This window comes from Pseudoalteromonas sp. MMG033 (assembly GCF_057197785.1).
The window spans coordinates 3,935,831-4,051,173 of the sequence record NZ_CM170070.1 but is presented as its reverse complement, the minus strand read 5'-3'; the positions used below and the strand labels follow the sequence as shown (position 1 = coordinate 4,051,173).

Annotated in this window: 109 protein-coding genes and 2 pseudogenes (2 of these 111 running past the window's edge); 56 read left to right on the top strand and 55 right to left on the bottom strand. The window is 40.3% G+C overall.

Features of this window, described 5'->3' with window-relative positions:
* Positions 1-641 (bottom strand): annotated as a pseudogene (locus tag AC2CZC_RS17615) (alpha-amylase); its annotated part reaches 769 nt to the left of the window's first position; the annotation flags it as partial.
* A gap of 128 nt (positions 642-769) precedes the next feature.
* Positions 770-2,779, bottom strand: a complete 2,010-nt coding sequence (locus AC2CZC_RS17610; protein ID WP_484582807.1) for an alpha-amylase — start codon at positions 2,777-2,779, stop codon at positions 770-772.
* Between the two features lie 256 nt (positions 2,780-3,035).
* Between AC2CZC_RS17610 and AC2CZC_RS17605 the strand changes: the two genes are divergently transcribed.
* Entirely contained in the window at positions 3,036-3,551 is a 516-nt protein-coding gene (locus AC2CZC_RS17605; RefSeq protein WP_484582806.1) for a 2-thiouracil desulfurase family protein, read from the top strand.
* Here the strand turns inward: AC2CZC_RS17605 and AC2CZC_RS17600 are convergent.
* Positions 3,544-6,036: a cation:proton antiporter domain-containing protein gene (locus AC2CZC_RS17600; protein ID WP_484582805.1), complete on the bottom strand. Its 2,493-nt coding sequence runs from the start codon at positions 6,034-6,036 to the stop codon at positions 3,544-3,546. The genes AC2CZC_RS17605 and AC2CZC_RS17600 overlap by 8 nt on opposite strands.
* A 136-nt stretch (positions 6,037-6,172) precedes the next feature.
* On the opposite strand from AC2CZC_RS17600, the gene AC2CZC_RS17595 reads away from it, so the two are divergent.
* Positions 6,173-6,580, top strand: coding sequence for a GFA family protein (locus AC2CZC_RS17595; protein WP_484582804.1), 408 nt, complete (start codon positions 6,173-6,175; stop codon positions 6,578-6,580).
* A gap of 69 nt (positions 6,581-6,649) precedes the next feature.
* Here AC2CZC_RS17595 and AC2CZC_RS17590 read toward each other — a convergent pair whose 3' ends face one another.
* On the bottom strand, positions 6,650-7,537 hold the full coding sequence (locus AC2CZC_RS17590) for an alpha/beta hydrolase (protein ID WP_484582803.1): 888 nt from the start codon (positions 7,535-7,537) through the stop codon (positions 6,650-6,652).
* A 703-nt stretch (positions 7,538-8,240) separates the two neighbouring features.
* On the opposite strand from AC2CZC_RS17590, the gene AC2CZC_RS17585 reads away from it, so the two are divergent.
* From AC2CZC_RS17585 to AC2CZC_RS17565, 5 genes are all read left to right on the top strand, one after another.
* Complete coding sequence (locus AC2CZC_RS17585; RefSeq protein ID WP_484582802.1) at positions 8,241-9,050, top strand: hypothetical protein; 810 nt, start codon at positions 8,241-8,243, stop codon at positions 9,048-9,050.
* Between the two features lie 8 nt (positions 9,051-9,058).
* A complete protein-coding gene (locus AC2CZC_RS17580; RefSeq protein ID WP_211037359.1) occupies positions 9,059-9,856 on the top strand; it encodes a hypothetical protein in 798 nt (265 codons plus the stop codon).
* Between the two features lie 190 nt (positions 9,857-10,046).
* Entirely contained in the window at positions 10,047-10,754 is a 708-nt protein-coding gene (locus tag AC2CZC_RS17575) for a hypothetical protein (RefSeq protein WP_063363842.1), read from the top strand.
* A 190-nt stretch (positions 10,755-10,944) separates the two neighbouring features.
* A complete protein-coding gene (locus AC2CZC_RS17570) occupies positions 10,945-11,301 on the top strand; it encodes a hypothetical protein (RefSeq protein WP_063363841.1) in 357 nt (118 codons plus the stop codon).
* Positions 11,302-11,308: 7 nt separating this feature from the next.
* Positions 11,309-14,302, top strand: a complete 2,994-nt coding sequence (locus tag AC2CZC_RS17565; protein ID WP_484582801.1) for a hypothetical protein — start codon at positions 11,309-11,311, stop codon at positions 14,300-14,302.
* Between the two features lie 109 nt (positions 14,303-14,411).
* On the opposite strand, the gene AC2CZC_RS17560 is transcribed toward AC2CZC_RS17565, so the two are convergent.
* Entirely contained in the window at positions 14,412-15,128 is a 717-nt protein-coding gene (locus AC2CZC_RS17560) for a hypothetical protein (protein WP_063363839.1), read from the bottom strand.
* A 274-nt stretch (positions 15,129-15,402) separates the two neighbouring features.
* On the opposite strand from AC2CZC_RS17560, the gene AC2CZC_RS17555 reads away from it, so the two are divergent.
* The 7 genes from AC2CZC_RS17555 to AC2CZC_RS17525 all read left to right on the top strand — a co-directional run bounded on the left by AC2CZC_RS17555 (position 15,403) and on the right by AC2CZC_RS17525 (position 21,745).
* Positions 15,403-16,419 (top strand): D-cysteine desulfhydrase family protein, encoded by a 1,017-nt coding sequence (locus AC2CZC_RS17555; RefSeq protein WP_484582800.1) that lies wholly within the window; start codon positions 15,403-15,405, stop codon positions 16,417-16,419.
* Between the two features lie 212 nt (positions 16,420-16,631).
* Complete coding sequence (def, locus tag AC2CZC_RS17550) at positions 16,632-17,135, top strand: peptide deformylase (RefSeq protein WP_063363838.1); 504 nt, start codon at positions 16,632-16,634, stop codon at positions 17,133-17,135.
* A 138-nt stretch (positions 17,136-17,273) separates the two neighbouring features.
* Positions 17,274-17,702, top strand: coding sequence for a DUF3574 domain-containing protein (locus AC2CZC_RS17545; RefSeq protein ID WP_063363837.1), 429 nt, complete (start codon positions 17,274-17,276; stop codon positions 17,700-17,702).
* A gap of 3 nt (positions 17,703-17,705) precedes the next feature.
* Positions 17,706-18,089, top strand: coding sequence for an MmcQ/YjbR family DNA-binding protein (locus AC2CZC_RS17540; protein ID WP_063363836.1), 384 nt, complete (start codon positions 17,706-17,708; stop codon positions 18,087-18,089).
* Positions 18,090-18,150: 61 nt separating this feature from the next.
* The gene (locus tag AC2CZC_RS17535; RefSeq protein ID WP_063363835.1) at positions 18,151-18,777 is read left to right on the top strand and encodes a LysE family translocator; all 627 of its coding nucleotides are present in this window, start codon (positions 18,151-18,153) and stop codon (positions 18,775-18,777) included.
* A gap of 178 nt (positions 18,778-18,955) precedes the next feature.
* Complete coding sequence (locus AC2CZC_RS17530) at positions 18,956-20,827, top strand: DUF885 domain-containing protein (protein WP_484582799.1); 1,872 nt, start codon at positions 18,956-18,958, stop codon at positions 20,825-20,827.
* 687 nt (positions 20,828-21,514) lie between these two features.
* Positions 21,515-21,745, top strand: a complete 231-nt coding sequence (locus AC2CZC_RS17525) for a hypothetical protein (protein ID WP_484582798.1) — start codon at positions 21,515-21,517, stop codon at positions 21,743-21,745.
* 386 nt (positions 21,746-22,131) lie between these two features.
* Here AC2CZC_RS17525 and AC2CZC_RS17520 read toward each other — a convergent pair whose 3' ends face one another.
* A complete protein-coding gene (locus tag AC2CZC_RS17520) occupies positions 22,132-22,839 on the bottom strand; it encodes a hypothetical protein (RefSeq protein WP_484582797.1) in 708 nt (235 codons plus the stop codon).
* A gap of 573 nt (positions 22,840-23,412) precedes the next feature.
* Between AC2CZC_RS17520 and AC2CZC_RS17515 the strand changes: the two genes are divergently transcribed.
* Positions 23,413-23,964: a hypothetical protein gene (locus AC2CZC_RS17515; protein WP_484582796.1), complete on the top strand. Its 552-nt coding sequence runs from the start codon at positions 23,413-23,415 to the stop codon at positions 23,962-23,964.
* 182 nt (positions 23,965-24,146) lie between these two features.
* Here AC2CZC_RS17515 and AC2CZC_RS17510 read toward each other — a convergent pair whose 3' ends face one another.
* Positions 24,147-26,450, bottom strand: coding sequence for a CocE/NonD family hydrolase (locus AC2CZC_RS17510; RefSeq protein ID WP_484582795.1), 2,304 nt, complete (start codon positions 26,448-26,450; stop codon positions 24,147-24,149).
* Between the two features lie 146 nt (positions 26,451-26,596).
* Between AC2CZC_RS17510 and AC2CZC_RS17505 the strand changes: the two genes are divergently transcribed.
* From AC2CZC_RS17505 to AC2CZC_RS17490, 4 genes are all read left to right on the top strand, one after another.
* The gene (locus AC2CZC_RS17505; RefSeq protein ID WP_484582794.1) at positions 26,597-28,645 is read left to right on the top strand and encodes a winged helix-turn-helix domain-containing protein; all 2,049 of its coding nucleotides are present in this window, start codon (positions 26,597-26,599) and stop codon (positions 28,643-28,645) included.
* A gap of 375 nt (positions 28,646-29,020) precedes the next feature.
* Positions 29,021-31,030, top strand: coding sequence for a methyl-accepting chemotaxis protein (locus tag AC2CZC_RS17500; RefSeq protein ID WP_484582793.1), 2,010 nt, complete (start codon positions 29,021-29,023; stop codon positions 31,028-31,030).
* Between the two features lie 116 nt (positions 31,031-31,146).
* Entirely contained in the window at positions 31,147-31,497 is a 351-nt protein-coding gene (locus AC2CZC_RS17495; RefSeq protein ID WP_484582792.1) for a hypothetical protein, read from the top strand.
* 514 nt (positions 31,498-32,011) lie between these two features.
* A complete protein-coding gene (locus tag AC2CZC_RS17490) occupies positions 32,012-35,584 on the top strand; it encodes an FG-GAP repeat domain-containing protein (RefSeq protein ID WP_484582791.1) in 3,573 nt (1,190 codons plus the stop codon).
* 678 nt (positions 35,585-36,262) lie between these two features.
* Here AC2CZC_RS17490 and AC2CZC_RS17485 read toward each other — a convergent pair.
* Positions 36,263-36,984, bottom strand: a pseudogene (locus AC2CZC_RS17485) (IS30 family transposase).
* A gap of 266 nt (positions 36,985-37,250) precedes the next feature.
* Here AC2CZC_RS17485 and amt point away from each other — a divergent pair.
* From amt to AC2CZC_RS17470, 3 genes are all read left to right on the top strand, one after another.
* On the top strand, positions 37,251-39,164 hold the full coding sequence (amt, locus tag AC2CZC_RS17480; RefSeq protein WP_484582790.1) for an ammonium transporter: 1,914 nt from the start codon (positions 37,251-37,253) through the stop codon (positions 39,162-39,164).
* Between the two features lie 312 nt (positions 39,165-39,476).
* Entirely contained in the window at positions 39,477-40,694 is a 1,218-nt protein-coding gene (locus AC2CZC_RS17475) for a YncE family protein (protein WP_484582789.1), read from the top strand.
* 280 nt (positions 40,695-40,974) lie between these two features.
* Entirely contained in the window at positions 40,975-41,928 is a 954-nt protein-coding gene (locus AC2CZC_RS17470) for an ABC transporter substrate-binding protein (RefSeq protein ID WP_484582788.1), read from the top strand.
* A 67-nt stretch (positions 41,929-41,995) separates the two neighbouring features.
* On the opposite strand, the gene AC2CZC_RS17465 is transcribed toward AC2CZC_RS17470, so the two are convergent.
* The gene (locus tag AC2CZC_RS17465; RefSeq protein WP_484582787.1) at positions 41,996-42,202 is read right to left on the bottom strand and encodes a hypothetical protein; all 207 of its coding nucleotides are present in this window, start codon (positions 42,200-42,202) and stop codon (positions 41,996-41,998) included.
* Positions 42,203-42,432: 230 nt separating this feature from the next.
* On the bottom strand, positions 42,433-43,245 hold the full coding sequence (locus tag AC2CZC_RS17460) for a sulfite exporter TauE/SafE family protein (RefSeq protein ID WP_484582786.1): 813 nt from the start codon (positions 43,243-43,245) through the stop codon (positions 42,433-42,435).
* Between the two features lie 406 nt (positions 43,246-43,651).
* Here AC2CZC_RS17460 and AC2CZC_RS17455 point away from each other — a divergent pair, with 406 nt between their 5' ends.
* Positions 43,652-44,626 carry a DUF1852 domain-containing protein gene (locus tag AC2CZC_RS17455; protein WP_484582785.1) on the top strand — a complete coding sequence of 325 codons (975 nt, stop codon included), beginning with the start codon at positions 43,652-43,654 and terminating at the stop codon, positions 44,624-44,626.
* A 100-nt stretch (positions 44,627-44,726) separates the two neighbouring features.
* Here AC2CZC_RS17455 and AC2CZC_RS17450 read toward each other — a convergent pair whose 3' ends face one another.
* The 8 genes from AC2CZC_RS17450 to AC2CZC_RS17415 all read right to left on the bottom strand — a co-directional run bounded on the left by AC2CZC_RS17450 (position 44,727) and on the right by AC2CZC_RS17415 (position 52,893).
* Positions 44,727-45,200 (bottom strand): peroxiredoxin, encoded by a 474-nt coding sequence (locus AC2CZC_RS17450; RefSeq protein WP_211036952.1) that lies wholly within the window; start codon positions 45,198-45,200, stop codon positions 44,727-44,729.
* A gap of 141 nt (positions 45,201-45,341) precedes the next feature.
* A complete protein-coding gene (gene asnB / locus AC2CZC_RS17445) occupies positions 45,342-47,015 on the bottom strand; it encodes an asparagine synthase B (protein WP_484582784.1) in 1,674 nt (557 codons plus the stop codon).
* A gap of 202 nt (positions 47,016-47,217) precedes the next feature.
* On the bottom strand, positions 47,218-47,880 hold the full coding sequence (pcp, locus tag AC2CZC_RS17440) for a pyroglutamyl-peptidase I (RefSeq protein WP_063363791.1): 663 nt from the start codon (positions 47,878-47,880) through the stop codon (positions 47,218-47,220).
* On the bottom strand, positions 47,873-48,895 hold the full coding sequence (locus AC2CZC_RS17435; RefSeq protein WP_063363792.1) for a DUF979 domain-containing protein: 1,023 nt from the start codon (positions 48,893-48,895) through the stop codon (positions 47,873-47,875). The genes pcp and AC2CZC_RS17435 overlap by 8 nt, the downstream gene beginning before the upstream one ends.
* Positions 48,892-49,629 carry a DUF969 domain-containing protein gene (locus tag AC2CZC_RS17430; protein ID WP_484582783.1) on the bottom strand — a complete coding sequence of 246 codons (738 nt, stop codon included), beginning with the start codon at positions 49,627-49,629 and terminating at the stop codon, positions 48,892-48,894. The genes AC2CZC_RS17435 and AC2CZC_RS17430 overlap by 4 nt, the downstream gene beginning before the upstream one ends.
* Positions 49,626-50,564: a 5-oxoprolinase subunit C family protein gene (locus tag AC2CZC_RS17425; protein ID WP_484582782.1), complete on the bottom strand. Its 939-nt coding sequence runs from the start codon at positions 50,562-50,564 to the stop codon at positions 49,626-49,628. Before AC2CZC_RS17425 ends, AC2CZC_RS17430 begins: the two co-directional genes overlap by 4 nt.
* Positions 50,558-51,214: a 5-oxoprolinase subunit PxpB gene (gene pxpB / locus AC2CZC_RS17420; RefSeq protein ID WP_484582781.1), complete on the bottom strand. Its 657-nt coding sequence runs from the start codon at positions 51,212-51,214 to the stop codon at positions 50,558-50,560. Before pxpB ends, AC2CZC_RS17425 begins: the two co-directional genes overlap by 7 nt.
* A gap of 164 nt (positions 51,215-51,378) precedes the next feature.
* Complete coding sequence (locus AC2CZC_RS17415; RefSeq protein ID WP_063363795.1) at positions 51,379-52,893, bottom strand: leucyl aminopeptidase; 1,515 nt, start codon at positions 52,891-52,893, stop codon at positions 51,379-51,381.
* 398 nt (positions 52,894-53,291) lie between these two features.
* Here AC2CZC_RS17415 and msrA point away from each other — a divergent pair, with 398 nt between their 5' ends.
* Positions 53,292-54,503, top strand: a complete 1,212-nt coding sequence (msrA, locus tag AC2CZC_RS17410) for a peptide-methionine (S)-S-oxide reductase MsrA (RefSeq protein WP_484584899.1) — start codon at positions 53,292-53,294, stop codon at positions 54,501-54,503.
* A 104-nt stretch (positions 54,504-54,607) separates the two neighbouring features.
* Here msrA and AC2CZC_RS17405 read toward each other — a convergent pair whose 3' ends face one another.
* From AC2CZC_RS17405 to AC2CZC_RS17370, 8 genes are all read right to left on the bottom strand, one after another.
* Entirely contained in the window at positions 54,608-54,964 is a 357-nt protein-coding gene (locus tag AC2CZC_RS17405) for a DUF6559 family protein (RefSeq protein ID WP_484582780.1), read from the bottom strand.
* A 212-nt stretch (positions 54,965-55,176) separates the two neighbouring features.
* Positions 55,177-55,617 (bottom strand): NUDIX domain-containing protein, encoded by a 441-nt coding sequence (locus AC2CZC_RS17400; RefSeq protein ID WP_484582779.1) that lies wholly within the window; start codon positions 55,615-55,617, stop codon positions 55,177-55,179.
* Between the two features lie 171 nt (positions 55,618-55,788).
* Positions 55,789-56,181 carry a hypothetical protein gene (locus AC2CZC_RS17395; protein ID WP_484582778.1) on the bottom strand — a complete coding sequence of 131 codons (393 nt, stop codon included), beginning with the start codon at positions 56,179-56,181 and terminating at the stop codon, positions 55,789-55,791.
* Positions 56,182-56,259: 78 nt separating this feature from the next.
* On the bottom strand, positions 56,260-57,093 hold the full coding sequence (locus AC2CZC_RS17390) for an acyl-CoA thioester hydrolase/BAAT C-terminal domain-containing protein (protein ID WP_484582777.1): 834 nt from the start codon (positions 57,091-57,093) through the stop codon (positions 56,260-56,262).
* Between the two features lie 36 nt (positions 57,094-57,129).
* Positions 57,130-57,900, bottom strand: coding sequence for an alpha/beta fold hydrolase (locus AC2CZC_RS17385; protein ID WP_484582776.1), 771 nt, complete (start codon positions 57,898-57,900; stop codon positions 57,130-57,132).
* 130 nt (positions 57,901-58,030) lie between these two features.
* Complete coding sequence (locus AC2CZC_RS17380) at positions 58,031-58,237, bottom strand: hypothetical protein (RefSeq protein ID WP_484582775.1); 207 nt, start codon at positions 58,235-58,237, stop codon at positions 58,031-58,033.
* A gap of 11 nt (positions 58,238-58,248) precedes the next feature.
* The gene (locus AC2CZC_RS17375) at positions 58,249-59,703 is read right to left on the bottom strand and encodes a M1 family aminopeptidase (protein ID WP_484582774.1); all 1,455 of its coding nucleotides are present in this window, start codon (positions 59,701-59,703) and stop codon (positions 58,249-58,251) included.
* A 330-nt stretch (positions 59,704-60,033) separates the two neighbouring features.
* Entirely contained in the window at positions 60,034-60,207 is a 174-nt protein-coding gene (locus tag AC2CZC_RS17370) for a hypothetical protein (protein ID WP_484582773.1), read from the bottom strand.
* A gap of 602 nt (positions 60,208-60,809) precedes the next feature.
* Between AC2CZC_RS17370 and AC2CZC_RS17365 the strand changes: the two genes are divergently transcribed.
* Together AC2CZC_RS17365 and AC2CZC_RS17360 are read left to right on the top strand one after the other, a co-directional pair.
* Positions 60,810-61,121, top strand: coding sequence for a hypothetical protein (locus AC2CZC_RS17365; protein WP_237139179.1), 312 nt, complete (start codon positions 60,810-60,812; stop codon positions 61,119-61,121).
* Positions 61,118-62,737, top strand: coding sequence for a PepSY-associated TM helix domain-containing protein (locus AC2CZC_RS17360; RefSeq protein ID WP_484582772.1), 1,620 nt, complete (start codon positions 61,118-61,120; stop codon positions 62,735-62,737). Before AC2CZC_RS17365 ends, AC2CZC_RS17360 begins: the two co-directional genes overlap by 4 nt.
* Positions 62,738-62,768: 31 nt before the next feature.
* On the opposite strand, the gene AC2CZC_RS17355 is transcribed toward AC2CZC_RS17360, so the two are convergent.
* The gene (locus AC2CZC_RS17355; RefSeq protein WP_484582771.1) at positions 62,769-64,556 is read right to left on the bottom strand and encodes a sensor domain-containing diguanylate cyclase; all 1,788 of its coding nucleotides are present in this window, start codon (positions 64,554-64,556) and stop codon (positions 62,769-62,771) included.
* An 89-nt stretch (positions 64,557-64,645) separates the two neighbouring features.
* Entirely contained in the window at positions 64,646-65,170 is a 525-nt protein-coding gene (locus AC2CZC_RS17350) for a TetR/AcrR family transcriptional regulator (RefSeq protein WP_063363807.1), read from the bottom strand.
* Positions 65,171-65,305: 135 nt separating this feature from the next.
* On the opposite strand from AC2CZC_RS17350, the gene AC2CZC_RS17345 reads away from it, so the two are divergent.
* The 5 genes from AC2CZC_RS17345 to AC2CZC_RS17325 all read left to right on the top strand — a co-directional run bounded on the left by AC2CZC_RS17345 (position 65,306) and on the right by AC2CZC_RS17325 (position 71,094).
* Positions 65,306-65,521, top strand: coding sequence for a hypothetical protein (locus AC2CZC_RS17345; RefSeq protein ID WP_484582770.1), 216 nt, complete (start codon positions 65,306-65,308; stop codon positions 65,519-65,521).
* Between the two features lie 180 nt (positions 65,522-65,701).
* Positions 65,702-66,184 (top strand): 5-(carboxyamino)imidazole ribonucleotide mutase, encoded by a 483-nt coding sequence (purE, locus tag AC2CZC_RS17340; protein ID WP_484582769.1) that lies wholly within the window; start codon positions 65,702-65,704, stop codon positions 66,182-66,184.
* A gap of 1 nt (position 66,185) precedes the next feature.
* Complete coding sequence (locus AC2CZC_RS17335) at positions 66,186-67,334, top strand: 5-(carboxyamino)imidazole ribonucleotide synthase (protein ID WP_484582768.1); 1,149 nt, start codon at positions 66,186-66,188, stop codon at positions 67,332-67,334.
* A gap of 58 nt (positions 67,335-67,392) precedes the next feature.
* Positions 67,393-68,331, top strand: coding sequence for a YeiH family protein (locus AC2CZC_RS17330; protein ID WP_484582767.1), 939 nt, complete (start codon positions 67,393-67,395; stop codon positions 68,329-68,331).
* A 279-nt stretch (positions 68,332-68,610) separates the two neighbouring features.
* Positions 68,611-71,094 (top strand): S9 family peptidase, encoded by a 2,484-nt coding sequence (locus tag AC2CZC_RS17325; RefSeq protein WP_484582766.1) that lies wholly within the window; start codon positions 68,611-68,613, stop codon positions 71,092-71,094.
* Positions 71,095-71,149: 55 nt separating this feature from the next.
* Here the strand turns inward: AC2CZC_RS17325 and rrtA are convergent, their stop codons facing one another.
* On the bottom strand, positions 71,150-71,662 hold the full coding sequence (gene rrtA, locus AC2CZC_RS17320; protein ID WP_484582765.1) for a rhombosortase: 513 nt from the start codon (positions 71,660-71,662) through the stop codon (positions 71,150-71,152).
* A 171-nt stretch (positions 71,663-71,833) separates the two neighbouring features.
* On the opposite strand from rrtA, the gene ggt reads away from it, so the two are divergent.
* From ggt to AC2CZC_RS17300, 4 genes are all read left to right on the top strand, one after another.
* Complete coding sequence (gene ggt, locus AC2CZC_RS17315) at positions 71,834-73,606, top strand: gamma-glutamyltransferase (RefSeq protein ID WP_484582764.1); 1,773 nt, start codon at positions 71,834-71,836, stop codon at positions 73,604-73,606.
* A 171-nt stretch (positions 73,607-73,777) separates the two neighbouring features.
* A complete protein-coding gene (locus AC2CZC_RS17310) occupies positions 73,778-75,472 on the top strand; it encodes an NAD-dependent malic enzyme (RefSeq protein ID WP_484582763.1) in 1,695 nt (564 codons plus the stop codon).
* Positions 75,473-75,597: 125 nt separating this feature from the next.
* Positions 75,598-76,416 carry an ABC transporter substrate-binding protein gene (locus AC2CZC_RS17305; protein WP_484582762.1) on the top strand — a complete coding sequence of 273 codons (819 nt, stop codon included), beginning with the start codon at positions 75,598-75,600 and terminating at the stop codon, positions 76,414-76,416.
* A gap of 524 nt (positions 76,417-76,940) precedes the next feature.
* Positions 76,941-77,747: a hypothetical protein gene (locus tag AC2CZC_RS17300; RefSeq protein WP_484582761.1), complete on the top strand. Its 807-nt coding sequence runs from the start codon at positions 76,941-76,943 to the stop codon at positions 77,745-77,747.
* 47 nt (positions 77,748-77,794) lie between these two features.
* On the opposite strand, the gene AC2CZC_RS17295 is transcribed toward AC2CZC_RS17300, so the two are convergent.
* Positions 77,795-81,889 (bottom strand): response regulator, encoded by a 4,095-nt coding sequence (locus tag AC2CZC_RS17295; protein WP_484582760.1) that lies wholly within the window; start codon positions 81,887-81,889, stop codon positions 77,795-77,797.
* A 312-nt stretch (positions 81,890-82,201) separates the two neighbouring features.
* Between AC2CZC_RS17295 and AC2CZC_RS17290 the strand changes: the two genes are divergently transcribed.
* The 4 genes from AC2CZC_RS17290 to AC2CZC_RS17275 all read left to right on the top strand — a co-directional run bounded on the left by AC2CZC_RS17290 (position 82,202) and on the right by AC2CZC_RS17275 (position 84,614).
* Positions 82,202-82,900, top strand: coding sequence for an SIMPL domain-containing protein (locus AC2CZC_RS17290; protein WP_484582759.1), 699 nt, complete (start codon positions 82,202-82,204; stop codon positions 82,898-82,900).
* Between the two features lie 70 nt (positions 82,901-82,970).
* The gene (locus AC2CZC_RS17285; protein ID WP_484582758.1) at positions 82,971-83,345 is read left to right on the top strand and encodes an MAPEG family protein; all 375 of its coding nucleotides are present in this window, start codon (positions 82,971-82,973) and stop codon (positions 83,343-83,345) included.
* Complete coding sequence (locus AC2CZC_RS17280; protein WP_484582757.1) at positions 83,342-83,971, top strand: sulfotransferase; 630 nt, start codon at positions 83,342-83,344, stop codon at positions 83,969-83,971. Before AC2CZC_RS17285 ends, AC2CZC_RS17280 begins: the two co-directional genes overlap by 4 nt.
* A gap of 70 nt (positions 83,972-84,041) precedes the next feature.
* Positions 84,042-84,614 carry a MiaE family protein gene (locus AC2CZC_RS17275; RefSeq protein WP_484582756.1) on the top strand — a complete coding sequence of 191 codons (573 nt, stop codon included), beginning with the start codon at positions 84,042-84,044 and terminating at the stop codon, positions 84,612-84,614.
* A gap of 698 nt (positions 84,615-85,312) precedes the next feature.
* Here AC2CZC_RS17275 and AC2CZC_RS17270 read toward each other — a convergent pair.
* From AC2CZC_RS17270 to AC2CZC_RS17160, 23 genes are all read right to left on the bottom strand, one after another.
* The gene (locus AC2CZC_RS17270) at positions 85,313-86,011 is read right to left on the bottom strand and encodes a hypothetical protein (protein ID WP_484582755.1); all 699 of its coding nucleotides are present in this window, start codon (positions 86,009-86,011) and stop codon (positions 85,313-85,315) included.
* 237 nt (positions 86,012-86,248) lie between these two features.
* Positions 86,249-87,391 carry a phage head morphogenesis protein gene (locus AC2CZC_RS17265; RefSeq protein WP_484582754.1) on the bottom strand — a complete coding sequence of 381 codons (1,143 nt, stop codon included), beginning with the start codon at positions 87,389-87,391 and terminating at the stop codon, positions 86,249-86,251.
* An 8-nt stretch (positions 87,392-87,399) separates the two neighbouring features.
* Positions 87,400-87,663 carry a hypothetical protein gene (locus AC2CZC_RS17260; protein WP_484582753.1) on the bottom strand — a complete coding sequence of 88 codons (264 nt, stop codon included), beginning with the start codon at positions 87,661-87,663 and terminating at the stop codon, positions 87,400-87,402.
* A 9-nt stretch (positions 87,664-87,672) separates the two neighbouring features.
* Complete coding sequence (locus tag AC2CZC_RS17255) at positions 87,673-88,287, bottom strand: DUF3164 family protein (protein ID WP_484582752.1); 615 nt, start codon at positions 88,285-88,287, stop codon at positions 87,673-87,675.
* Positions 88,288-88,291: 4 nt separating this feature from the next.
* On the bottom strand, positions 88,292-88,588 hold the full coding sequence (locus tag AC2CZC_RS17250) for a hypothetical protein (protein ID WP_484582751.1): 297 nt from the start codon (positions 88,586-88,588) through the stop codon (positions 88,292-88,294).
* A 29-nt stretch (positions 88,589-88,617) separates the two neighbouring features.
* Positions 88,618-89,763: a phage portal protein family protein gene (locus AC2CZC_RS17245; RefSeq protein WP_484582750.1), complete on the bottom strand. Its 1,146-nt coding sequence runs from the start codon at positions 89,761-89,763 to the stop codon at positions 88,618-88,620.
* Positions 89,756-91,498 carry a hypothetical protein gene (locus AC2CZC_RS17240; RefSeq protein ID WP_484582749.1) on the bottom strand — a complete coding sequence of 581 codons (1,743 nt, stop codon included), beginning with the start codon at positions 91,496-91,498 and terminating at the stop codon, positions 89,756-89,758. The genes AC2CZC_RS17245 and AC2CZC_RS17240 overlap by 8 nt, the downstream gene beginning before the upstream one ends.
* Positions 91,498-91,998: a DUF1804 family protein gene (locus tag AC2CZC_RS17235; RefSeq protein WP_484582748.1), complete on the bottom strand. Its 501-nt coding sequence runs from the start codon at positions 91,996-91,998 to the stop codon at positions 91,498-91,500. The genes AC2CZC_RS17240 and AC2CZC_RS17235 overlap by 1 nt, the downstream gene beginning before the upstream one ends.
* On the bottom strand, positions 91,998-92,249 hold the full coding sequence (locus AC2CZC_RS17230) for a hypothetical protein (protein ID WP_484582747.1): 252 nt from the start codon (positions 92,247-92,249) through the stop codon (positions 91,998-92,000). Before AC2CZC_RS17230 ends, AC2CZC_RS17235 begins: the two co-directional genes overlap by 1 nt.
* Positions 92,239-92,655, bottom strand: coding sequence for a glycoside hydrolase family protein (locus AC2CZC_RS17225; RefSeq protein WP_484582746.1), 417 nt, complete (start codon positions 92,653-92,655; stop codon positions 92,239-92,241). Before AC2CZC_RS17225 ends, AC2CZC_RS17230 begins: the two co-directional genes overlap by 11 nt.
* Positions 92,656-92,817: 162 nt before the next feature.
* Complete coding sequence (locus AC2CZC_RS17220) at positions 92,818-93,105, bottom strand: hypothetical protein (RefSeq protein ID WP_484582745.1); 288 nt, start codon at positions 93,103-93,105, stop codon at positions 92,818-92,820.
* A complete protein-coding gene (locus tag AC2CZC_RS17215; RefSeq protein ID WP_484582744.1) occupies positions 93,092-93,412 on the bottom strand; it encodes a hypothetical protein in 321 nt (106 codons plus the stop codon). The genes AC2CZC_RS17220 and AC2CZC_RS17215 overlap by 14 nt, the downstream gene beginning before the upstream one ends.
* An 8-nt stretch (positions 93,413-93,420) precedes the next feature.
* Positions 93,421-93,786, bottom strand: a complete 366-nt coding sequence (locus AC2CZC_RS17210) for a hypothetical protein (protein ID WP_484582743.1) — start codon at positions 93,784-93,786, stop codon at positions 93,421-93,423.
* A gap of 1 nt (position 93,787) precedes the next feature.
* Entirely contained in the window at positions 93,788-93,976 is a 189-nt protein-coding gene (locus tag AC2CZC_RS17205; protein WP_039609937.1) for a hypothetical protein, read from the bottom strand.
* A gap of 8 nt (positions 93,977-93,984) precedes the next feature.
* Positions 93,985-94,431 (bottom strand): Mor transcription activator family protein, encoded by a 447-nt coding sequence (locus tag AC2CZC_RS17200; protein ID WP_484582742.1) that lies wholly within the window; start codon positions 94,429-94,431, stop codon positions 93,985-93,987.
* Positions 94,424-94,615 carry a hypothetical protein gene (locus AC2CZC_RS17195; protein ID WP_484582741.1) on the bottom strand — a complete coding sequence of 64 codons (192 nt, stop codon included), beginning with the start codon at positions 94,613-94,615 and terminating at the stop codon, positions 94,424-94,426. The genes AC2CZC_RS17200 and AC2CZC_RS17195 overlap by 8 nt, the downstream gene beginning before the upstream one ends.
* Entirely contained in the window at positions 94,608-94,985 is a 378-nt protein-coding gene (locus AC2CZC_RS17190) for a phage protein GemA/Gp16 family protein (protein WP_484582740.1), read from the bottom strand. Before AC2CZC_RS17190 ends, AC2CZC_RS17195 begins: the two co-directional genes overlap by 8 nt.
* Complete coding sequence (locus AC2CZC_RS17185) at positions 94,982-95,338, bottom strand: hypothetical protein (protein ID WP_484582739.1); 357 nt, start codon at positions 95,336-95,338, stop codon at positions 94,982-94,984. The genes AC2CZC_RS17190 and AC2CZC_RS17185 overlap by 4 nt, the downstream gene beginning before the upstream one ends.
* A gap of 50 nt (positions 95,339-95,388) precedes the next feature.
* Positions 95,389-96,627, bottom strand: a complete 1,239-nt coding sequence (locus tag AC2CZC_RS17180) for an AAA family ATPase (protein WP_484582738.1) — start codon at positions 96,625-96,627, stop codon at positions 95,389-95,391.
* Positions 96,620-98,266, bottom strand: coding sequence for a transposase (locus tag AC2CZC_RS17175; RefSeq protein ID WP_484582737.1), 1,647 nt, complete (start codon positions 98,264-98,266; stop codon positions 96,620-96,622). The genes AC2CZC_RS17180 and AC2CZC_RS17175 overlap by 8 nt, the downstream gene beginning before the upstream one ends.
* On the bottom strand, positions 98,266-99,165 hold the full coding sequence (locus AC2CZC_RS17170) for a hypothetical protein (RefSeq protein WP_484582736.1): 900 nt from the start codon (positions 99,163-99,165) through the stop codon (positions 98,266-98,268). Before AC2CZC_RS17170 ends, AC2CZC_RS17175 begins: the two co-directional genes overlap by 1 nt.
* Positions 99,166-99,226: 61 nt before the next feature.
* Positions 99,227-99,649 carry a hypothetical protein gene (locus AC2CZC_RS17165; protein WP_484582735.1) on the bottom strand — a complete coding sequence of 141 codons (423 nt, stop codon included), beginning with the start codon at positions 99,647-99,649 and terminating at the stop codon, positions 99,227-99,229.
* Between the two features lie 23 nt (positions 99,650-99,672).
* The gene (locus tag AC2CZC_RS17160) at positions 99,673-100,002 is read right to left on the bottom strand and encodes a hypothetical protein (RefSeq protein ID WP_484582734.1); all 330 of its coding nucleotides are present in this window, start codon (positions 100,000-100,002) and stop codon (positions 99,673-99,675) included.
* Positions 100,003-100,141: 139 nt separating this feature from the next.
* On the opposite strand from AC2CZC_RS17160, the gene AC2CZC_RS17155 reads away from it, so the two are divergent.
* The 4 genes from AC2CZC_RS17155 to AC2CZC_RS17140 are packed head-to-tail and all read left to right on the top strand — an operon-like array spanning position 100,142 to position 104,880.
* Positions 100,142-100,633 (top strand): helix-turn-helix domain-containing protein, encoded by a 492-nt coding sequence (locus tag AC2CZC_RS17155; RefSeq protein WP_484582733.1) that lies wholly within the window; start codon positions 100,142-100,144, stop codon positions 100,631-100,633.
* Positions 100,634-100,643: 10 nt separating this feature from the next.
* Entirely contained in the window at positions 100,644-101,165 is a 522-nt protein-coding gene (locus AC2CZC_RS17150; RefSeq protein ID WP_484582732.1) for a hypothetical protein, read from the top strand.
* A 50-nt stretch (positions 101,166-101,215) separates the two neighbouring features.
* Positions 101,216-103,903: a sensor histidine kinase gene (locus tag AC2CZC_RS17145; RefSeq protein WP_484582731.1), complete on the top strand. Its 2,688-nt coding sequence runs from the start codon at positions 101,216-101,218 to the stop codon at positions 103,901-103,903.
* Positions 103,904-103,905: 2 nt separating this feature from the next.
* On the top strand, positions 103,906-104,880 hold the full coding sequence (locus AC2CZC_RS17140) for an HNH endonuclease (RefSeq protein ID WP_484582730.1): 975 nt from the start codon (positions 103,906-103,908) through the stop codon (positions 104,878-104,880).
* Between the two features lie 51 nt (positions 104,881-104,931).
* Here the strand turns inward: AC2CZC_RS17140 and AC2CZC_RS17135 are convergent, their stop codons facing one another.
* A complete protein-coding gene (locus tag AC2CZC_RS17135; protein ID WP_484582729.1) occupies positions 104,932-105,795 on the bottom strand; it encodes a hypothetical protein in 864 nt (287 codons plus the stop codon).
* A 237-nt stretch (positions 105,796-106,032) separates the two neighbouring features.
* Between AC2CZC_RS17135 and AC2CZC_RS17130 the strand changes: the two genes are divergently transcribed.
* Entirely contained in the window at positions 106,033-107,091 is a 1,059-nt protein-coding gene (locus tag AC2CZC_RS17130) for a hypothetical protein (protein WP_484582728.1), read from the top strand.
* Between the two features lie 6 nt (positions 107,092-107,097).
* On the top strand, positions 107,098-107,637 hold the full coding sequence (locus AC2CZC_RS17125) for a hypothetical protein (RefSeq protein WP_046355451.1): 540 nt from the start codon (positions 107,098-107,100) through the stop codon (positions 107,635-107,637).
* Positions 107,638-107,906: 269 nt separating this feature from the next.
* On the opposite strand, the gene AC2CZC_RS17120 is transcribed toward AC2CZC_RS17125, so the two are convergent.
* On the bottom strand, positions 107,907-108,359 hold the full coding sequence (locus AC2CZC_RS17120) for a hypothetical protein (protein WP_484582727.1): 453 nt from the start codon (positions 108,357-108,359) through the stop codon (positions 107,907-107,909).
* Between the two features lie 143 nt (positions 108,360-108,502).
* Here AC2CZC_RS17120 and AC2CZC_RS17115 point away from each other — a divergent pair, with 143 nt between their 5' ends.
* The 11 genes in view from AC2CZC_RS17115 to AC2CZC_RS17065 are tightly spaced (at most 58 nt apart) and all read left to right on the top strand, a layout consistent with a single transcriptional unit that may run on beyond the window.
* Complete coding sequence (locus AC2CZC_RS17115; protein ID WP_484582726.1) at positions 108,503-109,669, top strand: hypothetical protein; 1,167 nt, start codon at positions 108,503-108,505, stop codon at positions 109,667-109,669.
* A complete protein-coding gene (locus AC2CZC_RS17110; protein WP_484582725.1) occupies positions 109,669-110,049 on the top strand; it encodes a hypothetical protein in 381 nt (126 codons plus the stop codon). The genes AC2CZC_RS17115 and AC2CZC_RS17110 overlap by 1 nt, the downstream gene beginning before the upstream one ends.
* Positions 110,050-110,060: 11 nt before the next feature.
* Positions 110,061-110,996, top strand: a complete 936-nt coding sequence (locus AC2CZC_RS17105; protein ID WP_484582724.1) for a capsid protein — start codon at positions 110,061-110,063, stop codon at positions 110,994-110,996.
* Between the two features lie 58 nt (positions 110,997-111,054).
* Entirely contained in the window at positions 111,055-111,525 is a 471-nt protein-coding gene (locus AC2CZC_RS17100) for a phage protein Gp36 family protein (protein WP_484582723.1), read from the top strand.
* 3 nt (positions 111,526-111,528) lie between these two features.
* Entirely contained in the window at positions 111,529-111,951 is a 423-nt protein-coding gene (locus AC2CZC_RS17095) for a phage virion morphogenesis protein (RefSeq protein WP_484582722.1), read from the top strand.
* Positions 111,952-111,965: 14 nt separating this feature from the next.
* Positions 111,966-112,403, top strand: coding sequence for a phage tail terminator protein (locus tag AC2CZC_RS17090; RefSeq protein ID WP_484582721.1), 438 nt, complete (start codon positions 111,966-111,968; stop codon positions 112,401-112,403).
* The gene (locus AC2CZC_RS17085; protein ID WP_484582720.1) at positions 112,400-112,552 is read left to right on the top strand and encodes a hypothetical protein; all 153 of its coding nucleotides are present in this window, start codon (positions 112,400-112,402) and stop codon (positions 112,550-112,552) included. Before AC2CZC_RS17090 ends, AC2CZC_RS17085 begins: the two co-directional genes overlap by 4 nt.
* Entirely contained in the window at positions 112,549-113,445 is an 897-nt protein-coding gene (locus tag AC2CZC_RS17080; protein WP_484582719.1) for a hypothetical protein, read from the top strand. The genes AC2CZC_RS17085 and AC2CZC_RS17080 overlap by 4 nt, the downstream gene beginning before the upstream one ends.
* Positions 113,446-113,453: 8 nt before the next feature.
* Complete coding sequence (locus AC2CZC_RS17075) at positions 113,454-113,780, top strand: hypothetical protein (RefSeq protein ID WP_484582718.1); 327 nt, start codon at positions 113,454-113,456, stop codon at positions 113,778-113,780.
* Positions 113,781-113,800: 20 nt separating this feature from the next.
* The gene (locus AC2CZC_RS17070; RefSeq protein ID WP_484582717.1) at positions 113,801-114,142 is read left to right on the top strand and encodes a hypothetical protein; all 342 of its coding nucleotides are present in this window, start codon (positions 113,801-113,803) and stop codon (positions 114,140-114,142) included.
* Positions 114,102-115,343: the 5' portion of a tape measure protein gene (locus tag AC2CZC_RS17065; RefSeq protein ID WP_484582716.1), read on the top strand. 1,701 nt of this gene lie beyond the right edge of the window; 1,242 of the gene's 2,943 nt are visible here — the first part of the coding sequence; its start codon is at positions 114,102-114,104; its stop codon lies off the right edge, out of view. The genes AC2CZC_RS17070 and AC2CZC_RS17065 overlap by 41 nt, the downstream gene beginning before the upstream one ends.

Here is a 115,343-nt window from a genome sequence, read left to right as displayed (position 1 = left end):
TTTAAAATTGCAGCGATATCGTCAGTGGGCATGTGTTTACTAGCATCAAGTCTGAATCCTGCCACGCCTAAGCCTGTGAGTTCATTTAAATAGCCGGCGATTTTTGCCTGAACACTGACAGAGTCAGTATCTAAATCATGCAGGCCAACCAGTTCACAGTTTTGCACGCGCCATGCATTATTTACGTAGTCGGTGTCTTTGATAGCACAGGGTTTGTGGAAATCTTTAGGAGAGTAAATGGGGTAGTGTTTATTGCCATAAGACTTGCCAGTAATACTTTTACCGCTACCGTGGGCCATGTGATTAATAACTGCATCGACATAGATGTCCACGCCTTGTGCTTTGCATCGATTTATCATATCGACAAATTGCGTTTTGTTACCACTTCGACTGTTCAGCTCATAAGTGACGGGCTGATATCTTGTCCACCACTGATCGCCTGCGATATGTTCATTAGGCGGTGATACTTGAACCGCTTTGTAACCTTGTGGTCCTAAAAATGTCTCGCATTCAGTGGCAATATCGGCCCAAGACCACTCAAACAAATGTACAAATGTCGTAGGGATATGCGCTGATGCATTCACATTGGTAGATGCAATGAAGGCAAGTCCAGCTAGGGTAGGGAGTCGGTTATTTTTCATTCTTATATTTCTCATTTTTTTGAGAAAGACAATATATCGGTCTTATGGTAATAATCGTATTGAATACGTATGCAAAATGGCAACCAAAAACGGTTGCCATACACAAATTTTGAGGTGTTATCTTAACACTAGAGAGCCTGTATGAGGTGGGTGTTTTTACCAAACTCAAATACGTTTAGTTTGCCACACTGCGCGAAGTGGTTATTGCTAGCATAAGGTCGGTTTGCTTGGATAATATCACTTTCCCATCCTTGACCATTTTTGACAAATGCTTTTAGCTCGAACCAGCCTTGGTAAGTTTGACTGCAATCCATTTCTACATCCAGTTTCCAGTAGTGCGGGCCCCATTGGTTTAGACCTGACTCACCAAATCCATGAAGATCGTAGGTTTTCTTTTCACCCCAATTTGCAGGCCAAACATTGGTTGTCCAATCTAAAGCAGTCCCTTGGGCTTGATTTGATTGACTAGGTTCAGATGCCTGCCAGTCAAGGTAGGTATCTCCTGATTTCCATGGTGCAGTGGTTTGATTTCTGAGGTTTAGGTGTCTAATTGGAATTTGGCAAAGTACAGGATTTTGGTCACATTGCAATCCACGCTGTGACGCTGCGTTGTGGTCCAAACCGCCGCGTACAAACATATCTTGGCCGCTTTGTGTTTGTGCTTTTATAAATACAACGGTTCTTTGCCAATCTCCGTCGCCGTCATTAGGGGTATCTGTGGTAATACTTTGGTGATGGATCGCGATTGCATCCATAGAGGACAGTGATATTTGAGCAGTCCCATCGCCATCAACCGTAATTGCTCTGCCATTGCAATATCCCGCACTTTTACCGCCAGAAAGCTCGTCACAATATGTGCCCGCAGGAAGACCGGTTGCCAACCTCACATTCATATTGTTTGATTCTCTATTGATGGCCACAAACCCTAAATTACCGCGCGAAAAAGCAATTTGATTATTACCATTATCCCACCAGTTTTGTACTGACCAGTCATCATTGGTGTGATTTCTAAAGCGCATTGCACCTGCAATAAAGGGCTTTCTGTGCTCACATTGCCATTGCTGTGCGTTACAATTTAAATTATTACCTTGATGAACGGGGACAGTCGGGCCGCCGGCATCGGTATCACCATTAAACTCATAGCTAGACATTACTTTTGGATAGCCATAGGGGTAGGCAAGCATGAACACATTGGCCAGTTCATATAGTTTGCCGTCGTGAAAGGTGACTATAGAGCCAGCACCGCCATGCCCACGTTGATTGTCATGGTTATCAGAAAATACAACGGCTTTATAGCTTGGCATAAAGCCCCATTGCTCACCAAAAGATTTAAGCCAAGCAAGCTGACCTGTTTTAAATGTTTCGCTGAGTTTAATGCTGTATTTGAACTCAGTGACTAAGCCATTTTGAAAGTATTCAGACGCTTGAACAGCTTCACCACCTTGGTCAATGACCTCTTGGAACACCACAGATTGCTTATTGAGTTTACCTAGAATATCGCCGATGTCGTTTGCAGGCATATGCTTGCTTGCATCTAAGCGAAAGCCCGCAACGCCAATATCGAGCAAGTCATTTAAGTAATTTGCAAGCTGCGACTGCACATAAGGTGCATCGGTGTCCAAGTCGTGCAATCCTACTAATTCACAATGCTGCACGCGCCATGGGTTATTGCCGTAATCTTCAGGGTTAATGGCACAGGTTTGATGGAAGTCATTTGGGCTGTAGATGGGGTATTGTTTGTTACCAAACTGACTGCCTGCGACCCCTGTACCGCTGCCGTGTGCCATATGATTTATCACTGCATCAACATAAATATCAACCCCTGCAGCGTTACATCGAGATACCATGTCGATGAACGCAGCTCTATCTCCGCCGCGACTGACAAGTTGATAGCTAACAGGTTGATATCTTGTCCACCATTGACTCCCGGTGATATGTTCACTCGGCGGCGAAACCTGAACTGCCGCATAGCCTTGTGGCCCTAAAAAGGTTTCACATTCTTTGGCGACATCAGGCCAAGACCATTCAAACAGGTGAACAAATGTGGTTGGTGCACCTGTGTTACTAGGTGTAGCATAGGCGCAGTTTGATGCAAGTAACGAAACACTTGCGACGATTGGTAGTATTATATTTTTCATTATTGTGCCTCTCATTTACATGAGTTTTACAATATAAGGCGCTTTGAGGAACATTCCATTGAATACGTATGCAAAATGGGATCAAGGTTGCATGTTGTTGTTTTTTAATGCTGTGAATTAGGTGGTTTAAGTTGTTTATTATCTATTTAAAGAATAAATATTTCTTTAGTGTTAAATAACTACTCTACTATAATGAGCTCGGTGTACATTTTATGGGTATATAGAAGTCAGTGCAGTATTTAAATGTGGAGTATGGATGCAAAAGGTCTTTGTGAGCGCCTGTTTAATGGGTAATAAAGTAAGGTATAACGGAAGTAGTTTATCGCTGGATAAGTCAGATAAGCGTTGGTTAGATCTAAACGTTAAGCTTGTTGGCTTTTGTCCAGAAGTCTCGGCTGGTTTACCGATACCTAGAGCGCCAGCGGAAATTATTGGAGGCGAAGGGCGTGATGTCATCCACCAACAAGCGTGTGTTGTCGGAGATGATGGAGTCGATGTGACTGATGCCTTTTTAAATGGTGCCCATCAAGCGCTGCAAATTTGTTTGCAACAAAAAATAAAATTCGCGGTTTTGGCAGAGGGTAGCCCATCTTGCGGAAGCGAAAAAATATATGATGGCACTTTTTCTGGTAAGAAAGTAAACGGTGCTGGCGTCACTGCACAACTGCTCAGATCTAAAGGCATCAAAGTCTATAGCCAACACTCTGTTATGCAGTTAATTGAGCAGCTAGAACGTAATAGCGCAACGGATAAATCTAAAACAATTAGTTAGTATATTCTTGCATTAACTTGCAAACTACTTGAGTTAATTGGCTATCATTTTGCATTAATTGCTTAAGCTTGTCGCAAGGTAGCCACATAATATCACAAGGGGTGTCACTGGTGATGTCGGTAGCGCATGCACCGCTTAGCAATGCGGTTAGAGCAATTGATTCACCCGGCCCTTTATTTGTACAAGTGTGCTTTACGTCATTATCTGATGATACGTTCCATTGCTCTTTAACGCTTCCTCTCACAATGACGCCAATTTTAGACAGCGGCTGATTTTCGTTGCAAATTACTTGCTGCGCTTCATAAACGTGATGCTCTACAAAAGCGGACAATTTCTCACGTGTTGCGAGCGGTAAGTTCTTAGCCCAAGGAATATCATTAGTAAATTGTTGTTGCTTGGTCGTTTTGAAGATTGACTCATTTTGGAGGTTGGCCATTTTGTCTTCAACGCATGCTAATAACCTTTGCGCTTCGGGCTTATCTAACACAGCTTGCTTAAGCTGTGCATTGATGACTGCGCGCTCGCGATTGAGCAACAACCTAGTCGCAGCTTGTGTCTGCAGGGATTGAATAATTTCTGGAAAGCTTTCATGTAGTTCATTCATGCGCTCTAGAGTACGTGTTTTGTTATCTTTGACATCTTTTAACACTAAATCGGCAGCAGACTGGCTGGGCGCTAAGGTTTGCACATGACTTTGCAAAGCCTCTTGTGCGTGCATAAACCCCCGAGCAATATCGTAACCCAAGGCAAGTTTCTTAAAATAAAAGGTTAATAAGAGCTTGTTTAACCATGAATATTGCCTCAGTGGTTGCAACCATTTGGGGGTTTGCCATACCGTATAAATGGAGGTTCTTGGGCTAATTTGGGGTTCACCGTCAAGGGCAGATTCAACCGCTTCGACTAATTTGCTAGTCGCTTGCTTGCTCAACATCCCTTGTTCAAATTGCGTCCAGTAATGTTTGCGCTCAGTCTCGAGCAATCGTCTTTTGTATGCCGTGTTGAGCTCTTCTGTGGTTATTTTACTATTTGATTCAGTCTCGTTGAGTGCTTGTAGTTGCGATTTTTGCTTTACGGTTTCCCAGTCTGCGCCTTGCAAAAATGGGTTGGTCATCATCACAGGCAGCATCTCGTGTAGCTCATTATTGATTGTGCCTTGGGCTTTGTCTACAGTTGCTTGTTTTGCTGGCGGTAATGAGTTTAAGCCGAGTATTTTAAGTAACCAGCCCATCGTGGAGCCGTTGACCAATATGGTTAAGACCACGATGCCTGCACATAAAAACAGCACCCGATCACCAATTTCTTTTGGTATGACATCACTGGCGACTACGGCTAGTGCCAAGGCTAATGACACCGCACCGCGCAGTCCACCCCAGCACAGCACCGCTGCTTTTGGAAAATTAATACCAATACCTAACCTAGTCAGGGCAGGCATACAAACGGTGATAGAGATTGCTCGAATGATTAAAATACCAGCGTAAAGCAATGCCAGCATTTTCCATGCTTGCATATCATTTAGTGGTACACGGATAGCGACCAATATGCCAACCAGTAAAAAGATAAGTGTGTTGGCCATGTGGGCCATCATTTCCCAAAAATGATGTAAAAATCCAGCGACTTCGGGGCTGATCCGAGTTCGGCCGATACTTGCAAACATTATGGCTAACGTGACAACCGCAACAACTCCTGATACGTGGAAGTTTTCTGCAATAAAAAAAACGGAATAGGCCGCCGCAATAGTTAAAGAGATCTCGATCATTGGGTCGTTAAATACATGCTCTATCCACATAATACATAGACCACCCACGGCTAAGCCTATTGCCAGACCTACTAATACGACTTGTAAAAACTCGGCTGTGACATGCAAAGGCGATGAAAGTCCAGCGTTGATATCACCGCTGTAAGTTGCGGTAACCCATGCAAAAAAGAGTGAAAAGAACACAATTGCGGTACCGTCGTTGAGTAGCGACTCGCCTTCAATGAGGGTTTCAAGGCGCTTTCGAGAACTGACTTCTTTTAACAGCGCGACGACAGCCACCGGATCTGTGGCACTGATCAAAGCACCAAACATCAGGCAAATGGCCCAGCTCCAGCCCCAGCCGTCGGGTACAATGGCAAAGATGAGCTCGGCTGTTAACCAAATCGCGAGCATTAAACCTGGGACGGCTAAAATAGCGATTTGTGTAAACATGCGGCGGAATAAATGCACCTCCATGGCAAATGCGCTTTCAAAAATGAGCGTTGGCAAAAACAGATATAAAAATAGGTGAGAGTCTATTTCGGCAACCAAAGATAAACTCTGGCCAAATTCTGGGGCGTATGCATTAAACAAGTCTGCTCTTTGTAGCAACCCGATTGCAATGCCTAGCAATAAGAGCGCAACAGTGTAGGGGACTTGTGTGCCTTTTAAAATATGACGTACAAATGCGCCAATAAACAGTGCGAAAATCACAAATAGTAGGATCAAGAGCCCTGTGCTAAACGCCATAGTACTGTGCCTATCAAATTGGGTGTTCTAAGTTTAGAAAAGGAATGGCATGTTCGCTAAGATCAGGCGTTATCAATCGTGTTTAAAGTGCAAAAATGTTTATACAATAGAAACAGATAGAATGTGATGTAATAAGATGAAGATGGTTAAAGGTAGTTGTAATTGTAATGCGGTGCAGTTTGAAATTAGTTTGCCAATAACAGACATCTATGTTTGTCATTGCTCAATATGTCGAAAAGCAAGTGGCGGAAATGGTGTGTCAGTTGCGGTGGTTAATAACCAACACTTTGCTTGGCTGATAGGTACCGACAAAATCAAAACTTGGCACAAACCCAACCACGATTGGGTATGTAGTTTTTGTACGCTGTGCGGGTCAAACCTCCCGGGTAAAAACGATGATCAGAGAATGTACGTGCCGGTAGGATTAATCGGCAATGACGATTTAGCGGGTGCCAAGGTGGTTCACCACATGTGGGTGAGTTCAAAAGCCTGCTGGGAGGAAATTGGTGATGAAGGCCAGCAGCACAATGGGTTTATTGGTTAATATCTTTGTAAAAGAGGTGCAAGGGGCACCTCAATGTATAGCTGGTTAAACTAGATGTGTAGTGCCCATTTAGTCTTGGTCCGAGTCATCGTCTTCTGCTTTAGGGCAAACGCTTGGGTAGCATTTAAAGACTTCTCTTAATCCTCTAAATACACCGACATGTAATACTGAACGATGGTTTTCGTCATGGGTAATGTCGTATCGAATGGTGGTCGCATCTGTATCAAGAAGGCTGTTTGCGGCGTCATCGATTGCTGTAATGTGCTGCAAGTAAAGCGCTTGGTGCTCGGGAGGAATGTTTTCTTCATGTGCAGCCACGATATAGACAGAGAAGGCTTTTTCATCAAATATGTCTTCTGCAGCTTCAACCCACTTTGCAACGATACCATCGTCCCACCACAGTGAAGGGTCAATGGCGACATAGCCTTTAAATAAAGGCTGCATATGCTCTGATAATAAGCTAGTGATTGTGAATAGCCCGCCAAGTGAATGACCAGACAGCACTCTAAAGTCATCTGTACGGTATGTGTTATCAATAAACGGGATAACCTCATCTTTGATAAAGGCTTTTAGTTGATGGCTTTGTCCGGTTGCGACGGGGATTGGACTATTTTTAGGCTCTGTTGGGGTTAAATCGCGCGCTCTGTGATGACGAGTATTGATAGCGACCAAAATTGCTTCTGGCAACATGTTTGAGCGCTGTAAGAACCACATATTGTGACCCGTTAAATATTGCAAGTTCTCGCCGTCAGTGGTGTATATAACAGGGTATTGCTTGTCGCTATTTTCTGGTGCGTTGTAGCCTTCAGGCAAAATTACCCACACAGTACGGTCTTCACCGAGTGTTGAAGACGAAATAGTATGTTCAGTGGGTAGATGTTCATATTTGTAGTCAAGGTAAGAGGCATTGGCCAAAAAGCTACAGGCACACATCAATAGGAAAGCGAACTGCTTCATAAAATTACTCCTTTTTTTAAGTTATTTTAAGGACGTAAAAATGATGCCGTTCTTTAGCAGTGACTTGAGCTAAAAAGTGAATTTATGACATTTGATAAATTTATTTATAATGCTTTAACAGGTTTGAAAATTTGCTTTTATTATTTGAATACAGTTTCTTACCCTTCAATTTTAAGGTGCAGGAAAATAAAGTTATTGCACCTTACATTCATTTTACGGCCCACAAACAACGTCATGCAGCCGCGATAATAACTGTATGAGTAGTGTATTTTATTGCATGAATTAGTTCATAAGGTAGTAACGATACTTCTTGTTAAGTAAAGATGGCTTCCGTAAAAATCAAGATTGTAACTTTTAAAAGTATCAAGTGGTTATGTTCAATCTTTTGGAGGAGCTGAAAAGTACCTTTATATCCTGAATATGATTTATCCTGAATATGATTTATCCTGAAAAACAATATATAAACAGTGCGGGGTTAGTATTCATGCAATTTAATATATTAATGTAAATCAATGTCTTGTCTTGTTGTTTGTTAAGTCCCAAAAACCCTATTTTTATCTTTTAATTTCATTAATGCGTAGAGTTGTACCTAATACGATACTATAATGCTATTTAACGAAATATAGCTGTTGTTTTCAACGCTAAAATCCTCCAAATCAATAACGTACTTAAGCGTTATTCTCTCTTATGAATAGGAAATAACATGAACAATAATGCTGCCATAGCAACCTGTCTTGGAAGCTCGCTGTTATTGCTTTCAAGCCATGTAAATGCGTTTTCGCAGTTAGATGAATTAATGGTAGAAGGCGACCTGGCCGTATTTAAAACCCATACTGCTAAATCACATGCTGAACCTAATTGCGTAAATGAGGATAAAAAGGGCTATTGGGCGGTCGATTTAAATTCCCATAGTGGTCGAGCTGCGTACTCAAGCTTAGTGACTGCCATGAGTACCAAAGCACATGTAGAGGTGATCCCTCAAAATGCATGCTTGGGCACATCTGGGTATGAAGAGGTCAAATCCGTTAAAATTAAAACCAACAATGCGTCAAGTGGTGGTAAATCAGTTCGTTTTGTGGGGTTTGCCAAACGCTCTACAGGTAAGCATCCATTTGAGTTAGATAAAATTTGTAAAACAACACCTCATACAATGGGTTCAAGATCGTTGCGATGGGAAGATTACCTTGAATTGAAGGATGAAATTGATGCTGCCTTGGAAAACGTCTCCTCTAACTATATCCAACAAACAGCGTGGGTTTCACAAGCAGTGCAAAGTGCCTCCAGCCAATACGACCCGCAAACCAAGTTTTATCGCCATGATGTCATGTTAAAAGATGGCTCATTTGTATATCCCAATGTATTTTCTCAACCTTCACGATATCCATTAAACTACTATCTTGGCTGTAGTGTATCTGATGGTTATGGCACTGTGATTTATGATGCGGGTGAGCGTATTTATATGAAAAGGTGCAGAGACACAAACAATCTTTTCCAAGTCGTTTGTGTAATCTAGGGCCAAAAATGCTTAAAACACCATTAAAAACACTTTCTGTGTTGACACTCATCAAGTCTATTTCATCCTTTGTTGCAAGCGCCTCTCCTTTAGAGGAATTAATGGTACAAGGAGACATTGCCGTGTTTAAAACCGTGGCTGCCAAAACACATAGTTCTCCTGAATGTGTTGCTGCGGATAAAAAAGCGCAGTGGGCTGTCGATTTAAAAACGCACTCTGGGCGTGCCATGTATTCAAGCTTAGTCACAGCATTAAGTACAGGCGCAGATATTGAAGTCAGTTCAAATAATGCCTGTTTAGCGGGTTCTGGCTATGAACAGGTCGCTGCCCTCAATGTTAAAGCCAACAAAATGGGCGGCAGCAACGGTCAATCAGTACGTTTTGTGGGTTTTGCTAAAACAACGGAAGGCGTCCCTCCACGTGCTCTAGATATGTTTTGCGATACAACGCCAGCGACTAAGGGGTCCCGCGCACTGCGCTGGGAAGATTATAAAGTACTGAAAAAAGAGATTGATGCTGCTCTAAGCAAAGGTCAGTGGCGTTCACATCAAAGTACATGGGTAATTGGTGCTATCCAAAGTGCCAGCAGTACCTATAATTCACGAACTCAGCTTTATGACCATAGTGTGTTAATGAAAGATGACACCATGGTTAGGGTTCGATCTTCAGATACAAGTCTGCAAGGTAGAATGGGTTGCCAAAATAGTAATGGATACGGGGCAGTAGTTTATGATAAGGGTCGTGAGCTTCATTTAGCAGAGTGTCGACCTGAGAGAGATCATTTTCTCGTTTCTTGTGTTATTTAAGCATTAGTAAACGCAATCGAACTACACCCATAGTTATTCAACAACTAAGACCAATCGTAATTGTACGACTCTATTTGCTACGGGCTTTATAACACTCCGAGAATTTAAAAATATAGTACACAGAGGCTGTATATTTTAAAACCAGCTTTTGGCTTAAAAATAAATATATAACAAGGTTATACGGAAAATAATGAACAACAAAATACGCTTTTTGGCTTGCCTAAATGCCGCCGTTTTTTGCGGATTCGCCACTGCATCAACAACACTGTCAGAGTTGATGATTGATGGTAATTTAGCCGTGTTTAAAACACACGCTGCAAAGCCAGATAGCAGCTTAAGCTGCGTCAGTGCCGATAAAAAAAGCCACTGGGCAGTGGATTTGACCACCCACTCTGGCAGAGCAACCTACTCAAGTTTAGTAACCGCATTAAATACAGGTGCACAAATTGAGGTGACCTCAACCAAGGGGTGTATCGCTGGCTCAGGCTATGAACAAGCTAAATCTGTCTTAGTGAAAGCCGACGGCATGAGCAAAGGCAGTACTAAAACGGTGAGATTTGCAGGGCTACTCAAATATGGTGGGGAGGATCGATGTGAAACACATTATACGACACGAGGTTCTCGAGACATGACGTGGGAAGATTATGCATATGTTAAGGATGACATAATATCGAAATTAGCACACGGGTCGAAGGCTTACATCCCAAGCGGCATCCAAAGTATCGATAGTTTTTATGACCCAAATACCAAAAAAATAACAAGGTATGTATTGCTCAAAGATGGCAGTACCAGCAGTTATTATGATTATCGAAATCGATACTGCGTATATTTATCTTCTAGTAGGATGCTTCATATGACTTTGTGCACCGAAGTCACCTCTAAGGTGTGTGTGTATTGAGCGCATTGTAACGCAGATTGTAATTCATTTTCGAATATCAAAAACACAAAGTTTAATCTTGGCGAATAGATAAAGAGGGTTTTAGTGATTGGTATTCCGCTTAAATCGAGATGGTCATTACAGAACCTGCGTATTTTGAACCTAAACCCCAACTTACAAATAAAACAAATATAAAAAGGAGCCATTTGCAATGATTGCGACTGGTAAATTGAACTTAATGGCGGTTGCCATATTAATCTGCACCTTGTTTGCACCACTGAGCTGGGCCACGAATGCAACACATTATTTTATTAAAGACATACAAGTAGAGCGTAGTTTTGTGATTGTCAGCTTTTATGGGTATAAATATGGTCGACCAGCATGTGGCGGGAATGAATCTGGAAACAAGTATGCGTTTAATACCAATACATTAGCAGGTCAAAATCTGTATTTGAGCGTACTCAATGCTGCGACCAATAAGTTACCTGTCGAATTTATTGGCACCATGGATTGTCGTGATTATCCCACCGTGGAATCAATGACGGGTATTAAGGTTAAACAAGGATAGGGTAAACATGCGAATGTTAAAATACGCGGCAAGTGTTATAGCACTGTGTTGCAATGTTGCGTTGGCATCGCCAGATATGGCAGCAGCAAACAGCTACTACATAGTTGCCGATCACGAAAACGATTATTCCTTGGCTATTGATGATGGCGGTCCGAGTTTCAATGGCGAGTTTTTTATGAGCTGGCCTGATTTTAAACAATCTCAAGCCCCGTATGAGCTAGAGCTTTGGGATAGTGCAACACGCAGCTGGAAAACTGTATATACAGGTAAAAACCTGCATTACATGAGCGATGAAAAGCGGGTAAGTGGAGTGTATAGTTTTCGTTTGAAGTGCCAAGGTTACGCTGGGTGTCCAAGCTCTGGCTATATTTACAAAAAAACGGATGTGGTGCTCGAACCAAGTTTTGTGAACTTAGCGTACAACGATAAAAAACAAAACGTAAATGTATACTGGGAAGAAAAAGCAACCGAAGGCTACATCATTGAGCAGTCAATAGACAATGGTAATACATGGGAGCATATGATCCCTGAAGGGAAGGAGGTCAGGCTTTATCATGGCAAAAACTTCACCGGCTTCATTAGTACCAGCCCTGATGTTGTGTTGCCAAAGACCACCATTAACTCTTTACGCATGGCCAATGCGCGTAGTATGGGGATGCAAGCCTTTGCCCGTATGGCGGTATCGCAGTCTACATCTGCTAAGTTTGATCCAGGTAACTTCAAGTACCGAATCAAAAACTGCAACATGTATCGCTGTGGTACTTATCAAGAATCAAATCGTTTTTATGAGCAACTGCTGAATCCATTAATTGAAGACCCAACGTTTGAGTCGGGTAAAGTGCAGTTTTATCCAAACAATGCCGATGAGTTGGTGGTCAGTGCATCTCGCCCAATTGATGCAAACAGAAGCTTACGCGCGTCACTGAGCAATTGGGGTTACATAGAGTGGGAGCATAAATACTCTACCTGGGATAAGTATAATCCAAGGTATGGTTTAAACGGGATGACAGCACGCGGCCTTATTCGCGTTGATCATCTTGACCCAGATTCGAGCCTCAGTATTTATCCTGTAGCTTACTATTATGCTGGTCGTAATCCCAATGGGTCAATTAATGCGCATCGATTAGAGGGGCAACAGATGATCATTTCTCGTGCGCCAAACTCCGTCGACGGACGTCGCTTAACCGTTAAAACTGTCAGAGATGAATGGGAAGTGGATGCATCTGAAATCATTGAGTTTGATCAGCAGCTTTATCTGAATACAAGCGAGCATATTATTAAAAACGTAAAGTTTTATGTCAGATTACTGGGGTCAAACGCGCGTTTTCAATTAGATAATGCGCAACTTTATGAAAATGGTGGCCTTGGTCAGTACGATCCTTCTTTTTCAATTTACATTTCTAATTACATTGGTGAGCTCAAAACTGAATGGACGGACTTTGCAAAAACGGGTCTTAAAGATCAGCCTAACTTAATGCACCCTGTGACGGGTCAGTGCCCTGCGCCAAGTGCGGGTGAGTTCCACTACAAAGTAGAATACACACCGTATGGTAAAGAGCAGTGGCGAACATATTACTGTGGTGTAGGTTCTCGCTTTATGAGCCAAGGTGGCGACAGTTATACTGCATTTGCGACCGGGCGTTATGAATTTAGAGTAAATTGTAAGGGCTTTGCAAATTGCCCAGACGATGGCTATGTGCGTGGCTATACCGTTATTTTACGCGGTGTTGAGTCCGTGTTGGCGCAGCCGAATCAGGCGCAAAAGCAGGTCTATCTGAGCTGGCCAAAAACCTTAGGCGCCTATGGGTATATTGTTGAGCAAAGTGAAGACTCTGGCTCCACTTGGAGAAGGATTAATCCAAGAACAGTTGATGAGTCTATGCTGTGGCAAGGCAATCATTTATATACTAAAAACAAAGTGTTGATCCCAAGCTATGAACTCACCAATTCAACACGATTCACATATAGGGTGAAAGCATGTCGTTATACGCGTTGCCAAGATGGCTATGGTTATTCGAATGAAGTGATTCTTGTTGGCAGAGATGTATCTGGACATGATGGGATAGGCGCGATCACTAATTTTAAAGCGGATAAGAGCCGCATTTTACCTGGCGAAGCGATTAAATTGTCCTGGGAGAGACCAAAAGGTCCTCATGGCGCATTTTATAATGAACATTTACTCTATGCTATATTTGTCACAAAACCCGGTGAAGGTGAATTCCTAAAATGGAGTGGGCTGGAAGATCTGAGCGTTAAACGCGAAGGAGAAACGGGGATACAAAAGCTTGGCACACAAACCTTTAGGATCATTGCTTGTGATTCATTTAGTAATTGTAGTCCTTCTTCTACCACTAGTATTGAAGTTGTTGGACGTCCACCTATGCCTCTTGAATTCAGCAGCAATAAAACTGAGGTCTTTACTAACGATGTTGTGACGTTAAATTGGAAAATGAACCCAAGCTATGGACTACCTGTCAGCTACCATTTGGGTTTAAATGAGCCAAGCTGGCAACCTGGTTATTTTGAGCCTTTGCTATCACAAAGTACAGCAACATCCCATCAAATAACGTTTGATAAAACGGGTGTACACCGTTTGTCACTGCAAGCTTGTAACCAAGATGGTTGTAGTGAGACACGCACACTCTCAATCGTTGTATCATCAAGACCGCCAGCGCTTAGCATCGATTCACATGTCCTGAACTGGAATAGTATTTTGGGTGCCACACTCTATAAAGTGCAAAAAGCAACTTGCAGCGAAAACTGCTCAAGCGCAGAACAGTTTGCATGGACAGATGTGGGTAATGTTAAGGTGCCACAGTTCGTTATTCCTGAAGCTGATAAAGGTAAGTTTTACTATCGCGTCAGTGCGTGTTTTACCAGTCAGGTAGACTGCACAAAATGGAGTAATGTGGTTGAGGATAGAGTGAAAATCAAAAACGTGATTTTCATTCATACTGATTTACTAGGCAGCCCAGTAGCCGAATCGACTCTTGAAAAATAATACATCAAGAGCTTCAAACTGTTTTACTTTGACATTAAATAAAACAATTCAAGAAGCCTCAAAATGAGGCTTCTTTTTTATTAGCGCGGTCTAACGGTTTTATATCAAGTTAATAACCAAATTTGGCTTCAGCTTTATTATGCAGCTGATCACCCACATTTTGCGCGTATTTTAAAACATCAAAGTTGCCTTTGAAAAAGCTGATGTCTCCCATTGAACTGTAAGATTCATCAAATACTTCTTTAAAATCTATGATGTCCTTAAAGTTTTCTGCATTGACATCAAATCTACCCCAAGCTTGACCTTTGCCATCAGCGCCTCTGTCGTACGCTAAACCTTGCATGAATAGGGCAGGGACTTGCTTTGCAAGTTCAAGTAGGTCTTCATTTTCATTTAGTTTTTCTTCTAGGTAGCTTTTATTCTCGTGACTGATTGCACCACTGACGACAAATTCCCCTTTTTCATCAATCGAAAATCCCCAGCCTGTTGACTCGGCGAGTTTTGGATCTGTGTTTTTTAACTCGTTCATAAATGATTGGTAGTGTGTTTGCATACCTCTAAATAGGTCTGCTACACCACCAAAATACAACGTCTGGGAGACTTTGTTGAGTCGTTCAGGGTCATAGGTATGGGATTCAAGCGTCATTTCACCAACATTTGGGTCATTGATTATATGTTGGTCGTCATGAGATGTATTTTGAACGTGTGCCGCTGCTAGCGTCTTTACTTCATCAGTAATGGGTTTAGCATCTATGGATGAAGGATTTTTGTTTGATGCGCTATTTGGGGCTGGTGGCGGAAAATTACTTTGGTTCGCTATCTTCATTACATAATCCTTATACAGAAGATTTGTCATGGGTTACATATCGACAGTTACACTAAGGTCTTTAGTTATTAATTTTTAATATGTACAAATAACTACTATTCATCAAAACGAGTTTTCGGCTTTTTGTTGGCGTAATCCATTTTACACTGCTTTTATAAATCAATATTTAGTTTAAGTTGTATCATTAATATAAATGAAATTTACTGTTCTAGTATAAACACGCATTTCGAAATGTTGCATACTAATTATACACCGTGTTAAAAAGAGTGTTTTAATGAACTGTAAAGCTGACTTCATCATGCAAAAATGCTCAATCTTGCAGCACTTACCAAAAGCCAAACTAGGCTATCTGCCAACACCAGTGATTAAACTAGAAAATCTTACTCGAATTTTAGGTGGTCCTGATATATTAATGAAGCGGGACGATCTGACTGGCCTTGCGCTTGGCGGAAATAAGACAAGAAAGCTTGAGTACATACTCGGAGATGCGATTAAAAAAGGCTGTGATACGGTAATAACGGCAGGCGCTCAACAGTCCAATCATTGCAGGCAAACAGCCGCAGCTGCTGCGAAACTGGGGTTAGATTGTCACCTTTTATTGGGAGGAGAAAAACCTGGCAATTTCAATGGTAATTTATTACTTGATGAGTTGTTTGGTGCACATATTCACTTCACCAAAGAAAATCGAAAAGGAGAAGACATTCCTAATCTCGTCGGTACCTTGAAAGCCTCGGGGCACTCACCGTATGTGATCCCATACGGTGGATCGAATGAGTTAGGGGCATGTGGGTTTATAGAAGCAGGTTTTGAGCTCTCGACACAAATAGGTGTTGATAATTTAAGCCATATCTTTTTTGCCTCAAGCTCGGGTGGCACACATGCCGGTCTGATGATAGCCAAGTCTTTATTGAGACATAAATATGAGCTTACAGGCATACAGATTGATAAAGCTGAAAACGAAGCGAATAGTTTTCAACAGCAAGTACTAGCGCTTGCAAATTCAACGTGCTCATTTTTAAATTTAGCGCAAAGTTATCGAGTTGATGATGTAGTGCTTGATAAAGGTTACTTAGAGACAGGCTATGGTGTTTTGACGGAACAAGAAAAAGAAGCGATCCAACTATTGGCTAAATCAGAGGGGATTTTACTCGATCCAGTTTATACAGGAAGGGCGTTTGCAGCTATGGTAGATAAAATTCAAAAACGAGAGCTTCCAAATGATAAACAGGTACTGTTTTGGCACACAGGTGGCGCGCCTTCTTTGTTCGCTTACAGTAGGACAATATTATAGTCGTATAGTAAGCGATACACTGCTTAAAATCGTTCAAACTCGACACTTTACGCTTAGATTGCATTTGTAGAATGATTCCTTTAACTTTGCGAAAGTTGGTTTGATCCACCAACTTGGTTGCGTACGCTTTTTTAGCAACTCTAACCCTTACATATAAAATGACTTAAAATCATTTAAATTTTTCAATATGAATTATGGAAAGCAAGTAAAATATGGCAGTCCTAGAAATTTTAACCGCCCCCGATCCAAGATTAAAAACAAAAGCAAAAAAAGTAACTGATTTTGAGTCTATTCAGACCCTGATAGATGACATGTTGGAAACCATGTACGCAACAAGAGACGGTATAGGTCTGGCTGCAACGCAAGTGGGCAGAGAAGAAGCGGTTGTCATTATTGATATTTCAGATGAGAGAAATGACCCTCTTATTTTGGTCAACCCTGAAATTACTGAAGGTAAAAACAAAGAAAAGGGTCAGGAAGGGTGCTTATCTGTGCCTGATTACTACGCTGAAGTTGAGCGCTTTACTTCTGTAAAGGTTACGGCACAAGATAGGAAGGGTAACCCAGTTGAAGTTGAGAGTGATGAGTTTTTAGCCATTGTTATGCAACATGAAATTGACCATCTTCACGGTAACTTGTTTATTGACTACCTTTCACCGCTAAAACAAAAGATGGCGATGAAAAAGGTTAAAAAATATTTAAAGCATTACGCTTAAGCATTTATTTCGAAGCAGCACTGTCATGCTGCTTCATTAAGCCCCTCCATTCTAAATTATACTTGAGTGCCTTTTCACCATCTTGTATGGTTTATCATTGCTCCACATCTAAAACCATATAACTCTTAAGGAATGAATATGCGAACGCTTAGCTTGAGCTTTTGCCTTACGATCTTATTGCTGTCTGGTTGCGCCAGTACTGGCGAGGTAAAACAACAAAGTCCCGCAGAAATAGTAACTGCTAAAGTGAAAGCGCACAGTGAAGGGCTAAAAATGTATTTTGGATTATCTATTCCAACTGGAGGGAATATCACGGCAAGTCAATGGCAGCATTTTGAGTCAACTCAGTTAGCAACCACATTTGCAGGTTTTAGTGTTGTAGATGCAGTAGGTTATTACAAAGGTAAGAAAGAACACTCAAAAGTAGTGACTGTTTATAACGCCTCTGCTGAAGATATTGCTGCGGCTAACGTACTGGCAAAACACTATAGTCAGCTATTTAATCAAGACTCTGTACTTATTGCTCTGCTTGATATTACACAAGTTAGTTTTGTAGGAAAGGAGTAGGCGATGAGTTGTATTAAAACAATTACTGAATATCTTTTAGCAAAGCCTTTTAGTAGTGTCAGTCAACCATTTGGTGAGGGCGTTGATGTATATAAGGTAAAAGACAAAATGTTTGCAACGCTTGCGCCAGAAAAAATGCGTCAATCGCAAGGTGGGCATTGGTGGTTAAATTTAAAGTGTGATCCAGATGAAGCCCATGCACTACGTGATATATTTGATGCTGTTATTCCCGGCTACCATATGAATAAACAACATTGGAATACGGTAATTCTTGATGGCACTGTGCCTAAAGGAGAGATAGAACGTATGATCGATAACTCATTCTTGTTAGTTGTCAAAAAGATGCGTAAAAGTGAGCGTCAGGCAATATTACTGCATTTGTCATAATTATATTTGAACTTTTAATACAATAAGCCCTCTTACCTAAATTAATAACAAGGATGGGTTTATGTTTCCTTTCGATGTATTCACTGCATATACCGCAGCATGTCTTTTACTCGTTATTTCTCCCGGGCCAGATAACATTTTGGCAATCGCGAGAGGGATAAGCCAAGGGCGATTAGCAGCCTGTATTTCTGCCAGTGCTTCTGGAGTGGGCATTTTATTTCATGTATTTGCAGCGACTGCTGGGTTGACGTTATTAATCCAGACATCAAATATTGCTTTTTACATCGTCAAATTTATCGGCGCCAGCTATTTAGTCTGGTTGGGCGTTAAAGTGCTTCTTAATCGCAATTTGATTACTATCGAATCTGTCGAGGCGAAATCATATAAAACCATTTTTGCTACTGGCTTTTTCTCCGCTGCATTAAACCCAAAGCCGGGGATTTTTGTACTTGCGTTTGTACCGCAATTTATAGATCCAAGCTTAGGCAGTGTTTCTATTCAAATGATGGTTTATGGTGCTTGGTTTGCGTTACTGACTACGCTTGGTTTTGGAACAATGGGCATTTTTTCGACGCAGCTAAAGAAATTTTTGATAAATAGCCCCAACGTGTTACAGGGATTAAATATTTCGGCGGGCCTTACCTTTGTCAGCTCTGGCCTTGCAGTCGCTTTGATGAAGCAGCGATAACTTCTTATATCAGCTCTGTTCGATAAAATGACAAAGTTAATTGACTATTTGATGACAAATGACATGGGTCATTTTTGTAACTTAATTCACTTTTAGTTACATTTAAATTTATCTAATAGATTGGATTTAATGTAGTTTTTATTTACTGTAGCTAAAAAATTCAAAGGAGAGACCTACAGTGTACAAATCCATTATTGCAATTTCTGTTGTGGCAGTATTAGCTGGATGTCAAGCAAATAAGGCTAGCACCGGTACTAACTCAGTCAATGCTACAGTACAACTACAGAGTCAGAGTGCGATTGAGGCAGAGACACAAAAATTAAACGCTTGGTTTGCAGAAAAGTACGAACAAGAAATGCAAATGAGCCCAATCATGATGACGATTTATGGTCGAAAAGATAAATATGACCAAATCGATGATGTGTCAGAGCAAGCTGCAAAGCGCAAACTAGCTTGGTTGGCAGGCACCGTTGCTGAATTAAGATCACAATTTGATTACAGTAAATTAGATGCCGAAGCTAAGATTTCTTATGATCTTTGGCTTTATGAGTATGAGCAAGAAAAACAGCAAGCAAAGTTTTTTGAAAATGAATATGTGTTTAATCATATGTTCGGTATTCAGTCATTTTTCGTCCAGTTTATGATTAATTACCATAAAGTAGACACGATTGAAGACATGCATGCGTACAACACTCGTCTAGTTAAAGGATCTGACGCAATTATTGAGCTGCTTGGTCAGGCTCAATCTAGAGCGAAAAAAGGCATTAGGCCACCTAAATTTACTTATGAGGGGGTAATTGGCCAATCTAAAAGTATCATCAATGGTGCCCCATTTATTGAGAGTGATAAAGATTCGCCCCTTTGGTCAGATGCCAAACGCAAAGTACAAAAGTTGATTGATGATAAAACGATTAATCAAACACAAGGCGATGCGTTGCTTGCGCAAACGAAAGCTGCGTTGCAAGGTGAATTTAAAACATCTTATACAACGCTTATAAATTGGTTTGAGAAAGATATGGCCAACTTGAAACAACAAGATGGCTATGGTGTTGGCGGCCTTCCAAATGGCAAGGCTTTTTATAATTACAGGCTAGCAGATCAAACCTCAACCAATTTAACAGCAGATGAAATTCATAAGATTGGACTTGATGAAGTATCCCGCATTAAAGGCGAAATGATGCAAATTATTGATCAAGTTGGCTTTGAAGGCTCTTTACAGGAGTTTTTTGAATTTTTCCGCAGTGACCCTCAGTTTTTCTATGAGAACAACGATGAAGGCAGGCAAGGGTACATTGATGATTCTATTGCCTATTTAGATGAGCTTAACAAAAAACTACCAGACTATTTTGGGATCTTACCTAAATCAAAGCTCGTGGTTAAGCGAGTTGAAGCATTTCGCGAGCAACCGGGGGCGGCGCAGCACTATATGCCTGGCACCAAAGATGGTTCTCGTCCCGGCGTTTACTATGCCCATTTGATTGATATGACATCGATGCCTAAAAATACAATGGAGTCGATAGCTTATCATGAGGGTAATCCAGGTCACCATATGCAATTGTCTATCGCGCAAGAGCTAGAAGGGATCCCGGAGTTTAGAACTAAAGCACAATTTACAGCATACTCTGAAGGATGGGGACTGTATTCTGAACTGCTAGCGAAAGAAATGGGTGCCTATAAAGACCCTTACAGTGATTTCGGTCGTTTATCGAATGAAATGTGGCGTGCTGTGAGACTAGTTGTTGATACAGGTATTCATGCAGAAGGTTGGTCTGAAGAGCAGTCTATTTCTTACTTTATGAATAATGTGCCAATCAACGAGACCGCTGCGCGTTCAGAAATTCGCCGATATATGATTTTGCCAGGACAGGCTACCTCATACAAAGTGGGTATGATAAAAATTCTTGAACTGAGACAGCATGCAAAAGATGAACTCGGTGCAAAATTTGATATAAGAGGCTTCCATGACACAATTTTAGGTGGCGGTGCTATGCCATTATCGATACTTGAAAGACGAGTGAATACTTGGATTGAAGAACAAAAGCGCTCATAAATAATTATAACCTACTTTGAAAGTAATAAATGCACATGCTTTTCGGCCTGTGCATTTTTTGTTGTGGTCATTATTATCAAAGGTGTTCAGAGTCGCTGATTTAATTATCAATAAGTAGCTGTGTTAAAACCATGCTTGCGAGTTAACTGGAGCTCAACTTTGTTAAAGAATCACCACTAAAACAGAAAGATTTTGGTAACCTGTATAACTTATCTCCTGCATCGACATACGGTAACAAGCCTAGTACACAAACCAATCTGGATGTAGTTAAAAAAGATCGGCGAGTTAATTAGAGAGTCACTTTCCATTATTTTTCTAAGTAAAGTATTTAGTTGGTGAGTCATGCCTTATGATGAAATCTCAAGCGATTAACATCTTGTGTATCATGCATTGATGCTGATTATGGAGGAACAATTTTATTAGCGTTATAAAGTGTAGATAAGTAATAGCTCTGTCTTGGGGTATAGAGATAGGCAGGTGAGGTGGTTTATTTTCATATTTGAATCAATGGATTAAATGTTTATCATGTTGAGGTTCTGATAGTTTCTTCGTTAATTATGATAATTAGTAAAAATGTTGGACTTATTGTTCTTAGTTGCTATGATTGGGTTTCACTATAGATATGAGTGAATATTGTTCATTAAAACCGATTAATTTGAGTTCAATACATTAAATAAAGGAATGACCATGAAAAGAGCCGTTTTATCTAAAGTTACATTAACTAGTCTTGTTGTATTATTTTCAGCCAATGTGTTCGCAGGGACTTCTACTTGGATAGGGTACGCAAGAGGGGTTGATGATGCCGCAGATCGGGCACGAGCAGCTCACCCAAATTCTTGGGTGCATAGTTGTAAAAACGTGAGTGTCTCAGCCCCTTGGCTTTATACTTGCACTGTAGTTAGTCGTAATTATAACTAGAACTGTTTGTGAACTGTGTTGCCTTAAATGAAATTATAATACGGTACATATGATTGCTCGGTTTGCATAAAATAATACAAATATATTTTACGAAGGGGCATTTATATACATAATATTATGTCAAGCTATGAAACGGCATTGTGCCTAAGTTGATAAGATTGAAAAGACCCAAGAGGTTTTTTCATGTATCTTTTTGAGCTGGCCAGATAAATAAATCTTAAATATGGGGTGCCGATATATTTCATATTGATTCGTAACGATATGCTTGTATGTGTACCGTACATTTTGGTGTGGTGAATATGGCTTTATAGATAAAGTTAGTTAGCAGTTTCGAATAAAACACTAAGTGATAAAGTACTTAGTGTTTTTATTCTGATAGCTAAGCTTTAGTCAATGGTAAAAGCATACGCAGCAGCGACGGTTTGGGTGCTACTACCAGGATTATATTGCAAAATATATTTGCCTGGTTGCAACAAGATATTACTTACATCAATATTGACGGGGCCACTACTTGCGCCTGATGGGACTGCTGCATGGGTTAGTGCACCAGAGCTATCCATCACGGGTTGGTCACCTTTAAGTAGGTAAATCCAATCAACTCGCTGCTTAGGGTTAACTGCTTCAGGTACGTTATAAAATGCCTGAATTGTTCTAGAGCTTGCGCTTAATTCAAATACAGTTGTTTGTTGCGGGTTGATTTGCTGGCCAGCAAACAAAGTAACGCTTGCGCTTAAAGACGAAATATCACTGGAACGAAGGAATAAGCCTACAGTTACATTGTCTGAGATAAGGCTAACACCCGGTGTAGTTACTTTAATTGTTTTATTAGCAAACTCGCCTTTACTAGTGCCTGATAGCTCCGTCATTCCAACAAATTCATTTACACTTGACGGCAGACCTGTACCGCGCCAAATTGCCAAAAAAGCACCTAAACCGCCAAGGTCACTATTTTTGACAGTTCTTTCATCAATGGTTAATTCTGTTGCACTTACAACTTTTGCATTGCTTAAACTTGTTGACCATTGGTTGGTTGCATTTGATATGGTGTCTAATAAAATTTCTTGGTTTGAAGCGGCATAAGGTTCAATAGACATTTTGATAACATCCTTTTGGTTGTAGAATTGTACTTAACTACATATGGGCACAATATCTCGGTTAGTAATATTGAAATCTCCAAGTTATGCGTTTTACCTTCATGGACATCAAATAATTTCCATAACTTGTTAGTGGTTGAGCTTAGCTATAAAGCGAATAATTTTTATTACACTTTATTACAGGTTGTTTAAATAATTGATTTGATAAAAAACTCCTTTAAAAAATTCTAGTGCGCCACAAAACTTTGAAATCCAATTGTAGGCTTTAACGTGATTTAAACTGGTCTAAGTTTGATGGTTTTAATTATTGGTAATATATTGCCGTTTCAAATAGATAAATAAAAAAGCCATCAAATGATCTATTTATTAAAATAATAATGATCAAATAATGTACAGTTTAAGGCGCTTTGATTCTCACTCGTTGAGAAAAGTAGCTCAAGGTATACATTCATCAAGTTTGCAAAAGGGAGTTTGCAGCTAACGTGATACGTATATGAGTATGTATCACGTGGCGAATATGCTTCTGTTTTGGCAACTAAACGTTAATAAAGAGCAAAATGAATAGGGAATGATATGAACGATACAACCAATACAGAATCTGTAGAGACAGAATCAGCGGGTTCAGCGGAAGCTCAATCTGGGTTTGAGCAGTATGGACTATCAGATAAGTGGCTAAAAAGATTTAAGTTACTTAAAGATCTTGGCGCAGATGAACATTCGATTTATGCAATCATGAAAAGCAATGAGTTTAAAGCGTTACCGTCTTCAGATCGCTTGAGCGTTTCACTGAACTTATTTGTAATTATCTTAGGCCCAACTTATTACTTATTTAAAAAAATGTGGATGAAGGCAGGCTTTTTGTTTGCGAGCATGTGGGTATTGAATGGAGTTTTATCCCTTGTTGAATGGGCCGCAGGATTTTCCTTTCCATCAGTAATATTTTGGGTAGTGCCTCATGTGATTTGTGCCCAATTAGCAAATTATGATTACTATAGGCATGTGACGGCACAAGAAAAAATTTGGCCTCAAGTCCCTGACTTATTTAAAAAGCCTGTGGGCATAATCGCGTATTTAGTCGCGTCATTTGTCTTTATTGCGGTAGCTATGAACTTAGCACTTGGGTGATTGTCTTCCTTTATTAGCTAAACCTATAAATCCCAAAATGGCCCTCAGGGGTGATAGCCTCAACGAAATAGATTGAGGCTTTTTCTATCACTTCTACCTTGAAATATACGGCGTTTTTGTAACTCACTTTCACTATTTTCTATAACATGCATCAACAATAGGCATGTCTCAGTCTTTCTTAATTACTGTGAGCTACTATTCATAACGGTAATGGGGAGGTGTATTTTTGAATCTGTAAACCAATTTAATATCAAGGGTTCTTTTGCATCATCAATGGTTTCGACGCTGACATCCTTGCCTGTTCCCATATTTACTTGAGCGTGCTCATTTTTATTTACATCCAGTACCAGTGCTAATTTACTGCCTTTTATTAATTTTCTTGCAGTCATTCGAGTATTCACTAACGGGAGTCTGGTTTTTTGGTTTGGTGTGAGCAGTTGGCGCTTTGAGCTGTTATTCGCATAACTGGCCCGGCTGCGATAGTGGGCCAGATGAAATGTTTGACCATCAGGCATAAGTTGATAAAGATTAAAGCCAATATCTACGTCCTTTTTGTTAATTGAGATAAACACGCGGCCTGACGGTGCACCGGCGTATTGCATATCTTGCTCAAATTCATCAGAAACAAACACAACCCCAGTTTCATCAGGCAACTTTGGTAGTATCACGTTCATATAATCAATATTGTGTTGTACTTTTCTATCAGCAAGGTCAACAACTTGTGTGTGGTGAGCTATAGGGTTTGGCTTTTGTTTTACTAAAGACTGGTACTTGCTTTTAGAGGGCTTGCCTAAGTAAAAATCAATACCTTGCTGGTTTAGTTGCTTGTAACTGTCAACGTGGTGCCAAGTATTATTTCCCATAAGTTGGTAGTTAACTTTATTTTTTACAAGAACTGGGACTGGTTCATTATTTAAAACATGGTCAAACCATTCAAATACTACTTTTTCAGTGTCTTTTTGTAATGCTACGGGGTCAAGTTTGTAGTTTGTAACATGGCTGTTTGGTACAGCTTGCGCAGACCAGTGGTCATAGGGGCCAATAAGTAGGCTGTGATTGGCTTTTGGATTATATTTATAGTGCTCTTTCATATAATGAATAGCGGATATTTGTCCACCGTCAAAATAGCCTGTGATTGAGAGTACTGGAATATTGATGTCAGCAAACTCTTCACCATAAGGGACCATGGATTTATAGTAATCATCGAAACTCGGGTGACTTAAAAACTTTTGAAATAACGGGTTCGGGCGTCCTTCAATTTTATCTATATCTTTAAAAGCACGGCCACTGGTAAATAGCGTTTCGTTTAAGTTGTTCCAATGTGCTCTGTTAGCATATTCACTATTATCCATGGTTTTATTGTTTGTGACATGAAAGCCCCACTGGTAGTTAGCGGTCAGAAATACGTTATTTTCCATCGGTAAACCAAGGGCAGGGTGCGCTGCTGCATAGGGAGCAATGGCTTTTAATGCAGGGTGCTTATATTTTGCTGCTGCCCACTGTGTATAGCCATTATAACTTCCGCCATACATCACCACTTGACCATCACTCCAACTTTGTTTGCTAATCCACTCTATGATCCTATGTGCGTCTGTTCCTTCATTGACCCATGGTTCAATTTTGTTTTTACTTAATCGCTTACCACGAGAATTGACAACAATACCGACATAGCCACGCAAAGCTGCATATTTGGCAGTTTTTATATGCCGGCTTTCATCAGCATAAATCGTGAATTGAAATGCGGTTGTGTACGATTTATCGATATTTTTCGGTCTTACGATTGTCGCTGTGTGTTCAACTCCCTGAACGGTCTTGATTAAGCGTGCCGGCTCTATTATGAAATCCTTTCGCCATTTTTTTTGAATTAATGGGTGTGCAATGACATAGATGCTTTTAATGATTTTGAGTTCCATAGCGCTCGACGCAAGTTGGATTAACTGTTGGTTATTGAGTGTTTTTGTGTTCCTCACCTCATTGATTAGACGCGTAAATTTTTGACGGGTTTGCTTGTAGGCGTTATTCAGGTCGTTTTCATATCGGTAGACTGCAACATTGCTAAAAGGGTTTAGTTTGTTTGAGATTAATTGTCTAAGTGTCAAAGGTGGAGCTGTCTGTTTCTGTGTAATGTACCATTTTTGATACTCGGTGAAGTGTGTTTTGGCATGCTGTTCAGCATCAAGTAGCTGGCCGTTCAATGCGTCTAAATCTTGCAGAATTAAGTTTAAGTTTATTCTAATCCTGTTTGATTGCTTTGAGACTATCTCATTGGGCAGTTGTTTAATTAACGGTAATAATTGACTGAAAAAAAATTCCGAATCTGTAATCTGAGTGATATTGATATCATCAGCATATAGTATGTCTGCAAGACTTGTTGGCAACGAAATGCTTTTTTCTTCCGTAGCTTGAATTGAGCAAGGTAAAGTCATCGCCAATAAAATAGCGATTAAAGCAATTACTTTCGCAATAATTTTAGATAAAATGCACATTGCTGATTTCCTAATTTTTAATAATCGAAATCAGTTTATTTATCGACATTTTTAAAGTACTGATAATAAAAAAACTTTTTATGACTTTTAATGCCTAAAAACAATAAGTTTAAAATACAATCACTTAATAACAATAAAGAGATGTGATGCATTGGCAAATTGGTGAAATTACGTTTTGTGATAAAACGCTGACTTTGAGTATTGATAATAACGAGATACAACTTGAACCTATGGTCTCGGAAGTGCTGCGCTTTTTTTGTACAAAGCCAAACTTGTTGGTGTCTAGAGATGAGTTAATCGAGCAGGTGTGGCAAGGGCGAATCGTGACTGATAACGCAGTTAATCGCGTGATCACAAAATTAAGAAAAGCACTTAAAGACGATCCTAGAAACCCTATTTATATTGTTACTTATCCCAAAAAAGGCTATCAATTTATTGCACCTGTCAGGATGTTAGAAAATATAGCTGTTAATCAATCGCAACTTCAATCCAGTGCCGCACCGATTAATAATCATAAAAGTATTTTGATGCCTGTATCTGGTATTTTCATACTCTTTTTGCTCACCGCGTTATATCTAACAGTACAACACAGCCAAAAATCAACACTTGAACTCTTAACAAATGTCAATGCGATGACTCGTGAGCCAGGGGTGGAGTTAAACCCGCATTTATCTTCTGATGGAAATTATCTGCTATTTACAGAAGTACATAATGGAGATATCAGCTTAAAATTAAAAACATTGTATACCGAAGATGTAGAAGCCATAGAACATGGCCCTGAAACATGGGAGGGGCCTGGTGTTTGGCGTAAAGATGGAAAAGCGCTGGTTTATCTAGCTACTACCTCAAATAGTTGCCAGTATTTTATGAGACGCTTTGAAAATGGACAGTTAGGCGCACCAAAATTAATACACAATTGTCGCACCGGTAGTTATGGAAAAATTATTTTCACTCATGATGAGGATCTACTTGTTTTTAATGAATCGGCTTACCCCGGTGGGCCTTTCTATTTATATACCTTTCAATTGTCTAGCGGGAAAACGACGAGGCTTCAGCAACCGCTAATTGGACTAGGTGGTTACAGTCAATTCGATTTGCACCCCACAGAAAATAAACTGTTGATCAGTGCAGTGGACAAGCAGTTGTCTACTGGGTTGTATGTAATTGATATAGAAAAGAATCAGTTTTATCACTTATTTGAAAATGAAGGTGGTGCGGTTTGGGATCATTCGGGTAAGCGAATTATTTTACTTGAAGGCTATCCTGCCAATGAAATTGTCAGTTACGATTTGAAGGGGCGCGATAGAGCCGTACTTTACTCAAACAGTCATTCATTATTTGGCTTAAGTCGTCACTCTGATGGCAAGGGCTATTTGTTTAGTACGGGGGCACGAGATCGTAATATTACTTATTACTCTATGAACAGTAATATTGAACAAACAATAGCTGCAACCTCGGTAGACGAACGCCTCGCACGATTTTCTCATCACAATAAAAGTATAGCGTATGTTAGCTTAGCAACGGGTAGAGAGCAGGTGTGGCTATATGATTTTAAAACCCAGCGTAGAGCTGTACTTTCCAAGTTTAAGGAGGCTCAATATTTTATAGACCTAAAGTGGTCTTATGATGGTCAATTTATATTTGCGCTAACGCAGAATGCTCTGTTTAAAATATCTGTAGGCAGCGGCCTTGTTAAGCTGTTAAAAATACCGCAAGCGGATATTAGCGGCTTGTCAGTTAAAGATGCTCACACGATTGCATTTAGCCTAAAAGGCGCTGAAAAGTGGCGAGTGCACTATTATAATATTCGTGATGATAAATTGTTGAGTGCAGATCCTAAATGGCAGTTTGTATCGTTTTCCAAAGTGTCTGAAGACACAATATGGCAAAATGTGAACGGCAAATATTTTACCGGATTGGACTTTAAACCTGTTACCTCTGAAAAAGTTCAAACTATTCCATTTATTGTTCAAAACAGATTTAATTTGGACAAACAAGCCAACAATTGGCTTTGGCAGAAAGCTAAAGCTCGTAGATACCAGTTATATCGTTATGATGAGCAAACACAAATTGAAAAGTTGCTTATTACATCAGATACCAGTGATTTTGATTGGCATGATGACAAGCTTTTGTATAACACGATTCATTATGTAAATTCAGATGTTTATTCGGTATCAACAAACACTTCTCAGTAAAATAGAGGTCTTCTTAGATCGGGCAATACACTAAAGCACTCACTTAAGTGTCAAAATTAGGGAGAAGGGAACACAACTCCCTTCTCTTGTAATACTCAGCTTTGTACCCAACTGGCTAATCTTCTTAATTCCTCGCTGCATCAATTAACAGCTAAAAAGCTAGGATCTTGAAACATTGCGTTTTTAGACTAAGTTTTATGTATCTCGGCTGACTGATTTCTCTCATACAACAATGGCGAGCATAGTTACTCGACATGGACGCTTTTACTCGTGTTATCTAATGCACACAAGGCAAGTAGGTTAGGATACCCTTCGTTAATGTTACTTTTTTATGGTGAGAAGTCTTTTTAGATAATATAAATAAAGTTGCATCTCATGAAACTAGATAAAAAACTCTACCTCTCATTTGGCATCATCGTTATGTTAATGGTTATCTCAAGTGCGGTAACTTGGATGCAAGTTACCGCACTGTCTGAAGTCACTGAGGAAGTACATAGTGATGATGTCCCCGCTGCAATTTACTATCTTCAATTGATGGATGAAATAGGTGATATGCATGTCGAGTTACTAGACTACGTGGTAGGTAACGAAAGTAAAAAAGCGGAGTTTTATGATAATTACAACGAGTTTATGGATGTATATAAAGACTTAAGACCGCTCGAGTCTGCGACAGAATCAGATAGAGCAAAAATGGCAGAAATAGAGCGTATTGTTAATGAATTTAAATCCAGAGCTGAAAGGGACGTTTTCAATGTCTACGACCCAGTTACTGAAAGGTGGGCCTTTAAATTTGTTGATGAGCTTGAAAACTCAGCAGGCGCTGAACTTGAGATATTACTTGATAGGCTTAAAGAAGAAGAGTTTGCTGATGCGCTAAAGACGACAGATATCGTTGAAGCAGTGTCTGATGATTTGCCCGGTGTACGTTTATATCTAGAAATGGTCGATGAAAAAGGCGATATGTTAGCATCGCTCACTGAGTTTATGACCGGTGAGCTAGATGAAAAAGAAGCATTTGAAGAAGGCTCCAAAAGGTTTATTAAGTACTTGGAGTTGCTAAGGCCATTAGAGACAAAGCCAGTCGAAGTGACCAACCTGAATAAAATCAAGCAGCTTCACGATGAGTTGTATGAGGGGGCACATGAAGTTTTTAAACGTTTTGATCCTAGCGCAAAAACAAAATCAATTGCCGTTGTACATGAGCTCGAAGTGGTTTTGTTCGAAAAAATGGAAGCGATCTTAGATAAGTCGACAAACGAAGAAAAGGCAGATGCTGAAAGCGCATTGATTAAACTTGATGAAGACATGCGCGGCATGCTGACAGTCATTTTTGTTCTGACAACTTTAGCTGTTGTTGGAAGTGGTGTGGTCGCATTTATTTTAAGTAATTCAATTTCTTCGAGAATTACCAATGTTTTGAATGTGGCTACTCAGACAGCGCGAGGCAATCTATCTTTGCAGCCTTTGGAGCATGAAGGTAAAGATGAAATTGATGGTTTGGCCAGTGCGTCTAATGAAATGGTTGCGTCTCTGAGTAATCTAATACGCAATGTTGATCAGGTGGCCAATAACGTTGAGCTGTCAGGTGAAGACATCGCAGAAATAAATCAGAGAATAGCCAATTTAAGTCAAAGCAGCTCTGAGCAATCGACAATTATTGCAGCTGAAATCGAACGTATGAGCGCAACCGTTGCAGAAGTTGCCCAGCGAGCGCAAGAGGCAGCCGAACAAGCAGAAAGCGCTCGAGATTTGGCTGATCAAGGGGGCAGTGTGGTTAAGCATACCGTTGAAGAAATCACCAATGCAGCGAGTGAGGTACAAAAAACAGCGAATACAATAACAAGTTTGGGTGATTTGAGTGCGCAAATAGGAGATGTCATTGGTGTGATTGGTAGTATTGCCGAACAAACCAATTTACTCGCTTTGAATGCCGCAATTGAGGCTGCAAGAGCGGGTGAACAAGGTCGAGGATTTGCTGTTGTTGCTGATGAAGTTAGGACGCTTGCAGAACGCACGACAAAAGCGACCGGTGAAGTTTCTTCAACTGTGCAAGCTATTCAGGATAAAACTCAGGTTGCCGTCAATGCGATGAATGTCAGTGTAGAACAAGTTAATAATAGTGTTGATTTGGCTCAACAAGCTGGCGGCTCTCTAAACGAAATTGTTGGTGGGGCGCAAGAAATTGCAGTAATGATTCAATCAATTGCGTCTGATACAGAAGAGCAAGCCAAAGTTGCCGCTGATATGTCGCAAGAGATTGTAAAAGTGGATGATTCTAGTAAACGGTCATTATCCGATACACAAGATGCAGAAATCGCGGCGAATAAGTTGAAGGGACAATCCGCAGAGTTAGTTAGATTATTAGAAGAGTTTAGACTCAAATAGGCTATAGCTTAAATAATGGAGATTTTCTAAAGGCGTAGCGAGAACCGAAATTCTGACACTGCACTTTAGTCAATGTCTCATGCCATTTGCCGGCAACATACTTAAAGGATATCTATTTGGATGGCAGTGGTGTGCCGTTTGTTCTATTCACTACATCAAACTCTGTAGATCCAACGGAAGATGGCTTTGCTATGAGAAATATGTATAAAGCTGTAATTCATGATACACAAGGTTATGTTGGCGAGCGTATAGGTTCAGCTAGCTTTAAGATAAAACACACCTACTCATCAGGTATACTCGATAACCTAACCGGTAGGGCTTACATAAGCACCTATGCAGAAGGGTTAGGCTTGCTTGAGCGCTCTGGTGGTCAAATATATACCAATGAAAATAGATATGATGATAGTCGTGTAACCCGAATCACTTCTGATTATATGACCCTTTATAACATTCTTGAAAAATGTTAACAACAAAACAGGGGAAGTGCTCAGGACTTTTTTTCTTTTGGTCAGGCGGACACCCAACTGACAAATCACAATCAGTGAACCTTTATTACTACGGTTCTGATGGCGTAAAAGTAATGCCTTAAACTTAACTGGAGACTATTTGTGGGCGCTGAAAGAAATGAAAACCGCATTAAATCTACGCTCACCATAGTCCCAGTGAGACACTGTACTGTGTACAGCCACTTACTTTTATACTATTTGCATTTTAAATTTACGTGTAGTTTATATTGGCTTTCCTATCTTTCAGAAATTTTATAGGTTAAATAGCTGGCGCATCATTTTTTACTCTTCATTGCTCATCAAATATAAAAAGTATTTTAAATATAATCTCAAATACATTTACAGCCTGGTGTTTTTTGCGCTTTTTAAGAACGTTATTTCGTCATTTTTATATTTGTTTTGATAATTTCTTTACTTTTTAGGTACAATATTTACTTTAAATAATGTAATAAGGCCTAAAATGGACTTTAGAAGTATGAAAAAATTTAAACACTCATCTACCGCAATTGCTTTATCAATAGTACTTTCAGGTTGTGGAGGCGGCTCTGGAAGCGATAGCCCATCCACTCAAAACGTTGCATCTGAGACCTTGAGTAACTCGAAAGATAAGACCTTTTCTGAGTTAGACACAGCTGCGAATTATCTTGTTCAAAGCAGATATACTGGACAAGAAAGTAAGGCAGAGGTAACCCCTGAACTAGTACAAAAAGCGTTTGTTTACATGCTCGATGATTCTGCTGGTGGATTTACAGATTTCGAATTTCCCAGTATTGAAAATCATGTAAAAAGTGATGGAACTATAAGCGGCACAGAGCGATGTGGAAATGGTGGTACAGTTAATTATTCTGGTTCTGCTAGTGAGTCTGGTAGTGGCGTAATTTCCGCGAAATTTTCTAGTTGCGCTAGTTATTACGATACGACTATCTCGGGTAATATGACGGTTAAAATCTCAGTTGATACTAATGAACTCGGTATCTATTTTGATGATCTTACAGTGTCTTCTCAAGGAAAATCGCAAAAGTTAACGGGCAGTCTAAAAGCGGCTCAAAGCGACCTTAACGTGCATGACGGTTCTGTTAGCGTTAGTCAAAACGTTTTGCTTGAGGATCACAATGGTGATCAAGTTGTGTCTAATATGAGCATTAGTGGGCGTTCAGATTACAACCGGGATGACAATCTTAATGTGTCTGGCACAATCATGTTTAACGACTCTGGTTCTTTGACGATTAATGCAAAAGACCTAACCGGTTATGCGCCAAGCTATATTGGCGGTGAAATTAAATTTATTGGCAACAGTTCAAGCACAACGATTTCATTTTCTGAAGGTTTACCTATCTATTATCAAGACTCAGATTTAGATAATGTACATGATTTAGGTACCTATATCACGAATATTCACGAGTTTATATCTGGTGATTTCAAAAACATTAATCTAGTGCCGCTTGATATCATGTCATTACCACCTTGGGTCGGTTCCCCTGACTTTTACAGTTATAATGTAGACACAACCATGCCTATCACCGTTGAAGTTGGCCATTACTCGGATGAAGATACCGCAATAGAAGACTTAGTTGTTAGCTTCGAGTGGTATGTTAATGACGAATTAGTTGAGGGAGAGTACACGAATACGTTGCCTGCAGGTATTGCCGTTTATGGCGATGTTTTAGAAGTCGCTATGAGGGTGTCTGATGGTGCAAATTCAGTCTTAGGCTATCGCACATCAATTACGTTAGAGGATGCTCCAAATTACGTCGAAATAACCGGGCTTCCGGACACTATTTCTGCGGATCAACGTGTTGTATTCACCGCAAAAGTTGTAGATCCTGATAATAAATCTGCAGCCCAAACTGGTACTTTGATTGCATCACCAGAAGGCGCCACAATTGATGAGAATGGTCAAATAACTTGGACTACGCCTTCAGAAATGTTGTTTTCATCTCAGGACTATTTCTTTACTTTTGCAACTGGAGATGAATCAACCCCGAGTGAGACGACTCTTAAAGTCACAGTTAATTCTCAAAAATCGTTACCGATTGCACGCTCAGGTGTCGAAGTTCCTAAAATACAAAACAATTTCATAATTGATGACTTTGACGGTGACAAAAAGAATGAAATACTCACGACCGATAATTCAAATCGGGTGATGTTAATCACATATAACAATGAAACTCCAGAGCAAAAGTGGTTATATCCATATTCACTTGCCGACAACAGCACTATTAAGAACGTTTTTGCTGCTAATACCGATGAAGATCATGAAAAAGAAATTTATGTTCTTACAGGGGATGGTCTAAGAGTTATTGATGATTTAAATTCAGAAGCTCGCACACTCTTAAAATTCGAAAAAGAGGCCACATTTGGCGCATTTAGAGATATAAATAACGATGGTGTACCTGAGTTGGCTGTTTTGCTTCAGCATGAAGATAGCTATTATTCAGCAAAGACGCTTGCTGTATATTCATTTGAAAATCCAGATGAACCATTATTTGAAACTGTTTTAGATAGCGCTACAGCAGTCCGCTTTGGTAATGTTGATGCAGATGAAAGTCTTGAGGTTATTGTAAACTCAGGTCTAGTATACGATACCTCAACTTGGGAGAATGAATGGTTAAGCAGCGACTCATTCGGTAACAACAGTTTTATTACTGCTGATATAAATGGCGATGGAATTGATGAAATTGTTGGTAACAAAGATGGCTTAACTGTTTATTCGGCAGTTGAAAAAACGCAAATCGCAAACTTGTCTGATTTTTACGGCAAATGTTCTTTAGCAGCCGTCAATTTAGATAATGATATAAGCGAAGAACTCATTGTCGGAGATTGTCAATGGGGCAATATAAATGCCTATAACTTTACTAGTGAAAATGAATTTTCTGAATTATGGCAAGCTGAAAATGTAGATCATGGTGCTGTATCTTTACAGGTTGGCGATAGTGATAATGATGGTAAACTAGAGGTAATATGGGGTTCTGGTATTACTCACACTGGTGCTGATATGCTGCTAACAGCGGACATAGACGGAGATGCTTTACAGGTAAGGCAAGATAAAATTGCACCTCAACTAGACTATTTTGTATCAGCAGGCTGGGCTAAGAAGAGTGGAAATACAGAAAAAGCAGTGTTTTTTGTTCCAAACAGTAATTCTGGTTACGATGGTGGGCGAATAGTTCAAATGGCGTTAAGTGGTCAATTTACACCATCAGACGAAATTTCAACTAACTGGAATCATGACAGTGCAGTAATTACGGCGGACTTTAACAACGACGGTATTTCTGAATTGTTGGTTCCTAACACAGAAACTTACAGCACAGCATTGGGCGTCATGGATCTTGGTACATATGATATTTCTTATTCGTTGCCAATTGACTCTAATGACAAACTTATTAGTGTGAATGCTGCTGATATTAATGGTGATAACATTACTGATGCAATTTATAGCACTCAAAACTATGTTAAAGTTGTTGATGTTAATAACCAATCTTTATTATCCAATTTTACAGCTTCAAGTCAGATAAAAGATTTTAGTCTCGCTGAGAATAATGCTGTAAATATGGTGGTAGCGTCTAATGAATTAACTTTACTTACATTCTCCGATGGTGGTTTTTCTGAGAAAAGTAATTTAGATCAAAGGTGCGAACAGGTAGAGTATTTTAATTTTGACAGCGATGCAGAGCTAGAAATTGCGTGTTTGTATGATGAAAACGAGCATTATTCAACTAGCAATACATCACTCATTATTTACGAAGTGAATGGAGATAATCTGGAGCAGGTACACAAAAAATCACTTAACGAGTATGTTGCTGATTTTGTTGTTTCCCCAACGAGTACTAATTATCAACAGCTGATATTCGCGACGCAAAGTGGTGATAGCTGGAATGGCAATATACACTCTAATGTACTCTTTACAGACTCAAATGGTAATAAAATTAGCCGCAGCCCGGATTTACTCGGACGTCCTTTAAAAGATGCGTTAAAGGTTAGATTAGATGATAAAGGTAAGCTTAATTTGCTTATCTCTACGACATCTGCAATGTATCAAGTACACTAGTTCGGTGTAGCTGCTTTTTATGAGAGTGTATTACAGAATAACTGGTAAATAGCAATTAGTATCGAAATTAAAAAGCCTTAGCAAGAATGTTAGGGCTTTTTTGTATTGGCTAGCTATACAGGACCAGAGATGATAAAGGCTTGTTTTCAATAAATTTAAGAGTTAACAAATTAATTTTATTTTTAGTTAAAGTTGAGGTTTATAAATTTAATAATAATCCAATAAAATATGCATTATGGCTAGATTTTAATCTATCATTTTTCAATTTTATCGATTCAATATTGTTATAGATGATAACTTAAAAAAATTAAAGATGTTATGGTCTTGAGAGGTCGAATAAAACGCTATTTTTTGGCCTTTCTAACTTTAATAATCTTAAGGTTAATTTTTTACTTTAAAAAATAAAAATAAAAATAAAAATAAAAATAAAAATAACAAAGCAAGCTTTAAATCTAACGTTGAAAGTTTAAAATCAAAAAAAATACTGGATAAAGTCAGTGGCGGCCGTGGAGGTGGTAGCATCGTGCTTGTTGATGAAAATGGCCGTATTGTATAATTCTCATAATCTTAAAAACAGATAGTAAAGATTTTAGAGCTACTTTATTAAGTTTTTCAAGCAATAGTAGCTTTTATTTCATAATTACCGAATTCAACTCCGAAGTGTGACACTCTTTAATATCAAGCAGCCATACCTTGTTCTTTAAAAATAATGGCTGGTTGCTTGAACCCCAAACACTTTCTGAGGCGGTAGTTAATCCTTGATTGAGCGAACTGAATGTCTTCATCTGTTACTTTTCTTACATCCATACCCTTTGTCACTGCTTCCGCCGGTTTTGATGGCACTTTCTTCGCTAAATAAAACCGACTTTTCGCTCTAAGATGGGTACTATCGCACCTGCGCCATGTTTACCTAACACTGTGTTAATTTCCCAATCGCCAAATCGCTCTCGACTTTTAACAACGACTGGACGCTCATCAATTGATAACGCATTTTAAATCGTTGGCGCCTTTATCTTTTAGGCCTCTACGATATTGCTTACCACCTCGACATTTATCTCAAGCTACATAACGATAAATCCACTCATGGCTGGCGGTTTCGCCTAAGCTTGTAAGCAGATTGGGAATTTGCTAAGGGCTCTAATCGATACTAAGCAAAAAGCAAACATATTCAATGCGCTGAGCCGGTATCAGATACTTGCGAGCAGCAATGCGCCTTTTAACAAAATAAGTATGGGCATTCTGAGGGCAATATTGCCCATGCGTTTGATTTATTTTCAGTTCACGATACACCGTTGCACGGTGGAACTTCACTTTTTTGGCTACTTCAGAGGTTGAAACCACTAGTTCCAAAAGGGCATAAATCTGGTATTTCTTTCCTCGGTCAACTGCTGATATCTCATAGTAGTATCGCTTGTTTCTTTGGCGAGAAGAGCGTACCACTTTCGGCAGTTGGCTTCCTCTTCTATACCTTTCTATGACTGTCGCACTTATTATCTGAAATCAGGTCTAATTATCTAATTTAAGTTTTTTAAGACGAAGTCTTATTCGTCATGTTAGATCTGAATTAGTACTCGTAATTTAATTGTGTTCCATAATTTTAATTTGGAGAATTATAAAGAGCTTGTCTAAGCTCCTTATATGAAACTCTTTATCACGCGGAATATCTTTGGTAAATATTGAAATAGACCAACAAATAATTTCTATTACGTGGATACTACTGTGCACAGCGTTGGTTTTACTCATGCAATCTGGCTTCACTTGCTTTGAAAGTGGCCTAGTAAGAAGTAAAAATAATATTAATGTGGCGCTAAAAAACGTCGCAGATTTTTGCATTAGCGGCGTGTGCTTTTGGATTATTGGTTATGGCCTCATGTACGGTGCCAGCGCTAATGGTTTGTTTGGGACAGATCAGTTTGCACTGAATAGTTACGATGACCCAACGGTATTGGCATATTTTCTATTTCAGATGATGTTTTGCGGCACTGCCGCAACAATTTTATCGGGTGCAGTTGCCGAGAGAATGCGATTTTCTGGTTATATTATCTGTGCTTTTTTAACTGCAACACTTCTATTCCCAATTGTGGGGCATTGGATCTGGCATGGTAAACACTTTGAGCAAGCGCCTCTTGGTTGGTTATTAGAGCTCGGTTTTATTGATTTTGCTGGGGCAACAGTGGTTCATAGTGTTGGCGGTTGGATAGCATTGGTAGCACTCATAATCGTTGGGCCTAGGTTAGGCCGCTTTACCAGTGAAGGTGAACCGAAAGAATTATACTGTCAAAACTTACCGCTCTCTGCACTGGGCACATTTTTACTTTTTATCGGTTGGTTTGGATTTAATGGAGGGAGTGTTCATACACCTAGTTCAGAGCTTGCGAGAGTATTTTCTAACACTGCGCTGTCTGCCTGCGCGGGTGGTGTCAGCGCACTATTGCTCTCATGGAACTTACATTCTATGCAAGGTATACGCTATGTTTTAAATGGTCTGCTCGCTGGTCTAGTGGCCATTTCCGCTAGTGCTGACTTGGTTAACTTACCATCTGCTATTGTAATTGGTGCGATAGCAGGTTGTGTCAGTGTTTTACTCGGTGATTTATTAGAGAAATATAAAATAGATGATGTAGTAAGTGCAGTGCCTGTACACCTTGGCGGTGGTGTCTGGGGCACTCTGGCAATCGCTTTTTTCGTGCCTCTTGAAAAATTAAAACATGAATCACACACTGAGCAACTTGTAGTTCAGCTGCTTGGCGTTGGTGTATGCGCCGCTTGGGTTTGCCTCATTGGCTTTAGTGTTTTGTGGCTAATTAATCGAGTTCACCCATTGCGAGTATCTGCACAGACCGAAACAATTGGGCTAAATTTTGGTGAGCATGGTATGAAGGATGAACTCATTGATTTAATGGAGCAATTTGACAAAATTGCTAAAAATGAAAGTAATCTCCAGCACCTCAATGTTGAGCACGGTTCAAATAATGCCTCTTTATGCATGACCTATAATTACCTATTAGATCACACTAGCCGACATTTTAAAGCAAGAGAAGATGAACTACTACGCCTTGCTAGTTTAGACCCATTAACAGGGATCCCCAATAGACGAGTGTACGAGCAAGTCTTGCAAAATACATTTGAAAAAAGCAGCCAGCTAACGCAGCAATTTTGTTTGTTAGTAATCGATGTGGATAATTTCAAACAATATAACGATCATTACGGGCACCAACTTGGCGATTATTGTTTGCAAAATGTCTGTCAGGCCTTATCGAAAAAATTGACGGCTAAAAACAGCTTACTAGCTCGAATAGGTGGAGAAGAGTTCGCTATCATAATGCCAAATACCGAGTTAGAAAGTGCACAAAGCATTGCTCAAAGCATCTGCAGTGCAGTACGTGAATTGGAAATACCACATAGAGCGGCTGAATGTGAGTTTGTGACTGTCAGCATAGGCGGTGCGTGTTGGAGCTACACACGAGCAATCAGTGCTCAGCAATTGTTTGATGAAGCTGATATTGCATTGTTTAATGCGAAGAAAAATGGCCGAAATCGAGTATGTTTTGGCAGTGATAATGACTCTTTGAGTAAATAACTAATTATTTTTAGAACCCATGCTATGTGTATATAGTTATATTATAATATAACACCTTGATAAGCTTATTATTAACCATAATGTATGCTTATAATTTAATGGTGGCTTTACAAAGTAAGTTGATTTTTATTCATAGCGCCTTTTCTTTTATATCATTGAACCTGTAAAGGGTATAATCTATTTAGGAACAATCAATAATAACTATTAAAAAACGAAGTAATAAGGGGATTAATCTCAACTTGTTTAAATAATAAACAACTTGATTTAATCATCTTATGCTTCTCTCATTCTTAATAAGAAGAAAGGAAAAAAATGAGAAAATCTATTATTTTTATGTCGATTCTATCGGCAATGAGTATTCCAACTGTAGTAGCACACAATCACGGTACAGGGTTTTATGCAGACAAGGAAAGTAATCAAGTCATTACATTTTCGCCTCAGTCTATGAAACTGAAAGAAGTACTAAATACAATTGGCGATAACCCTTATCCAATAGATAAGGCAGGTCAGGGACAGGTGTATGTTACAACACGAAACTCACAATCATTGGATATAATTTCAAGTACAACTTTAGAAATAGGCGATATAATTCCTCTGAGCCATTTCCCCCGTTCAGTTACTTATAATAAGAGTAAAAAGTTAGCTGCAGTATCAGGGACCAAAAGAGCAGTAACGAGTATCATTGATACAACTACTAATGAGGTTGTTGCGACAGTGGGTAATGAAATGATTATTCCACCAACAGACTTTGGTGGTGGGTTAGCTACTGGTCATCCTTATTGGTTAAGTGATTCTTTGTTTTTAATTTTAGATAGAGCTAGAAGGTCACTAGAATTATATGAAGTCTCATCTGAACAGGGTGAATATGTTGTTTCCCATAAATTCTCTCTAGCAACGCCAACATCAGTTCATCATATATTAGCAGCGCCAAATACACGCGGCGATAATCAGGATGTATTTTATGCGGTATTAGAAGGTGCTCCTAAACAGGGTGTAGCACCTGGGATTATGGCATTCGAGTTGTCAGATAAGCAAATCTATCAAAAGCAGATTAAGTTGCTCCCAACGCGAGGAGACGACGTCCAAAAAATGGGTGCACATCATGCGTCATTTCATCCTGATGGCATTCATATTTACTTAGGCTCAAATGAAGGTAAAACCTATGTGATTAATAAAGTCTCGATGGAAATTATATCGATTATAGAGACTGGTGCTGGGAATGGTCATACAACCATGATCCCAGGCAGAATGTTAGCGGTCTCTACAAATCACACTGATACCTTTATGACTGTAATTGATTTGAAGACACATAGCAAAATTACGAATATCGATGTTAGTCCACCAGCTTCTTCTCCAAGTAGAAAAACACAATCACATACATCTTCTTTTGATCCTAATAATGATAGATATTTTTATACCGCAGCAAGTGACGATGGCCGCATCATTGAAATTGATTTAGAAACACTTACAATTTCACGTGAAATTGAAATGCTTGGTAGTTATCCAATCCAAGGTACTTATATTTGGTAATATAGTTATCCAAAAGCACTGTTAAAATTATTGGCAGTGCGACTATTTTGCTTATTACCCATCTAAAACCTATGTTTTTCATCAGAACTTTCTGGGGGAGTTTAATTCAGGCTATTTAATATCTCCTTACTTCTCCTACATAGCAAAGCGACATTTTGACTGTTGTCACTGTGCTAACTTTTAAAAGAGTTATGCTCTGCGAAATCTTTTACTACACTAAATAGATATGCTGTAAGCTACTAACTAGCATCAAACCCGTTTTATCTTTGGTAAGCTGTTTATGCGATACAATGTAAAGTTTTTACATCCCGTTTTGATGGTATTTTTGTTACTGTCCACTTCATACGCTTCAAGTAAATCAAATGTCATCTCTATCCCTCTAAATAATTGGATGAGTCAACGAGTGCTTTCGCATGTAGTTGGCAACATGATAGAGCGATACGGTTTCACAGTGATATATCATGATATGCCTGCCAGCGATCAGTGGGGCGCGATGCAAAAAGGGTTGGTTCATTTTCAACTAGAAATTTGGCAGCAATCCGTGTCAGGCCAGTTTAACAGAATGGTTGCGAATAATATGATTGCAGATTTAGGTGTACATAGCGTCGTTGTACGTGAAGAGTGGTGGTACCCTGAATACGTAGAGGAGTTATGCCCGGGTTTACCTGATTGGCAGGCTCTTAATCAATGTGCAAAATTATTTGCTAACCACGAAAACCCTGAAAAAGGAGTCTTTTATACTATTGATTGGGATTATCAAGACGCGGATTTGATAAGAGCACTAAATTTAAATTTTACAATCGAAAGGCTAGAAAATGAAGAAGTTCTTTGGCAAAAACTGGAGAAGGCATGGTTAAGTAAAGTCCCAATTGTATTGATTAATTGGACACCGAACTGGACTGATCTTCATATTCCGGGACGATTTGTTGAGTTTCCTGAGTACACTATGGCGTGTGAAACCGACGCGAGCTGGGGGATAAACCCAAACTTAGTTAATGATTGTGGCAATCCAAGAAAAGGATGGTTAAGAAAAGCAGGTTGGCCAAAGTTGGAAAAGTCATACCCTTGTGTTTATGAGTTGGTCAAGAAAATTGATTTTACACAAAAGATGATAGCGGATGCAGCTTCATTTGCTGTTTTTGATGGAAACAGTGAAGTCAAATCTGCCAAAAGGTGGTCCATAAAGTATCGCAACGAGATAGCAAAGTGGCTGGATACTTCATGTTTACCTTAAACAACTTTGGCTTTTGTGTTTTTGAGCAGTAGCGGTATTTCAGGGAGGAAAAGCTGCACCAGAGTTATTAATTCATTACAAGCTGTGGCGTGCCGCCATCACTTACGCATTTGTAATATGCTGATTGCACAGAACGGGGATTATAATGTTCTTCACTCCATGCAACTTTGTTTTGCTTGTAACACAGCACATAAGTTGCAGAACGTGCTTCTGCGTATTTATGTGCTGCACTTAGTGTTAAAGCGAAGAGCACTAAAAAAATTGACTTTATCATTCTTGTTATCGCTATTTTTATAGATCTTAATCTTGTTCCGCATTTTATATGTATTTTTCGAGTTGTAAATCTTTTGTTTTTAAAATGCGTATTTTAATTTAATTTTTCATAATTGCCTTGCGAGTTGTATCTAAAACGGTCTTGTGTATATTTGTGACTAGTGCGAGGATTGAAACGCAAAAACCCCAGCATGACTGGGGTGGCGGAAATAACTTGAAGACGATGAAGGTTTAACTTAGCGCCATGTTTCCAGCCATGATCACCAGTAACGCAGCAAATATTTTTTTAACAGTTGATACAGGTAGGTAGTTAGTTGCTTTTGCGCCGAGTGGTGCGGTAAACCAAGATGTACATACGATACCAAGTAATGCTGGCAGATAGATAAACCCTAAAAAGCCATCTTCAACACGAAAGTGAGTCAGCCCTGAGCTGATATAACCAACAGATCCAAACAAAGCGATTACTATGCCACATGCAGAAGAGCAGCCTATTGCTTTTTTCATGTTAACAGAAAAATATGTAAGTAAAGGCACAAGTAAAGCGCCACCGCCAATACCAATCATGGCAGATAAACCGCCTGTGACGGTTGTTAAAACGGTTAAGATGCCTTTATTTGGCATACAGCGTTCTTCGTTTTCTTCGCGTTTGTTACTACTATAAAGCATTTTAAGAGCAATCAGCGCAACACATAAAGCAAATACCCCTTTCACTATTTCCTCTGGCAGTAAGGAGGCCATAAAGCCACTGAGCAATGCGCCAAATGCGACACCAGTCATGATCCAGGGTGCTAATTCCCATGGCACATTTCCATTTTTATGATGTGCAAGTGCTGAGGAAGTCGATGTGAATAATATCGATGCTAGTGAGGTTGCTATGGCCGCTATAACAACTTGGTTTGGTGGCAGTATTTCAAAATGAAGTAAAATAATACTCAAAATTGGTACTATCACCAATCCGCCCCCGATACCAAGCAAGCCTGCGAGAAAGCCAACACCACTGCCAAGCAATGCGCAGTATAGGATCAATAAAAGCAATTCACTCATTCAACTTATCTCTTGTTATCATTGAGGTTGCAATACTACAGCATTGAAATGGGGTTAGCATCTCGTATTTTTGAAGGTAAAAATATGTATTTTGAAATCGAAAATTTCAGAATGAGACTTTTAGAGCTCATTTAAATCAGGCTTTTATATGGCAATGGGTATTAGTTTTATTCTGTATTAATTTTTCTCATGTCTAATTTGAATTAATAACATTTTTAATTTTTTTGCTTTAAGAGTATAAATGACCCATTGTATAGCTCTAGACGTCTACAAGTCCAAAATGTCTTAATCTTAAATTCACCATTGAGTCGTATTTAAGGAGGATGAGTCGCAGCCTGGAATAAAAAGCACGATAGAGCGAGACATAAATTTAGGGTCACCTAACCAATTTGGATATAAGAACACTATGAGCAAAGAATTCACATTTACAATCAAAAGCCTTCGTTTAGACGAAAATTATCACCCTGCAAATAGCACGCGTATTACGACTAACTTCGCAAATTTAGCACGAGGTGAAAGCCGCCAAGCGAACTTGCGTAACGCATTAAAGATGATCGATAACAGTTTTAATGCGCTTGCGCATTGGGATAATGCGCAAGGCGATCGCTATTCAGTAGAGCTTGAAATTGTCTCTGTGGATATTGATGTTGATGGTGGCGGTGAAACGTTTCCTTCTATCGAGGTATTAAAAACGTATGTCCTAGATAATAAGACTGGCGAGCGTATAGAGGGGATTGTCGGCAACAACTTCTCATCCTATGTACGAGATTATGATTTCAGCGTTAGACTGCTTGCTCATAATAAAGATAAGCCACAGTTCAGTATTCCTGAAGATTTCGGTGATTTGCACGGCAAGCTATTTCAGTATTTCGTGAATTCTGAGGCGTATAAGCAAAACTTTAAAAAGCCACCTGTGATTTGTTTAAGTGTTTCAGATAATAAAACGTATCACAGAACTGAAAATCATCATCCAGTGTTGGGTTTTGAATACTTGCCAAATGAGTCGTCATTAACTGAGCAGTACTTCAAAAAAATGGGCTTACAGGTACGTTATTTCATGCCGCCAAACAGCGCTGCACCATTTGCATTTTACTTCTTCGGTGACTTGCTAAATGACTACTCAAACTTGGAGCTTATCAGCACAATCAGTACGATGGGTACATTTCAAAGAATTTATCGCCCAGAAATTTATAATGCCAATGCCATCGCTGGTGCTGTTTATAAGCCAAACTTGAAAAACTTAGATCACTCGCTCACACAGATTGTGTATGACCGGGAAGAGCGCAGTCGCCTTGCGATTGAGCAGGGTAAATTTGCTGAAGAGCACTTTATTAAACCGTACCAAACTATCCTAGAGCAGTGGTCAGCGAATTATGCTTAGTAGGGGCTTGATTAGGTAAGAGCAAACGTATCAGCCCCAAACCCTAATACTTTAATAAGTCAAACGAAAGAATGGCTCTTTCGTTTGACGATATCAGTGATTAAAGCGCTTCTAAAATTACTTCGGCTTTACTGACTTCAAATGTTTTTGGTGCTTCAACATTAAGTTGGGTTACAACACCGTTCTCGACAATCATTGCATAGCGCTGTGAGCGCACGCCACCAAAAGTCTCAGTATCCATTTCAAGGCCTAATGCTTTGGTAAAGCTTGCATCGCCATCGCCTAACATTAACAGCGCTTCTGCATTGTGTGCTTCGCCCCAAGCCTTCATAACAAAAGCATCGTTAACTGATACACAAATAATGCTATCAACGCCCTTTGCTTTAATTTTATCAGCAAGTGCGACAAAACCAGGTAAATGCGCGGCAGAACAGGTTGGTGTGAAAGCACCAGGAACAGCAAATACAACCACTTTTTTATTTGCAAAAAGCGCATCTGACGTATGGTTTTGCATACCATCAGCAGTAAGTTCTGTTAATACCGACTCAGGAATGCGTTGTCCTTGTTCAATCATTGTTTTTTCTCTATTAGATTAAGATGTTTGCAAGTGTAGTATGTAAAAGCAAAGATAAAAACCGATAATGTGAAGGGTTATTTAAGCAGCCTAGTAATTTATTTTATAGGCTGCTTGAATAGTCAACGAATAGGATAGGGATTACTGCTTTTGCTTATATGCGTCATTATGCACGTTTGCGGCACGACCCGACGGATCCGCATTGTTCTCAAAGCTTGCATCCCAAGCAAGTGCTTCAGGCGTAGAGCACGCAACAGATTTGCCATGAGGCACACATTTAGCTGCGGCATCCCCCGGGAAATGCTCTTCAAAGATGGTTCTATAGAAGTACGCTTCTTTACTATCCGGCGTATTAATTGGGAAGCGATAATGCGCATTCGCTATATCTTGATCAGACACTTGTGCCTCTGCGTAATCACGCAAAGAGTCAATCCAAGAATACCCAACGCCATCTGAGAATTGCTCTTTTTGACGCCAAAGCACATCATTTGGGATATAACCATCAAAGCCTTCACGGATCACATGTTTTTCAATACGACCATCTTTACACATTTTATATTCAGGGTTGGTACGCATGGCGATATCTACAAACTCCTTATCCAAAAACGGCACCCTTGCTTCAACACCCCATGCTGCCATAGATTTGTTCGCGCGCAGGCAATCAAACATGTGTAACTTTGATACTTTACGGTTAAGCTCTTCGTGGAACTCTTTACTGTTTGGGGCTTTATGGAAATATAAATAGCCACCAAATAGCTCGTCCGCACCTTCGCCTGATAACACCATTTTGATCCCCATGGCTTTAATATATCTTGCCATTAAGTACATGGGCGTGGATGCACGAATAGTCGTTACATCGTAGGTTTCTAGATGATATACAACTTCTTTAAGCGCATCTAAACCTTGTTGTACTGTAAAGTGAATAGGGTGATGGACGGTACCAATTTGGTCTGCAACTTTTTGTGCTGCCGCTAAATCTGGCGACCCTTCAAGGCCAATGGAAAAAGAGTGCAATTTGGGCCACCATGCATCACTGGCATCATTGTCTTCTATTCGTTTAGCGGCATATTGTTGAGTAATTGCAGAAATCACAGATGAGTCTAAACCGCCCGATAAAAGTACGCCATAAGGCACGTCACACATCAGTTGTCTTTTAACGGCTGCTTCTAAGCCATTTTTAACATCGAGCGCACTGGCTGGGTTATTTTTGACGGCATCATAGTTTTGCCAATCGCGTTGGTAATATTTGTGATACGTGCCTTCTTTTGAATATAAGTAATGGCCAGGAGGAAATTCTTCTATTTGAGTACAAATTGGCGTTAGGGCTTTCATTTCACTGGCAACATAAAAGTTACCGTGTTGGTCGCGGCCGGTATACAGTGGAATTATGCCAATATGATCTCGACCAATAAGGTAAGCATCTTGCTCTTCGTCATACAAACAAAAAGCAAAAATACCGTTCAAGTCATCTAAAAACTCTGGCCCTTTCTGTTTGTACAGTGCCAGAATAACTTCACAGTCAGATTTTGTTTGAAATTCAAATGGGGCTTCTAATTGCTCAGCCAGTGCTTTGTGATTATAGATTTCACCATTGACTGCTAAAACATGCGTTTTCTCTGGGTTATAAAGAGGTTGTGCGCCACTGGCGACACCGACGATAGCAAGTCGTTCGTGTACTAAAATAGCTTTTTCGCTTGAATACACTCCTGACCAGTCTGGTCCACGGTGTCTAAGTTTTTTAGACATTTCTATTGCTTGTGCTCTGAGCTTATCAGCCGAGCTTTGGATTTCTAATACACCAAATATTGAACACATATTACCCTCATTCCTGTTATGACACCCAGTTGTTGTACACTGACTTAGTTGCCTATCACTGCGATATATATTGTTATTTTTTATAAAGCTTAAACTATAACTAACAGAAAACTTTGGCTAAGTCACACAGAAAATTTTAAACATAAGAAAAGAAAATAGAGGGAAGTTTTGGTGCATTTCTGCACCAAAATAAGGCAAGGACTTAGTGGGTTGTGCCCGCAGCGATGGCTAAGTCTTGATCGTGAGTCAAAGCTGACGCAATCATGGCTTTTAGTGCTGCAATGACTGTAGACTCAGCCATACTTGGCGCACCACTGTGGTGCACTGCTTGCTCAGGCAAATATGGAATATGGATAAATCCACCTTTCAAATTTGCCTTGTGTGTTTCGATATAGTGGCATAATCCATACATCACATGATTACACACATAGGTGCCAGCAGTATTTGAAATACTTGCAGGAATGTGCGCTTCATGTAAATCCCAGAGCATCTGTTTTATCGGCAGCTTGGCAAATACTGCTGCAGGGCCGTCTTTAATCACAGGTGTATCGATTGGCTGGTGGCCTGCATTGTCTTTGATCCTTGCATCGTTGATATTGATGGCAATACGCTCGATGGTGATGTCACTTCTGCCGCCAGCTTGACCGACACATAGAACGAGACTTGGCTCGTGCAGCGCGATGCTGTTGTAAAGAGATTCAAGGGATGTATCAAATTCGCAAGGAAGTTCACGTGTCACCACCATATGGCCTTCGATGATTAACCCTTCTAGTTTTTGCACGGCTTGCCATGATGGGTTGATCTCTTCGCCTCCAAAAGGTTCAAAACCAGTAATTAATACCGTAGGGTGATTCGGTTTAGTCATTAAATATTACCCCGTACATTAAGAAAATATTGATGATGAGTAGGGCGATCGCAGTCGGAATTTGTACTTTGATCACTTGGTATTTATCTTTTAAATCAAGAAGCGCGGCAGGCACAATGTTAAAATTTGCGGCCATTGGCGTCATCAGCGTACCGCAGTATCCCGAGTACATGCCAATCGCTACTAGCGGTGCTGGGCTTGCATCGTGTCCCTGAATTAAAAATGGTACGGCGATACCTGCGGTCATTACCGGAAATGCAGCAAACGCGTTACCCATAACCATGGTAAACAGTGCCATACCAACGCAATAAAGTACAACCAGCATAAAACGATTATCTGGCGAAATAAACATAGTGACAATATCTTGGATCGCGGTGCCGGTGTTCGCGACAATAAATACGCCACCAAGCATGGCCAACATTTGCGGCAAAATAGCAGCCCAACCGATGGAGTCCACAAGGCGTCTAGACTCGCCAATTGCTTGAATTGGGCTGCCAGAGGTGAACTTCCATGCCACCAACAAAGCGCCACCACAAGCGAGTGTTAATGACGCCAAAGTTAGGTGGTTTTGGTCAAATAAGTAGGTACCACCTAGGTTAATGCCACCTAAGAATAAAGTACAAATCACCGTAATGATTGGAATGAGTACTGCAGGTATAAATAACTTGTTGCCGATTGATTTTGCACTTTGGTCGAGTTCCTCATCGCTTGGGGTGTAATAAGTGCCCATGGAGACTTTGCCCATGCCTGCAAGCAGGGCGATGATGATGACACTCACACCAACCCATTGGTATGTTAATGTTTCGCCAATGAGGGCAATTGATAGATCGCCAAATAAAAATACGTTACCAAACAACATCCAAAATAGGGCGGTGGTGTAGCGTTTTGGGTGCCCTTTATCTTGAAGTGTTTTGACAACGAGGAACAATACTAAAAAGCCGATCAGCAAATAAATATTTTCAATGGAAAGTAATGCCGGTGCCTCAGCTTGTGATGAATGATTTACTGCGCTCATGCTGGTTCCTCTGACGTCGCTGATTTGTTTTGTGCTTCTTTTTGTCTGATTTCAGCAATTTTGTTGCAAATCTTGGCTTCAAGTCGAGCAAGGCGGAATAAATGCACGATAAGCGCGAAAATAGCAGTAGGGATCGCCCACAAGCCGATGTGCAGAGGTTCAATACCTGCAATGCCATTTTCTTTCAAAAACGCATCCATCAGTAATACTGCGCCAAAGGCGATAAATATATCTTCGCCAAAAAATACCGCGATGTTATCGCAGGCAGCAGAGTGTGCACTGATCATATCTTTCACTTCTTTTGGCAGTTCGCCATGCTGATTTGCAGCTGCACCAAGCGCCATGGGAGCTAGCAGTGGACGTACAGTTTGTGCTTGACCTGCAAGGCTTAATAGCCCAAGCGCTGCGGACGATTCACGTACAACAAAGTACATACCTAATATTCTGGCAGTGGTTGCGCCTTTAATGTTAGCAATCCAATTTTTAGCACGGTTTTGCAAACCATAGCGCTCTAAAATGGCAATCACGGGTAAGATGAGTAGGAAGCTGGCAAGTTGCCTTGAATTCATAAACTTTTCGCCAAAGGTGGCAAGTAATTCAGAAAAATTGAGGTCTACTGCCCACCCTGTAATGAGACCGGCTGCGGTGACCACTAATAATGGGTTGAATCGCAGGGCAAAGCCCAATACGACAACCAATATTCCCGTTAATGGGAGTAAGTTTAGTTCTGTCATGTGTTTTTCTTATTGTGATGTTGTACAGCAATTTCTAGCTGTGCTAAGTGTTGTAATTGTTGTGTTGTCGCTTCTAAGGCCTGTGCTCTATCCACGACGAAAAAATTGCAAGTTTGACCTGCACTAAGCTGACTTAACAGTCTAAGATCCGCCTCAATGACTTGGCCAATGATTGGATAACCTCCCGTTGTTTGACAGTCATTTAAAAGCACAATGGGTTCACCGTTTGGCGGCAATTGTATTGTGCCAGGGCAAACCCCTTGGCTTGCAATACTCAGATCATGAGTCAGGTCTATTTCGCTTGATAATCTGACCCCCATACGATTGCTTTGCGGTAATACTTGCCAGCTCTTTTCAAACACGCTTTGTTGCTTGTCTTTTGCCAGTAGTTCTATGTGCGGTCCAGCAATGACACGTATTGTATTGGTATATTCAGGTAAAGCCGTGCCAATAGAACTTAGTACTGAGTTGGCTACATAATCCAGTTCGTCGCCATCGCTTAATGCTTTACCGCTTAAACCACCAAATCCTGCTTGTACGTCTGTGGAGCAGGAATTCATGACACAGGCCAGTGAAGAGAAGCCATTTTGAATCGCAAAATATGCTCTTAGCCCTGTTTTGCTCGTCGCAAATGTTAAAATATCGCCTTCATTTGCATGATAGCGCCAGCCAGTGGTTAATGGTTGTCCAGATAGCTTTGCGCAAAGATCTGCACCTGTGATTGCAAAGTTTGTTGGCTTACTAAATTTAAACTGACACAAACCCACAGTTATCTCGATAACAGGAGTGTCTTTTGGGTTACTTAGAAGTATATTGGCACTTTTAGCTGCTAATTGATCTAATACACCGGACTGGGAAACACCTAAGTGTCTAAAGCCCATTCTTCCTAAATCTTGTACACATGTTTGAATACCAGATTTTAAGATTGTTAGCATATGCCCTCCGTGCTTGGTAAAAATTTCACCTCATCTCCAGGTTGTAAAATACTGGGTGAATCTAAATTATGATTGAATAATACGGCGTCTGTGTGACCAATCAATCTCCATCCTCCTGGAGATTCGCTCGGGTACACAGCGGTTAAGTCTTGTGCGATGGCCACAGAGCCTTTCGGTACATGGGTTCTTGGTGACTCTAGCCTTGGCAAGTGCAATTTAGGGTGTAAATCTCCAAGGTAGGCGAAGCCGGGCAAAAACCCCAAAAATTTCACTTGATAGCTGCACTGGCTATGCAGTTCAACAACTTGTGATTGTGACAAACCAGTCAAAGAGGCAACTGATTGGAGATCTGGTCCGTAATGCTTACCATAATGTGTCAAAATTGTATGGACAGTTGGCTCAAATGATTCTGGCTCTATGTTTTCCCAAGCATCTTGCATTTTATCTAACCAGTATTCTGGATCTTGAGAATGCATCAAATAACCAGTGATTGTGGTTTTTGCTGGAACTATATCAATAAAGGCTTTTTGTTCGCGCATCCACGCGTGTAGCGCGAAAAGCTTGTTTTGTTGATACTGAGATAGGTTACTTTGCGTGATCTCTAAAACGAGTGCACGCTCGCCTAGGATGTAGATCTTGTTGTTAGTCATTACGTTGTCTTTATTATATTTTGCAACACGGTTTTCTTATTATTTTAGCGTTGTCATATCAGGTGAATATGCATGTTTAATATACATATTTATGGTGTACGAGGCTACACAATTAGAAAGAACAAAAAAGGCCATGCAATTGCATGGCCTTTTCTCAAAGTCGATTAGTTACCGCTTAATAACCATTCACTCAGAATTCGCACGCCGTAACCTGTACCACCTGCTGGTACTTCATCTTTGGTTTTCTTAGAAATTGCATTACCTGCAATATCAAGGTGTACCCAACGTGTATCGCCAACAAACTGCTGTAGGAAAGTTGCAGCAGTTGTCGCACCAGGACCATATGAGCCAACATTTGTCATATCTGCAATGTCAGACTTAAGCGCGTCTTTATAGCCTAGTGGTAAACGCCATACTTGCTCGTTTACAGTTTGGCCGGCGATGGTGAACTCTTTTACTAGTTCATCGTCTTCTGAGAAGATAGCTGAGTAGTCATTGCCAACTGCACGGATTTTTGAACCTGTTAACGTCGCAAGGTCAACCATGATTTCTGGCTTATAAAACTCACGTGCGTACCATAAAGCGTCACTAAGAATTAAACGACCTTCAGCGTCTGTGTTCAGTACTTCAACACTTAGGCCTTCAGCTGTGCGAAGCACATCACCTGGAGCGAAAGAGTTTTCAGATACCATGTTTGCAGCCATAGGCATAACAGCAACCACGTTTACGTCTGCTTTTGCTTTAGCCATCGCCTGAACGGTACCAAGCACAGCAGCAGCACCGGCCATGTCAACTTTCATGAGTGCGATAGACTTGCCAGTTTTAACGTTATAACCGCCAGAATCAAACGTAATGCCTTTACCAACTAATGCGATAGGGGTGTCATTGTTACCTTTATAGTGTGCGATAACTAGGCGTGAACCTTGAGCACTGCCACGACCAACAGCCTCTAGTGCGCCCATGCCTAGTTCTTTAATTTCAGCAGGCTCTAGTACTTTTACTTCAACACCATATTGCTCTAGCTCTTTCGCAGCGTTTGCAAAATCAACAGGCGTCATTTCAGACGCAATTTCTGATGTTAAGTCACGCGCTAAGAATACACCTGATTGAATGTGCTCTAGGGTAATGTATTCTTTAGCTGCTTTACGCTTGCTGTCTACATCAATGTTGTAACTTACATTAAAAGTTTTCGGCTCTTTTTTGTACACTTCAAAAGTGTGGTCACGAAGGTTGATACCATGTGCCAATTGAGCTGCAAGTTGTGAATTATTGATTTCACCGTCAAAGTCTTCAAAAGCAACTGCAACACTGGCTGATTTCTTGTTTTCTAACTTGGCATGTAAGTTACCGCCAAGTTTTGTCATTTTGCTTGCGTTTAGTTCGTCTTCTTTACCAAGACCAACCACAATAATGCGTTTATAGTCAGAGGAAACAGGCGCTAGTACTTCAACTGTTTTTCCAAATTTACCTTGGAAGTCTTCACTTTCTAATGCTCTGTTTAATTGCGCTCTAGTCGGTTTGTCTAGAAATTTGAAAGCAGCTTTTTTGTCTTCAGCTTTGAATACAACTAAAGAATCTGCGTTATCAAGCGTAGAAGTGAATTGGATATCTGCAGCGTTTGCTGAAACTGATGCACCAAGTGCGACTGCGATCGCTGAAAGGCGAGAGATAAAAGACATTTTTATAATCCTCTGGATATTGCGTGGCAACGTTTTACCTTATTTTACAATACATATTAATCTAATGTCGTTGAACCGCTCGTATTGTAGGTTAAGTTGCAATTGCAAAGAACAGATAGTGAGTGTGAAGGGTGGTGGCAATGAGTTTTCAAACGTGCACACAGACTTAAAAGCGAGTTTAAAAATATGTTGTTTATTCACAAAATTACTAGATAAGCCAGTTATAGCGCAGTTTTTAGACCCAAGGTTTTATCAATACTATCCAAAAATTTGAAATTGTTTTATTCAAAGCTCGGTCTCAATGATTAGACGATTATGATAGGAGCATGTAAGTGAGAAGGCAGATTACCTTTACTTTGTTACTGGGTTTATGTTCGGCATTTAGCTATGGCGCTGATATGCCAAAGCCTGAAATGGAAAATGCGAGTGTGAATATTCAAACGCTTGTTCTTGGCTCCGGATGTTTTTGGGGACCAGAGAAACGCTATGAAGCCATGAAAGGTGTGATTGATGCTGAGTCTGGTTATGCCGACGGTCGTGGTTTTAGAGCGACTTACAAAAATATCACCAGTCCTCGTAGACGTTTTGATGAGAACAATTATGCAGAAGTGGTGAAAGTTACTTACAACGCTAATTTGATTTCTACGGAGTCATTGATCAAATCATATTTTGAAAGCCATGATCCTACGCAAAAAAACCGTCAAGGGAATGACGTAGGCACGCAATACCGTTCTGTTATTTTGTTTGATACCGATGAACAAGCCAAGCAAGCACACGATTTAAAAGCGCGTTATCAATTGTTATTACAAACAGCGGGTTATGGTGATATTCAGACTAAAATAAAACCCCTTGAACGATTTTATTCAGCCGAAGAGTATCATCAAAATTATCTCGCGAAAAACCCTAATGGATACTGCCCAGATCATAGTACGGGGGTGACATTTGACAAAAAAGAAGCAAAACTTGTTGATAACGATGCTTTAAAAAGTGGTAAACACATTATAGTGTTAGATTCTCGCAGTTATTGTCCGTATTGTGAAAAGTTGAAAAGCACTGTATTAAATGACTATCAAGGGTCAATTCCACTTCACTACAGGTATGCAGATCAGTTACTGGGCATAGATATTATGTCGGCTACGTGGGCAACACCGACTATTTTACTTATTGAAAATGGCAAAGAGGTTGCTGGCTATCAAGGCTTTATGAATAGAGAAACCTTTTACAAAGTGCTCGGCGCTTTTAAGCTAGGTGAGACAGAGGCCTATAAAATTGCCTTTCAAAAAGGCACTGAGAGACCGTTTTGCAAGCAATATGATATTTTCAAAAATACAGGGGAGGGTGTGTTTGTCGATAAGCTCAGTGGTGCGCCTTTGTTTGATACAAAAGATAGATTTAATTCAGGTACTGGGTGGTTATCATTTAAGTACCCGGTAAAAGACAGTGTGACATATCATCAAGATTTAAGTTACGGCATGGTCAGAACTGAAATACGCTCTAAATCTACCGGTATCCATTTAGGTCACGTATTTGAAAAAGAAGGGCCTAATGGTACGGATAGATACTGTATTAATGCAAATGTTTTGGACTTTATTCCAAGTAATAAGAGCTAGAAGTATTGCACCTTAGTCTTGATTAGACTTTTGTTAAAGTAAAAATACGATATAAGCAGTCAAAGCACATTGCTAACGCTTTGACTGCTTATACTTTGTTTATCTTAATCTGAACCACCATCACCAGAGGAGCCGCCTGCACTTCCTTCCATAAAACTACCTGAGTCGATGGGTGATATATCCCCGCCAAAAAATGAATCAGATATTTCTTCTCGCATGCTGTTATAGTCACATACTTCACCACGATCACTGTGCCATTTATCGAACTGTTTCATGCTGGTATATAAAGCATGAGCGTAGCAAATATGTCTCCAGTTATAACCTTCATCATGAATGGTCTTTTCTACTTGTCCAGTAGTATAGGTTTTACTCTTACCGTATCTGCGAGCAAGATCTTTACCCAGAGTAGATATGTAACTGTTTATTGCTTTTTTCTTTTTATATTTCGCGAAAAACATCATCTTTCCTTTAAAACGATAGAGAATGTAGATTATTTTATGTTACAGGAATACGAGCACATAACCTATTCAGTTCTTAACTCTAATATGGCTTAGAATGCACGGCTTGGAATGACTCGGAGTGAGCAAGTACACTTGAAATTTATGCTTATTGTCTTTAAAGCTGAAAAACAGTGACGTAAAGACTACCAACACACTCTTATGAATACCTCTGACTATAAAAGGTTTTGGCTTGTCTGTGGTTTGCTCTTGATAAAGTTATCTTCTATATGCTTGATATATACATGCGTGTAATGGGGTAAAAACGTGTATGCTTTTTCTACCGCCATCCATTTAAAATCATTATGTTCATAGTTCAACCGAACTGTTTGCTTAGCACTGATAAACGCAACATAACCGATTAGTTTAGAGATGTTATCGATGTGAGATATCTTTTTGCCAAGTGGATAGATTGCGAATGCATTTAAGTTTGTTTCTTCTTTTAGTTCCCTGATTGCACAGTCTAATGGAGACTCTGTTGGATTACAGGTGCCTCCTACTGGCCACCAGTGGCCTTTATAGTTACCGCCAGACCTTTTTAGATATAAATATTCATATGTGTGCTCAGTCTCACGGAGGACATTAACGATGACGCCTTGTACTTGTTCTTTTTCCACTGCACATTCCCTTTAGTGTATTGATAAGTTGTTGATGTGTCATATTAATGCTTTACGATTAATATTTTATAAAATTAAAGGCAGATATAGACTTTTGGTTAAACTCTTGTTTACTGGATTTCTTAAGTCTTTATCTAAAAAGGTATTAAATATCAACTGTATAAGGTTTTTTCATGTATTGTTTGGAGTTGATAGTAGCTCTTTATTACGCCACTCAAAATAGGCAAGAAAAGTGACAAAAACCCCTTCTAAGCTGATAAATACTAACCCAATCATACTCGCAGTTTGCAAGTAATATATAACAAGTGTACAACATAGTGCAGCCCATATAATGTTTGCAAATATGAGTAGGGTAATTAATCGAATTTGTCGATCTTTAGAAAAAGCGAGCGACAATGCATAAACGCCGTAACAGGCATTCATTGTCGCTAAAAACAGTATCATGGAAGTAGATAAGTTATATAGATGGCTAACCCAATCGTTCAAAAGTAGTAAAAGAATGCCAACAACTAAACCAGCGCTGCCATCCAAGTGTAGAATATTTTCCATTTTAAAATGACTCATCCGTGAAGCATTTCCTTAATATAAGTCGATGTGCGAAGTACTCACTAAGTAACCAGTTTTTTCTTTTAATTTTCCAAACTATAATGTACCCAGAAAATGGTTAATTATCGACTTTTTAATTCTAGGTGCTGTTTCTTGGCTAAACCCATGACCAGTTTTATATGAGTTATGCACTACTTTATGTTGGAATTGCCTATTTTTTAAGTACAACTCAATGTCCTTTGCCATTTGGTAGGAAGGCCAGACTTGATCGTTTTCAGCTGAAATCATTAAAATTGGACCGTTGATATTCTCAAACTTAAATAAAGATTTTTTCACTAGATTTTGGTCATCTAACGCTGCGTTAAACCTGTTTAATAATGTTGCATTTGAATCCAAGCCCAGAGCTAATGCCGGGATGTCTTTATCATCCATTGTCCATGCAGACTTAGGCATAGTTAAACCATTCCAAGCAACTTTACTTGGTGTAGTCACGACGACAGATTTAATTCTTGAGTCTAAGGTAGCAAGTAAAAATGCAGCTTCAGAGCCTCTAGAACCGCCAACCACCCCAATTTTTGAGCTATCTATTGATGGGTGAGTGTCTAAATAATTTATTGCATCGATAAAATACTCCATTGGGATCTGATCTAACGTTTGCGGAATGCCTTTGTCTTTAAAATAGGCTAAACCAAGCACCGCTATACCATGGGGGGCAATCATTTCACCATTTGCATTGCCAGTACCTAAGCCACCTTCAGAACCTCCAAAAGCAATCACAGCAGGTACTTTACCTTTGACCTTTGGTAGATATAAATTAGCGACCAAGCCATTATGATCTACCTTATTTATGTCATATTGATGGTCTTGTGCTTTTGATAAAGCGGGTATGAGAGATAATATGAAATATAAAGGGAGTAGTAGTTTGTGCATATTGTTTCCTTGTTATTTTAGACCCTGTAGTACATTTTAATTAGTATGTTTTCGTAAAAACTGCCTTAACATTTCACCAACTAGTTTTGGTGATTCTTGATGAGAGGAATGAGCTGTCAGCGGTATATTGGCAAAACTACAATTTGTTATGCTTGCTTTGAGTGCGACCGCTTCATCTAATGAGAATAAAAAGTCTTTGTCTCCACGCATGACCAGAGTAGGGCACTTGATCTCTTTGACGGCAATATCCGGGTAACCCGATGCACTTGTATCAAGCCATACACCTTTCACTGTATGTAAAAGTTTTGAAAAATTCGGTTCTGGATTGTTCTCTTCGTAATATGTAACTTCATCAGCAAATAGCGATAGCCAATCTTCTTCATTTAAACCGCTTAATAACTCTATGGAAGGGTCATTTGGCTTAAGTCGCCATTGTGCTCCAAGTGTCACTAGGCAATTTACCCTTTCAGGTTGGCTTGCTGCCAGCCGATAAGCCACAATACCTCCGTCACTAAAACCAAAAATTGAATACTGACCGACGTCTAGATGATTAAGTAGTGCTTGAATATCTTTTTGATATTGCAGATAGCTAAGAGGCTGTTCACCTAAAAGTGATTTACCATGCCCTCGAAAGTCTACACGGATAACTTGATAGTTCGTGGCGACATAGTGGGAGATACTGTTTAGTTCATCCATTGAACCTAGGCCGCCATGTAACATCACTAATGGTGTACCTTTTGGATTGCCCGACACATCAAAATACAAGTTTGTACCATTTATGTTTATGTAATCTTTTTTATTTTCCATGAGATGTCTCAATGTGTTTGTTAAATGCTGGGATCATTTTGATAATCAAGAATAGAGAACATTTTGATAGAGCTGCATTCATGCTCGTTAGAGGAGTTTTTATTAGCGCAGTATGATGATTCAACCCCTATTACATAGTCTGCATAGGACAAACATCACTTGCTTCACCTTTTACGAAATAGGTTTGACGGATACTAGGCTGTACTACAGAGAATACGACTCCAAAGTTATCTCTTGCCAATGGACCACACTCATAGGGCTTGAGCGTAACCGTTTGCGTCAAGCTACAAGATGGTAAAAGCAGTGTGACTGCAAGTAAGGTGACTCTTCTTATCATTTTTTTATCTCTTATTTCAATTTCACGATAGAAGCCGATTGTGTTTGATTATTTACTTTGTAAAACTGATATAGCTTATTGTATGACTCAAATTCGTTTAGGCGCTTTGCGAATACTGGAGAATAGGCCCACTCATCGAAGAAATGGGTCAAGTCTTTTCTTGAATTGCGCTTAACAAATTGAATAAATTGCTCTGTGGTTGCCCCAGTTGTATAAAATGTTCGATAAAAGCCACCTATAATGTGATTGAACTCATTTTCGCCAACAAGATCATAGAGTAAGTGGAAAAATATCATTCCTACTGTGTAGGAATTTAACCCTTCTTTTCCGTAGTCAATAAATGCGGTTTGACCATATTGTTGATTGTGTTTAATTGTGTCTTTTACTTTATTTAGGGTTTTTGCAGTTTGTTGGCTTAGATGCCCGGGTGAGTCTAACTTATCTAAGGTAAGGGCTTCTAAAAAGGTGGCCAAGCCTTCATTCCATCGAGGAGAGTGTACATCTAGACTTTTTACATTCCATTGATGACTGATCTCATGATAAACCCTGTCGAGCTCTTTAAACCCTTTTGCATCTTGAATGACTGATGTGACGTCTGCTTGCGCACCATAGTTTTCAGGAACTTCGATAAAAGTATATCCAAGTTCTTGTTCTAATGGCCCGAACCATTTGGTATATAATTCAAAAGTATGCGCAATCTTTTCAAGTAAGGCTTGCGAATTTAGCGATGACTCCCAACTAAATATGGAGTACTTTCCTTTGACGTAATACGCATAACGCGCTATCGCAAAGTCCATTCTCCATGCGGGTAATTTGTTTGTATATCGATAAGTATGTTTTGTAGCATGTTCGTTATGTGATATGAGTTTGCCACCATTGGCAACAACGTATTCGCTTGGGACTGTTATGGTGATATCGTAATCATATCGATTGAGCCAAAATTTGGCTTTTCGATTGACTAAATCGTTGGGGTAGGTGACTAGCGGATATGCAAATGCATCCATTCTAATAATGGAGAAATTTTCAGAGATAGTATCTTTGACATAGTTCATACCGGTTTCGGTATACCCAAGTAAAGTCCCTTTATACTCAATTTCAAATGTGAAAATTTCGTTTGGTTTTATTGCCTTATCTAATTTCAATTCAACATAATTAGTTTGTAAAATCGGCCAGTCTTCGTTGCTTAAAACTTGCTGCGTAAAAGGAATAGACAGGCCTTCGCTATTTGTTACGGAAGTGACTTGTAATAAACGGTATACACGCAACGGGATATGATCAGCGCTTTTTTGAGAGGTATTAATGACGGTAATTTTGCCTGAGGCAGATAAGTTGCGCTGTTTTATATCAATATCGTAATTGAGCTGGTATTTTTTAGCTGCTAATTGCAGCGTACGCTTTGAGAACGCTTCTTCGGCACTGACACAGTTGGCAAAAAACGCGAATAGAACAATGAGTATTTTTGACACAATTATTCCTTTATTGTGATTTTATTTGAGGAAATGATGCAAAACTTCTGCTCTCATATCATGAGAGCGGGCAATCTAATAACTGATTTTAAAATGTACAATAATTTTATGAATTAAACAGTGATGTGAATCATGTATTTATATCGAGTCAGCCTGTTCTACTTTCTACGATTGAGATAATTTATTGGATAGTGTTGTTTTTGATACGAGATAAAGCTTAATGATTACAGATAAAGCATAAATACTATTTGAGGCCAGCAAAGAAATGAGGGCCGGATAAAAAATAAGATGCTAAGTTGGTTTGTGTGTCATTTGTATTAAACGTAGCTATTAAGAATTTGGCTTTTTACTCAAGCTAATTATCATACCAGCTGCTGCACCAAATATGAGTCCAAGTCCTACGTTATCCGTAAACTCTCCAAAAATTATCCCTAAACCTGCACCTAAAGCGATACACAAACCCATATTGTTATTTTTAGTCGTCACTTTTCTTTTGTTTGCCATTATTGTTTACCTTGAGGGCTGTGTTTAAGTTTTGGTTGATACTAAAGCGTAAGACAGAATATCAACAGGAGACTAAATATAGAGAAGGTTGTCAACCTCGCCTACATAAGAAGTGCTATGTTCTGTTTTAGTAGGGGGAAATAGTAATGAAGCAAGATCTCTACTTTATTTAACATAATGCTATAGCAACTTGTTTTATATGAACAAATTCATTTATTAGAAAATCTCACATTATTATTGTAATAAAAACCATTCTCATTACATTTAAGCTGTGCAATGATGTTCCTATTATGTTTATAATCCCGCATCCCAAATACTCTCATTACTAAGGACAGGAGCATAGGTTTGTACGCGTTTCTGATGGTACTATTGATAAGCACAGGTGCAATTTTTTCATATTTGTCTAATAGACACCAAAGGCTCTTAAAAAAGCCACTCTCTAAAACATACCAAAAACTGGGCTATGGATTGTTTGCCATGGCAATTTTGGTAGGTTTTTTTAATTTTTCTGGCTCGGCAGGTGTATTCATATGGATCCTAATTCTAATGGCAGCTTTATTTTGCTTTCCGTTTATTGCGCTATTTATTAAAAGGAATTAAGCATGTCTCAAACAGATAAAATCCAACCACATTGGTGGAGTAAAACTTTAGCAGGGGTGTTTGCAGGTTTTTTCTTAGCTCTTGGTCTTGTTGGAATTTTTGCGTGGGTTGGCCCGACTGGTCTTACAGAGCACATTACGCCAGAGCAAAGATCCTGGAAAACACAATTTAATATGTGGATGATCACACCTTTGTGGTGTTTGATCTTAAGCTTTGTATATATGTTTAAAACAGGTAAGCAAGCTTGGTTGTATCTTGGTAGCGGTGCTGTTTTATCAATTGCAATTGTCTATGCATTAAGGAGTTACCTATGAAAATTAGGTCTGATATTTTAAGGACATACCAAAGCTTGCATACATGGACTGGGATCACAGCCGGTCTATTGTTATTCATCGGCTTTTTTGCCGGTGCACTTACGATGTTTAGCTCTGCAATTAACGACTGGGCAACACCGCCAGAGTACCAATTACCGCAGGTAAAGGCGGGCGAGCATGATGTTCTACTACAACAAGTTTTGTCTTCAAGCCCTGAGGCACTCAAAGGCGTCACAATCAGTTTTGAAGAAGGCAGTTCTCCAATATCATGGTACGGACACGGTTCAGCACGTGGCTTTTCGATGGATGATCAAATATGGCATGCAACCCTTAATGAACAGGGCGACATGATCACCGAATTACGCCATGTGAACGAGCTCTCCATGCTGGTGGACTACTTACATCGTTCAGCAGGTATTATGGGGGAGCTTGGTCACGATCAAGCGGGAGTGTATGTACTTGGCATTGCCGCATTTTTATACTTTATTGCCCTTGTGTCTGGGGTAATTTTTTTACTCCCTAGTTTAGTAAAAAGCTTTTTTGCTCTGAGAAAAGAAAAAGGTGCAAACCGATTCTGGCTGGACTCACATAATCTTGTGGGTATTGCGAGTTTACCGTTTCATATTATTATCGCAGTAACTGTCATTGTATTTTCGTTTCATGACTTGTTTTACGGTGGTTTGAGCCAAGTATATGGTGATAAACCCATGTTTGGTGGTGGTGAAAAACACGAAGAGGTCAGGTATGAACTGAAAGATCTGCCGTCTTTAGATGAAATTAAGCAAGCTACATTAACTTATGCACCAAACTATGAGGTTAAAAGCATTAGTTTAAGCCGTTTAACGACCGAGCACCCATCTGCAACCGTGATGATCATCAGTGACCGAACTCTCATGCGCGGTCCACACAATGATTATGTGTTTATGAACCCTTTCACAATGGAGATTAACTCAAGTAGTGTTACGACTGATGCCGGCCAACAAGGGGTTTGGGGTGCCATTGTAACGAGCTTTTTTGGACTCCACTTTGGGAGCTATGGCGGTGAACTCGGTCGCTGGCTTTATTTTGTAATGGGGTTAGGCGGTGCATTTTTATTCTATAGTGGCAACCTAATATGGCTTGAAAAAAGACGTAAAAAGCAAACTGTAGAACAAAGCCGCTCAAGTCACTTTATGGCCAATTTAACAATTGGCGTTACGCTTGGCTGTGCGATTGGTATCGCAGGCGTATTTGCCTCGAGTAAGTGGCTGAGTTTAGGTGATTGGAACATTAATATTGCTTACATGTGGGTGTATTACACCTTGTTCCTTGGCACAATGGTGAGTGCGTTTATATTAGGTGCTGCCAGATTTAGTCTTATTGGTTTGAAGTTATTTATAGCCTTATGTATTGTAGTCCCTCTGAACTCCCTCGTTGCTATTATACTTCCTTCAATTGGGATTTGGGCGCCTGACTCTATTGCTGATCTAGGTATCGAGTTGGGTTCGCTTGGCTTTGCATCAGTTGCTTTCTATGCCCTAAGACGCGCTAAGATCCGTGTTTACAAAGGGGAAGAAAACAGTATTTGGTATTGCCCAAACATCAGTAAACATCAAAAGACAGTAAGCTTAGCTTAACAAATAATTGGCCGGTATCTTACACCGGCCTTTACATATCAAGTACCGAGCCAAGCGACACCTGATTACGACCATGTTGCTTAGCAAAATACAGTGCCATGTCGGATTGTTTTACCAGTTGATGTGGCTCTAAATCTACCCCCCAACGCGTTGCTATTCCAATGCTGACCGTTAATTTGATTACTGAGTCTTCAAATCTGACTATAGACGCTTCTGTGTGCTTTCTTACTAATTCTGCTAGTTCAAATGCATCGCCTTCATTACACTCTGGTAATAAGATACAAAACTCTTCGCCACCATAGCGTGCTACCACATCACCTGCGCGTGTACATGTCTTTTTTAGTACATCCGCAATATGTGCAATGCACTTATCACCGCATTGATGCCCATAGGTATCATTAATTTTTTTAAAGTGGTCGATATCAATCATTAATAAACTGACAGAATGTCCAAAGCGTTTTGCCCTTAAACACTCAGTATTTAATGCGTCATTGAGACTACGTCGGTTAAACACTTGAGTCAGCTCATCGATGCGAGAAATATGCTTGAGCTTGTCATAAGCAGTTTGAAGCTCTTTAGTTCTATTGATCACTTCAGTTTCTAGTCTTTGATTCGCTTTGCGAATCTCTGTCATACTGCGAGCCTGCGCGACAAATCGTTTTCTTCGCTCTGAGTTTATCCTTTCGGCCATTGCAAACGATAGACACGCCACTTCTATCGAAGTGCCTATGGTTAACGCATGTTCAGTAAACCAATTATTTGGTAAAAAGTTGAGCTTATTGGCTGCCAAAATAAGGCCACCACATAAAGCGGCGTTCCATGCTAAAGAGTAGTATGTAGAAAAGTGAGTACCTTCAAACAATTTAATGGTTCTGGTGATAACGCCCCAAGCACAAGCCACTGACGCGTATAAAATAATAACGCGGATCATCGTGCCATAGTTGAAGTACATAGACGCAAATAATAAGCATATGCCAACAAATGAAATCACTAAGCAACCACGATACAAGATGAGGCTATTTTTTTGGAGTTCTAACAGTTTAATAATAAAGAATGTACCAGCAAGCACAGCTGCAACTAAGAAAAATAATATGGATTGGTCATTCCACCATAAGCTTTCTTGCCACAAATACCGAAAGGCAAGCCCTGAAAGGCTAAAATAGAAGGCAATGATGGCTGAAACATACACAACATAATAAAGAAATGTTTCGTCTTTGAGCGAGATATACATGAAGATGTTATATACCACCATGATACTCATCAAACCGAAATAAGCCCCTAAAAATAGCGTATTCAACTGGTCGGTCTCGTAAAATTCTGGTTGCTCCCAAAGACGAATTGGTAATTGTACTGCACTGGTCGACTCGACTTGGATGTAAAGAGTAAGTGGACCATGGGCTTCTTTTTTGATGGGTAAAATAAAGTTGTGGTGTTTAATAATGCGATCGTCAAAATGCTGTTTGTCGCCTAGTTTTGCATAACTCACGACATCATCTTGCTGCATCAAATAGAGCTTTAAGTTGTCCAGTACGGGGTAGGCGATTTCAATGAGGTAGGCCTTGTCATTTTGAGGTAAAACAAAATCGACTCTTACCCAAAACGTTTGGTCTGTGTAACCTAAATTAAAGTTGTTGACTGAATTAGTCCGCCAGTGATTTGGGGGAAGAGAGAGCACATCGACTATGCCAAAATTATTATCGTTCAAATATTCGCTGCCAGCACTTAAATTTAGGTACTTGCCATTAGTGAGCGTAAGATCAGACTCAGCTGCGCTGATATATTGTACGTAACAAAACAACAATACAAATAAGATTTTCACAAGCGATAGTTTGTATAGTGACTCTTACTAAAGCTTAGAAGTGTATGGAGTAATGAGCAAAATTAAATAGAGAACACATCATACAATAATTATGTGTGTATCATTTGCAATTTCGCAGTAAGTAATGAAACTAAGTCTACAGGGGATAGGTGCTCATTATTTAATCCATAAATTAACGTCATAAAATAACAATCCATCATCGCTGTCGCTTTGACTTCATCATATTTATGGCCTTCAAAAAGCATGTGCTTAAACTCAGTAAGCTGGTCTTCAAAAAATGCGCTATGCCACATCAAATCTTGCAAAAGGGCTTTGCTGAAAGGGCGGTTCTCACAGTAAAAACGATATAAAAACTTAGCATAGTGCCTAAGACGTAATCGCGGACTTGTCTGTTCATTCTCTTGATGAGCCGTTTTCAATACTTCGTCAATGCGTTGATGCATCGCCAGCTTTAATATATCAATCTTGTTGGGGAAGTGGCTAAACACTGTACCTGTTGCCACAGAGGCATGTGTTGCTATTTGACGAGTTGTCGTTTCTGCATAGCCATGCTCTTGGAATAAACTCCAGCTGACATCAAGTATTTTTTGAGCTGTAATTTCTCTTTTTTTCATATTAAATCAAGATATTGAATGCAAGCGCAAGCTTATCATAAATCTCGGCAAATGTAACAAGCTTATCTTTATATTGACAAAATTGAGCGCGCTCATTAAATTAAATGAGCGCGCTCAATTACTAGGAGGTGTTTGATGCTAACGCGAATCATTGGTTGTATTTTATTTGTCCCATTCATTGCTTTTTACAGCTATATACTAGGCCCAGCACTTAAGTTGGTTCTTATTCCTGGAGGCTTGATGCTATTTGTGATTATTCTTGGTCCAAAGGAGTTTTCCACACACTGGCGTGCTGCCTTTAACACTCAGCCTAACGAGGTAAAGTCAGTTCCAGTTAGCCAGATTGATTAGTCAGTTTTAAAAATGCATTCTTTGCAATGAGTTATATCGCAATCTAAAAAACCGCATACCGCGGTTTTTTAGTTATTGGTGCTCGCTTTAACGTATCACTCGGGTATAATACTCACGATTTCGGCGCAACCCCTTTAGCGCTGTAGTAAGTATCGTTTAATTTAGAATTGAGGATTTATTATGACGGTTGGCATTATCATGGGCTCTAAGTCGGATTGGCCTACAATGCAACATGCGGCAGATATGTTAGATAAGTTTGGCATTGAGTATGAAACAAAGGTGGTTTCGGCGCATCGCACTCCTCAATTATTGGCCGATTATGCATCATCGGCAGCTGAGCGTGGTATTAAGGTTATCATCGCTGGCGCTGGCGGCGCAGCGCATTTACCGGGTATGGCTGCTGCATTTACTAGTTTGCCTGTACTAGGTGTTCCAGTTAAGTCTAAGACACTAAACGGTGTTGATTCTTTACTTTCAATTTGTCAGATGCCAAAAGGCGTTGCTGTTGGTACTCTGGCAATTGGTGATGCTGGTGCTGCAAATGCTGGTTTGCTAGCTGCTCAAATCCTAGGTTGTCAACAACCTGAGATTTTTGAAAAAGTAGAAGCGTTCAGAAAAGCACAAACTGAAACAATTCTAGCTAACCCTAATCCTGCTGAGTAACATGAAGGTATTAGTTCTAGGCGCGGGTCAATTGGCCCGCATGATGAGCCTAGCTTCTACACACTTGGGAATTGATGTTTTGGCTTACGATGTAGGTTCAAAGCAGGTGATTAACCCAGTGACATTTGAAGTAAAACCAACCACGCTCGAACAAGAAGTAGAGCAATCTTACGCTATCACAGCAGAGTTCGAACACATACCAGAAGATGTTTTAAGTATCTGTCAGCAAAGTGGTAAGTTCTTCCCTGGCGCTGAGCCCATTGCAACTGGTGGTGATCGCAGCAAAGAAAAAGCTCTGCTAGACAACGCACAAGTGCCTTGTGCACCTTATGCTTTAATAACCGAAAAACAAGCATTTATTGACGCGATTGATGAACTTGGTTTGCCGCTTGTGATCAAAACTTGTCAAGCAGGTTATGACGGTAAAGGGCAGTGGCGTTTAAAAACGCCTGACGAAGCTGAGCAAATTTGGTCAGAAATGAAAGACTTTTTGGACTCGGGCACTGACGCAGCACCACATTCGATTATCGCTGAAAAAATGATCCCATTTGATAGAGAAGTCTCTATTATTGGTGTTCGTGCCAGAGACGGGCAGTGCAAAGTTTATCCTTTGACTGAGAATCAGCACACCAATGGTGTCTTAACTCTGTCTATTGCAGGCAAAGAAAAGGCAGCAATACAAGTACAAGCAGAATCTGCCTTCGAGAAGTTAGCTACAGAGCTAGATTATGTTGGCGTATTGGCCATTGAGTTTTTCGATGTCGGCGGTCAACTACTTGTCAATGAGATTGCGCCTCGAGTACATAACTCAGGACATTGGACTCAACAAGGCGCACATACAAGCCAATTCGAAAATCATATGCGTGCAATTACAGGTCTGCCAATCGGTTCAACGGAACTTGTTAGGCCAACTGCTATGATTAATGTGCTAGGTCAACCATCTATACCTCATACTGTGCTCGGCATCGAAGATTGTACAAGCCATTGGTATGGTAAAGAATCTAAGCCAGGCCGAAAAATGGGGCACATTAATGTGTCAGCGGATAATTTGCATCAACTAGGAGAGCGGTTAGCTGAGCTCGCTGAGATACTCCCAGATGACGATTATCCTGGCGTTGGTTCTACAAGCCACGCCTTAATTTTAAACTAAAAAAAAGCCGAGCTACTGCTCGGCTTTTTATTATATTAAGTATTTATTAAGCTCTATCATGGCCAAAATCAGTCCTAACTACTTCAAAGCCCTATACGTGATTTGTTTCATAGCGTGTATCAGCCCAGTTTTTGGTTCCGCTACTGCATTATTTATGGGTATTACTTTTGCGCTTCTGCTTGGCAACCCTTTCGAGATACAAAGTGCGAATTTATCTAAGCTATTGCTTAAGCTTTCAGTTATAGGATTGGGCTTTAATGTTGATATTATGCAAGTACTTGAAGTAGGGCGTAGCTCATTAGTTTTGACTATTGTTAGTATTACCGCAATTATTGGGTTGGGCGAAATTCTCACTCAACTTTTTCGATTAAATAAAAATACCGGCACGCTTATTTCATTTGGTACCGCGATTTGTGGTGGCAGCGCGATAGCAGCGATGGCGCCCGTTATTAAAGCTAAACAAGACGAAATTGCTGTTGCCTTGGCAATTGTATTTTCATTGAATGCAGTTGGTTTATTGATATTTCCATGGCTCGGCCATTATTTTGAATTGAGCCAGAGCCAGTTTGCAATCTGGAGCGCACTCGCAATACACGATACGAGCAGCGTTGTAGGGGCTGCTGCGGCTTATGGTCCAGTTGCGCTCGCTATGGCAACTACGATTAAGCTGACACGTGCTATGTGGATAGTGCCCTATACTGCACTAGCCGGTGTATTTTGGCGCTCTGAAGAAAGAACAAGTATCCCTCTATTTATTGTTGGCTTCTTATTGGCGGCGGCAATTAACACTTGGCTTCCAGAGTTCAAGTCTTTATGGCAATTGGGCTATGAGGGGGCAAAAGCACTTTTAGTCGGGACTTTGTTTTTGATTGGCTCGGGGATCTCAAAAAAAGTATTGCAGCAGTGTGGCTGGCAGCCATTCATTATGGCCTTGATTTTATGGATAATTGTAAGTTCAGTCATACTTGTGTTAATCCTTGATGGATTTATTAAATAAATTTACTAAATTTTTTTGAACCTTTTAAAATTGCACTAGTCTGAATATGTGAGGCTTGGATATGCCTCATTTCATATTCGTTGTCTATCAACGACTATGTGAGCGCAGAGAGTATTTGGCCAGTAACTTTACTGGCCTTTTTTTACCCTTCATTGTTGCTTTTTTGTGAACACACCTGCAAACAAGCTAAAAACTTTGTTTGTTGGTCTTAAACCTGTCGAATAATGTTCTATCTTTTGTTTAAATTGCGCCGATTTAAATCTTAAAAGAAGAGCTCTAATGAAAAAATCCCTATTGAGCATTGCCGTTGCAGGTTTACTGCTAACGGGTTGTCAAACAACAAGCCAACAATCTGACCTTGAAGGTGCTAACAGCACTGTAAAAACAGTCGTTGAAAACGTACAAACACCACTTGATTTTGGTAGCGAAAACATCACGCTTGAGCAAGCTATGGCAGATCCAGATTGGATTAGCCGCTCTCCAGAAGATGCTTATTGGGGCGCTGATAGCAATACTATCTACTTTAATCAAAAACAGGTTGGAAACCAGCTTAGGGACACTTTTTCGATAAATAGCAAAGGTACACAGCCTGTTGCTTTGTCAAACTTGCATAACATTGGTAGCGACGAAGCGATATACTCTTCAGACGGTAAGCTACAAGCTTATACATTCCAAAATAATATTTTTGTTAAAAATGTAGCAACACAAGAAGTTAAGCAACTAACTCGTACCAGTGCAAAAGAAAAAATTCTGCAGTTCATGGTGTCTGGTGAACTAGCATTCAAAGTAGGAAAAACAATCTTTTCAGTTGATGTAAAAACAGGTTTGACTAAAGAGTTAGTTAAAATCAACAAAGGTAATAAGCCTGTTGGCACACAAGAGCCAAATACCTACATTGCAAAAGAGCAACACAAGCTTATCGATTATGTTGCGCTTACACATAAAAACGCGTTAGACAAAGAAGCGCGCCAAGCTAGCATTGAGTCTGAAAATAATTCTATTGCTAGCCAACAAATTTATATCGGTGAAGGTTACGAACTGGTAGATTCAAGCATTTCGCCAAAAGGTGACAAGCTAATTGTTGCTGTTAGCAAATCGCACATGATCTCTCAAGAAACAAAAAAAGACATCATGCCAAATTATATTGGTCAAGATGGTAATATCGATCCAGTTCAAGCGCGCAGCCGTGTAGCGGACAACAAACCAGTTGAAGTTGAAGTAAGATACTTTAACTTGAAAACAGGTGAGCAAAAGAACATCGGTTTTGAGACCTTACCTGGCTTTGACGAAGATGTTTTAGCGGATGTGAAAAGAGAAAATGCACAAGCAAAAGGTGAGACGTATAAGTCTGAGAAATCACCACGTGCAATTAAGCTAATGCGTGATTGGTACTGGTCACAATCTCCTATTCAGTGGAATAGCAAAGGTGATCAAGTCGCATTGATGTTCAAAGCTTGGGATAACAAAGACCGCTGGATCGCGACTCTGGACTTTGATAAAGGCGAACTTGAGCCGCAGCATAGGCTACATGACAAAGCTTGGGTAAACTATGCATATAATGACTTTGGCTGGTTGAATAACGAAGATACGTTATTTTTCTTATCTGAAGAGTCTGGGTATAGCCATTTATATGTTAAACCGATCAATGGCAAGGCCAAGCAACTTACATCTGGTAAGTTTGTAGTATCAGAGCCAAAGCTAACGCGTGACAACAGCAAGTTTTTCTTCAAAGCAAACGTTGATCACCCTGGTATTTATGAGATTTACACCGTCGATGTAAACACAAAAGAAAAATCAGCAATTACTGACTTAAATGGCTTAACTGATTACTCGCTGAGCCCTGACGAGTCAAAGGTTTTACTTAAGCATTCAAAAATTATGATGCCTACAGAGCTTTATGTTGCTGATGCTAAGCCTAATGCCCAACCAAAGCGCCTAACCAATACGGTTTCTGACGAATTCTTAAACAAGAAACTGATTGCACCTAAAATTGTTGCTGTACCATCTAGCCATACTGACGCGCCAATTTATGCAAAAGTTTATTATCCAGCTGACTACAAGCCGGGTGAAACTGGTAAAAAGCGCAAAGCGGTTATCTTTAACCATGGTGCAGGCTACCTTCAAAACTCACATATGGGTTGGTCGGTTTACTTCCGCGAGTTTATGTTCCACTCACTACTAGCAAGTGAAGGCTATGTGGTAATGGATATGGATTATCGTGCATCGAAAGGCTATGGCCGTGACTGGAGAACAGCCATTTATCGTCAAATGGGTACTCCAGAGATCCAAGATTTGGCTGATGGCGTTAAGTGGATGAGCGAGCATGCAAACGTAGATGTTGGTTCTGTCGGTACATATGGTGGTTCATATGGCGGATTCATGACGTTTATGGCACTGTTCACGCAGCCTGAGTTGTTCCAAGCCGGTGCGGCGCTTCGTCCTGTTACTGATTGGGCATACTACAATGACCCGTATACGTCTAATATTTTGAACAGACCTGATGTAGATCCGATTGCATATAAGCGAAGCTCACCAATCTACTTTGCAGAAGGTTTAAATAAACCTCTATTAATCAATGCGCCAATGATTGATGACAATGTGTTTTTCCAAGATGTTGTCAGGTTAGTACAGCGTTTCATTGAACTTGAAAAAGAAAACTTTGAGACTGCTATCTATCCAGTGGAGCCACATGGTTTTGTTCAGCCGTCAAGCTGGTTAGATGAATACCGTCGTATATATAAGTTGTTCAAAGAGAACCTTTAATAACGACGAAAAAGGCCAGCATTATGCTGGCCTTTTCATTTAATATTGCTCGCTATTAATTATTTTCAGATTTATTACGACCTAAATTTTGTGTAAATAAAGGAATGGCTAAAACAAGCCCACCTAACGCGCCAATAAGGTGTGATTCAATTGCCACGCGAGAGTCAATTAAGTTACCTACGTCAGCACTCGGTCCTGCATATTGTTCCCAAGCTAATTTACCCACAATACCCAAGAATAAAAGAATACCAGTAGGTTCTTTTACTTGAATATCTTTTAGCGCACCCCAAACAATAATTCCATGTAGTAATCCGCTTAATCCAGTGTATACTCTGATGTCTGGACAAAATAGCCAAATGCCTAATCCAGTCCAAAGCCCTAGTAATAAAACATGAACAAAATAACGCCTTATTGATGTGTGTTCTGCGTGCAGTACCCAAATAAACAAAATACCAACTAGGTTCAAACCTAAATGTGTCCAATTGGTATGAATATATTGGCTACTCCAAATCCGCCATATTTGACCTTCAGTGATCAATTGGCGGTGGAATTCAAGTGTATCTCGCATATCAAAAGCCATTAATAGAGTAGCGATTATCGCTAGTGTCAATGGCGGTAATATATACTGAGGGCTTACTGGAAGGTTGAAACCAAGCATGCTATGTCTACAATAATAAAGGTATTTTTACATATTGTGCCTGTTAACTTTTATGATGCCAACGAAGATCGAAAATAAATAATGACTACATTCAAATTTAAGCACTCATTGCTAGCATTGATGCTCGCATCTAGTTTACCCGCTGTCGCGGACCAAGCTGACCCCAAAAAGCGAGAAGCAAGAGAGCCTGAAGCCGCAACTGGACTGACGTTAAAAAAAGAAAAAATTGCTGAAAAGTATATGGTTGTCGCGGCTAACCCGCATGCAAGTAAAGCAGGGCAGTTAATGCTTCAACAGGGTGGCAGCGCCATCGATGCAGCTATTGCTGCTCAGCTAGTTTTAACGCTTGTTGAGCCACAATCATCAGGTATTGGCGGTGGCGCGTTTATTCTTCATTATGACAAGCGTAATGATTACCTCACCTCGTTTGATGGCCGTGAGACCGCACCAAAAAAAGCAGATCATACGCTATTTTTAGATAAAGAGGGTAAACCTGTTAGGTGGATTGAGGCCGTTGTTGGCGGCCGCTCTGTGGGTGTACCGGGTATTATTCATTCTATGAAGCAAGCGCATGATAAGTATGGCGTGTTAAAGTGGAAACAGCTATTCAAACCTGCCATTGAACTTGCTAACAATGGCTTTAAAGTATCCCCCAGACTTCATATGTTGCTTAGAAAAGAGTTTAATCCAGGCTTAACCAAACTTTCCCCAGCGAAAGAGTATTTCTACCCAAATGGTAAAGCGCTCGAAATAGGTACTCTATTAAAGAATCCGGCATTAGCAAAAATCTTTAAAGAGATCGCTGAATACGGCCCTAAAGCCTTTTATGAAGGGAAATATGCAGAAGATATGGTCAAAGCAGTGCAAAAATCTGAAATTGCACCGGGTCATTTATCAATGTCGGATCTTGCTAATTATCAAAGTAAAGAGCGTCACCCAGTTTGTACCTCATATCATGATTATAAAGTGTGTTCGATGGCACCACCGAGTAGCGGCGGACTAACGGTACTGCAAATATTGAAGTTATTAGAAGGCAAAAAGCTGGCGCAGTACAGACCAAATGATCCAAAAGCCGTTCATTTATTTACTCAAGCATCAAGATTGGCATTCGCCGATCGTAATTTTTATATCGCAGATCCTGATTTTGTAGATGTGCCGACCCAAGGGCTTTTAAACCCAGTTTACTTAAACTCCAGAGCAAAATTAATCGGGGAAAGAGATAATCAAGACGTGCCTGTAGGCGACCCATCAATGGGGAAATTATCTTACGCTCAAGACGACAGCTATGAACTACCATCAACTACGCACTTGTCAATCGTTGACAGTAAAGGTAATGCTGTTTCTATGACGAGCTCTATTGAAATGGGCTTTGGCTCAACCGTTATGGTGAACGGGTATTTATTGAACAACCAACTGACTGATTTCTCTCTTTCACCTAAAGTTGGTGGAAAATGGGTTGCTAACCGAGTTGAGCCAAATAAGCGTCCAAGAAGCTCTATGGCCCCGGTGATGGTATTTAATAAAGATGGCAGCTTAAAGTTGGTTGTGGGGTCTCCTGGTGGAAGTCGAATTATTAACTACGTAGCGCAAACTGTGATTGGCGTACTTGATTGGGGTTTAACGCCACAGCAGGCAATTAACTTACCGCGTGTTACAAATCGTAATAAATATACAACCTTAGAGAAAGGAACTGATTTAAAAGCAATGAAGCCTTGGTTGGAGTCAAAGGGCCATAAAGTACGTATCTCTGATTTAAATTCAGGTATTCACGCGATTGAAATAAAAGAAGGCCTTTTATTTGGCGGGGCAGATCCGCGCAGAGAAGGGGTCGCACTTGGAGAATCTAGCGAGTAAGCATAGGATATTATAGATTATTCAGTTATAATGTATGACCCTGTTTACGGATCTCTCATTCGTTTACAGGGCCGTTTTATTGGTCTGATGTGCACTAAAGTGATTGAAAATTTGTGTACTTAGACAATAATGATCCCTTATATCAAAAATTAAGAGTCACAGCTTGTAAATATGACTAAACAAACCGACCCTAACTACCTCTACATCCCATATTCTGGCCCAACTTTATTGGAAACTCCGCTTCTTAATAAAGGCAGTGCATTTAGCCAGCATGAGCGTGAAAACTTCAACTTAGCAGGTTTAGTTCCTCCTCGTTATGAAACAATTGAGGAGCAGGTAGAGCGTTGTTATCAACAATTTTCAAGTTTCAAAGATAACCTAAACAAGCATATTTATTTACGAGCTATTCAAGACAACAATGAGACGCTTTACTACCGCTTAGTAAGAGATCACCTAGAAGAGATGATGCCTATCATCTACACACCAACGGTAGGTGATGCGTGTGAAAAGTTCTCTGATATTTATCGCAGCTCTCGTGGATTATTTATTTCATATGAAGATCGCCACAACATCGATGATATTCTTCGCAATGCGACTAAAGGCAAAGTAAAGGTAATCGTAGTAACTGATGGTGAGCGAATTCTTGGTCTGGGCGACCAAGGTATCGGTGGTATGGGTATTCCAATTGGTAAGCTGGCTCTTTACACAGTCTGTGGCGGGATCAGTCCTGCGTATACATTACCAGTGATGTTAGATGTGGGCACAAATAACGAGAAGTTATTAAACGACCCAATGTATATGGGTGCAAGACATAAGCGCATCAGTCAAGAAGAATACGACGAGTTCTTAGACCTATTTATTAAAGCAGTGAAGCGCCGCTGGCCAAATGTGTTACTTCAGTTTGAAGATTTTGCACAACCAAATGCAATGCCTCTTTTAAAACGCTACCGTGATGAAATTTGCTGCTTTAACGACGATATTCAAGGTACAGCTTCTGTAACAGTTGGCTCTTTACTTGCTGCTTGTCGAGTTAAAGGCGCAAAATTATCAGAGCAAAAAGTTGTTTTTGTTGGTGCAGGTTCAGCAGGTTGTGGTATCGCTGAGCAAATCATTGCCCAAATGGTATCTGAAGGTATCTCAGATGAGCAAGCGCGCAGCCAAGTGTTTATGGTTGACAGGTTTGGTCTATTAACTGAAGGAATGGAAGGCTTGAGAGACTTCCAAGCAGCACTTGTTCAAACGACAGCAAACCTAGAGAGCTGGAACTATAGCGGTGAGTTTGCATCTTTACTCGACGTGATGCACTGTGCACAACCAGATATTTTAATTGGTGTATCAGGACAACCAGGCTTATTTACTGAGCAAGTGATCAAAGCGATGCACGTAGGTTGTGAACAACCAATCATCTTCCCGCTTAGCAATCCATCTCGCCAAGTTGAAGCACATCCAAAAGATGTGATTGAGTGGACAGAAGGTAATGCGATTGTTGCTACTGGTAGCCCGTTTGAACCAGTGGAATTTGGTGGTAAAACACACGTAATCCCTCAATGTAATAACAGCTACATTTTCCCAGGTATTGGTCTAGGTGTATTGGCTGCTAAAGCGTCAAGAATCACTGAATCAATGTTAATGGTTGCGAGTGAAACATTAGCAGAATCTTCTCCATGGGCAAACACAGGTAAAGGTAGCCTGCTGCCTTCACTGGTAGAAATTGAGCAATTAAGTAAGCGAATTGCATTTGCTGTTGCCAAAAAAGCGATGGAAGAAGGGGTGTCTTTAGATATGCCTGATGACCTCATTTGGTCTGCAATTGATAAAAACTACTGGATGCCAGAGTATAGAAACTACAAACGTTGTAGCATCTAATATAAGTTGTTATAAGGCCCTCGATTGAGGGCCTTTTTATTGCGCTAAATAAATAGCAAACAATTGGTTTGTAGCTATACTTAATTAATAATTTACAGCACGGACTGCATGCAGTAGGAGTATCTATGCCGTCTAGATTTGTGCTTTTAGCTTGTGTTTTCCTTTCTTTCTTTAGCTTTTCCAAACCTTTAAAAATTGAAATTGTATCGGACTACAACCCATCCTATGGTGAATCCCCTGGGGATTTGGCTACTCAGCTGCTATTGATAATTGCTAGAAACTTAAATAATGAAATGGCGATTGAGTTTGTGCCAGCGAGTAGAGAACGTGAGTGGCGAGAGCTTAAACATCATGAAAACGTCTGCTTGTATAACAAGGTTCGAACGCCTGAGCGTGAAACAATGGCTTTGTTTGTGTCACTGCCTTTAATGGCCTTTCCCTCCAATCGACTTATCTTACGCAATAAAAAGTTTGTGTCTATCGAAGTGACTTTAAAAAAAGCGCTGTCAATGGGATTAAGGATTGGTGTTACCAAAGGCCGTTCATATGGACTAGAAATTGACGATTTTATAACTGCAAATACAGATAGGCTATTTATCGGTGAGGGCAATGATAGCGCATTTAGACTGAGGCAAATGTTGGTTCAAGGTCGTTTGGATGGGATCATTGAATATAGCTCAGTATTCGTCACGGATTTCCCTTCAGAAGAAGTGCTAAAAGATATCTCTTTTCATGCGATAGGCGATACAAAGTCCACTATTTTTGGCTACATCGCTTGTTCAGATTCTAAAGTTGGCAGAAGAGCAGTTGACTTGTTTGAAAGAACACTTCAAAAACGTAAAATTCAGGACTTAATTATACAAGCACATGCAAACCTATTTCTTCCCCAAGAAGAAGTGTTCATTAGTAATTCTCTAAAAGCAGCTTTTAGTATAAATGATTAAATTTTAGATTACTTTTTTTATTAAATCACTCTTAAGTTTACTTAGGTAAGTTATCAAAGCACTATGTATTGTTATAAATTAAATTTTTTAATGAAACTCTTGGTTTAATAGAATTTAGCCTTTTTCTCAGCTTTGCTCATGCTCCAATACTGATTACTGATTTTTTAATCATTAATTTTATATCAAAATAAAATATTATTGAAAACAAATTATTAAAGCAAGCTTGTGATAAATAAAGATATAATCATACGCCATATAGAAGAACTAATCACAGTCATCACTTTTTTATTACTAAGAAATTCCTATTTTTCATTAACAAAGCTTCCCGCTTTTAAACTGAATGCTAGAGATTTCGTCCATTTACAAGGCATTTTTTTACACCTAACTTAGATAGCGAAACAGGCAGTGAGGTATATCAACTTGTTAGATAGCGTTGAGTATTACCGCTGCAAAAAATCGACATTACGCCTTCTTTAAAAGGCTTTTTTAATAAATTAAACTAATCTAATAAAAGGGATTAAAAAATGAAAATCAAACTTCTCACAGCAGCTGTATCTTTACTTGTAATCAATAGTGCTGCAGCAAGCGTAATTGTAGACGATTTAGATGGATATGACCGTGAGTCTAATTATGCTGGTGAGTTAATGGAACGCATAGTAACAGACTCTGAAAATTCACGTACTTTCGGTGCTTGGGTATTCCGTGCAGATAGATACGGTACATGTTCTTCAGGCGCTGTATATGACGAAGTTTCTGGCCAATTCATTGCTAATGTTGGTATTAGCCCAGCAGGCCTAAACACACACCACATTGACCGTGTGAGCTTGCAAGGCTATTTCACTGATGAGCAATTACAACGTACTCGCGTTTTAATTCTAAACTGTGAATCTGAAACGGGTGTTAGCTATGTTGCAAAGCATAAAATCCCAGCCTTACCAAAGATCACATGGAATGCTAGCTTAACAGGTGTTGGTCCTTGGCAGACTCCGGACTGTAGCGGTCAATCTCAACATTGTGGTGGCGCAGGTTGGTATGACCAAGTTAGTTATACATCCTCAATTCTAGTAAACAATGGTACTGAAGACGGTTACTGTACATCACAAATTAACGATGGTTTAGTTTCAAAAGTATTTAATGGCGAAGGCTCTACACCGCTTTTCCACACAAATCACTTTGCACTAAATGAGCAAGTGTATTCACAAATCGGCCGAGTTTTCAGACAAACAGTAGCTTGTCATAACCCTGCAGGTACGACTGAACACACAACTGTTTGGGAAGTAACTGGTGAAAACGATATCAACCTAGTTGTTGATAACGTAAGTTATAAGTAATTGTTACTTTTACTTTGTAGAATGGGCCATTTGGCCCATTTTTTGTTCTAATTGCCGGATTTATTTTTTTGACTGTACCAATACTCGAGTTTCTCAAAGACTTTATTCGCTTCGATTGGCTTAGTAATATAATCATCCATGCCTGCATCCAAGCACTTTTGCTTATCACCTTGCATAGCGTTTGCTGTCATTGCAATAATGGGTATGTTTGAATTTTGTGGGCCAGCATTTGATTCACGAATGTTTTTAGTTGTTTCATATCCATCCATTATTGGCATTTGGCAGTCCATTAATATGATTGAATACTCTGATCCCACTGTGGTTTCTTTGAGCTTCTCTAGCGCTTCTAAGCCATTTTCAGCCACTTCTACTATTAGGTTTAAACTATCTAAGGTTCGTATAGCGACAATCTGGTTTACCTTATTATCTTCAACCAATAAGATCCGCGTATTTTTTGAAAATGTATTTCTAAATTTTTCTGTACTGTTCTGAATAGTTGCTTTGGACACATGCGCTGCTGAGTCAAGAGTTTCTGTGATTGTGGCAAGGGCTTTGAGTAAGTCTTTCTTGGTTGTAGGTTTTGTGAAATATCCATCCAGTTTTACAGAGCTATTATGTATTGCTTCAAAGTGTTCAGCTAAATGCGTCATCATAATTAATTTAATATGTTTGAAAGAGGCTTTACTTTTTATTTCTTTAGCCATTAGCTCACCACTTAAGCCAGTAAGCGTTTTATTGAACAGAACTAAATCAATAGAACTTTTATTTAGAATTCGTAAAGCCTGATCAGCATTTAAAGCTTCAATCACGCCGACTCCCCAGAATTCAAGCTGCTTTTTTATCGCATTATTACTTGAGGTATTTGGGTCAACAAGTAACATCGTGATGTTTCGTTTACTAAAGTCTGGGTTAATGACGTTTTCAATATGACTTTTTTTAACGGAGCACTGAATACTGAAACAGCTGCCAATGCCGACTTGGCTGGTGACATCTACATCGCCTCCAAGCAGCTGGCATAGTTTTTTTGTAATACTAAGGCCTAAACCGGTACCCCCATATTTACGTGTGGTTGAGGCATCAACCTGAATGAAAGAGTCAAATAATGTCGCGAGCTTTTCCTCAGGGATCCCAATACCTGTATCGCTTACATTACATGAAAAAATACAATTGCCGGTGTTATTATCTTCATCTAATGATGCAGATAGAATAATTTCTCCACTTTCAGTAAATTTAATGGCATTGCTTAATATATTTGTTACTACTTGTCTTATTCTGCCAGGATCAGATTGAATCATGGGTTCTTTGATGTCTGAAAAGTCTAAAACAATACTGACGCCTTTTTCTTGCGCAGCAAGGGCCATTGATTCTGAAAGGCTTTCAAGGAGCTCACGAAGATCAAAATCGACAAACTCAAGCTCAAGTTTGTCAGCCTCAATTTTAGAAAAGTCTAAAATATCGTTTATTAAGCTCAGCAATGAGTGCGCACTTGTACTGGCAATATTGACTGAATGCGATTGTTCTTGAGTTAATCCACTGCATTTTAATAAGTCCAACATGCCAATAACGCCGTTCATAGGGGTGCGTATTTCGTGGCTCATATTAGCTAAAAACTCAGATTTCAATCTGGTCGCTTCTTCCGCCTTTTTAAGTGCACCCTCCAGTTTTCTCGCTTGTGTTTCAAGTGAAGCTGTCTTCTCTGATACTTGCTGCTCAAGTGCGACAACAAATTGCTTTTGACGTCTGATTTCGGCTTTTTGTAGTTTTGTTCGCAAGTAAATGACCATAACAACACCACTTACAACAAATAGAGCATAAAGCGAATAAGCCCACCAAGTTTTCCAAGGCGGGGGAGAGACATACACATTTATTGATAACACTTTTTCTCCCCATTCACCGCTGCTGTTGGTCGCTTTAACCTTAAATTGATAACTACCACCATCCAAGTTAGTGAACGATGCAGTATTCCTATTACCAATTTCAATCCAGTTATCATCATACCCTTCTAGTTTGTAGGCGTAGATATTTTTGTTGGGGGATAAATAGTCGAGTACTGAAAACTCAAAAGAAAAGATGTAATCAAGATATGATATATTGATATTTTCTACATAAGAGTAGGGCGTATCAAGTTTAACGGGCACTCCCATTTTATTAAAGCCAGTTAAAACCAACTCAGGTTCTTCAATTGTCGTCTGTGTGGTCAATGTGCTGAAATATTCAATACCTCTTTGGCTATTAGTGAATAAAGTATTATTTTTCGCTTTCACCAAGCTGCTTGGGTAATAATTAAGTCCAAGTAGACCATTTTGACTGTCAAAGTTAGTGACTTTTCCTGTATTGGGGTTAAGTTTTGTAATTCCTTTGTTAGTTGTGAGCCATAAATTCCCTTTTTCATCATCTGATATTGACCTTATAAGGCTACTTGGTAGGCCACTTTGTGTATTAAAGTGAGTAAATGTATTAGAATCCTTTTTATAGAGGTTTAAACCTTGTTGGGTCGCTATCCAGATATAGCCATTTTGGGTTTCATAGATGTCTTGCACGATACTTCCAAGTAAACTGTTGTCAGAATCTTTAGTGTTAACAAACGATTTAAAACCTTTCGCTTCATCAACCCATAAATTCACACCATTTCCAGTACCGACCCAAATGTTCTGTGACTTATCTTTATATATTTTGAGTACTTCAGGATGAGACAATCCATATTCTTCACCTAAATGTTTAAATTCATTCAATTTGGGGTTGTAAATGTACACTCCGTTTTTGTATGTACCAACCCAAAGATGTCCATCTTTATCTACCGAAAGAGCTCTAATTTCACGAAACTCACTATAGCTTGGTTCAGATTTAGGGTAACTAATAAGCGTGCTTTGCATTGTGTTTAGATCAAACCTGACCAATCCCTCATCCTGTGCCATCCAAACAATGTTGTTTTTATCTAATAAAAGCACAGGGCGCTCTAATAACCTGTTCAACTCAAAACCTTTATCTTTGGTGAATACGGGTGGAAATAGAGCTCTTAAGGTTGATTCAGATACATCCCACTTGAATAGTTGTGAATCAGAGTTAGCGATTAATACATCTCCATCTTTATCAGCGGCAATACCGTTAGGCGCACTTAACTCTGGATTATCTATAGATTTAAACTTTCTATGTGGCACTAATTTGAAAATACCGTGCAATTCATTGGTGATCCAAAGTGTGTTTGCATTATCTTCAAAAATTATACGCATTCCACTATTTTGCTCTAGGTCAAGCTGTACCAGGCGCTCGCTGTTTTCATCTCTTCTAAATACGCCTCTGCTGGTTACAAACCAGATATAGCCTTCATGATCTTCAATTATGGAGTTTACCTGTCCTAGGTGCTGACCATTCACAAAACCAATTCTAGAAAATGACTGATCTTGTGAATTAAAAATAAATGGTCCTTTTTGTGTGCCAACGTATACGATCCCTTGTGATGACTTTAAAACGTGACGAATTTCATTCGCACCTGTAGGCGTTTTGTTATTGGGATCAGGAAAAAAGTATTCAAATGTGCCTTCTACTTTATTGTATAAATTCAAACCATAACTTGTTGCTACCCACAAGTTGTCTATGTCACTATTTTCGATATCCCAAACTCGGTTATGAGATAAGCCGTTATTTCCATTTTCTGTTTTTTTGACATGTTCAAAATTGTCAGGCCCAATATATTTATTGAGTCCATTATCATAAGAGCCAAGCCAAATCGTCCCATCCAAATCATGATAGAGAGATTGGATCCTGTTCGCGGAAATAGAACCAGGGACATTTTTATCATGATAATAATTTTCAAATTTACCTGTTTTCGGGTTATAGCGATTTGCGCCACCTCCCCAAGTGCCTATCCAAATGATGCCGTTTCTATCTATCATCAAATTGCCGGCATCATTGTGAGACAGGCCATTTACAGATTCACTATCAAATTCGAATAGTGTGACTTTTCGGCCATCATACCGCATAACACCATTTTCAGCAGTGCCAAACCATAACATGCCTTGCTGATCTTGTATGATTGAGTATATTTCAGAGGATACAAATCCATCTTCAGCAGTTAATTTTTTTGCAGAATATTGGTTGCTTAAGATGGGTATGCTGGCAAAGCAGAAACTTGGTATTAGCATGCCCAATACTACAATTGAGCCAATTATTGAAAGCGGTTTACCCATAAGTGATATTATTAACCGTGTTTTTATAGAAGATCTTGTTATTCATAATATTAGGCTAGTTTAAGTTATGAGCAATATCTATTCTGAGGGCTGTTTTTCTAGAAAATTGATTAACCTAGTAATTTGGATGATAACAGTTCCCCATGCTGAGAAAGTTAAGTCTTATGTCTCAGACATATAGACAAAACTTTGAATATTCAGTACCAATTAATTTAAATGTGTTTCAATTACACCCGTAGATACAAAAATGAATATTTTGGAGAGTTTATGCGTTTATTAACAGCTGCATTTTCGGTGTTGTTAAGCACTTCGGCAATGGCGGGGAGCATCCCAACGACTCCGCATTTATATGTAAAAGGGTACTCAGAAGTATCTGTTCAGCCAGATACAGCCATTATCAATGTTGCAATTAACGAGAAAAGCAAAAATCTACAGCAAGCAAAATCAGACGTTGACGATGTCGTTGCAAAAGCTTTAAGTATTGCGAAAAGCTTTGGTGTGAAAGGTAATCACATAAATGCCGACCAATTAAATGTTTACAAGCAAACTCGTTACAATCGCAGTACAAATGAGGAAGAATTCACCGGCTTTAAAGTGAGTCGTAACATCACGCTAAAACTGAAAGATATTGATAAATACCCTGAGCTGTTGCAAGCATTTGTAGACAGTGGCATTAATCAATTCAACAACACGCAATTCGTCGTTGAAGATAAATCAGAGATTATGAAAGAGCTTAAACAGAACGCTATTGAACAAGCAAAGCTTGGTGCAAAAGAACTTGCCGATGGTTTTGGTGTTAAAGTAGGTGACTTGTATTCTGTGTCTTTCGCGCCGATGAATGTTCCGACTCAGCCATATGCTAGAGGTAAAGTGATGGCAGCGGAATCTATGAGTCTTCAAGATGCATACAGCACGGGTGATACGAAATTGACAGCAGAAGTGTACGCGGTTTACTACATAGATTAATTTGGTTCTTTTAAAGTCCTCTTAAAACAACGTATACTAAAGATATACAAGGAATAGGGGACTTTTCATCATGTTTAGTGGACTGTTTGCTGCAATTTGCACACTTTTATATATCAAACTCAGTTTTAATGTAATTAAGCTAAGAAAATTACACAAAGTGGGGATTGGTGATGCAGGCCATAAAGACTTGCAAGCCAGTATCCGCGCTCATGCTAACTTTATCGAATATACCCCCCTGGCTGTTATTCTAGTTTTTATACTTGAATATCAACTGATTGGTAACAGCATGCTCATACCCATTGCTTGTCTTTTTTTAGCTGGCCGATTATTGCATGCCAAGGCTTTGTATGATGCAAACTTAAAAATGCGCGTTATAGGTATGGGTTGTACATTTTTATCACTCATAGTCATGGCGCTAATAAACGCTTATTTATACTTTTTATGACCAAAAAATACTTTGTTCTGGGCCTGCCTAGAACTGGGACAACGAGCTTATGTGTCTCAAGTCTTGATATCGGACTTAAAACTGCACACACTGCGTACACGCAACACACGCTAAAAACAGCGGAGTTTATTGCAGATACACCAGTATTTAATGATTTTCAGCAACTTTATCAACATTTCCCGCAAGCTAAGTTTATCTACTTAGAGCGTGATCATAATGTTTGGATACCATCGATTCGACGTTTACTTGTACGTATGTTACCAAAATTGATTGTACAAGGTGGCGGTTTTAATGAGACCTTAAAACGTTGTTATTTCGATGTTTTTAATGGTCTTGATGAAAAAAATATCAACGATGATGACTATTTAATTGAGTGTTATAATGGGCACAAACAAAGAGTTGTTGATTTTTTTGAATCAACCAATGTAGAGCATGTGACAATCAATTTATCTGAAATAGATAGCACACCTAAATTTGCCCAGTTTATGTCTGTTCCTAAACTTTCTATACCACATGTAAATAAGCATGGGAAAGTAACAGCCTGGAATGACATTAAACACCCTTTAAAAGTAGAATCAACAAGAATTGGCAAAGTAGATAAAGACAGTATTTTATATGACTTATAGTACTAAAATGTCTGATATTAATTTAAGTCATAAATTTTAAATGCACGTAGTAAGTGAGACTAAATAGCTAATGTTTGAACTAAAATATCACACACCGTTTGAGTGGACGCACAAAGTTATGGACGATTTTGTGACCTTTTTACAAGACCATGCCGCAGCAGAAAAAAAGGCATCAGGCATGGCGATGTCTATGTTAGGACATTACCCAGATAGAACTAAGCTGGTCAAAGCTATGGCTGATCTTGCTATCGAAGAAATGATTCATTTTAAGCAGGTATTAAAGCTCATTAATGAAAGAGGCTTGGAACTCGGAAATGATAAGCAAGATCCATATATTAAAAAGATGCGCGCTTTGTTTCGACAAGGTAGTGATGAGTTTTTAATTGATCGATTGCTCGTAGCGGCAGTGATTGAGGCGAGGGGACATGAGCGTTTTTCTCTCGTTGCTGAAGCTTTACCTGAAGGAAAAGATAAAGATTTCTACGTCGCGATTGCTAAATCAGAAGAAAAACATAAAAACTTATTCGTAGAATTAGGCTATGAGTATTTTGATAAAACGATTATTGATGCCAGACTTGAAGAGATATTAATAGCTGAAGCTCAAATCTGTGAAAGTATTCCATTTACAGCAGCATTGCACTAAATTTTCCAAGAAAAGCACTCTTAACTAGAGTGCTTTTCATTATGTTAAATCACGTTTTTTGTTATTTTCCTCGTAACTGAGTAGGACTTTATTATTTACTACTTAAATCATCTAGCTGATATCGCAGATGATCAAAGCTATTTAGCATTAATAAATATAAATCAAATTAACCTTACTCATTCAAACTCAAACATTTCCTAATTGTGTTAAATCATACATTCATGCATAGCCAGTCACATGCCAGTAAAAAACCTCCAAAGCATATTTAACCTAAGAAGCTAGGACGCATAATTTTCGAAGATGAAGTTCGAAGATGAAGCAACTCACAACATATTTAAATGCCAATGTCAGTGTAGTACTTTTAATGTAAGTAAAACTCTAATGACATATAACGATTTATATTAAAGGGAAAATTTTTTTGGCTAATGAGATACACACAACCAGAATTGTAAGCTAGTGCATTTTAGTTAAAAGAAGACAGGAAAAAACCAATTTGGTTTATCATCAACTGATTCATAATACCATTTCCATAAAACATCCTATAATTTATATTATGTTAAATGATGTTTGTGAGTGTTATCTAAGCATAATACCTACCTTCTTTTCTTTAGCGGGTTAAAACGCATCAATACTAAGTCCAATACTAGACGGTATCGGACATTATAGGGTTTATGCAAGCACTTTTAGCTTACTTGTTGTTATTTAACTTCGCTGATTGATATAGATCCATATGCCTTACTTAGGAAACGTTCCCAGCTATGCAACTTTAAATCTTGAGCAATTTTTTGTGAAATCAAAAGCACAGGCTTATTTGAATTTCCATTTCGTCTAACTCCAACCAGTTTTACAGGCGTTGGTAATTCCGTACCATCTACTGTCAAAGTTAAATACATTTTTGGCCAAGCAAAGTCGCATCTGAACCAAGAAAGCTCTTGCGCAGAATATGTTTTTGGAATGACTAGCTCGACATGATAACTATCATTTTCAAACCAGTTATAACAATTAGCTGTTTGTGCTGTATGTGCATTTTCCCCAGCCATTAAAACTAAAACATCGATTTCAATATCCATTACTTTTTCAAGCTTAGATATAATCTCGACCTTGCTATTGCTTGGCGCTAAAAACGATTCGGTTAACTCGGTATGATAACTTTTAAGAGCCTCAAAAAACTCATCTCTTGATACAAATTCAGAGTAATCTTCTGAACTGCCTTTGGCCATTGTATTCCACACTTTTTCAGGAAGTTTTTCATTTAACTGAGGAAATGTTTCAAAGCTTGCACCTTTAATTTCTAACTTTGAATAATCAGTCTTATGAACCAATGAGTTTTTAAACTCTTCATCTTTTAAAAACTCATTGACTACTGTAAGGGGTCGTTCATTTCTAGATTTAGCCAAACCATGAAATCCAACTTTCGATTCCTCTGAAAGCCCCGTAAATACTAGACCTCTAAAATTTTCGAGTCAAAGTCTCAAATATTAAAAATACATTTGTTTTTAGACAAAACCCGCTCATTCCATATCATTTTACGCTCATTCCTGCTCACAATACGTTTAGAATTAGACTAAAATTCGCCGTTTTTAAAAACGTTTAAACGCCCTTTAAACAGACATTAAAGCCGCTTTAAATGCGGTTTAAACATCAACAAGCTTAACTTCAACAATTCGATTCATATCCGGGTCGATTTGAATTGTGATCTGAACTCCATTTGCTACGAACTGCAGAATGCTTTGGTTAAATGATGAATTTGTTTGTGCTTGGACCAACTTCATTAATTCAGTCGTTTGCTCAAATCCGATAATTTGAATCGCAGTTTTTAGCATTGATTCATCAATAACTACCAGTGTGCTTTTTGTTTCAGGTGCAATATCTAAAACTGATTTGAATAATTTTGGATGCAAGTGCCCTATTATTAATTTCGTTCCAGAGTCAGGTTTTCCTAATGCTTGCTTTGCAGCAACAGTCGAAACTTGAGATTTAAAATAGTCTTTGCCTTCATTTATAGCGGCATTAAAAATTGGCGTGGCCACTTCTCGAATTTGGTGATCGAGTTTCGCAAGCATTTGGCCTGTTGACTTGTCTGCACCTAACCATGCAAGACCAGGATTGTAATCCCAGCCTAAGTCGATGCCCGGTAATCGCTCTAGTTCTTCACCTGTTTTTGGATCAACTTCAATGAATGGTTTTTGGTACGAAGTTAATGCAGAATCAGGCGTAACAGTTAAACCCATGCGTTTAATGTCTGAATCACTTAAGCTCACAACTTTACATCTACAGTTCCAACCATTTGGCGGATAATGAGTTACCCAAAAATTATGTTCAATTGGTAAAAGTATGTAGTTCCACGCGTTATGCTGCGGCCTTACTCGCAAGTCACCTGCAGTTAAATATAAAAGATAAGGCCTACGATGTTTGATCCGTTCTTGTTGTTGCCATCGGCCAGCTGCACGCGCGGTATTTTTATTGTTTTGATAAATTAATTGAGTTCGCCAACCGCGTTTTCCATTGTATGACCAACCGTGTTTAGCAACGGTTTTATCAAAGCGTGCTCTAAAGTCGGTGATCGTCTCCCCATTTTCAATTGCAGCAAGCACATCTTTATATAAGTCATCCAGCAGCTCAGTTTTGGTAGCACCAGCAACGGTAAACGCTCTTGCGTGAATGTGCCCAAGTAAATCTTTATATGACTCAGTTGGTATTTGAACTTTTGATTTTAGATTTGAAATGGCCTCGTCGAATTTTACGAATTGGCCATATTGTGATTTAAGATTAGGCATAAAGTCGTTTAATGAGTTTGAAAGCCACCACATTCAAGAAAAAATTGAATGTAAGTAGGTTTATCCCCTGGCCAATCTCCGTGATCCCAATTTTCCATGAAATATGCGATTGCCTTAGATTGCTCTTCATTTGCATCAATAGGGTCATTGGTCAATGGCGGATGATTTAATATCTCTGCTATTTTTTTAACCTTTAAAAGCTCAAATACGTGTGAGTTTGGTGCACCAAAGCAAAAACACTGTTCATTTTTTGGAGTGAATTCTACAGTCATTTTTGGACCTCACAACTTAGCTATATCAAGAGAAATGGCTTGATCAGCGCCCTGCTCATCTCGCTTGTAAAACCGAATAAATCGACAGCTATCAATGGTGTTTACAGACTCGGCAATGATGTCCATGGCTTTTTGCCATTTACCTGTTTCGTCTTGAATTTCTAGCTTACGAAGACTCAAAATACGTTGTGGATTGATAGTGCCTTGCTTGTCAGTTGAGAACACTTTGTTGACAATGGCTTTAATGTTTTGATTACCACCTTCAGTCCATTCGCTAATGCATTCATCTATCAATTCTTTCGCAATTTGTAGCTCAGGACCCAGCTCAATTCGTTCTTGAATTTGTATTTTCACGGACAAGGCATGGTCGAAAGAACGCAGTGTTAAATTGCCTTTTTTACCGCCCAAATTAACGTCATATTCTTGCGCCAATAACTCTAAAAAGTCGTCAGCTTCATCCATTTGTTGCTGCTTAAACTCTGCGAGCTGTTGTTGCTGTTTTTCAGCAAGTTCTATCGCTTTTTTGACATATTCGTCTTTAATCAAGTCTGTTTGCTTCACGTTCGTGAGTGCTACTAAGTTGCCTTTACCATCTTTTAAAAAACCTTCTGGAATCGCATTCATATGGTTAAATCTCCTGTTGATTTGCCTCGTTCATTCCTTCTAAAACCTCCAACTCAAGCGCCTTAGCAGCGACTTCTGTTAGGGCTGAATTGGAGATATTGGGGAATTCATCAAGGATGTTTTGTTTTAGTTCATCGAGGTTGTTTGCTTGTTTGGCAAACTCAAAAATCTTCTTAATTTCGGTATCAGTTGCCTGGTCATACTCGTCAAAAATTGTGATATCAGCGCCCTGCTGTTCACTTGAAAAGTCCTGTTTTGCTGGCGTAGAAATGCCTTGACCATCGTCTTTAATTTCTAGCAACGCAGCACCTTTTTGAGGCTTGGGTATGCCTAAAGTCTTGTAAACATAATCCTCTGAAACAGGCACCATACGAGCTGATTCACGAATGACGTTGAGGTTTCGAGATTGATTTCTTTCTTGTCACGCCAAACGTATTTCGGCGGTTCGCCGCCATCGAAATTCACTTTATGGATAGTTTCTAATAACTGGTTTCGATAACCAGATACTAGCGCCCTATCAGCGCGTTGGTTTTCACCTGCGCGTTTTGCGTGTGTTTCACTTGCTGCACGTGCACCGGCTTTTTGTTCTGTTGCGAGTGTTTGAGATGTCAGCGCTTTACTCATTTCTGAGTTACACAAATTAATAAGCTGAAGCTGAACAGGTTCACCTGACATTTTGCTTTCAATGATTTCTAAGCTTGAGTCATCTGGAATGACGGCAATACCTTCAGTGATCAACTTAGCTAGGCCTTCAAGCAATTCTCCAATTTCCTTGTCCTGCGTACCAATTGGATACTTTCCGACAGGAAAAGGCACACCAAAGCGCTCGCACAACTGAACGAAAAACTTAAAGCCACCATGCTTGAACATCCAAGGCCAAAAGCAGCTACTTAAAAGCGCAATCCCGTATGGATTTTTTGCCTCTGGCATATGCCTAACACACGTCCATCGGTCTTCATTTATGGGCTCGCCTTCGGGGTTTTCGCGGGTTTTAACAAGCAATTCATGGTCAGAATTAAAAGCAAAGCGCCCTGCTGGCCATTGTTCAATTGTGCTAGGTATCCACGCGTTGTCTTGCTTTTCGAATTTGCCTAAATGGGTAACGGCAAAGCCATGTAAAATTGCGCTGTAGTTATGCCAATCAATGTCCATCCATTGAGTATTTTTGGCAGGGCTTGAAGCCATGAGCGCTTTGGCAATCTCAAAACTTTTCATACTCGCTGAATCATCACCACCTGGCACCAGTTCAGCATTGAATGCGAACATACCTGAGCGCAAACTACGCAATTCGCCAATTACATGGGCATCGCGTGCTATCTCGTCATATATGAACGAGCTTTTACCTGCTTTGCGTAATATCGGGTCGGGGTTTGGTAATTCTCGCATCATGGCCCATAAAGCAGGGTCTGTTTTACTCATCGAAAAGGCTTTTTGTAGTGCTCGATAGCCCTTATAACTTAAATGGGGTTTAGACATGATAGCCCCCTATTGATTTGGTCACTTTTCGACTTCTTATTTTTGGAATGCCACCCGCGCCTGTGCTAGCAATCATCCATAAAATGGTGAGTGCACAACTGAGGTCATAGTGATGGTGGCTTTGTTTCTCTGGCCAGTTTTCTAACTCGTCCATGAGTAATCGACTTCGACGAGTATGAAAAAGAATCTGTGAGGGTTCGTTGATCACAAAGGGCTCTAACCCCTCGATGCGCTCCTCTTGCGGCACAGTTGCCGTTACACCTCTCAGCGGCAGTGCCACGCCCTCGTCTAATGCATCTTTCATGTAGGTTTGGCGCATAAAATCAAAGGCGTTATTGTTCTCAAAACCCCATACCAAACAGTTGTATTCAAGCTGCAGCTTTATCAAATCTTTTAATAGTCGACTTGGGCCGCGTACTTTTCGGCTTTCATACTCAAGGTGCAATTGCCCAAGCTCTTTTGCCCAAAAGCCAACAAGTAAAGCGCTTGGGTCAGCACTGGCTGTTTTGCCCATGCTTGGGTCACATGCGCCGTACGGTGTCCACAGGTTTAAGCGGTTAACCCAAGTCTCAAAGCGATAAAAGATCTGCTCTTCGTCAGACTTGGCAATGCCTTGCATCTCGCGATTAAACTCACGTTTGTTCGATGCTCGCATTGCCATCAAGTCATAGAGAGAACGCACGCTTGGCCAACTGGTTTTTGCACCTTTAGACATGCGCTTTTTGTTCTTAATCCAAAATTTAAAGCTTGGCTTTTCTTCAAGGGCGACTGCTCTCCCTTTACCTGCGGCTTGCTTTTCAAACTCCTTGTCTTTGTAAAGCATAAGCTCTCGACACTGCTCCCAAAGCTCCATGTTTTCAGGGAGCTGTGATATTGCTTTAAAGCGATGCACGATATGACCAGCGGCATGCTCAGCCCTTGATATTGGGTCATCATTATTGAGCACAGTATTTACACCAAGGAATTTAACTCCTTTGCCTGGTGGGCCAAGGTATTGCACTGCAGCTTCTAAAAATGCCCAGCGATTGTCCCTTTCTGTTGCTGATTTGGCCTCTTTATCGGTGATGATATCATCAGACAGAAGTAACTTAGGGCGGCTTGCTCCATGGAATGCCCCCCGAACTGATTGTTCCGAACCACGGCTTTCAAAGCGCACACCTTGAGGCGTTGCAAATTCACCAATCTTCCATAGTGGTGACTTGTCGCAGACTTCGGGAAAGTCCAACATCAAGTTACCATTGCTCAACAACTCAGTTTTTACTACCTCTAAAGTTTTGGCAGGCATCTTTGCTTCAGCGCCAAACAGAATAACAAAGTCGATGTAAATATTGGGCTTTGTCAGGCCCAGTTCGTAACATAAGGCTTCATCTTGTAGTAACGCTAAGACAGCGATGTATATCGGGGCAATCTTTACAGCTAAAGTGGATTTACCTTCACCACGCGGGGCAACAAACCAGTGTTTCCAGTAGTTATCGAGGTCAATGGCCTGAGGAAACCAATCCATAAAGTATCGTTGGAACTCACTTGGCCTTTGCCCTTCATCAAGCCACATATGATGGGGGAAATACGTATACACAAAGAACTCAAAGTCGCCGCCCAACACGCGCTTTCTTCGCTCTAAAATTGCCTCGGGGCTTGGGTCAATATCACGTTGTTTGGCTTCGATATCAATTCTTAGCGCTGACGTGATTTGCTCTAATTCTTCTAAGAATTCTTTGTTACTTATATCGGCCATTAGTCGTCCAACATGCTGCTTAATTGAGGGCCAAAGGCGGTTAGGATCTCAACCAATTGCGGCGCATAATCGGGGTGATATTTGGATACAAAGCCTGCTAGCTTTTTCATGACATCAGCTGCAACGGCACGTTTTTCAATAGACTTATTACCGCCGCTGAGCTTCATGATTTTTGAGTATGTATCGCTAAGTTGATTTAACGCTTTGATACGACCATCGATTGATAACCCTTCATCTTGTTTGATGAGCTCAAAGGTCGCATTGGTTTGGATGGTAAACTCTTCTATAAAGTCTTGGGTAAACTCACCTGCGGGACCAGTTGCCTTACGTGCTGCAGCTCTAGCCAAATCCCAATCATCACCTGTTGCTTTGGCTTCACTTTTCCAACGTCTTGCTGTGCTGTCTGCGACTGTATGTTTTATAGCAGCAACAGACAGTGCCAAAAGCTCATTCACATAACTGTGTCTAACCGCATTCTTTTTATCTTCTGAGTGTGCCATCAAGTGCCCCCACTCAGTTTTAACACTTCAGCAGCTATTGCAACGACCAATCCCGCACCGCCACCGATTGAAGCAATTTTTACGCGGTTGTTAGTAACTTGGTCCTCGACTTCCTCTACTCTTCCTTCAAGTCTGTCCACGCGTTTTGTCAGGTCAGTTTTGATTTCTGTTACTTCTTTTAAGATCGCTGTTTGGGTCGCTTGAATGTGACCGATAGACTGAAACAGTTGGTTCTCTTGTTCAGGTGTCATACCATTCCCCTGTTTTCATCTGCTCGGCTAACTGATCTGCTCGTTCGCCAACTTGCACGGCCCAGCGGCTATCGAACATTTCAATTACAGCTTTGTCCCAATCACCGCGCTCTACGGCAGCAAGTGTCTTTTTGAAAGCCAACAAGCCATGAATGCCAAGGTTAAAGGCCATATTGATAAGAACAGCTTTTCGGGCGGGGTTACATTTGGATGTATCAATGTGCTTTTCGACTTGGGCAGTAAAATAAGCAATATCGTTGTTAAGCAGGTAATTGATTTCGTCGTCAGTCAGGCCTCGTTGCTCAAGGTTCCTGCCAACGCCTATCGATTGGTAGCCGCCAGGGCATATATAAACGGTTCGTTCATACCCTTCATGACTGATTAATTGTTGTTTTAGTTTTTCCATGCCATTTCCATGTCGTGAGTTACATGGTTAGTCTGGCAAATTAAGTGCGGGAATTTAGGTGTAAAATGTTTTGCGGTGATTTGAAGTGATGTGGATATATTAGGCTAAAGCAAAAAACGGTCTACTGCAATAATGACCGTTTAAATGAGGTTTAAAGTGAGTTTAAACATTCTGTTGTTTTGCAAACTCAGTTAGTTCATAAATCATATTTTCAATGATAAAGGTGTTTGGAGGTAAACAAGGGGCCCATAAACCACCGTATTCGTCACAATACATAGGCTCTGTAAACCCAGCCTGTCCCATTTGGATAAAACAACGTCCATTACTTGCCTTCCCAATATGAAATGCAAAAGGCGCGCTGTCATCTCCCCACCAATGCCAATACATACCGTCTTTGTTTGGTAGTTCCGTTGTCCATTCACCAAGGTTTAGCTTACTAACTTTCGTCATGATGCACCTCTTTATGTGGGTGATAAATGGTGTCGTTGATAATGCCACTGAGTCTTTCTAGTTTTTTGAGCTTCACTTTTTCGAGCTCATCTTCAGCCCCAAGCATATGTATAATTTGTTCACTCATAATCGCAACATCGGCAATTTCTTCAATCACATTGTCGCGGTGTCCCATTCGTTCTTGAATGAACAATTTATTTAATTCAGCGGTTAGCTCACCACATTCACCCATTGCCATACTCGCTTGGGTTTTAACCCCCCATTTTTCGATGGCTGAATTGAAAAGCGTTTTCTTACAAATATCCATACACCATCTCACTCCATACCCAAAACAAGCTTACTATGGTTCACATCACCTACAATGGTCGATACGCTCCCTTCGACTTCTCCGCAATCTATATTTCCGAAAGTGTTTGTTACGGAACCGACTACATCACCACATATCACATCACCTGAGCGGCATATAACCGTATCGGCATTGCGGACGTTTACAGAGCCATTTAACACACCCAAATTTTCAACATTACCATGGATATGAATAGAGATTTTTTGGTCGGTATCTATTTTAAGCTGTTTACCGTCAACAATAAGCTCACTGCCTCTGATCTCAATCTCCTTGCCATGCACCAATGTATCGTTGATTTCGAGTTTTCCGTTTTCTTCTTTCATTTGTATTAACATATCAATTTCCTATTTCGTTTTTCGCCTCAGCTAAATCAGCTTCGAGGTTATTTAGCGGTAGCTTTAAGTCCTTTCTACCTGCTATGTAATTTTCGGTTATCTGCAGCGCTATCTGACATTGCACCTTGGAAGGTAAGCATTTACCAGATAGCTGCTGCGCGGTGAGTAACACAAAATTGTTTTTGTGCATTGTTACTCCTAAAGCGGTAAATCTATTTGCCTGTGTTTATCTCCTAACAGATCCAGTTGAGCCTCTAAAGCAATTGGGTCACCAGTGCTTAATGCTGTGCCACTAAGGATTAACCAAATACATTGCCTGGTTAAGCCATACTGCTCAGCCAACTCTTGAACTGGTACGCCTAATTCATGCGCTTTAATGATCTCCTGGTTTCTAAACTGCAAGAGCACTTTATCTACCTTTGGGATCTGATAACTTTTTGCACCATGATTTTCACTTAAGTGCATAGCTAGCTCAGTACCAAAGACCTGGCAAAATTCGTGTTCTGGTTTTGGGTTTAGTGGGATATACATCATCCTTAGTTGATGCTGCTTTAACAAAGAAACAGCTCTCTCAACCCCAAGAACTTCGACGAACTTACGCACACCATGCGGTAACAAGCTCAGATCAATATCATGCTCAGCCATCTTCAAGTTCCTCTAGCAACGATTCCAAACTATGCTCATTCGAAGCCGCTTTCATTTCACGAACTTCATCCCACTTGGTCCTTAGCTTGCTAACACGCCTAATTTCCAATGGCAAGTTGTCGTACTCGGCCTCTTCATAGAGCGTTCTGTCGGGGTTGATCACGATAGATTCACCTCTAGGCATGATTCGTCTCCTTACGATGTAGCCATTGTTTCAGGATTTCTATAATGGCGGACCAATGGCTCTCAGCTTCATGCAAGCGCTGTCCATTGCAGTACTTTTCACAGAATGTTTCACATGCTTGCTTTGAGTCTTGCTTTACTTTTCCCGCACGGGCCAGTTGGCCCCAAAGGCTATAAATTAGCCTGAGTTGCTTTGGCATTTCAGCCAGAACCCGATAACGCCGTAATAATGCCTTTTGTTGGTTCTTAGTAAGGCCAGTACAGCTATTTGTGAGACCGCCACTGATCTGTTTAACGTTTTTCACATGGCGTACCTGGTCTATTCCGGCTGCGCGTTGTGCTGCTTTTATTGCTTTAATCATCGGATTCATGCTGCACGCTCCACTTGAGAAACTTGGTGATTCGGGAATACAGCAAATTCTTCTAACTCGAAGTCCCAGGGCTTTGTATCGTCGATACAGATTTTTGCGACGTTTGAATATAGACGGGTAAAAAGCGTGGTAAAACTTACCTGTTGTTTTACCTTCACTAATTGCTTGCACTCGTATAACCTTTCCCCGAGGAAGATGCAAAAAGCCACGGCAACGTTGCCTTCTACGCTATCCAGAATACGCCCTTTTGGGTCATTCATGGCAAGTACACTAAGCATATGTTGATCGGTCAGCGTGTCATTTAGGACAAAATGACCGCCGAATATGGGCTGATAAATTTTCACTCTTATCATGGTGTTTTCCTTATTTAACGATGAGCCTAGTTGCAGCTAGGCTCGTTGCTTTATACAGCTTGTTGATTCAGTACATTGGCGAAGATTGAGTTCACCAAGAGCTTGTCTAGCTTTTTGTTTGGGTTTTTCCGGCTGTGGCTCAGGATATGAGGGAGCAGGTTTTCGACTAAGAGCCTTGAATTTCCCTCTACCCTTTTATGTAACCACTGCCACCATTGGTCGTCATCGGACTCAAGTGGTACAGTGCCTTGGGTGAGTTCATTGAATAAATTTCTGATGTCCTCAATTGGCACCTCGCCAATTGGTTTTGGCCAAAAGCACACGCGGGATGAAATCAACTCGTAACGCTCGTTGGTTTGAAGCTTATCGACCAGCTGAATATTGCCTATCAAACACACGCCTACTTTGGCCGCATCTGAAATGGTTCTAAGTGGGTCCAATGCACTGGGCTTACATTTGTCTGCTTCATCTAGCAAAATTATGCGCTCAGTGTTTTCTATGGTTCTAACTATGTTCTCGATGTTTTTAGCAACACTAGGTTTTTTAGGGAGGCCTAAGGTGGTACACAGTGACTCAATCACTTGTTTACTGGTCGTTTGTTCACTGCCAATAATCAATATCGCTAACGGGTTTTCTTCACAGTAACGCTCTAGCCCCCTGCTTTTGCCAATGCCAGCTTGACCAGCAACTACAGAAAAGCGTCTTCTCGCTCTTGCATGTTCACAAGCAAGTGCAATCACCTTAGCAACGCTGGTTGGTACAAAAGGTACTTCGCCGTATCGAATAGTAATTATAGGTCTGTCGTCACTTTCGTTGTTGTTTGCAGCATCAGTGCCAGCGGGTGCAACAATGGCATAAATGTCATGCAAGTACTTAGTTGGGCTCGCTGCATACTTACCAGAAAGCAACTGACTAACCGTCGACGGAGACTTATTAATCTTCTTGGCTATATAAGTACTGTTTACCCCTTGGTTTGCAATGTCTTTATCGGTCATGCGCTTTTTAATACGCGCTACAAGTACCTTATCATTCGGGTTATAACAGTCCGCAAAGCCACTTTCACTGTTAAATTCTTTAGGGTCAAAGTCACCAAAAAAGTGTGCCCACAATACATCCAATAGTTTTCTTGGGTTTATTGGCGATTCACCATTTAGTACTGAGTTCACTTGGTTTAAGTCATAGCCTAAGCAATAGTCTTCTGGCCCAAGTGCATAAAATTCAATTTCTTCGTTAATGAGCTTTACTTGAATTTGTTGCTCTTCGTTGTAATGGCTGGTGAACTTATTCATGAATGTCTCCTAAATCTATTTGGTATTCGTTTTTAACTGGGGTCACGTGGTCAACCTCAAAATCTGAGAGGTCCATGTCTAATACTTCAGGTTCAATTTCTGGAATGGCTTGGATGTCTGCAGCCAGTTCTTCAACCGCGTCCACGTCAATCACACGTTTTTTGTCTACTCTTGCACGCTTTTCAGAAAGCTGGTTTTGAATGCGCTTTTCTTGACCTTGAAGCCGCTTGAGGTCAGTTTCTTCAATACGGCTTGTTGGCAGTGCTTCAACCTTGTTTTTAATACGGCAATTCATAATGAACTCGCCTGATTGCTCATACAGCACAAGATAGGTGTCGTCGTGTAAATCGTAGCCAGCAACCAACTCTTTACCATTAAATTGAAAGAGGTAGTCAGCGGTATAAACACGCTTATGTAGCCTGATTTGGCCGCGCGCTATTTTCACTTTGGCTCTGGGCAGTACCACAAAATCAGTAATTGCTGGCTGCTCTTGAATTAGCCCTTCTTCCCATACTTGCTTGCGGGTTTTACCTTTAATCTCAGGATGTGGGCTGTTGTGGTAGTGCTCTAAAAATGCCTTAAACTCAGTTATCCATTGCTCTAAAGATGGCAGCTCGCGCTTGCCTTTTTTCACGTCGCTAAGAAGCTTGAGCTTTTCGCGTTCGTTGTGGTCTGGGCCGCAGTAGCTTTCAAAGCGTTTACCCACGTGCTCTTCCATATGTTTAAAAAAGCGTTCAATCCATTTAGCGCGGGCATTGCCTGGTATGGCAAAAATGACCTCAATATCAAATTGTGCATACACACCACAGCATTCATCAGACATCATTTTTGATTTATAACCACTGCCGTTATCGACATACAACATGCTAGGAATATGCTGATGGTTTTTAATCGAACGAGTTAATGCCGTCATGGTTGCTATGGCGTTTTCAGACTCGCTAATTTCCCACCCAACAATGCATCTGCTTGCGACATCTTGAAACGCGGTTAGCTCAAAGCGCCATGCTTTGCCTGTTTTTGGGTGCGCCACATACACATCAACTTGGTGTCCATCACCGTTGTAAATAAAACCAGGGGCAATATGCTCAGTGGAGCGAATAATGAAGTCTTTGTGCTTTTCACGATAAAGTTTTGCGCCCATACGGTAAGGGCTTTGCGGGCCAAGCTCATGAGGCATTGAGTTTATAAAACGCCTAACTTGTCCAGCGGTGGCATCATGCCCTTGCTTTTTTAAGTCTTCAGCAACCAATGCGAAACTGGGCGAGTTAATACAGTGGTAAAGCTCTAACGCTTTGGCAGCCCATTTAGGCTGCGCGGGTATTCGGCCTCTATGTTGTGGAAGCAAGCCTTCAACGCCTTGCTGTCTATAAGCATTAACCCAATTAAAGGCAGTTGCGCGCGTTGGTACTTTACCAAGGTCAGTAACTGCTTGATGTATGGCTGGCGTTACTAGTCCATTATTTAATGACTCAATAAGTGCAGTTCTTGCTTTGTCTACACCTAAGCCACTAGCAAGCCAATGTTTTACCAGTGCCGTACGATTTTGGGCCGTTTTGCGCGCTTTGTCGCTTGCCTCTGACCATACAGACTGGCTAACAACTGCAGGTAAGTTGTTAAATCTAATCACAGCAGGATGCATTACTTGATCTCCTTGCTTTGCTTTTCTACTAAGAATTGTTCGAGCAGACGGTTACGTTCTGTTTCAACGTATTGCCACTCGGCTTTGGTAAATTTCGGTAGGTGCTCTATGCCTTCAATGTGCCCAGCAAACTCGCCGCTTAAACGCTCTAGCGCGGTGCCAATTTGGCTATAGATAGCCGCCCACGTGTGATGCAGTACTTGAGCAGCACTTAAACGCGAGTCCAAATCTAATTGGCGGTTATCACACAACTGACTAATTTGCGTGATGGTGCTAACAAGCGCCTCGTTTAATAGCTCGGTATTACAAATGGCGTCTTTGCGTATCTCGCTAATAAACACGTGCATATCAAAACGTACTTGCGGTACTTTACGTAACTTTTCATGCTCTAAGTCGTTAATGGCCCGTGCCGCTGTTACTTGCAGCTCGTCACGCTCTTTCATCAAATCCGCGACTTGCTGTTTTATAGCGTTGCCTGATGTCTCAGCCAGCACTTCATAGTCTTCGTCGTCTAGCTCTTTAAGCGTTTCGATAGGCACTTTGGTAAGCTCGTTAAGCTGATGTGTGTTCATGTTCAAAATGGACAATTTGTCCACTTTACGTTTAGGCAACGCGTTCAGCATTTTGGCAATAGCCATAGCCCTGCTAGCTGTGCGTCTATGTATTCGCCTACCTTGCAAAAGAGAGTTAAACTTTCCATGTTCTGTTTGCGATTTTAACCAAAGCAACAACACGCCCATTTTGGCAGCATCGGTAAACTGTCTATTAGCCAAAAAAGCGACTTGATCCATACATTCATCAATACTTTCAGGTAGCTCGACGTGCAAAACACTTTCGAGTTGACCAATTTGATATTGGATCTCTTCAGCCGATTCTGGACAAACTAAATCGTTGCTCATGAAAAGCTCCAAATTTCAGGCAGATCTTGGTCTTTGATAGGCATAGTTTTAGGCTCCGAAATTAAGTATTGATTTTGACTGATTCGAGAATGGACTCGCGCTTATCTTGCAGCTCTCGCATTTGAACTTCACATTCTGAGGCTTCTTGAAGTTTTTTTGCACGCTCATCTGATGCACTGTACATAAGTGGCATAAGCAATATATTGGCAGGCTCAACACTTTTAATTGCCCAGCATAAAGCCGGTAGGTACTGTATTGGCATAGATGTAGGTTGGCTTGGTGCAAACCATTTATTAAGTTTACCTTCGTCAACCTCTACAACATCTACTTTTAGTGCAGCGTTCATGCGTTGGGCTAGGCCATTACGAGTGAATCCGCACCGACGCATACATGCATTCACACATTGGCTAAAGCGGTGTAATACTTCACAATCAGGTGGAATTTCACATTCTAAAATGTTCATCGACTCATGGTTTATTGACATGGTAAAAATCTCCTTAAATTAACCTAGACTTGGTTGCTCTGCAGGTCCATGCTTGGAGCAGGCACTGGTTTGCCAGCTTGTATGGCTTTAATAACTTCTTTGCGCCTATGGGTGCGATCTTTTGGACCGCGTTTTGGCTTGGATAGGTATTTATCACCGAACACCTCTGTTCGTTTTTTATTCAGCGCTAAGCAAATCGCTTCGGCTATAGCATAAGATTGGACTGCGCCCTTAGCTACGTTTGAAACGTGAGAGTTAGAAACATGCTTTGCTTTGGCGATATCTTCAATCTGTATGTCTTTGTTTGATAGTTCTTTCTTGATGTCTTCATATGACATTGTTGTGTAAGTCATGATAGATTTACCTGTGTTGTAAATTAATTTTGGTAACTATATTTGTCGGTGTTCGTTTATTAAGCTAGTGATAAATATTCTTACTGCCAACTGGAAAGTTATTTTGTTTTTTATTTTTTAAAGGTATTGACTGTAAACTATGGTTATCGATAGTATCTCAGAGTCAGAGATTGATCTTGTGATTGAGCGCTTAAGAAAACAGCTAGGCGTGAAAAGTAATCGAGCACTTTCTGAAAAGTTAGGTTTGTCACACAGTGGCGTCGCTATGGCTAGAAAAAAGGGTACGTTACCTTATGGTCCAATAGTTAATGCATGCGTTAGTAACAAGATTTCCTTGGATGAGGTGTTTGGAATTGACGTAGACCAAACATCTGATAATAGCTCTACGGAAGAAAAACCAACAAAGAGTGAAGACGCAAGCAGAAACAGTGCTGAAGATGCGTTAGCTGCAATCGCCCTTGTTGAACAGATAATAGATGATTTGCTTTACTCGAAAAATTTGGATGCAGAGCGCGAACTTCTGATCCGTAAAAAGTTAACGCCAATGTTAATTGAAAAAACATTTGAGCATAACTTTAACGAAGTCATGGTTAAAACCATTGCGGAGGGAGCGCTCTTTATGGCTTTTTAAAGGATAAATTATGATTAAAACAAAACTTGCCACAGCAATGCTTACTTTTGGATTGCTGTCAGCCCCTTCTCTCGCTTTAGAACCGCTACCAGACAGAGCGCGTGTACAACACATGAATACTGATTTGTTATTACCAGATGGCAGCACACTTAATGTGGATGTGTCGTTTGATTGTGGTAGCGACTATCAAAATACCGCTGTTATGGTAATGAGTGATTCTGGCGCTAAGTTAATCGCCGCAGCATACACCCACCTATACGGCGAAGCCGCTGGCCAAGCAGTAATCGATACTTGGCAAACGAAGCAAAATGCCACAGACCCTCGTAAACCAACTTACCTGTTTATCCTCGCTCCACGAGAGCAAGACTTCAATTGGAAAGCAAATAAGACAAATAAACTTAACAATTTGTTATCGCGTGTTAGTATAAGTGAAACAAAAATGGCGAGCCAAACGTTAGAAACAGAACCCAAAATACCAGTTGTATTAGCTGGTTGCGGCGTCAGAGACCATAACCCAAACGCCGTTGAATAAATTTATTTAAGGGGAATGACTCCCCTATTTGCAAGAAGGAATTCTTCGCTATGTTGAAGTCAAGGATAATTGCCTCTGCTTTGATATTACAGAGCGGAACCTGTCAGGCGCTTAACTTTGAGCACCTTAACGGTGTCACTCAAGATCAGAATGATTATATGTATTTCTCTTCACACGAAGGTGTTTTGAAGTATGATGGCGAGCACATTGTAAAGCTAAATGAAGTGAGCGAATTGCCAGCTGGTTCAGCACGAGACTTAGAAATTAGCGAATCAAATATTGCTTATATTTTGTATTCATCGGGGCAAATTTGGTCTCTGAATTTGAATACATATGAAGCAAACCTTTTTGCAGAGACGGATGCTCACAACATTGAAGTTACTCACGACGCTTTATTCACGCAAGAAGATTACCAAGTACTTGAGTACGACCTAGCAACAGGCCAGTATGGGGCGAGAATATCGGGTAAAGAAAAGCTGATAGACTTAGAATCCAGATACAACAATGTTTATGGGTTAACCGAAAAAGGCTTGTATCAAATCCACAACGGACGCTCATATAAAGTAATCGACCAAGAAATTAAAAATGGCGATCTAGAAGTTACACCGCACGGTGCAATATTCTTTGCAGATGATCACCTCAAATATTACTCCCAATTACAAGACCGAAGTATTACTAACCACAATGTTGAACGTGCTGAAAACTTAACTTACGTTGCCCCTTATGTTGTTTATTTCACAGATGGTGATGAAGTTAATGAGGTGTCTTTGTCTACCTTAGAAGTCGCTAGAACCAACGTTAGCTCTACTCGTAAGACATACTTATCCTTATTCGCGGATAATAAAAAGCAGCTGTGGGGCCTAAACATTAATGAATTTGGAATTGTTGAGGGCAATACTCGTGTGACGAATTTAGGCTTAGGCTCCAAGTACAATATTATTGAACGAGTAGACAAACAATGGTGGATAGGCACCACAAGAGGTGTATTTGTAAATGGTGAACCTGTTGAGTGGCTGAATTCAAAAATCGCAGAAGGCCGTGATTTTGAAGTGACAGCTTTCTCCCACTTTGCTGGAAAAGTGATTGTTTCAACCGATATCGGCGCATATGCCGTTGATACTGAAAAACGTATTGTAGAAAAGCTTTATGATGGGTATGTAATTAATTCGTCCGTTATTGCTGAATCTTTGTATTTGGCGACAGATGAAGACGCAGTGGTTAAATTTAATTCCAAATTGCAGTATGAAGAATTTAATAACAACTCCATGCTATCAAGCCATGAAGTTCTTGGTGTAACAGAGATTAGTGGCGAGTTATTTGTTAGTACTGCTGCTGGTCTTGACCGGATCGACTCTCCAAGATCAGTTTCCAGAGAGTACCAAGGTACTTCTAAAGTTGCTGATGTCGCAATCCTAGACGGTGTGTTGTATATGGCAACTTACGGAGAGGGCCTATTAAAAAAGGTAGACGGTAATTGGGTTAGAGTCCCCTCACCTGAATATATTAAAGAAATTGTAGAAGTACGGGACGCACTCTATTTGCTGACCAACAACGGCATTCACACAATTGCTAAAGAACAAGATTCATCCAGGCTAATCAGGGAGACACAAGACCATTCGTTTATGATTGGTAGCGTGCGAGTTGCCGATAAAGTAGTGATTGCAGTAAGTGATAGCGCGCTTATTGAAATGACAAATTTTAAGGAGCAATCAATAGCTCCTCCAGTAGTAAGCTATATCAGCACAAATGATGGCTTTGTATTTAATAAAGACGCGTTAGAGATAGACCAAAAAGGCTGGGTAAATATAGCGATTACTAATCTTCAATATCGGCACAACGAAGGCGTTAAATATGAGTATCGTCTAAATGAAGGTAGCTGGATACCTTTACATAGCCCGATGATACAGTTAAACAATTTATACCCAGATCACTATTCAGTAGAGTTCAGGCAAATTGTAGGCAATGTTGCCAGTGAACCCGCAATGTATTCGTTCGAGGTTCGCTCTCATTGGTATAACTCCCCTACAGCGCTAGTTGTATACTTATTCGTAGCGGTGCTATTGGCATCAGCAGTTGCATGCTTTACTTATTTTTGGGTTCAGTCTTTCCGCAGAGTCTTTAGACAAAATGAACGTAAGCGCCAAAGTAGTAACTTAGGTCAAATCGCTATGCTTGTTGAACAAGGTAAAGTGTTAGTCAGCTCTGGTGATGACACAATGTTTACTGAAGGACTGGTTAAGTTCGACAAAGTATCTGAGTTAATAACCCCCATAGTTAACAATGGCCCTTACCTTGGCGAGCAAAGGTTGCTTGCTGGTTTAGATTTGCTGCAAGTGCAATCTAGCTTGCAGGCGAAAATTAAAGTTAACTTTGAAACGGTGATAGGCAACGTAAAGCTAGATCCCCAATTAGAGCGTGACATTTACGCTGTTGTTTATCATGGCCTTCATAACGCTGTGCACCACTCCGAAGGTTCCGAGGTTAACGTATTCGTGCACAAGCTTAGATCTAAAATTCATGTGCATATTGAAGACGACGGCATTGGCATTCCGCTACGTTCTCGCTTCCACTTTGGCGAAGGACTTTATAAAATGAATGATGTAGCCAAGTCATATAAAACCAAGTTTAAGCTTAATTCATCGCGTAAAGGCACCAAGATTCAGATCGTCTTCCCGCTTATTGAGAGAGATAGAATGAGTAAGGAAGATATTGAGAGAGAGATTAGGGAGAGGATGTGATTTTGGCTAGCGACAGTACAAATGGTAAAAAAAGGAAAAAAATCCCGATACAACTAGAAAATACTGTACTTTACAAGTGCGGCTTCAAATGTTGTGTATGCAAAACGGATGAGAGCTCAGTTCAAATACACCATATTGATCAAAACCCTTCTAATAACATTGAGAGTAACTTGGTTGCTTTGTGTAGCAATTGTCACGACAGAGCACATACGACTCATCAATTATCAAAGAACTTGACGCCTTCTAGGTTGTTGAAATTTAAAAGTATGTGGGAAAATGAAATCTCAGAGAAGTCTTCAATAGCGATGCTCCCAGAAAACCAAGGAAACCTTTCCAATGCTATGTGGACTTTTGTTAATCACCAGCGATTACCTGATCTAATGAGGGGTTACGGGTTAAAATTTGAACCTGAGCTGCTTCGTGAATTAATCGAAGAAAATCTGATAGATGCACATGGTAATCTGAAGTTTGAGCATGACGTAAACCCTAAAAAAGCAGTTTATACCATATATGACCACTATAGATGGGATAACGCGAGAAGAATACATAGCCTGTTTCTTAAAGCTGTTGACAAAATTATAATGAGTGTAAGACCTATAGAGCTTGGCGCAATTTGGACCAAGACTCAAATTAACAACTTAATTTCGCCTGGCTCAATATGCTTCTGCTTTAGAGGCTTTATGTTCCAGCGAGGGAGCTCAATTGAGGGGGTTGAAAATAGACATGCATACGCTAGAGCAAAAAACATAGAATTAAGGATGTTAGTTAACTCCTTTCACATCTATGGTACATCTGCTTACGTAGGACATTTTGTAGGAAACTCAAGAGTCGCAGCTTTGGTTATGGTTAGGGATATTTTTAGAGAAGGCAATAAACTGGTTATTTCAGCAACCCCTATTGCATTAGGTAGTGGCTTTTCAATACATGATTACTCTTCTCCCTACCCATTAAAATATGGATGGGCAAGGGATAGGTAAAAGCTTTTTATAATAATACCCTTATACTTAGTTTAAGGGTTACCGTGAGGATTATAAGAAACCTTGTACTATTACGAAACGTGTATCTGCCTTCTTATCATAGGCTACTAGATCTAACCCGTGTATATCCCATTCAAAGTTATACGCTTTTGGGGGGGGAATCTTTGCGTTCTTGTATAGGCTATTTATATATAAACGGTCGTCTAGTTTTGTATCTATTTCACATACTTTATCAGCATAAAAGATGGATAGCCTTACCAAGTGCGACGGGTGAACCGACATCGATATTGGATTTGTAATATATGCTGTTCCGGGCGGTAGACGTTGAGACATATATTGGTCATGTATTTGTAGCATCCTTTTTCTTTCAGGGGTTATGTGTCCGCTACCGTCATCAGGTTCAAAAACGTCATGATTGAATATCCCAATCGCATGAAACTTGGCTCTAGATACAAATGCAAATAAAACATCATCAGTCCGTTTAGATAGCCCTGTTGATTGAATATTCATATTCAAATGGAAATGGTGGAACCCTTGAGAATTTAACAATAGGTCTTTATCTTCCCAAATCGCAGCGTCGCCGTTTCTAATCCTTTGCGCTGGTGTATATCCGTATTTGTGTGCTTTTAATGAATGAAAAGGGTATAAATCCTCTCCGTTTCTAACTTTATCAAGAAAAGCGTTGATACTTCCCTTTAATGTGCTCCAGCGTTGATCTCCTGTTACATGAGGGGAGATTTGAACTTTTCTCTCTCGCTGTGGAACTATTCTCGTTTTCCAATGTAGGTAGTGTAATAGAATGTTTTCCAATGATTGATTTTCTAATTCATCTCGAGTAACTCTGTCATTTGGAAAAAATGGGAGTTCCTTTATTAATCGAGCCCTCAATTTTTTAATTCTCTTGGGTTCATTCATATTACAAACTGCCTTTTTTAGGTGTATTTAGTTCAAAAGCTATAAGCAACACAGAAATTAACATAAATCAAAGTGCTGTCCAATCTATATGGTGTATTGTGTTGAAAAGTACGCTGAATAGGCAGCAAAATTCTTAACTAGATTGCTTTTTACATCACTCATTAAAAGTGTTAACAGGTGTTAACATTGTGTTTTTTTTGGTTTAGTATTAGATAAACTAATTCATTAGGGTTGCTTATGGCTACTGAGAAGAAACAGCGAGTTGTACGATATAAGAGAGTCAAATTTAGTTCTGATCACCATTTAACCTTGCAGGAAATGTTGGAGGAAAAGTTATTGGACGAAACGTCTGATTACTACAAAGCTATCGCAAGGAGAGAGCCTTTATCAGAAGATGGGAATAGCTTTAGGTTTATAAACCATAGATCTAAGCACAATCAAGAATTATTTATGTGTCAGTTGGTCAAATTTGAGCAAGATAAAAGCCAATTAATGATTGCGATGGATGAAGAAGCAGAAGCATTTTCGTTGACTCCAATTACAGCTAAAGATATAAAAAAAGACGCTCTAAAAGAACGGGACAACAGTGAGTTTTTAGAATCTTTATTGTATTTCGCGGTTCTTGATAACCATTTAGTAATGCTAAGTGGAAAAGGAATAGACTCCAGAGACTTGGAAGAGCACTTAGCGTGGTTTTTAAACTCATTGACTGGTTGCCTCAGTGATTCAATGGTGATCCTTTCCGATAAACCTTCGGAAAAGGCGATAAATAAGGTCAAACAATTCCCTCCTAAGTCTGTTAAAATAGGATCTGCTGTTACCTTTACGCCTAAAGTCAACTCAACTAAGCATGAAAATTTTACAGAAGTAGTTAACCAAAATACCAGGGTTGTATATGAGCCAAGGGGGCTGGCTGCAAAATTTCTAAACTTTTTAAAACAGGAAGGTTATGCACCAAACCTCGATTTCGATGAATCCTATGATAAATCGAACTTAAAATTAGAAATGGTGTTTAAATTTAATAGAACTACCACTAAAACAGGACAAAAGCTGGTACATGACGTTGCGGAAGCGACAAGGCACATGGAAGAGGAAGATGTAAGGATCGGGTTGCAGGAAGGCGGAGAACTTGTAGGTCAGGACGTAAGACTTACTAAGAAAATACAAGTTACATTTATAAATGGTAAAGTTGACGATAGTGGGCTATACCAAAAATTAAGAGATTGGTTATTGACGATTATTGATAACTCTGATGTAGGAGAAGATATAGCGTCGGTACTAAAAGCGGAAGAGTAAAGCAATATGTCAACAATCGGTCACGCACTAGTAGCACTTATGCAGTTGCTGTTACCCAGTGGCCTTTTTGCTTTGTGCTTTTTTTGGGGGGCGACTTTAATACCTGACGACGCTAGTGGAAAACTACCTCTTATTTTTTCTTCTGTTTTTACTATTATGATTGCTCCGTTGATTATGGTCAGGAATTCTGTCGAAGATGTAAGAAAAGAGGAGTTTTTGACTCGAGAAGAGCATCAAAGACTCAATTTGAAAGTTATAAGTATTCGTAACCGTTTGATGCTATATATCTTTTTATTACTCGCTTTTGCACTGCTAGCCGCTTTTGGACTACATCTCGCAAGTGTTAATGCAGTGGCTTCAAAATACGCTCTTTCTGTTGTCGGGGCTATGTTCGGAATAGCCGTATATTCTCTTTTTATAGCTTTAGTTACTAGAAGTAAACTTTCAGACTTTGAGGCTGAGTCAAGAAGTCGCTATTTGCAAATAAAGCGTAAAAGAGCTTTACGAGAGAAACTATTAAATAAGCCCAATTCCAGTTCAAGCTAGCTTAGAAAACATTTATTATTATCTTACGAGCTTGTTACTTTGCTTCAAGCTGTTAAGAGATTTTAAAACACGAAATTCCCTTAAACAATTAAATGGCTCTGTATATCACAAGAGCGAATATTTGTGCATCTGCACAGGGAATCATTGACTTAAAGCAGTTTAAACAAACTGAGGCGTTTTTAAAGCGGTTTTAAACATGGTTTAAACTTATCTCAAGGCCATGTTTCCAATTTAAGAGGTAACTTCACTGGTAAAAGTTACCTAAACAATTACTTTAGACCTTGAAGGAGTTCTTTCGATAGCGCATCCAGCTCTTCGATTTCCCAAGTCTGTTTTTCGTTAAGACCAAAGTGTTTGCAGGTTGTATTGAGTTCCTTGATCACTTGTTGCTCCCTTTCGTTTAGATTGTCCTTTTCTACATTCTCAATTGGGTAATGTTTTATATCCCAATTTTGTTTGTGTGCTAGAGCTAACACTAGGTGCACGTATCGATAGCGCAGATTGCTAAGTGATTGCGTCTCACCATTTCGCTTTGTATTTGGCCGTCTTGCTTTGCCATCTAAGATTTTGGCGACATTTCTACGATACTCATTTAATCGAGATTTTTTAGATGCTTTACCAATGTAATTAAACTCTGCTTGGCCCGTATTGATACAAATGTGGTAAAGAAATGGCTGCTGAAGATTGACTTTTTTGGGGTTAGTCCATTTGTAGATTTTCATATCACGTATTGAATTCTTATTTGTGCTCAGCATAATAGTTACACAAGTTGGAAGCTTTAACCAACTAATATGTAAAACCTTTTACGCCTAATTTTCTATTCCTCCCCCGCTATTCTGAGCTCATTGATTCTTAATGAGTGAACATGATGGCAAGCAAACAAAATACTTCTTTTAATTGGTTTGAGATTTTTCGTACAGGTACGCACACCGATTCAAGCGGCAATACACAGGAGTTTACAGCTGCTGATCTAGATACTGTTGTTAAAAATTTCTCACCTCAAAAAAGTCCATTGGTGGTTGGTCACCCTAAAACCGATGACCCAGCATGGGGCTGGGCCAGTGCGCTCAAAGTAGAAGGCGATAAGCTATTCGCGCAAGCAGAAGAAGTAGATCAGGATTTTGCTAATGCGGTTGAAAACAAGCGATACCCAAACCGCTCTGTTCGCCTCACAAAGGGTGAAGACGGTTATGAGCTTGCGCATATTGGCTTTTTAGGTGGTAAAGCCCCTGCATTAGATGGCATGAAATGGCAATTCAGCCAAGAGAAAAGCGGTCTAGAGTGCGTGATATTAGAGTTTGCTGCCAGTGAACGCATCGAGCGCATGACCATTGATACAACAAAGGCCGTTGTCCACCTCGTTAAGAATCTTAAAACCTTTTTTACTGACCGCTTTGGTGCTGAACATGCAGATAAGGTGTTTTCTGAATGGGAAGCCGAATATCTGCAAGAGCAAGTCACGCTTGCTGAGCACGAACAGCGTCAAGAACTCGCTGCAAACCCTGAATTTGCAGCCCCTTCAAATAACCCCGAGGAACTAGAAGTGAGTGACAAAACTAAAAACAAACCCACCGAAGCCGAGAAAGCATTGCAGGCCCAACTGGACGCGGCGAATGCAAAGAACGCCCAGCATGAATTCAACCAACGAAAGTTTGATGCGCAAACGTTTATTGACGGTCAAGTCAACGGTGGAAAAGCCCCGCGTATCACCAAAACAGAGGGGCTTGCAGAATTCATGGCACACCTTGAAACAGACAGTGCCAACACATTTGAATTTGCTGCTAGCGATGGCAATCAAACCTCGTCGGCCAAGCCAGCCGAGTTCTTTAAAACCTTGCTGCTCTCATTGCCCGTGCAAGCCGGACTCACCAAAGACTTTAGCCGACAAGACGACAGCGACGAAACCGAGATTGATAACTCGGCTGATGCGTTGGCTGCAAAGGCTTTGGAGTTCCAAAGTGAGCAAGCTAACAAGGGTATAACAATCAGCCTAAGTACAGCCATGGATCATGTGACGCAGGAGACAAACTAATGGCCATACCAGGATTAATCAGAAACTTTGAGTCTGACGCGCCATTGCCTGCAAACCGTTTTGTCGCGGTTGATGTTGGCGATTTTATGGCGACCAATGCCACAGGTATTAACAGCCCTATTCTTGGGGTGACAGAGCAAGGCACAGATAAAAAGCTCCGTGTTGATGTGGTCATGACACAGCTTGCGCCCATAGAACTAGGTGGCGACTTTGCAGGTGGTGAATACGCCGTGAGTGACAGTGAAGGCCGAGCTGTACCGCTAGACCCATCAGCACTTGCGGATAATACCGAAATCCACGTAGCTGGCAAAGTGCTCGAAAAAGGCGACGCGGGCACCATTGTCGATATTCATATCGCCCCATTTGTGATCATTAAATAAGGAGCATTGCCATGAGTGATGGAATGCCATTTACCCCCGACGTACAGCAAACGGCGATAGCAATTGCGTATAACAACCGTCAATTAATCGCAGATAGATTACTCCCATATGCGTCAGTGAACAGACGTGAATATAAATGGGGTGAGTACAATTTAGCTGATAAGTTCACAGTGCCAGATACCAAAATTGGCCGTAAGTCAGAACCAAACCAAGTTGAGTTTGGCTATGAAGAGCAAACAGGCTCTGTGACCGATTATGGCTTATCTGACGTTGTACCTAACGACGATATTACTAATGCGCCCGCTAACCACAGCCCGCTAAATGTCGCTACTGAAAACATTACAGACTTGGTCCTGCTTGGCCGTGAAGTGCGCGTAGCTCAAAAATTTTCAGATCCGACTAACTTCGGTATTCATAAAAAGCTTGGCACTGGGAGCTTAAAAAAGCTGGATGACCCAGAACTTGATATTTTACGTTGGCTCCTAAGTTTGCTCGATGAGCCATTAATGCGACCCAATAGCATGACCATGTCATTTAAAGTTGCTACGGCTCTTAGGACTAATAAAAAGCTGCTTAAAGGTTATAACGGAACAACTGGTGACGAAGGGCTTGTACCTTGGGCTTATATAAAAGAAGCGCTTGAAATTGAGCATATCAACATTGGCCAGGCGCGATTAAACATCGCCAAAAAAGGTAAAGCACCTGTTTTTGAACGCGCTTGGGGCGACAACCTTGCATTTACTTACCATGACCCGCTTGCCAGCTTCGAAAACAAGCGGATGACCTTTGGCCTAACTGCACGTTACAAGAACCGAGAGTCAGGTAACAAACCTGTGTCTGCTGGGTTACGTGGCGGCACCAAAGTCATCGTGGGTGAATCAGTCGAAGAGCAAATCATAGCCAAGGGGTGTGGTTTGTTGCTCACCGATGTACTGACCTCAGCATAACGATTTAGCCATCAACTCCCTATGGGGCTTCGGCCCCTTTATTGATAAGGAAAGGCCTATGTTTGTAAATACACAACACACAGTAAATACCTTGGGCGTAAACCGATTAGTTGATTATGCAAATGGTCGCTTTTCGATTGGGTTTGATGCGCAAGATATCACTGATAACGATATTAAAACCGCGCTTTTAGCGACACCTGAAACAGACATTCAAACCACCCTTTTAAATTGGTTTGAAACTGCCTCGACCAATGTAAATAACACGATTGCGGGTTACGTGGCCAAGCTTGAACTCACACAAGCAGAAGTGGATGCCTCTCCTTTATTGGGTATAGCCGCAGACTTAATGCGTTATGAGCTATGTAACAACGATGCCGACGAAGGCTTAATGGCTAGGCGTAAAAACGCCATGCAAGAACTTTCCAAAATAGAAGCTGGCACCATTCAAATCAAAGCGCCCTCGCCTTTGGCCTCTGGCCCTATTCAAACTAAAACACCAAGCAGTAATTTTGATTGGGCGAGGTACTAACTCATGGCGGGCGTATTCATTGATATCTCGGGCGATGCGTTAGAGAAGTTGCAGTTACTTCGACATAAGAGCGCTGTACCTGAAGATATACTTGATGACATAGGCGGATTTTTAGATATGGATGTCACCACCCGCTTTTTAAATGAACTCGCCCCAGATGGCAGTCGATGGGCGCAATCAGAAGCAGCAAAAGAACGTAAAGGTTTAACGCTGACTGACCAACGTAATCTTGCAGGCTCTGTAACGCACAACGTTGAAGGCGATGAACTGATACATGGCTTGGGTGAAGAATACGCCGCCATTCATCATTTTGGGGGCAAAGCGGGCCGTGGCCATTCAGTTACGCTCCCTGCTCGCCCGATTATTGGTATTGAGCAATATCAGGCTGGCGTCATCGTTGAAACGCTCACAGGTTGGCTTGTTTAAACGGAGTTTAAAGCATGTTTAATTTCGATTTAAACCACATTGAAAAGGCATTAAACAAAGCGCGTATTGCAAAGGTGGGCTTTGCTCCTGACTTTAATCAAGCGCGCAGCAAACCAGTGCATACACCTTTGTTGTACGTTTTGCCGTTGGATGAAGACTATCAATCAACAAATAGCATCACGGGCCAAGACGAATACGCCGTTACTGAACTGTTTGCTGTGATGATTGTACTCCCTTGCCATACAGCCAACAGGCAAGCCGACACACAAATTGAAAAGCTTCGGGAGCGTGTAAAAGCAGCGCTTGCTGGCCTTACTGTTAACCCCTATGAACCCATTAAACTCCATCGAGGCCGCATGGTGGAGCTAAACCAACAAACCAAAAACCTCATTTATCAGTGCCAGTTTTCAGTGAGTGGGCACATTACAGTCAACACCAAGGAACCAACATGAAAGACGATAAACCAACACCCAAAAAGCACAGTCCTAGTCAAATAGCTAATCAAGTACAGCAAGCGTTGAAGCGCAACGGCAATCGCAGTCATGCAGCCGGTGCTTTCGTACTTGAAGGTGACATCATTAAACCAGGAGCAAGCAAATGAGCTGGCGATTTAAAGACCGTTTAATAATGGCAGATTCACTCGGCACCACGCTTACAGGCAATCATGCAATATACGCCAGTGAAGTTGAATTTAACATTGAAGCCGAAACCGAAAAAGACGAAATTGAGCGCGCTCATTCAGGCTCTAGCCTTGAAATTATCTATGGCGAGCATGTCACGCTGAATTTTAAAACGCCACTGGCCATGAGTGGTAGCGCAGGCTCTGCCCCTGCTATTGCACCATTATTGCTAGCATGTGGCATGGTACAGGTATCAAGTGCAAACGCCGTCACATTCACAAAAGGCGCAGCCACCAAAGCTACGTGTTTAATGCGCTTTGGGCAAAATACACACCAAATCACAGAGATGTTAGGCACATTCAGCATCAACTTGGAAAAAGGTCAGCCTATGGTTAATTGGCAGTTTAAGGGCTTATTCAGTGCGCCGATACAATCAAGCATCCCACCCTCTGTTGATTGGTCTCGCTGGAAAAAGCCTTCAACACTGGGTGTGACCAATAGCAGCGCATTCAAGCTCAATGGCCTTGCGCGCACCTTACACAAGCTGACTATCGATGTAGGTAACAATGTGGTGTTTGACCGCGCTATTAATCATGAAGAAATCCTTATAACAGGCCATGAGTCTACCGCAAACATCACTGTTACCAGCGATTCCCTGTCTATCTTCAACCCGTTTGAATTGGCTGGCAGTATCCAAACTTTTGAGTTTAACCATGGCCAAAGTGCCGGTAACAAAGTGACTTTGCTAGGTCGCTTTCAAATGCCCACACCTAAATATGCCAGCTTAGAAAGCGAATTAACTGGCTACGAACTGGACGGCAAACTTGTCCCTTCAGACAGTGGCTATGACGAATTAACCTTAGTATTTGAGTGATCTGAATTATGAAACTTAAAAAATTAGAGCAATTAAAAGACGCAATCATCAATGCGCCAATTCATTTTGAATATGGCGGTGTGGAATTTAAGTTCAACGCGCACATTAAACTTGTACCAGAGCAAGACATTGAAAAGCTTACTGACCCTCGCAGCACCACAGATAAAGCCATCGTTGAACAGTTACTTGTAGGTTGGGACGACTTTGTTGATGAAGGTAAAAGCATCCCGTTTTCAAAAGACGTGCTCCACGAAATGCTGGGTTTTGGTGGTATCGCTGGGCGTTTATCAGCCGAGTGTATAAACGCGCATTATAGAGTGCAGGAAAAAAACTAATTGATGTTGCTAGGTGGTTTGTGGGCGACCTAGCAACACAATCAAAAGCACTTGATGATGATTTAGCCCATTTCGGTGCGCCGGTTGAACCAGTAAAAAGCAAAGCAGATTTATACGTACTCCCACAAAACTGGATGGCGGTTAAGGCGCTCTCTACTGCCAATACCCAGTGGCAATACTGCAAAGATGGCATCGAACTCGCCCTTGATTATGCCAGGGCTGAAATAGCTTGGCGCTATGCGGATATAACCCTAACCCCCACTGATTTTGACAAGCTCCAATATCTAGAACGAACAATAATAAAGCTCTTGAGGCAGACTGATGAAAAACCAACTGAACCTAGCGCTTCGCTTAAAGTATGACGGTAAAGCGGTTACCGCAGGCACCAACAAGAACATTCAGGATTTAAACCGCCTGCCTCATGCCATTCAAAATCAAGTAGCTGCGAATCAACGTTTGGGTGCAAGTCAGTCAAAGGTTATGCAGCAACAGTCTGCAATGGGTAAACAGCTGGGTGTGCTACAAAGTGGCTATGAGCAATTGGGAATGACACTGGCAAGCGTTGCATCTATAGGCACAGCTGCAATTTTTATCCGTGATACAGGCGCAGCGCAGCAATTAGATACTCGGCTGCAAGGGTTGACGGATTCTGCTCGCGAATACCAACAAGTACAAAGCTATCTGTTTGAAACGTCTAACAGGCTTAATACCCAATACACCACCCTTGCTGATTCCTACTCTAAAATCCTTAACCTGCAACAAGTAGGCATTTTGACTCAAACACAAGGCAAAGCAATCCTCGAAGGCATGGCCAATGCCGCAGCTAAAACAGGCGCAAGCAATGTGCAGTTAGAACAATCCCTGTTTGGTATGACTCAAGGTATGACTGCTGGCGTATTACGAGCTGAAGAACTCAACCAGGTCACCGAGCCTTTGCCAGGGCTTTTACAAAAGCTCGATAAAGCAGCGGGTGTTGCTGCAGGTGGTTTTAGGCAACTGGTCAACGATGGACGCGTAACAAGCCAAATGTTTAAACGCTATTTAATTAAAGCTTTAAATGAGTATGCTGGTGCGGCCGAAGCGACTGAGGGTAAAATCAATGCCTCGTTTGCAGAGATGAGTAATGAGTATCAGCGCCTTATTCGTCAGTATGAAAAGCCAGTAAATTTTGCTGTGACAGGTGTTGCAGATGCAGTCACCTCAGGCATGCGTGAACTGCGCGAAAATAAAGAGCTGGTTGAAGGGCTAACAACCTCGGCAGCGGCTTTAGCTATCGTATACGGGGGTAAACTGGCAGGCGGTGCAGCTAAAGCGACAGCCGCAATTACAACCACCACAATAGCAAAGCATAAAGCGCTACAAGCTGACTTACAATTAGCGGCATCCAACCAACGTTTAGCTGCAGAAGAAAACAGACGTGCAATACAAGAGCAAGCTGCAGCTCAGCGCCAGCTCGCAATGGCAAGAAATACAGCGCTTAGGACCAAGGCCATTCACCAGCTGGCCCTAGCGAATCAACGGGCGACACTTGCACAAACCAACCTAAACGTAGCAACTGCCACT

What these genes read in the sequence shown, in the direction of transcription:
- AC2CZC_RS17610 (WP_484582807.1), bottom strand. Translation starts at nt 2,779, where the DNA reads ATGAAAAATATAATACTACCAATCGTCGCAAGTGTTTCGTTACTTGCA.
- AC2CZC_RS17605 (WP_484582806.1), top strand. Translation starts at nt 3,036, where the DNA reads ATGCAAAAGGTCTTTGTGAGCGCCTGTTTAATGGGTAATAAAGTAAGG.
- AC2CZC_RS17600 (WP_484582805.1), bottom strand. Translation starts at nt 6,036, where the DNA reads ATGGCGTTTAGCACAGGGCTCTTGATCCTACTATTTGTGATTTTCGCA.
- AC2CZC_RS17595 (WP_484582804.1), top strand. Translation starts at nt 6,173, where the DNA reads ATGAAGATGGTTAAAGGTAGTTGTAATTGTAATGCGGTGCAGTTTGAA.
- AC2CZC_RS17590 (WP_484582803.1), bottom strand. Translation starts at nt 7,537, where the DNA reads ATGAAGCAGTTCGCTTTCCTATTGATGTGTGCCTGTAGCTTTTTGGCC.
- AC2CZC_RS17585 (WP_484582802.1), top strand. Translation starts at nt 8,241, where the DNA reads ATGAACAATAATGCTGCCATAGCAACCTGTCTTGGAAGCTCGCTGTTA.
- AC2CZC_RS17580 (WP_211037359.1), top strand. Translation starts at nt 9,059, where the DNA reads ATGCTTAAAACACCATTAAAAACACTTTCTGTGTTGACACTCATCAAG.
- AC2CZC_RS17575 (WP_063363842.1), top strand. Translation starts at nt 10,047, where the DNA reads ATGAACAACAAAATACGCTTTTTGGCTTGCCTAAATGCCGCCGTTTTT.
- AC2CZC_RS17570 (WP_063363841.1), top strand. Translation starts at nt 10,945, where the DNA reads ATGATTGCGACTGGTAAATTGAACTTAATGGCGGTTGCCATATTAATC.
- AC2CZC_RS17565 (WP_484582801.1), top strand. Translation starts at nt 11,309, where the DNA reads ATGCGAATGTTAAAATACGCGGCAAGTGTTATAGCACTGTGTTGCAAT.
- AC2CZC_RS17560 (WP_063363839.1), bottom strand. Translation starts at nt 15,128, where the DNA reads ATGAAGATAGCGAACCAAAGTAATTTTCCGCCACCAGCCCCAAATAGC.
- AC2CZC_RS17555 (WP_484582800.1), top strand. Translation starts at nt 15,403, where the DNA reads ATGAACTGTAAAGCTGACTTCATCATGCAAAAATGCTCAATCTTGCAG.
- def (WP_063363838.1), top strand. Translation starts at nt 16,632, where the DNA reads ATGGCAGTCCTAGAAATTTTAACCGCCCCCGATCCAAGATTAAAAACA.
- AC2CZC_RS17545 (WP_063363837.1), top strand. Translation starts at nt 17,274, where the DNA reads ATGCGAACGCTTAGCTTGAGCTTTTGCCTTACGATCTTATTGCTGTCT.
- AC2CZC_RS17540 (WP_063363836.1), top strand. Translation starts at nt 17,706, where the DNA reads ATGAGTTGTATTAAAACAATTACTGAATATCTTTTAGCAAAGCCTTTT.
- AC2CZC_RS17535 (WP_063363835.1), top strand. Translation starts at nt 18,151, where the DNA reads ATGTTTCCTTTCGATGTATTCACTGCATATACCGCAGCATGTCTTTTA.
- AC2CZC_RS17525 (WP_484582798.1), top strand. Translation starts at nt 21,515, where the DNA reads ATGAAAAGAGCCGTTTTATCTAAAGTTACATTAACTAGTCTTGTTGTA.
- AC2CZC_RS17520 (WP_484582797.1), bottom strand. Translation starts at nt 22,839, where the DNA reads ATGTCTATTGAACCTTATGCCGCTTCAAACCAAGAAATTTTATTAGAC.
- AC2CZC_RS17515 (WP_484582796.1), top strand. Translation starts at nt 23,413, where the DNA reads ATGAACGATACAACCAATACAGAATCTGTAGAGACAGAATCAGCGGGT.
- AC2CZC_RS17510 (WP_484582795.1), bottom strand. Translation starts at nt 26,450, where the DNA reads ATGTGCATTTTATCTAAAATTATTGCGAAAGTAATTGCTTTAATCGCT.
- AC2CZC_RS17505 (WP_484582794.1), top strand. Translation starts at nt 26,597, where the DNA reads ATGCATTGGCAAATTGGTGAAATTACGTTTTGTGATAAAACGCTGACT.
- AC2CZC_RS17500 (WP_484582793.1), top strand. Translation starts at nt 29,021, where the DNA reads ATGAAACTAGATAAAAAACTCTACCTCTCATTTGGCATCATCGTTATG.
- AC2CZC_RS17490 (WP_484582791.1), top strand. Translation starts at nt 32,012, where the DNA reads ATGAAAAAATTTAAACACTCATCTACCGCAATTGCTTTATCAATAGTA.
- AC2CZC_RS17475 (WP_484582789.1), top strand. Translation starts at nt 39,477, where the DNA reads ATGAGAAAATCTATTATTTTTATGTCGATTCTATCGGCAATGAGTATT.
- AC2CZC_RS17470 (WP_484582788.1), top strand. Translation starts at nt 40,975, where the DNA reads ATGCGATACAATGTAAAGTTTTTACATCCCGTTTTGATGGTATTTTTG.
- AC2CZC_RS17465 (WP_484582787.1), bottom strand. Translation starts at nt 42,202, where the DNA reads ATGATAAAGTCAATTTTTTTAGTGCTCTTCGCTTTAACACTAAGTGCA.
- AC2CZC_RS17460 (WP_484582786.1), bottom strand. Translation starts at nt 43,245, where the DNA reads ATGAGTGAATTGCTTTTATTGATCCTATACTGCGCATTGCTTGGCAGT.
- AC2CZC_RS17455 (WP_484582785.1), top strand. Translation starts at nt 43,652, where the DNA reads ATGAGCAAAGAATTCACATTTACAATCAAAAGCCTTCGTTTAGACGAA.
- AC2CZC_RS17450 (WP_211036952.1), bottom strand. Translation starts at nt 45,200, where the DNA reads ATGATTGAACAAGGACAACGCATTCCTGAGTCGGTATTAACAGAACTT.
- asnB (WP_484582784.1), bottom strand. Translation starts at nt 47,015, where the DNA reads ATGTGTTCAATATTTGGTGTATTAGAAATCCAAAGCTCGGCTGATAAG.
- pcp (WP_063363791.1), bottom strand. Translation starts at nt 47,880, where the DNA reads ATGACTAAACCGAATCACCCTACGGTATTAATTACTGGTTTTGAACCT.
- AC2CZC_RS17435 (WP_063363792.1), bottom strand. Translation starts at nt 48,895, where the DNA reads ATGAGCGCAGTAAATCATTCATCACAAGCTGAGGCACCGGCATTACTT.
- AC2CZC_RS17430 (WP_484582783.1), bottom strand. Translation starts at nt 49,629, where the DNA reads ATGACAGAACTAAACTTACTCCCATTAACGGGAATATTGGTTGTCGTA.
- AC2CZC_RS17425 (WP_484582782.1), bottom strand. Translation starts at nt 50,564, where the DNA reads ATGCTAACAATCTTAAAATCTGGTATTCAAACATGTGTACAAGATTTA.
- pxpB (WP_484582781.1), bottom strand. Translation starts at nt 51,214, where the DNA reads ATGACTAACAACAAGATCTACATCCTAGGCGAGCGTGCACTCGTTTTA.
- AC2CZC_RS17415 (WP_063363795.1), bottom strand. Translation starts at nt 52,893, where the DNA reads ATGTCTTTTATCTCTCGCCTTTCAGCGATCGCAGTCGCACTTGGTGCA.
- msrA (WP_484584899.1), top strand. Translation starts at nt 53,292, where the DNA reads ATGCCAAAGCCTGAAATGGAAAATGCGAGTGTGAATATTCAAACGCTT.
- AC2CZC_RS17405 (WP_484582780.1), bottom strand. Translation starts at nt 54,964, where the DNA reads ATGATGTTTTTCGCGAAATATAAAAAGAAAAAAGCAATAAACAGTTAC.
- AC2CZC_RS17395 (WP_484582778.1), bottom strand. Translation starts at nt 56,181, where the DNA reads ATGAGTCATTTTAAAATGGAAAATATTCTACACTTGGATGGCAGCGCT.
- AC2CZC_RS17390 (WP_484582777.1), bottom strand. Translation starts at nt 57,093, where the DNA reads ATGCACAAACTACTACTCCCTTTATATTTCATATTATCTCTCATACCC.
- AC2CZC_RS17385 (WP_484582776.1), bottom strand. Translation starts at nt 57,900, where the DNA reads ATGGAAAATAAAAAAGATTACATAAACATAAATGGTACAAACTTGTAT.
- AC2CZC_RS17380 (WP_484582775.1), bottom strand. Translation starts at nt 58,237, where the DNA reads ATGATAAGAAGAGTCACCTTACTTGCAGTCACACTGCTTTTACCATCT.
- AC2CZC_RS17370 (WP_484582773.1), bottom strand. Translation starts at nt 60,207, where the DNA reads ATGGCAAACAAAAGAAAAGTGACGACTAAAAATAACAATATGGGTTTG.
- AC2CZC_RS17365 (WP_237139179.1), top strand. Translation starts at nt 60,810, where the DNA reads ATGTCTCAAACAGATAAAATCCAACCACATTGGTGGAGTAAAACTTTA.
- AC2CZC_RS17360 (WP_484582772.1), top strand. Translation starts at nt 61,118, where the DNA reads ATGAAAATTAGGTCTGATATTTTAAGGACATACCAAAGCTTGCATACA.
- AC2CZC_RS17350 (WP_063363807.1), bottom strand. Translation starts at nt 65,170, where the DNA reads ATGAAAAAAAGAGAAATTACAGCTCAAAAAATACTTGATGTCAGCTGG.
- AC2CZC_RS17345 (WP_484582770.1), top strand. Translation starts at nt 65,306, where the DNA reads ATGCTAACGCGAATCATTGGTTGTATTTTATTTGTCCCATTCATTGCT.
- purE (WP_484582769.1), top strand. Translation starts at nt 65,702, where the DNA reads ATGACGGTTGGCATTATCATGGGCTCTAAGTCGGATTGGCCTACAATG.
- AC2CZC_RS17335 (WP_484582768.1), top strand. Translation starts at nt 66,186, where the DNA reads ATGAAGGTATTAGTTCTAGGCGCGGGTCAATTGGCCCGCATGATGAGC.
- AC2CZC_RS17330 (WP_484582767.1), top strand. Translation starts at nt 67,393, where the DNA reads ATGGCCAAAATCAGTCCTAACTACTTCAAAGCCCTATACGTGATTTGT.
- AC2CZC_RS17325 (WP_484582766.1), top strand. Translation starts at nt 68,611, where the DNA reads ATGAAAAAATCCCTATTGAGCATTGCCGTTGCAGGTTTACTGCTAACG.
- rrtA (WP_484582765.1), bottom strand. Translation starts at nt 71,662, where the DNA reads ATGCGAGATACACTTGAATTCCACCGCCAATTGATCACTGAAGGTCAA.
- ggt (WP_484582764.1), top strand. Translation starts at nt 71,834, where the DNA reads ATGACTACATTCAAATTTAAGCACTCATTGCTAGCATTGATGCTCGCA.
- AC2CZC_RS17310 (WP_484582763.1), top strand. Translation starts at nt 73,778, where the DNA reads ATGACTAAACAAACCGACCCTAACTACCTCTACATCCCATATTCTGGC.
- AC2CZC_RS17305 (WP_484582762.1), top strand. Translation starts at nt 75,598, where the DNA reads ATGCCGTCTAGATTTGTGCTTTTAGCTTGTGTTTTCCTTTCTTTCTTT.
- AC2CZC_RS17300 (WP_484582761.1), top strand. Translation starts at nt 76,941, where the DNA reads ATGAAAATCAAACTTCTCACAGCAGCTGTATCTTTACTTGTAATCAAT.
- AC2CZC_RS17295 (WP_484582760.1), bottom strand. Translation starts at nt 81,889, where the DNA reads ATGCTAATACCAAGTTTCTGCTTTGCCAGCATACCCATCTTAAGCAAC.
- AC2CZC_RS17290 (WP_484582759.1), top strand. Translation starts at nt 82,202, where the DNA reads ATGCGTTTATTAACAGCTGCATTTTCGGTGTTGTTAAGCACTTCGGCA.
- AC2CZC_RS17285 (WP_484582758.1), top strand. Translation starts at nt 82,971, where the DNA reads ATGTTTAGTGGACTGTTTGCTGCAATTTGCACACTTTTATATATCAAA.
- AC2CZC_RS17280 (WP_484582757.1), top strand. Translation starts at nt 83,342, where the DNA reads ATGACCAAAAAATACTTTGTTCTGGGCCTGCCTAGAACTGGGACAACG.
- AC2CZC_RS17275 (WP_484582756.1), top strand. Translation starts at nt 84,042, where the DNA reads ATGTTTGAACTAAAATATCACACACCGTTTGAGTGGACGCACAAAGTT.
- AC2CZC_RS17265 (WP_484582754.1), bottom strand. Translation starts at nt 87,391, where the DNA reads ATGCCTAATCTTAAATCACAATATGGCCAATTCGTAAAATTCGACGAG.
- AC2CZC_RS17260 (WP_484582753.1), bottom strand. Translation starts at nt 87,663, where the DNA reads ATGACTGTAGAATTCACTCCAAAAAATGAACAGTGTTTTTGCTTTGGT.
- AC2CZC_RS17255 (WP_484582752.1), bottom strand. Translation starts at nt 88,287, where the DNA reads ATGAATGCGATTCCAGAAGGTTTTTTAAAAGATGGTAAAGGCAACTTA.
- AC2CZC_RS17245 (WP_484582750.1), bottom strand. Translation starts at nt 89,763, where the DNA reads ATGTCTAAACCCCATTTAAGTTATAAGGGCTATCGAGCACTACAAAAA.
- AC2CZC_RS17240 (WP_484582749.1), bottom strand. Translation starts at nt 91,498, where the DNA reads ATGGCCGATATAAGTAACAAAGAATTCTTAGAAGAATTAGAGCAAATC.
- AC2CZC_RS17235 (WP_484582748.1), bottom strand. Translation starts at nt 91,998, where the DNA reads ATGGCACACTCAGAAGATAAAAAGAATGCGGTTAGACACAGTTATGTG.
- AC2CZC_RS17230 (WP_484582747.1), bottom strand. Translation starts at nt 92,249, where the DNA reads ATGACACCTGAACAAGAGAACCAACTGTTTCAGTCTATCGGTCACATT.
- AC2CZC_RS17225 (WP_484582746.1), bottom strand. Translation starts at nt 92,655, where the DNA reads ATGGAAAAACTAAAACAACAATTAATCAGTCATGAAGGGTATGAACGA.
- AC2CZC_RS17220 (WP_484582745.1), bottom strand. Translation starts at nt 93,105, where the DNA reads ATGACGAAAGTTAGTAAGCTAAACCTTGGTGAATGGACAACGGAACTA.
- AC2CZC_RS17215 (WP_484582744.1), bottom strand. Translation starts at nt 93,412, where the DNA reads ATGGATATTTGTAAGAAAACGCTTTTCAATTCAGCCATCGAAAAATGG.
- AC2CZC_RS17210 (WP_484582743.1), bottom strand. Translation starts at nt 93,786, where the DNA reads ATGTTAATACAAATGAAAGAAGAAAACGGAAAACTCGAAATCAACGAT.
- AC2CZC_RS17205 (WP_039609937.1), bottom strand. Translation starts at nt 93,976, where the DNA reads ATGCACAAAAACAATTTTGTGTTACTCACCGCGCAGCAGCTATCTGGT.
- AC2CZC_RS17200 (WP_484582742.1), bottom strand. Translation starts at nt 94,431, where the DNA reads ATGGCTGAGCATGATATTGATCTGAGCTTGTTACCGCATGGTGTGCGT.
- AC2CZC_RS17195 (WP_484582741.1), bottom strand. Translation starts at nt 94,615, where the DNA reads ATGCCTAGAGGTGAATCTATCGTGATCAACCCCGACAGAACGCTCTAT.
- AC2CZC_RS17190 (WP_484582740.1), bottom strand. Translation starts at nt 94,985, where the DNA reads ATGAATCCGATGATTAAAGCAATAAAAGCAGCACAACGCGCAGCCGGA.
- AC2CZC_RS17185 (WP_484582739.1), bottom strand. Translation starts at nt 95,338, where the DNA reads ATGATAAGAGTGAAAATTTATCAGCCCATATTCGGCGGTCATTTTGTC.
- AC2CZC_RS17180 (WP_484582738.1), bottom strand. Translation starts at nt 96,627, where the DNA reads ATGAATAAGTTCACCAGCCATTACAACGAAGAGCAACAAATTCAAGTA.
- AC2CZC_RS17175 (WP_484582737.1), bottom strand. Translation starts at nt 98,266, where the DNA reads ATGCATCCTGCTGTGATTAGATTTAACAACTTACCTGCAGTTGTTAGC.
- AC2CZC_RS17170 (WP_484582736.1), bottom strand. Translation starts at nt 99,165, where the DNA reads ATGAGCAACGATTTAGTTTGTCCAGAATCGGCTGAAGAGATCCAATAT.
- AC2CZC_RS17165 (WP_484582735.1), bottom strand. Translation starts at nt 99,649, where the DNA reads ATGTCAATAAACCATGAGTCGATGAACATTTTAGAATGTGAAATTCCA.
- AC2CZC_RS17160 (WP_484582734.1), bottom strand. Translation starts at nt 100,002, where the DNA reads ATGACTTACACAACAATGTCATATGAAGACATCAAGAAAGAACTATCA.
- AC2CZC_RS17155 (WP_484582733.1), top strand. Translation starts at nt 100,142, where the DNA reads ATGGTTATCGATAGTATCTCAGAGTCAGAGATTGATCTTGTGATTGAG.
- AC2CZC_RS17150 (WP_484582732.1), top strand. Translation starts at nt 100,644, where the DNA reads ATGATTAAAACAAAACTTGCCACAGCAATGCTTACTTTTGGATTGCTG.
- AC2CZC_RS17145 (WP_484582731.1), top strand. Translation starts at nt 101,216, where the DNA reads ATGTTGAAGTCAAGGATAATTGCCTCTGCTTTGATATTACAGAGCGGA.
- AC2CZC_RS17135 (WP_484582729.1), bottom strand. Translation starts at nt 105,795, where the DNA reads ATGAATGAACCCAAGAGAATTAAAAAATTGAGGGCTCGATTAATAAAG.
- AC2CZC_RS17130 (WP_484582728.1), top strand. Translation starts at nt 106,033, where the DNA reads ATGGCTACTGAGAAGAAACAGCGAGTTGTACGATATAAGAGAGTCAAA.
- AC2CZC_RS17125 (WP_046355451.1), top strand. Translation starts at nt 107,098, where the DNA reads ATGTCAACAATCGGTCACGCACTAGTAGCACTTATGCAGTTGCTGTTA.
- AC2CZC_RS17120 (WP_484582727.1), bottom strand. Translation starts at nt 108,359, where the DNA reads ATGAAAATCTACAAATGGACTAACCCCAAAAAAGTCAATCTTCAGCAG.
- AC2CZC_RS17115 (WP_484582726.1), top strand. Translation starts at nt 108,503, where the DNA reads ATGATGGCAAGCAAACAAAATACTTCTTTTAATTGGTTTGAGATTTTT.
- AC2CZC_RS17110 (WP_484582725.1), top strand. Translation starts at nt 109,669, where the DNA reads ATGGCCATACCAGGATTAATCAGAAACTTTGAGTCTGACGCGCCATTG.
- AC2CZC_RS17105 (WP_484582724.1), top strand. Translation starts at nt 110,061, where the DNA reads ATGAGTGATGGAATGCCATTTACCCCCGACGTACAGCAAACGGCGATA.
- AC2CZC_RS17100 (WP_484582723.1), top strand. Translation starts at nt 111,055, where the DNA reads ATGTTTGTAAATACACAACACACAGTAAATACCTTGGGCGTAAACCGA.
- AC2CZC_RS17095 (WP_484582722.1), top strand. Translation starts at nt 111,529, where the DNA reads ATGGCGGGCGTATTCATTGATATCTCGGGCGATGCGTTAGAGAAGTTG.
- AC2CZC_RS17090 (WP_484582721.1), top strand. Translation starts at nt 111,966, where the DNA reads ATGTTTAATTTCGATTTAAACCACATTGAAAAGGCATTAAACAAAGCG.
- AC2CZC_RS17085 (WP_484582720.1), top strand. Translation starts at nt 112,400, where the DNA reads ATGAAAGACGATAAACCAACACCCAAAAAGCACAGTCCTAGTCAAATA.
- AC2CZC_RS17080 (WP_484582719.1), top strand. Translation starts at nt 112,549, where the DNA reads ATGAGCTGGCGATTTAAAGACCGTTTAATAATGGCAGATTCACTCGGC.
- AC2CZC_RS17075 (WP_484582718.1), top strand. Translation starts at nt 113,454, where the DNA reads ATGAAACTTAAAAAATTAGAGCAATTAAAAGACGCAATCATCAATGCG.